Genomic DNA, 115343 nt, shown 5'->3' on the forward strand with positions numbered 1-115343 from the left:
CCAAGAGAAAGTATCCGACGCTGATCGGCGATCGTCTGTTGGTGCTGGCGGCCATGAACCTGTGCTCGCAGCAGATAGAAATGCAAAAGCAGCACCAGGCAGAACTCGACCGTTGCCAGGAGCAGGTCGATGCCACGGTCGATGTCATTTCCAAGACGATTCAGCAGGCCTGATTGTTATGTCTGCCGGCCCTGCATCTCATTGTGGGTACACCCTTGCTCGCACAGGCGGCCTGAAGGCCTTGGGTCGTACCTCGTCCCACAATAGATCGGGTATAGCTGGGAAGAAACAGGTCGGCTGTCAGGCCGCCATCGCGAGCAGGCTCGCTCCCACAATGGATCGGGTACGGCTGGGGAGAAACAGGTCGGCTGTAAGGCCCTCTTCGCGAGCAGGCCCGCTCCCACAATGGGATCGGGTATAGCCAGATCGACCCGCCTCAGAACCACTCGCCCCGCATCTCCAGGCACGTGTCATCCCGTGCCTCAAGCAGCGCCAGCTCATGATGACAACCCGGTATTTCCCAGGTCAGGAAGTACCGGGCCGCTTGCAGCTTGCCCTGATAGAAATCGTGATCTGCGGCGTTGCCCTTGGCCAGGCCTTCCTCGGCACGGATCGCCTGCTCCAGCCAGCGCCAGCCGATGACCATATGGCCGAACACCTTGAGGTACAGCGCCGAGTTGGCAAGGCTGCTGTTGACCTTGCCTTGGGCCAGGTCCGTCAGCAGGCCGAGGGTGACCGATTGCAGGCGCGCCACCAGGGCTTCCAGTGGCTGACGCAGGGGCGTCAATGATTCGTAGACCTGGGCGCGTTCGCTGGTGTCGGCCACCAGGCGGATCAGTTGCTTGAGCCCGGCACCGCCGTTCTGCGCCAGCTTGCGGCCCAGCAGGTCCAGGGACTGGATACCGTGGGTGCCCTCATGGATCGGGTTCAGGCGGTTGTCGCGATAATACTGCTCGACCGGGTACTCACGGGTGTAGCCATGACCGCCGAGGATCTGGATCGCCAACTCGTTGGCCTTCAGGCAAAACTCCGAGGGCCAGGATTTGACGACCGGGGTCAGCAGGTCCAGCAGTTCATGGGCCCGTCGACGCTCGGCTTCGCTTTCTAGGGTGGTGGTGTCGTCGAACAGCCGGGCCGCGTACAGGCCCAGGTCGAACGAGCCTTCAACGTAGGCCTTCTGGGTCAGCAGCATGCGGCGCACGTCGGCATGCTGGATGATCGCCACGGGGGCGGTGGTCGGGTCCTTGCTGTCGGGGACCCGTCCCTGTGGGCGTTCGCGGGCGTAGTCGAGGGAGTACAGATAGCCGGCGTAACCCAGCATCACCGCGCCCATCCCGACACCGATCCGAGCCTCGTTCATCATCTGGAACATGTAGCTCAATCCGTGATGCGGTTTTCCTACGAGGTATCCGACACACTCACCGTTGTCGCCAAAGTTCAGCGCCGTGGAAGTGGTCCCGCGCCAACCCATTTTGTGGAACAGCCCGGCCAGGAGCACGTCGTTGCGCTGGCCGAGGCTGCCGTCCTCGTTGACCAGGAACTTGGGCACGATAAACAGCGAGATGCCCTTAACACCAGGCGGAGCTTCCGGCAGCTTTGCCAGGACCATGTGCACGATGTTTTCCGACAGCGGATGATCGCCTCCGGAAATGAAGATCTTGTTGCCCTTGAGTCGATAGGTGCCATCGGACGCCGGCTCTGCACGTGTACGAATATCCGATAGCGAAGAGCCCGCATGGGGTTCGGTCAGGGCCATGGTGCCGAAGAAGCGACCCTCGATCATCGGTTGCAGAAAGCGGCGTTTCTGCTCCTCGTCGCCGAAGCTCTCGATCAGGTTCGCCGCGCCCATGGTCAGGAACGGATAGGAGGTTGAAGCGGCATTGGCGGATTGAAAGTGGGCGAAGCAGGCCTGGGACAGCAACGTGGGCAGTTGCATGCCACCGGCCTCGAAACTGCGCGCGGCGTTGAGGAAACCAGCCTCGAGGAAGGCGTCCACGGCCGGTTTCACCTCTGGAATGAGAATGGCCTGGCCGTCTTCGTAGCGTGGTTCGTTTTCATCGTTCTTGCGGTTGTGGGGGGCGAAGTATTTCTCGGCAATGCTGCGGGCCGTGCCGATGGCCGCGTCGAAGGTTTCGCGATTGTGTTCGGCGAACCGCTCGCGCTGGGTCAGGCCCTCGGCATCGAGGACTTCGTACAGCTCGAAAGCCAGATTACGGGAACTGAGCAACGTCTCGGACATGGCGGCCTACCTTTCTTTGGAATGGGGCCGAGTCTAGAACCGGGAATAGAGGCTGAACAGGATGATTGATGGCAGTGATGGAGAGGTGAGGCCGACGCTAATCAATGTGGGAGCGAGCCTGCTCGCGATGACAGTCTGTCAGTCACATCTGTTTTTTATGTGACTACGCTATCGCGAGCAGGCTCGCTCCCACACAAGGCTGTGCAGGCTGGACAACCATTGCGGCTGCCCAGCCTAAGGCGTTAACCGATGGTCATCAGGCTGGCGTTACCACCCGCCGCAGCGGTGTTGACGCTCAACGCCCGCTCGATCACCAGGCGTTCCAGCGCGATGCCGGTTTCCCCCTGGGACAAGCCATGGACGCCGACGATGGCACCGGCACGCTTGGCCACTTGCTGGCAAACGCTGCGCAGTTGATCCGAGTCGCCGTGATGCAGGACCGCGTCGTACACCACATCGTCCTTGGTCCAGTCGGATACACGCTGGATGCGCGCCTGGATGTCCTTCGGCAAGCGTGCGAACAAGGCCTTGCTCGTGTCGGTTTCCGGCCACACGGCCGAGCCACCCACGGCCAGCACGGCGGCCAGTTGCGTCAGCAGATCGCCTTCCACGTCGGCCAGGCAGAGCACGTGCTCGCGTGGCAGGATGGCGTAGCTGTTGCGCTCGCCGGTCGGGCCGGTCAGTTGGCGGGTGATACCGCTTTGCGATTGAGCCGCAAACTGCACGCACAGAGTGCTCAGTTCGGCGAGCTTCTGGCTGTCGGCCCAGGCTTGCAGGGCGGTCAGCGGTTTGCTCATGGCTTCGCGCAAGCGCACGTCCGGTGCGCTGGCGGCGTCGCTACGGACGAAGGACTGCTGGATCGCATCGGTCGGTCGTGTCGACAGCAAACGGTACAGGTACAGCGGACCACCGGCCTTCGGACCGGTGCCCGACAGGCCTTCACCACCGAACGGCTGTACACCGACCACGGCACCGACGATGTTGCGGTTCACGTAGACGTTGCCGGCATGGACGTTGTCGATCACCTTGGCGATGGTTTCGTCGATGCGGGTGTGCACGCCCAGGGTCAGGCCATAGCCGGAGGCATTGATCTGGTTGATCAACTGGTCCAGCTCCTTGCGCTTGTAGCGCACCACGTGCAGCACCGGACCAAAGATCTCGCGCTGCAACTCATCGAAGCTTTCCAGCTCGATGAGGGTTGGCATCACGAAGGTGCCGCGCTTGCACTCGTCACTGTCGGCGATTGCCATCTGGTACACGGTGCGACCTTTGTCGCGCATGGCCTGGATGTGCTTCTCGATGCCGGCCTTGGCTTCGGCATCGATCACCGGACCGATGTCGACGGACAGGCGCTCGGGATTGCCGAGGCGGGATTCGGCCATGGCGCCCTTGAGCATTTCGATGACACGGTCTGCTGAATCTTCCTGCAAGCATAGGACTCGCAGGGCCGAGCAGCGCTGACCGGCGCTGTCGAAGGCCGACGACACCACGTCGATCACCACTTGTTCGGTCAGGGCCGAGGAGTCGACGATCATGGCGTTCTGGCCGCCGGTTTCGGCGATCAGCGGGATCGGACGACCCTGATTGTCCAGGCGACCGGCGATGTTGCGTTGCAGCAGGCGGGCGACTTCGGTGGAACCGGTGAACATCACGCCCTTGACCCGCTCATCGCCCACCAATCGGGCGCCGACGGTTTCGCCACGGCCCGGCAGCAGTTGCAGCACACCTTCCGGAATGCCGGCTTCGAGCAGCAGGCGTACGGCTTGGGCGGCAACCAGCGGCGTTTGTTCGGCCGGCTTGGCCAATACCGGGTTGCCGGCGGCCAACGCGGCGGCGACCTGGCCGCTGAAGATCGCCAGGGGGAAGTTCCATGGGCTGATGCAGACCACGGGGCCCAACGGGCGGTGGGCATCGTTGGTGAAATCGTTGCGCGCCTGCACCGCGTAGTAGCGCAGGAAGTCCACCGCCTCACGGACCTCGGCGATGGCGTTGGCGAAGGTCTTGCCGGCTTCACGGGCCAGCAGGCCCATCAGGGGCTGGATCTCGCCTTCCATCAGATCGGCGGCACGCTCGAGAATCGCAGCGCGCTCCGCCGGTGGTGTGGCTTGCCAGATCGGTGCGGCGTTGAGGGCGCACTGGATGGCGTTGTCGACGTCTGCAACCGTGGCTTCCTGCACGTGGCCGACCACGTCGCGGTGGTCGGATGGGTTCAGCACCGGTGCCGGGGTTTCTTCGCTGGCGGCGCAACCGAGGATCGGTGCGGCTTTCCATTCGTTATGGGCTGTCGCCAGCAGGGCGCAGGACAGCGAGGCCAGGCGATGTTCGTTGGCCATGTCGATGCCGCTGGAGTTGGCGCGCTCGCTGCCGTACAGGTCGCGTGGCAGTGGGATACGTGGGTGCGGCAGGCCGAAACCGCCTTCCACGGTCGCCATCTGCTCGATGCTGGCGACCGGGTCGGCCACCAGTTCCTGAATGGAAATCGACTGGTCGGCGATGCGGTTGACGAACGAGGTGTTGGCGCCGTTTTCCAGCAAGCGACGAACCAGGTAGGCCAGCAGCGTCTCGTGGGTGCCGACTGGTGCGTACACGCGGCATGGACGGTTCAGCTTGCCTTCGGAAACCTTGCCTACAACCTGTTCGTACAGCGGTTCGCCCATGCCGTGCAGGCACTGGAATTCATACTGGCCCGGGTAATAGTTCTGACCGGCAATGTGATAGATGGCCGACAGCGTATGGGCGTTGTGTGTCGCGAACTGCGGGTAGATGACTTCCGGCACCGACAGCAGTTTGCGCGCGCAAGCGATGTAGGAAACGTCGGTGTACACCTTGCGGGTATACACCGGATAGCCTTCCAGGCCTTCGACCTGGGCACGTTTGATCTCGCTGTCCCAGTAGGCGCCTTTTACCAGGCGAATCATCAGGCGATGGCGGCTGCGGCGGGCCAGGTCGATGACGTAGTCGATCACATACGGGCAGCGCTTCTGGTACGCCTGGATGACGAAACCGATGCCGTTCCAGCCAGTCAGCTTCGGCTCGAAACACAGGCGCTCCAGCAGATCCAGGGACAGTTCGAGGCGGTCGGCTTCTTCGGCGTCGATGTTCAGGCCGATGTCGTATTGCTTGGCCAACAGGGTCAGCGACAGCAGGCGTGGGTACAGCTCCTCCATGACGCGTTCGTACTGGGCGCGGCTGTAGCGCGGATGTAGGGCCGACAGCTTGATGGAGATGCCAGGGCCTTCATAGATCCCGCGGCCATGGGAGGCCTTGCCGATCGAATGGATGGCTTGTTCGTACGAGGCCAGGTATTTCTGGGCGTCATGTTCGGTGAGTGCGGCTTCACCCAGCATGTCGTAGGAATAGCGGAAACCCTTGGACTCGAATTTGCTGGCGTTGGCCAGGGCTTCGGCGATGGTTTCGCCGGTGACGAATTGCTCGCCCATCAGGCGCATGGCCATGTCGACGCCCTTGCGGATCATCGGCTCGCCGCTTTTACCGATGATACGGCTCAGGGACGACGTCAGGCCTGCTTCGTTGTGGGTGGCGACCAGCTTGCCCGTCAACAGCAGGCCCCAGGTCGCGGCATTGACGAACAGCGACGGGCTGTTGCCCAGGTGCGGTTGCCAGTTGCCGGTGCTGATCTTGTCGCGGATCAACGCATCGCGTGTGCCTTTGTCCGGGATACGCAGCAGTGCTTCGGCCAGGCACATCAGCGCCACGCCTTCCTGGGACGACAGGGAGAATTCCTGCAGCAGGCCCTGGACAATACCGGCACGACCGCCAGCACTTTTCTGGTTGCGCAGTTTTTCCGCAATCGACGCCGCCAGCTTGTTGGTGGCTTCGGCCATTTCGGCCGGCAGGCGAGCCTGTTCGATCAGCATCGGCACCACTTCCGGCTCGGGGCGACGGTAAGCGGCGGTGATGGAGGCGCGCAGCACCGATTGCGGCAGGATGCTCTCGGCAAACTCCAGGAAGCACTGGTGGGCGTGGTCGACCTGGACATCGCCAGCGTCGTCGCCCTCTGCGCGGACCGAGCCGTTCAGTTCGGTCAGGGTTGCACCACCCTCGAGTTTTTCCAGGTAATTGAAAATTGCCTGCTTGATCAGCCAGTGAGGCGTGCGATCAATCGAGGTTGCGGCGGCCTTCAGGCGTTCGCGGGTCGGGTCATCGAGTTTGACCCCAAGGGTGGTGGTAGCCATATTTTTATCCTCATGTTTACCACGTACGGCGTGGCATCAGCTGGCGCAAGATTAGCTGCGCGCTGATTGAGGTGCAACCGGGTGCAACCCTTTTTTTGACGAAATATTAAGCAGCCTGTCAGGAATAAAAGTCCGGCACGCCTATCTCGCACCGCCTTAGTGCTTTGGCTTCTAGCTGACCCTGGTTGTCTGCACTAAAAGGGAGCAAAAAACACGGTTTTTTCGAGAAAACCGATCAGGTGCAACTGATTTGAACGAAACTGGTTGCACCTTATTTCGTTTGTTGAATAGCATTCGCGGCCAAGGTGCAACCGGTTCCAAGCCGAGGGGCATCGGCTGATGGCTTTCCTGGGGAAACATCAGTCATAAATTCGCGGGCCTGCAAATCGTCGCCACACGTCTGTTGTCGACGCTTTCTCTGCCACCGCTACATAAAAACAAAGCCAGGGCGTAACTCATGAGTGTTAGTAATCCTACCCTGATCACCTTCGTGATCTACATCGCAGCCATGGTCCTGATCGGCCTGATGGCTTATCGCTCCACCAACAACCTTTCCGATTACATCCTGGGCGGCCGCAGCCTGGGCAGCGTCGTGACCGCATTGTCCGCCGGTGCCTCGGACATGAGTGGCTGGTTGTTGATGGGTTTGCCCGGTGCCATCTATATGTCCGGCCTGTCGGAAAGCTGGATCGCCATCGGCCTGGTCATCGGTGCCTACCTGAACTGGCTGTTCGTCGCCGGTCGCCTGCGGGTACAGACCGAACATAACGGCGACGCGCTGACGCTGCCGGATTACTTCGCCAGCCGTTTCGAAGACAAGAGCGGCCTGCTGCGCATCATCTCTGCGGTGGTGATCCTGGTGTTCTTCACCATCTATTGCGCTTCCGGCATCGTGGCCGGTGCCCGCCTGTTCGAAAGCACTTTCGGCATGTCCTACGAGACCGCATTGTGGGCCGGTGCCGCAGCGACCATCGCCTACACCTTCGTGGGTGGTTTCCTGGCTGTGAGCTGGACCGATACGGTACAAGCCACCCTGATGATCTTCGCGCTGATCCTGACACCGATCATCGTATTGCTGGCCACCGGCGGCGTGGACACCACGTTCCTGGCCATCGAGGCGAAAGACCCGACGTCGTTCGACATGCTGAAGAATACCACCTTCATCGGCATCATCTCGCTGATGGGCTGGGGCCTGGGCTACTTCGGCCAGCCGCACATCCTGGCGCGCTTCATGGCCGCTGATTCGGTCAAGTCCATCGCCAAGGCCCGTCGTATCTCCATGACCTGGATGATCCTGTGCCTGGGCGGCACCGTGGCCGTCGGCTTCTTCGGCATCGCGTACTTCTCTGCACATCCGGATGTGGCGGGCCCTGTGACCGAGAACCCTGAGCGCGTGTTCATCGAGTTGGCGAAGATCCTCTTCAACCCCTGGATTGCCGGTGTACTGCTGTCGGCCATCCTGGCAGCCGTGATGAGTACCTTGAGCTGCCAGTTGTTGGTGTGCTCCAGCGCCCTGACCGAAGACTTCTACAAGACTTTCCTGCGCAAGAGCGCTTCCCAGGTGGAACTGGTCTGGGTCGGTCGTGCCATGGTGCTGCTGGTGGCGTTGGTCGCCATTGCCCTGGCTGCCAACCCGAGCAACCGTGTGCTGGGTCTGGTGAGCTACGCTTGGGCCGGTTTCGGTGCCGCTTTCGGTCCTGTGGTCCTGATCTCCGTGATCTGGAAAAACATGACCCGTAACGGCGCATTGGCCGGGATCCTGGTGGGGGCGGTTACCGTGATCGTCTGGAAGCACTTCGAGCTGCTGGGCCTGTACGAAATCATCCCGGGCTTCATCTTCGCCAGCCTGGCCATCTACTTCGTCAGCAAGATGGGCGCGCCTACCACCGGTATGCTGCAGCGCTTCGAAGCGGCCGAAAAAGATTTCCGCCTGAATCAGTAAGTCTGTTCGGCGAGGCACTGATGGCTCGCTGAAGGTTGTACCGAGAAACGGCCCGTCGCCAATGGAGGCGGGCCGTTTTTTATGCGTGATCTCCTGGGGACATCGCCAATCCTTGTGGGAGCGGGCCTGCTCGCGATAGCGGCGCGTCAGTGCGAATCTGCATCGGGTTGATTGAGAAAGATCAAAACGCCCAGTAGCGCCATGTAGAACCTGAACGCGGCATCCTGGCCATTCCAGATTTCCGATTGCCACATCAGAAACCATTCGCCACCGATGACCATGAAACCAAAGAACCAGACGAAGAATCCCACCGTCAGGCCGGCGATGCCCCAGCGTTTGGCTTGCGCGAAAACCCTGGCATCGGCTCGGCGTGCCAACCACAACTCCAGGGCACCATAACCCAGCAGCCCGGCCGTGATCGCTTCGCCGAGGATGATCAGCCAGTAGGCGCCGTGCCACAGCCATGGCTGGGTGATGGCGCGGTAACGGGCGGCGTTATCCGGGAAAGTGGTATCCATGCTCAGCACGTGCTGGACGAAATTGAAGTTGGAGCGGTAGTCCGTGACATTGTTGAACACGGTCAGGAAGGCGAACGCGGCGAGTGCCAGGATCATTGCGAATTTTGCGTAACGTGCCGTCATGGGGGCGTCCTTTGCTTTTTGCGACAACGGAACGTTATCACGCTCACGTGAAGTACCGAGTGCCGTCTTGGTGTAAGAAACCACGGATTCATTCGTGCGACGGCTGGTCGTGACGCAGAAAGTGTCTATCGGAAAATACAGCGCGCTTTTGCAGCTTCTATCCCCCTGTTTGTAAGGTAAATCTGTTTTTCATGACGTCCCGTCAACTCTCCGCTTGGCTCATGCAGAATCGCCCGCCTTTCATTCTGCTGAGATACATCGGATGTTCGCGCCTGCCAACTCACCGCGTTTCACCCTGACGCTCGACAGCGGGCCAAATGAGCTAAAGGTGCTTGAGTTCACGGGCCAGGAAACCATCAGCCAACCCTATCGCTTTGACCTGGAACTGGTGAGCGAACGACCGGACCTGGCATTGGAGGCGCTACTGCATCGCCAGGCCTACCTGACCTTCGATCAACAGGGGCGTGGCATCCACGGCCAGGTCTACAGCGTAGCCCAGGGCGATTCGGGCAAGCGCCTGACCCGTTACCAGATCAGCCTGGTGCCGCGCCTGGCGTACCTGCGTCACCGTATCAACCGGCGGATTTTCCAGCACTTGAGCGTGCCGTCGATCATTGCGCAGGTCTTGAAGGACCATGGCATCCATGGCGATGCGTTTCAGTTCAGCCTCGGCGGGCAATACCCCGAGCGGGAATACTGTGTGCAATACGGTGAAAGTGATCTGGCGTTCATCGAGCGGATCTGTGCCGAGGTCGGTATTCATTACCACTTCCGCCACAGCCCCGACGGCCACCTGCTGGTTTTTGGCGACGACCAGACGGTGTTCCCCCGCTTGCCCGAGTCGACGCTGTATCTGCCGGGCAGTGGCATGGCTGCGGGGGCGCCGTCGATCAAGCGGCTGGCTGTTCGACTCCAGACCCGGACCAGCGTTGTGACACTGTGCGATTACGATTTCCGCAACCCCAGCCTGTCCTTGCAAACCAGCCTCGACAGCCAGCAGCAACCCGTGCTGGAGGACTATCGCTACCCCGGTCTTTTTTCCGACCGCGAGCATGGTCGGCACCTGACCCGGCGCGCCTTGGAGCGTCATGGCGCTGAATGCCGCCTGGCCGAAGGGCGCAGCGACCAATGCGCACTCGTCAGTGGGCACTTCATGCAAATCGATGGGCACCCGCGGGCACAGTGGAACGACCTGTGGCTGCTGACGCAGATCACCCACCGGGGTCGCCAGCCGCAAGTGCTGGAGGACACGGTCGCGGATGGCGAGGATGAGTTTCAAGGCTATAGCAATACCTTTCTGGCGACGCCGTGGGACGTTTTCTTTCGTCCGCCGCTGCTTCATGAGAAGCCTCCCGCCCACGGCTATCAGCCTGCGGTGGTGAGCGGGCCTGTTGACAGCGAAATTCATTGCGACGAGTTCGGACGGATCAAGGTGCAGATGATCTGGGATCGCGACGGCAAGCGTGACGAGCATTCCAGTTGCTGGCTGCGGGTGGCCACCGGCTGGGCCCATGATCGATATGGCGGCGTGATGATTCCCCGGGTCGGCATGGAGGTTCTGGTGGGGTTCATGGATGGCGATGTGGACAAGCCACTGGTGGTGGGTTGCTTGCCCAACGGTGCCAACCCGTTGCCGCTGGATCTGCCGGCGGATAAGACACGCAGCATATTGCGCAGCCAGAGCAGCCCCGGCGGGGGCGGTTACAACGAGCTGCGGATCGAGGACCGCAAGGGTGCCGAGGAGATCTACCTGCGGGCCCAGCGAAACTGGACCCAGCATGTGCTCCATGACCAGCGCGTGCAGGTCGATCACGAGCGCAGCGTTGTGGTCTGCGGCACGGCGCGGCATGAACTCAAGGCCGAAGAGTTGCGTATCACTCATGGGCGGCGCCAGGTTGAAGTCAGGCAAGACGATCATTTGGTGGTGACTGGCGAGCGGCACATTCGCGTGGCCCGTCAGGCGGTCAGTGCCAGCCAGCATTTCCATGTCAGCGCTGGTCAGCAGATCGTGCTGGACGGCGGCGCCAGCGCGACCATCCAGGCCGGTGGACACTGGATCAGCATCGGTGCGGGGGGGATTTTCAGCAGTGTGCCCATCGAGGTCGGTGGTGGGCCGATGGCGGTCACAAGCGCCGCGCCGGGTTCGCCGGGTCATCCCGAAAGGCTTGTGGCCGCCGTAGCCGCTCCACTGTCATTGGCGCAAATCCTCAGCCTGCAAGGCCAGGCGCCGTTCTGCGAGGAGTGTGAGCGGTGCAAGGACGGCGTCTGTGCGCCGTTGTCCGCGCTTTCCGGGCTGGCTGATATTCAGGAGCGTCCATGAGTACGGGTCAGTCGCCCCACGCTTGGCTTCGACAGCGCCCGTTGCAAGCGTCCGAGCAGCTGTTCGCCATCTTCAGCAATGCCAGCGACGCCATGCCGTTGGCGACCTGGAGGCGTTCGATGGCGCTTGGCCCCAGTCCGATCTGGGCCGAGACGCCTTATGCCGACTGGGAACCTGTCATGCCTTATGTCGGCGTGGTCGCTGCGGACAGTGATTTTCTTCATTGGGTTGCGACGACCGACTCGCTCGATTGGGGGTGGTTGGCGGTGTCCTCGGTGGGGCAGGAAGTCCTTGTCGAACATTTGCGTGGGCTCACCCAGGTGCTGTTGCCTGGCGGCCGATCGGCCTTTTTTCGCTTTTGGGATGGACGTTATGTGCTGCCTCTCCTGCAATCCGACGAAGTCGATGCCGGACAGTTGCTGCCGGTCATCAGTCGTTGCCTGATCAACGGTCGGCCCTTGGAGATCATGGGAAATGTTCAACGGCCGCCACGAGCGTTCCCCTGGTGGGAGGTGCCAGCCTTGCTGTTGAAAACATTGACGGGTGGCACGACGGACTGCCTGCTGGATAACCTGCTCAGGTGGTTGGGCGAGGAGCATCCGTACCTGTCCGAGCGGGTCGACGAGCGCATCCTGCGGCGCAAGATTGCACATTTTCTTGAGGTGCATGGGGCGGTTCATGGGGTAAAGGCGCAACTGCCTGGGTACCTGATGCAAGAGTTCGGCTGAGTAGATGCCTGTGCCCGCTCGGCTGCGAAACCCTGACGTTCGACGCGCTTCGCGGTAAACTCGTCGCCCTTCGCAGGAGCCGCCATGAACTATCGCCACGCCTTCCACGCCGGTAATCACGCCGATGTGTTCAAACACCTGACCTTGACCCGCCTGATCGCGCTGATGGCTCGCAAGGAGCAGCCGTTCGCCTACCTCGATACCCATGCGGGCATCGGGTTATATGACTTGCAGGGCGACCAGGCCAATCGTACCGGTGAATACCTGGAAGGCATCGCGCGCTTGTGGGGGCAGGACGATCTACCGCCGCTGACCGCCGACTACATGAATGTGCTGCGCGAGATGAACCCAGACGGACAGTTGCGCTATTACCCGGGCTCGCCGGAGTTGGCGCGGCGTCTGACGCGCCCGCAGGATCGGGTCTTGCTCAATGAAAAACACCCTGAAGACGGTGTGCTGCTCAAGGACAACATGAAGGGCGACCGCCGTGTGGCGGTGCATCTGGGTGAAGGTTGGCACGTGCCTCGCGCCTTGCTGCCGGTGGCGGAAAAGCGCGGCTTGATGCTGATCGATCCGCCCTTCGAGAAGCTCGACGAAATGCAACGCTGCGCCACCTCCCTCAAGGAGGCCATTGGCCGGATGCGTCAGACGGTGGCAGCGATCTGGTACCCGGTGAAGGATCAGCGGATGTTGCGTCGCTTCTACCAGGACCTGGCCGGCACGGGCGCGCCAAAGCTGTTGCGAGTGGAATTGCTGGTACATCCACTCGCCACGCCCGACAGCCTGAACGGCTCCGGCCTGGCGATTGCCAACCCGCCATGGGGGTTGGAGGAGGAATTGCGTGAGTTGCTGCCGTGGCTGTCGAAAAAGCTTGGCCAGACCCAAGGTGGCTGGCAGATGGATTGGTTGATTGCCGAGCGCTGATCCGCGAGTTTGATGCTGTCTGGCAGGGCGCCATCGCGAGCAGGCTCGCTCCCACACTGATTCGGAAGAATCCGGTATGCGCCTGAACACAAATCCCCTGTGGGAGCGAGCCTGCTCGCGATAGCGGTGGGTCAGCTTGCATTGGTGTTGACCATGCCGCCGCCATCGCGAGCAGGCTCGCTCCCACATTGATCCGGGTGATTCGGGTATCGGCGTCTGAACACAAATCACTTGTGGGAGCGGGCTTGCTCGCGAAGCTTTTCGAGGCTCGAAAGTCAGATCGGGCAGGTCACGCCCGTCCCGCCAATCCCGCAATAGCCCTCGGGGTTCTTCGCCAGGTACTGTTGGTGGTAAGCCTCAGCGTAGTAGAACGTCGGCGCTTCATCGATTTCGGTGGTGATTTCACCGAGGCCGGCCTTGGTCAGTTCAGCCTGGAACACCGCCTTGCTCTTCTTCGCCGCTTCCAGTTGCTCGGGCTTGGTGCAATAGATTACCGAGCGATATTGGGTGCCAATGTCGTTGCCCTGGCGCATGCCCTGGGTTGGGTTATGCAGTTCCCAGAACATTGCCAGCAGTTCTTCGTAGCTGACCTTTTCCGGTTCGTAGACCACCAATACCACTTCGCTGTGGCCGGTCAGGCCCGAGCAGACCTCTTCGTAGGTCGGGTTGGGGGTGAAGCCGCCGGCGTAGCCCACTGAGGTGCTGTACACCCCATCACGTTGCCAGAAGCGACGTTCCGCGCCCCAGAAGCAGCCCAGGCCGAAAATCGCGAATTCTACGTTGCCCGGAAACGGGCCGAGCAGCGGGTTGCCGTTGACGAAATGCTGATCCGGAACCTTGATCGGGGTTTCACGGCCAGGCAGAGCTTGTTCTTGAGTAGGGAGCACGTTTTTGTTCACCAGAATTTCCGAGCGCAGGGCCATCATCAGTCCTCTCAGTCAGATTGAGTTGAGCGAGTTCAAGCAATAAGACTGTCAGTGTGCCCGAGTGTTACAGCGCTGTCAGTCAATTGGGCCGCGCGGGTAGCGCTTGAGCTTCTCGATCAGCTCCGCGCCGGGGATTGGCCGGTCGAACAGGTAGCCCTGGCCGACATCGCAGCGATGGCGACGCAGGAAGGTCAGTTGCTGGGCGGTTTCGACCCCTTCGGCCACGACCTTGAGCTTCAGGTTGTGGGCCATGGCGATCACCGCGGAGGTGATTTCCATGTCGTCCTGGTTGTCCGGGATCTCATGGATGAAGCTGCGATCGATCTTGATGATGTCGATCGGGAATTTCTTCAGGTAGCTCAGGGACGAGTAGCCGGTACCGAAGTCGTCCATGGCCAGGGTCAGGCCCAGGCGCTTGAGCTGGTCGAGTTGCAAGTGGGTGTCTTCAGTGGCTTCCAGCAGCAGGCCTTCGGTCAGCTCCAGCTCCAGCAGCCGTGCGGGCAGTTGTTCTTCCTTGAGGATGCTGGCAATCGAGGCAACCAGGTCCGGGTCGGAGAACTGTTTAGGTGAGAGGTTGATCGCCACCTGCAGGTTGCCCAGGCCAGCGGCGGTCAATTGCTTGCTCATGCGGCAGGCCTGGCGGGCGATCCATTTGCCGATGGGGATGATCAGGCCGGTTTCTTCGGCCACGCTGATGAACTGGTCCGGTCGGATCATGCCCTTTTCCGGATGGTTCCAGCGCAGCAGCGCTTCCATGCCCAGCAGGCGGCCGCTGCGCAGGCACAGCTTGGGCTGGTAGAACACGTCAAGCTCGTTCTGGGTCAGGGCGCGGCGCAGGTTGTTTTCCACGAACAGCTTGTAGCTGGCCTCGGCGTTCAGTGCTTCGGTGAAGACCTGGACCTGATGCTTGCCGTTGGCCTTGGCCTTGTGCAGGGCGAGTCCGGCGTTGCGCATCAGGGTCTGGGGATCGCGGCCGTGCAGCGGGGCACAGGCCAGGCCCACGGAGCCGGTCACGCTGATCAATTGGTTATCGACGAACATCGGCTTGTCGAGCGTCATCAACAACTGGCTGGCGACCTGCTGCCCGGCCTCCAGGTCGGTGTCGTCCAGCAGCACGGCGAATTCATTACTGGCGAAGCGTGCCAGACTGCCGCTGGGGCTCAGGCTGTTGCGCAAGCGTCGGGCCAGGCTGATCAGCAGTTTGTCACCGGTCTGGTGGCCGAGGCTGTCATTGATGCGCTTGAAGTTGTCAATGTCCACCAGCAGCAGGCTGATGGGCGAGTCGCTGTCCCGGGCGAAGCGTTCATCGAGGTTGCGAATGAACGCCGGGCGGTTGCCCAGGTTGGTCAGGTTGTCGGTGTAGGCCAGGCGTTCGATACGCTGCTGGGCCAGTTTGGTCTGGGTAACGTCTTCGTAGATGCCGATGTAGTGGGTCAGCTCGCGGTTGTCGCCGTAGACCTTGGAAATCGACAGTTGGCCCCAGTAGGGTTCCAGGTTCTTGCGTCGGCTTTTGAACTCGCCTTGCCAGCTATTGCTCTGGGCCAGGGCCGAGGGCGCGTCGAACAGCAGCTCGCTGAGGTTTTCCAGGGCCGGCAGTTCGGACAGGCGTTGGCCGTGGACTTCCTCGGTGGTGTATTGGGTGATGGCGGTGAAGCTCGGGTTGACGTACTCCACCACGCCGTCGCAGTTGACCAGCAGGAAGGCGTTGGCGCTTTGCTCCACGGCACGTTGGAACAAGTGCAGGGCGCTGGTGGCGATGCGTCGGTTGTGGTTGTTGATGACCTGGGCGAACTGGTCCGCCAGTTCACCGGCAAAGGCGATCTCGTCCGACTGCCAGGCACGGGTGGCGCCTACCTGCTCCAGGCACAGCACGCCCACCACCTGACCGTCGATTCGCACGCTGGCATCAAGCATGGCGTTGACGTTGCGGGCGCGCAGGCTTTCAGCCATTTCCCGGGTGCGTGGATCGCGTGTCGCGTTGTGGGCATCGATGGCGCGGCAGGTCTGCAGCGCTTCCATGTAGTCGGGATACTCATTGGCATCGATCGCGTCTGGCCGAAAGTACTCCTGGGAAGCGCGGTTATAGGCGGAGATCGGCACCAGCTTGTTGTCCTCCAGGTTCCAGATGCTGGCGCAATCGATCTGGTAGATGTCGCAGGCGCTGCGGGTGATGAGTTCGGCGGCTTCCAGCAAGGAATTATTGGCGCTGTAGCGCTGGCGAGTCAGCAGCAGGATGAGGTCCTGTTGGGCACGGACGCGGTCCAGATGCTGAAGCTGTTCCTGTTGGGCGCGCTGGTTCAGCTCCAAGGCTATCTGCAGGCGCGAGTTCTGGGTCTCCAGATCGAGGGCCGGCATCGATGGCTCGTTTTGCAGCAGGCTGTCCACCGTCAGCAGATAGCCGCGCAGCAGGTGGCGATTGTGCTGTTTGTACGCTTCACCCATTTCCAGCAGGTTCATGGGGCCCTTGGCGGTGTGAAGCGTATAGCGGATCAGGTAATGCGAGGCCTGGGCCAGCTGTTCTTGAATGGCATCATGCAGTTGATAGCGCGCTTCAGGCTCCATCAGGCTGGCATAGGGCGAGCTGACCAACGAGCAAAGCTCAACCGCCGGCAGGCCAAAGTAACGTTCGCAATTGGGATCGAGGAACAGCAGTGCCCAGCTCGCTTCATTCAGCCGCTCGAAACGCAGCATACCGAGCCGCGAGGGCACCGGTAACTGCGTCACTACCTCGGCCGCCATACGGCTGGCGGCATCGGGTTGGCTTTTCATGGGGAAACTCGCTTCGAGAATGCTGATCGCGCCGGGCTGACGCCCCTCGTTATCAAGGATTGCCGCAAGGTTGCATCATTGCGACACTGGCTGACAAGAGAGATGAAGGCTAAGTGCTATAAACCTTATCGGCCGACAAGCGGATTTCTCCAGTCGCCAGCCGATCAGAGGGCCTGGCGGGGGCTACCGTTCGTCAGCGCAACGGGATATGGACCTTCTGCAAAGGGTAACCGTCACGGTCGTGAAAGGTCACGTGAATGCTCTGGGCCGCGACATGCAGATGTGCGAAGTTGTCCTGGCTGACCACTGTGCCGGTCAGCTCATAGTGGTAGTCACCGTTTTCGGTCCGGGCCATGGGGGCCTTGAAAATAAAATTCGAGGCGGCGGCGTAAGGCAGCAGTTCGCTGTTGCAAAACGGCGAGGCGACGATGGCATGGACCTCGAAGTCAGGATCCTGGCTGTGACACAGTCGGCTGGTCATGGAACCATGGACATCACCGGACACGAAGATCACGTTTTTTATCCCATGGCGACGAATGCATTCCAGCAGTCGCAGGCGCTGTTGCGGGAAGGCCTGCCAGGCGTCGCCATCATCGAGTGTGCGGTCGGGGTAGAACATGACGCTGGTGACGATGAATTTGACCCGGGCGGTGCTGTTCACCAGCCATTCGAGCAACGACCGCTCCTGCTCGATATCCAGGATGCGCCGGTCGGCCCTCGACAAGTTGCGTCGTGTCCGGCTGTCGGTGACGAACCACTCGATATCGCCGTGAGCGAACTGATACCAGTAGTGCGGCAATGACCCGCTCAATATGCCGTCGCTTGTTAGTGCGTGGGCCGGGCTATGGCTGGCTTGATAGAGGTCGTAAGCGCTCATGGCGTTGGCGTAGAGAATGTCGTCGTTGACTTGTCTGTTGGCGGGCCAGTTGTCTTCGATTTCATGGTCGTCGAGGATCATGTAGGTCGGTACGGTGGACATCAATTTGCTGATGTGGGGCTGGGAAAAGACAGTGCGGTATTTGAACAGGATGTCTTTGTAGGTCCGGTCCGGGGCCACAATGTTCAAATCGTCGAGATAAACCTGGTCCCCCGCCATCAATACGCCGCTGATCGGTGGATTGGCCTGGTCCACGATGCGCTGGATGCCGGCGAACGTGCGGTCCCCGAGTTCGGGAGTTGAGGGAGCGCCGGCGGTGATGCGCAGATAACGGCAAGAACCCACGATATAAGCGTGTGGAGTGCCAGCTTCCGCATGGGGCGTGCGCAGCCGATGGATGTCCACGGGCCATTGCTGCAACGGCTCCGGGGTGGCGGTGTGAGACGCGGTGAACCAGCCGGCCTGGTATTCATAGATGGTGCCGGCTTGCAGGTTTCTCAAAATGACCACATCGCTCATGTCGCGATGGGCATGCAACTGGATGAAGTGCTCATTCGTCCATTTCGTATCGCCCTGGCGTCTGTAACGAAGTCCTGCGAATACCGGAAGCTTGGGGTCTTTGTCGCCGCGCAGGAATATTCGTGCATGGCCGGTCGTGGTGTGGCCGACAATCGGGCCGACGGTAGGTTTGAACATGTTCGAGTCCATTCGAAATGCAGCATTTTTAAAAGTACTTGTGCGAGCAAAAAGTTGTCGCTGCGTGCCGATGCTAAAGCTCGACGCTGAATAAATGCTGATAGGGAAGGGGACGCAAGTTGTGGGTAATGACTGATAGATGACGTAGGAAAGGCCGCCGGCAAACGGCTTGATGCTTGTCAGTCAAGGCAGATAACCCTGTGGGAGCAAAGCTTGCTCGCGATCAGGGCGAGCTCAGTCGATAACGATATTGGCTGATCCACCGATATCGCGAGCAAGCTTTGCTCCCTCAGGTTCTGGTGCGTTTATAGCAGGCAAAAAAAGCCCCGCCATCGGCGGGGTTGAGGTACGAGCGTGGCTCGGAAAACAGCGGTTCGAATGGCCCTCCATGAGGAGGGCCGTCCGGTTTACAGCAGGATGGTGCGGATATCGCCCAGCAGGTCGCTCAGACGCTTGGTGAAGCGTGCAGCAGCGGCACCGTTGATCACGCGGTGATCGTAGGACAGCGACAGCGGCAGCATCAGCTTAGGCTGGAAGGCTTTACCGTCCCAGACAGGCTGGATGGTGGCCTTGGACACACCCAGGATCGCCACTTCCGGCGCGTTGACGATCGGCGTGAAGCCGGTGCCGCCAATGTGGCCGAGACTGGAGATCGTGAAGCAGGCGCCCTGCATGTCGTCTGCGGTGAGCTTCTTGCTCCGGGCCTTTTCGGCCAGGGCAGCCGCTTCGGCAGCCAGTTGCAGCAGGCTCTTCTGATCGACGTTGCGGATGACCGGTACCAGCAGGCCTTCCGGGGTGTCGACGGCGAAGCCGATATGCACGTATTTCTTGCGGATCACAGCCTTGCCGCTTGGCGCCAGGGAGCTGTTGAAGTCCGGCAGTTCCTTGAGCAGGTGCGCGCAGGCCTTGAGCAGCAATGGCAGTACGGTCAGCTTCACGCCGGCCTTTTCAGCCACGGCTTTCTGCGCAACACGGAAGGCTTCCAGCTCGGTGATGTCGGCCTGGTCGAACTGCGTCACGTGAGGGATGTTCAGCCAGCTGCGGTGCAGGCTCGACGCGCCGATTTGCATCAGGCGGGTCATTGCCACTTCTTCGGTTTCGCCGAAGCGGCTGAAGTCCACTGCCGGGATCGGCGGGATGCCCGCGCCACCGGTGGCGCCTTCGGCCGGAGCATTCTTGGCTTTCTGCATCATGGCCTTGACGTAGGCCTGCACGTCTTCCTTCAGCACGCGACCGTGTGGACCGCTCGGGCCGACGGCGGACAGCTCGACACCGAACTCGCGGGCCAGCTGACGTACCGCAGGGCCGGCGTGCACCTTGGCACCGCTTGGTGCAGGTGCTGCGGCAGGGGCTGGCGCGGCCTCGGCCTTGGCGGCAGGCGCGGCAGCCGGAGCCGGAGCCGGCGCGGCTTCAGCCTTGGCCGGTGCGGCAGCAGGTGCTGGCGCGGCAGGCGCGGCGGCGCCAGCCACTTTCAGCTTCAGGATCAGGTCACCGGTGCCGACTTCGTCTTCCAGCTTGATCTCGACGCTTTCCACCACACCGGCGGCCGGCGACGGGATTTCCATGCTGGCCTTGTCGGATTCCAGGGTGATCAGCGACTGGTCGGCTTCGACGGTGTCGCCGGCCTTGACCAGTACTTCGATGATCTTGGCTTTGCCCGACGAGCCGATGTCCGGAACATGGATGTCCTGGACAGTGGCGGCGGCAGGCGCAGCGGCCGGAGCCGGAGCGGCAGCCGGGGCAGCGGCAGGCTTTTCAGCCGGCGCCGGGGCAGCCACAGGCGCGGCTGCTTCGGGCGCCGCAGCGGCGCCTTCGACTTCCAGCTCAAGCAGTTCATCGCCTTCTTTCAGACGATCGCCCAGCTTCACTTTCAGGCTCTTGATGACCCCGGCCTTTGGCGCAGGCACTTCCATGCTGGCCTTGTCCGATTCAAGTGTCAGGATGCTCTGGTCAGCTTCGATACGGTCGCCGACCTTCACAAACAATTCAATTACTTCACCTTCACCGCTGCCGATGTCAGGTACGCGAATGAGTTCGCTCACGGAAATTCTCCTCAGCAGTCCAGTGGGTTGCGTTTTTCCGGATCGATGCCGAACTTGGCGATGGCTTCGGCCACCACTTTTGGTTCGATATCGCCACGGTCAGCCAGGGCTTCCAGGGCTGCCAACACAACGAACTTACGGTCGACTTCGAAGAAGTGACGCAGCTTCTTGCGGCTGTCGCTACGGCCGAAACCGTCGGTGCCCAGCACCTTGAATTCCTTGGAAGGAACCCACTGGCGGATCTGCTCGGCGAACAGCTTCATGTAGTCGGTGGAGGCGATGACCGGACCTTTACGGCCGTTCAGGCACTCTTCGACGTAGCTCAGTTTCGGCTTCTGGCCAGGGTGCAGGCGGTTGCTGCGCTCTATGGCCAGGCCGTCGCGACGCAGTTCGTTGAAGCTGGTAACGCTCCAGACGTCGGCACCGATGTTGAACTCTTCACGCAGAATCTTCGCCGCTTCACGCACTTCGCGCAGGATGGTGCCGGAGCCCATCAGCTGGACGTGGTGCGCCGCTTCGCGGGTGTCTTCCTCGAGCAGGTACATGCCCTTGACGATGCCCGCTTCCACGCCGGCCGGCATGGCTGGCTGCTGGTAGGACTCGTTCATCACGGTGATGTAGTAGAAGACGTCCTGTTGCTCTTCGGTCATCTTCTTCATGCCGTCCTGGATGATCACCGCCAGCTCGTAGCCGTAGGTTGGATCGTAGGTGCGGCAGTTCGGGATGGTGCCGGCCAGCATGTGGCTGTGGCCGTCTTCGTGCTGCAGGCCTTCGCCGTTCAGCGTGGTCCGGCCAGCGGTGCCGCCGATCAGGAAGCCACGGGTACGGCTGTCGCCAGCGGCCCAGGCCAGGTCGCCGATACGCTGGAAGCCGAACATCGAGTAGAAGATGTAGAACGGCAGCATCGGCTGGTTGTGGCTGGAGTACGAAGTACCGGCGGCAATGAAGGAGCTCATGGCGCCCGCTTCGTTGATGCCTTCCTCGAGGATCTGGCCTTTCTTGTCTTCGCGGTAGAACATTACCTGGTCTTTATCGACTGGCTCGTAGAGCTGGCCGACGGACGAGTAGATGCCCAACTGACGGAACATGCCTTCCATACCGAAGGTACGGGCTTCGTCCGGAATGATCGGAACGATGCGCGAGCCGATTTCCTTGTCCTTGACCAGTTGCGCGAGGATCCGCACGAAAGCCATGGTGGTGGAGATTTCACGGTCGCCCGAGCCGTCCAGGATCGCCTTGAGGGTGTCCAGTGGCGGAGTCGGAACGCTGAAGCTCTTGGCGCGACGCTGTGGCACGAAACCGCCCAGTGCGGCACGGCGCTCGGCCAGGTAACGGGCTTCGGCACTGCCTTCTTCAGGTTTGAAGAACGGCAGGTTTTCCAGCTCGCTGTCCTTCACCGGAATGTCGAAGCGATCGCGGAACAGCTTCAGGCTGTCGACATCGACTTTCTTGGTGTTGTGCGCAGTGTTCTTCGCTTCGCCGGCACCGGTGCCATAACCCTTGATGGTCTTGGCCAGGATGACGGTCGGCTGTTCTTTGTGGTTGACCGCCTGGTGGTACGCTGCGTAGACCTTGTACGGGTCGTGGCCGCCACGGTTGAGTTTCCAGATCTCGTCGTCGGACAGATCGGCAACCATGGCCTTGAGTTCAGGGGTATTGAAGAAGTGCTCGCGGACGAACGCGCCGTCCTTGGCCTTGTAGTTCTGGTATTCGCCGTCGATGACTTCGTCCATGCGACGTTGCAGGATACCGTCGACGTCCTTGGCCAGCAGTGGGTCCCAGAAACGGCCCCAGATGACCTTGTTGACGTTCCACTGGGCGCCACGGAACACGCCTTCGAGTTCCTGGATGATCTTGCCGTTGCCGCGAACCGGGCCGTCGAGGCGCTGCAGGTTGCAGTTGATGACGAAGATCAGGTTGTCCAGCTTCTCGCGGCCGGCCAGGGAGATCGCCCCCAGGGATTCCGGCTCGTCGCACTCGCCGTCGCCCATGAAACACCAGACTTTCTGCTTGCCTGGCTGGATGAAGCCGCGGGCTTCCAGGTACTTCATGAAGCGCGCCTGGTAGATCGCCTGGATCGGGCCCAGACCCATCGAAACGGTCGGGAACTGCCAGAAGTCAGGCATCAGCCAAGGGTGCGGGTACGAAGACAGGCCGTTGCCGTCCACTTCCTGGCGGAAGTTGTTCATCTGATCTTCGGAGATACGACCTTCCATGAACGCACGGGCGTAGACGCCTGGCGATGCGTGACCCTGGAAGTAGATCAGGTCGCCGCCGTGTTCGTCGGTCGGGGCCTGGAAGAAGTAGTTGAAGCCGATGTCATACAGCGTCGCGCTGGAAGCGAAGCTGGAGATGTGACCGCCCAGGTCAGAATCTTTCAGGTTGGTGCGCATGACCATGGCCAACGCGTTCCAGCGTACCAGCGAGCGAATGCGGCGTTCCATGAACAGGTCGCCAGGCATGCGTGCTTCGTGGGTAACGGGGATCGTGTTGCGGTACGGCGTGGTGATGGCGTAGGGCAGTTGCGAACCGCTGCGGGTTGCGAGTTCGCCCATACGGGTCATCAGATAATGAGCACGGTCTTCGCCTTCTTTGTCGAGAACCGATTCCAGGGCGTCCAGCCATTCCTGGGTTTCGACGGGATCGAGGTCTTGCATGGCTTGCTCCAGGGCGGAAAGGCTACCAGAATCGGTTGCCTGAGTTTGCGACTGGCCTTGTGGGCAGACGGTATAAAATTCTTGGATTGCCGAAGGTTGTTTCGGCGGCGTGTAGTTTTACTACAAATCGTCGGCTGTTTCAGCCTCTCGGATGTATAGACGAGTAGTAAAACTACACATGAAAGGCTTTTGGCCCCTCGTTTCGTTGTGAGAATAATCGTTACTGTTGGTCTTTTGCTAACTCGAACAGGTAAAAACTTGATGGCGACTGCCAATAAAATCAGATTTTCAGCTATTTATCATCTTTGTTCGACAGTCAATCAGGTAGTGGCTTTTGAAAAAACACTACATCCAGCCTTTCCTGCGCCGATCAAGGATAGACCATGAGCCTGCCTCTGCTTGCCGAAATCCCGGCAATTCTCCAGTCATTGGTCAGCCGTGCCGAGCAGTCGTTCCGTGCGGCAGTTGCCTTGGTGGGCGACGATCTCGAGCTGTCCACCTGGACGCCTGAACGCTGGGAGGAGTTCCATCGCGTCGCGGCCGCCAGTGATTTTGTCATCGAGCAGAGCCTCCGTGAACCGTCGATGCTACTGGAACTGGTGCGCGGTGGCGAACTGGACCGCAGCCTGGCCGCCGGCGAAATGTGCGCGCAGATCGGCGCGGCGGTGCAGGCCGCCGAAAGTGAGGATGAACTGGGGCGTGTCCTGCGCCGCCAGCGTACTCGCCAGCAGGTGCGGATCATCTGGCGCGACCTGAACCGCAAGGCCGACCTCGTCCAGACTTGCCGCGACCTTTCGGACATGGCCGATGCCTGCATCGACCAAGCCTACCGATGGCTGTACCAGCGTCTCTGCCAGCAATTCGGCACGCCCACCGGCCGGCGCAGCGGCGCCCCGCAGCACATGGTCATCCTGGGCATGGGCAAGCTGGGCGCGGTGGAGTTGAACCTGTCGTCGGACATCGACCTGATCTTCGCCTATCCCGAGGGCGGTGAAACCGTTGGCGTGAAGCGGCCGTTGGATAACCAGGAATTCTTCATCCGCGTTGGTCAGCGCCTGATCAAGGCCCTGGACCTGATAACTGTCGACGGTTTCGTGTTCCGCGTCGACATGCGTTTGCGCCCCTACGGCTCGGCCGGTGCGTTGGTGCTGAGCTTCAACGCCCTGGAGCAGTATTACCAGGATCAGGGGCGCGACTGGGAACGCTACGCGATGATCAAGGCGCGGGTGGTGGCGGGCGACCAGGTGGCGGGTGCGCAGTTGCTCGACATGCTGCGTCCGTTCGTTTATCGCCGTTACCTGGATTTTTCCGCCATCGAAGCGCTGCGCACCATGAAGCAACTGATCCAGCAGGAAGTGCGGCGCAAAGGCATGGCCGACAACATCAAGCTGGGGTCGGGCGGTATCCGTGAAGTGGAGTTCATCGCCCAGGCGTTCCAGTTGATCCACGGCGGGCGCGACCTGAGCCTGCAACAGCGCCCGTTGCTGAAAGTGCTGGGCACCCTGGAAGGCCAAGGTTATCTGCCTGCCAAAGTGATCGACGAGCTGCGTCAGGGCTATGAATTCCTGCGATACACCGAGCATGCGATTCAGGCCATCGCCGACCGCCAGACCCAGATGTTGCCGGACAGCCCTCAGGATCAGTCGCGCATTGCATTCATGCTGGGCTTTGCCGACTGGCCGGCGTTCCACGAGCAATTGATGTATTGGCGTGGGCGCGTGGCCTGGCATTTTGGTCAGGTCATCGCTGATCCGGATGAAGAAGAGGGCAGCGAAAGCGAAGTGGTGGTGGGCGGTGAGTGGTTGCCGTTATGGGAAGACAGCCAGGACGAAGAGGCCGCGTGCCGCCAGTTGGAGGAGGGTGGTTTCGTCGATGCGCCCAAGGCGCTGAAGGCCTTGGCCGTCCTGCGCACCAGTCCGCAATTGCGCGCCATGCAGCGCCTGGGGCGTGAACGTCTGGATGCATTCATTCCGCGCCTGCTGGCCCAGGCGGTGGAACATGCCGATCCAGACCTGGTGCTTGAACGGGTATTGCCATTGGTGGAGGCAGTGGCCCGTCGTTCGGCCTATCTGGTGTTGTTGACGGAAAACCCCGGCGCCCTGCGGCGCTTGCTGACGCTGTGCGCGGCGAGCCCGTGGATCGCCGAGCAGATCACCCGTTTCCCCTTGCTGCTGGATGAGTTGCTCAATGAAGGTCGTCTGTTCAAGCCGCCGTTGGCGCCGGAATTGGCGGCGGAGTTGCGCGAGCGCCTGACGCGGATTCCCGAGGATGACCTGGAGCAACAGATGGAGGCCCTGCGGCATTTCAAACTGGCGCACCGGTTGCGGGTGGCTGCGTCGGAAATCGCCGGCAGCCTGCCGTTGATGAAGGTCAGCGATTACCTGACCTGGCTGGCCGAGGCGATTCTCGAACAAGTCCTGGCCCTGGCCTGGCGCCAGACGGCGGCCAAGCATGGCGTACCGTCGCGCACGGACGGCAGCCTGTGCGATCCCGGTTTCATTATTGTCGGTTATGGGAAAGTCGGCGGTCTGGAATTGGGGCATGGTTCCGATCTGGATCTGGTGTTCATCCACGACGGCGACCCCCAGGCGGAAACCGACGGGGCCAAGCCCATCGACGGTGCGCAGTTTTTCACCCGGCTGGGTCAGCGGATCATCCATTTGCTGACGGCCCAGACCAACTCCGGGCAGCTGTATGAAGTGGACATGCGCCTGCGGCCGTCCGGGGCGTCGGGGTTGCTGGTCAGTTCCCTTGGGGCATTTGCCCGATATCAGGAGAATGAAGCCTGGACCTGGGAGCACCAGGCACTGGTGCGGGCCCGGGTATTGGTGGGCAGCCAGGATGTGGGCCAGGCCTTCGAGAAAGTCCGGGCCCAGGTGCTGGGGCGCAAACGCGACCTGCCGACTTTGCGTCAGGAGGTCAGCGAGATGCGGGCCAAGATGCGCGATAACCTGGGTAGCAAGGCCACGGCCGCCGGAACCGCACCAAACGCTTTCGAGGCCACGGCGCCCTTCGATCTCAAGCAGGATGCCGGAGGTATCGTCGATATTGAATTTATGGTGCAATACGCCGCCCTGGCGTGGTCCGAGGAACACCCATCGCTGGCGCGCTACACCGATAACATCCGTATCCTGGAGGGGTTGCAAGAGGTTGGCCTGATGCCGCCCGAAGATGCCACCCTGCTGCGCGAGGCCTATAAAGCCTACCGCTCCGCCGCCCACCGCCAGGCCTTGCAGAAAGAGGCCGGGGTAATTACCGGCGACCAGTTTGTGGATGAGCGCCGACAGGTATTGCGGATCTGGCGTGAGCTGGGATTGAGCTGATTATTGAATGTGGGAGCGAGCCTGCTCGCGAAGGCGGAGTGTCAGGCGGCATTGATGTTGACGGTGCCGGCCTCATCGCGAGCAGGCTCGCTCCCACACTGGATTTGTGGTGTTTGATGTATTTGGGGTAGATGAAGACCCCTGTGGGAGCGAGCCTGCTCGCGAAGGCGGAGTGTCAGGCGGCATTGATGTTGACTGTGCCGGCCTCATCGCGAGCAGGCTCGCTCCCACAATGGATTTGTGATGTGTTGTAGATTGAAGGCAGAAGGCAACGACCTGGGCCACAGTGATTCTCGAGGCGGGGAGGCGTAGGCCTCCCCGTATCGTTTTTGGAAAACACATGAATATTCTGATCGTTGGGCCCAGTTGGGTCGGTGACATGGTGATGGCGCAGACACTGTTCCAGTGTCTGAAGCAGCTCCACCCGCAATGCGAGATCGACGTCCTGGCCCCCGAGTGGAGCCGACCGATCCTGGAACGCATGCCGCAAGTACGCAAGGCCTTGAGCTTTCCGCTCGGTCACGGTGTGCTGGAGCTGGCGACCCGCAGGCGCATCGGTAAGTCCCTGGCCGGTCAGTATGACCAGGCGATCCTGTTGCCCAACTCGTTGAAGTCCGCATTGGTGCCGTTCTTCGCCGGCATCCCCAAGCGTACCGGCTGGCGCGGCGAGTTCCGCTATGGCCTGCTCAACGATGTGCGTACGCTGGACAAAGACCGCTATCCGTTGATGATCGAGCGTTTCATGGCCCTGGCCTACGCGCCGGGTACCGAGTTGCCCAAGCCCTACCCGCGCCCCGACTTGCAGATCGACCCGGTGACCCGCGAAGCGGCGCTGGCCAAGTTCGGCCTGAGCCTGGACCGCCCGGTGTTGGCGCTGTGCCCCGGTGCCGAGTTCGGCGAATCCAAGCGTTGGCCGGCGGATCATTACGCCCAGGTGGCCGAAGCGAAGATCCGCGAAGGTTGGCAAGTCTGGCTGTTCGGTTCGAAAAACGATCACTCGGTGGGCGAAGACATCCGCTCGCGGCTGATTCCGGGCCTGCGGGAAGAGTCGGTAAACCTCAGCGGTGACACGTCTCTGGCGGAGGCCATCGACCTGTTGTCCTGCGCCGATTCGGTGGTGTCCAACGATTCCGGGCTGATGCACGTAGCCGCTGCCCTGAACCGCCCGTTGGTTGCCGTTTACGGCTCCACCTCGCCGGGCTTTACGCCGCCACTGGCCGACAAGGTCGAAGTCGTGCGCCTGGGCATCGAGTGCAGCCCGTGCTTCGACCGTACCTGCCGCTTCGGTCATTACAACTGCCTGCGTCAGCTCATGCCGCCGTCGGTGAACGATGCCCTGGCACGTTTGCAGGGCACCCCCGTGGAGGTCCAGTAAGTTGCGGGTATTGCTGATCAAGACCTCTTCGCTGGGCGATGTGGTCCACACGCTGCCGGCGTTGACCGACGCGGCGCGGGCGATTCCCGGTATCCGTTTCGATTGGGTGGTGGAAGAAGGTTTCGCCGAGATTCCGACCTGGCATCCGGCCGTGGACAAGGTCATCCCGGTGGCGATCCGTCGTTGGCGCAAGAACCTCTGGCAAACCATCAAGAGCGGCGAGTGGCGACGCTTCAAGCAGAGCATGCGCGCCGAACGGTATGACCTGGTGATTGATGCCCAGGGCCTGCTGAAAAGTGCCTGGCTGACCCGCTACGTCAAGGCTCCGGTGGCCGGCCTGGATAAAAATTCGGCCCGTGAGCCCCTGGCGGCGCGCTTCTATTCCCGTCGCCTGGCGGTGGCGCGCGGTCAGCATGCGGTTGAGCGCGTGCGACAATTGTTCGCCGTGGCGCTGGGCTATGACTTACCCCAGACCCTGGGCAACTACGGCTTGAACATCGATCGTCTGGTGGAGCTGCCGCGCGCCTATCCTTATGTGGTGTTCCTGCATGGCACGACTTGGGAATCCAAACACTGGCCGGAGTTGTATTGGCGCCAGCTCACCGAGCGCATGGGCCAGTTCGGCGTGGTGGTGAAGTTGCCGTGGGGCAGTCCGCTGGAAAAAGCCCGGGCCGAACGTATCGCCAAAGGGCTGCGCAATGCCCTGGTGTTGCCGAAACTGAACCTGGGCGGGATGGGCAAGGTACTGGCCGGCGCCCAGGCTTGTGTGGCGGTTGATACTGGCCTCGGTCACCTGGCTGCCGCCTTGGACGTTCCGACTATCTCGCTGCTCGGTCCCACCAACCCGGTGTTGACCGGCGCCTATGGCAAGGGCCAGATCCATCTCGCCAGCGATTTCCCCTGTGCGCCCTGCATGCAGAAACAATGCACTTATCCGCCGACCGCCGAAGATGCCCGTCGGTTTGACCTGAAACGCGAGCAGCCCTTGTGCTTTACGCGACTGAACCCCGAGCGTGTTGCCAGCCACCTGAGCACGTTATTGGCTGAGGAGCCGCGCTGATGCAATTGGCTTTTGTCCTTTATAAATACTTTCCCTTCGGCGGCCTGCAGCGTGACTTCATGCGCATCGCCCTGGAATGCCAGCGGCGTGGTCATCAGATCCGTGTCTACACGCTGATTTGGGAAGGTGACGTCCCGCCGGGTTTTGAAGTGCTGGTGGCGCCGGTCAAGGCGCTGTTCAATCATCGTCGGAACGAGAAACTCAGTGCATGGATGGAAGCGGACCTGGCCAAGCGCCCGGTAGACCGTTTGATCGGCTTCAACAAGATGCCCGGCCTGGACGTGTATTACGCCGCCGACGGCTGTTTTGAAGACAAGGCACAGACCCTGCGCAATTCCCTGTATCGACGTTGGGGGCGCTACCGGCATTTTGCCGAGTACGAGCGAGCGGTGTTCGCCAGGGACGCCAAGACAGACGTGCTGATGATTTCCGAAGTCCAGCAGCCGCTGTTCATCAAGCATTACGGCACGCCGCTGGAGCGCTTTCACCTGTTGCCGCCGGGCATTGCCCAGGACCGCCGCCGACCCGCCGATGCCGACGCGATTCGTGCCGAGTTCCGTGCCGAGTTCGAGCTGGCCGATGACGATCTTCTATTGGTGCAGATCGGGTCCGGGTTCAAGACCAAGGGCGTGGATCGCAGCCTCAAGGCGCTCGCCGCGCTGCCTGCCGAACTGAAAAAACGTACCCGGCTGTTTGTAATCGGCCAGGACGACCCCAAAGTATTCCAATTGCAGAGCGCCGCGTTGGGGCTCGGTGACAATGTGCAATTCCTCAAGGGGCGTAGCGATATCCCGCGTTTCCTCCTGGGGGCCGACCTGTTGATCCATCCGGCGTACAACGAGAATACCGGCACCGTGCTGCTCGAAGCGCTGGTGGCCGGGTTGCCGGTACTGGTCAGCGCGGTGTGCGGGTACGCCCATTACATCGCCGAGGCCGACAGTGGGCTGGTGCTGGACGAACCGTTCGAACAGGCGCAGCTCACCGAATACCTGGAGCGGATGCTGAGTGATGCCGATGCGCGGGCGGCCTGGAGCCGCAATGGTCTGGCGTTCGCTGAAACGGCCGACCTCTACAGCATGCCGCAGCACGCGGCCGATGTGATATTGGCGGAGCACCCGTAATGAAATTGATGCTGGCCGAACCGTTCAAGAGCCTTTGGGCCGGGCGCGATGCGTTCGTCGAAGTCGAGGCGCTCAAGGGCGAGGTCTATCGTGAACTGGAAGCCCGGCGCACCTTGCGCACCGAGGTGGACGGTCGCGGCTTTTTCGTGAAGATCCACCGTGGCATCGGTTGGGGCGAGATCGTCAAGAACCTGGTCACCGCCAAGCTGCCGGTCCTCGGTGCGGGGCAGGAGTGGAAAGCCATCCAGCGCCTGCAGGAAGTCGGCGTGCCGACCATGACTGCCGTTGCGTATGGCGAAAAGGGCCAGAATCCGGCGGACCAGCACTCCTTCATCGTCACCGAAGAGCTGGCGCCGACCATCAGTCTCGAAGACTTCAGCATCGACTGGGTCAAGCATCCGCCGCAACCGGCGCTCAAGCGGGCCCTGATCGCCGAAGTGGCGCGCATGACCGGCATGATGCACCGTGCCGGGGTCAACCATCGCGACTGCTACATCTGCCATTTTCTGCTGCACACCGACAAACCGGTGACCCCTCAGGATTTCAAGCTCTCGGTGATCGACCTGCACCGCGCCCAGACCCGTCCGGCCATCACCACCCGCTGGCGCAACAAGGACCTGGCTGCGCTGTATTTCTCGGCGCTGGACATTGGCCTGACCCGTCGCGACAAGCTGCGCTTTTTGAAGGGCTACTTTCAGCAGCCGCTGCGCCGGATCCTTGCGCAAGAGGCTGCACTGTTGAGCTGGCTCGACGCCAAGGCCAACAAGCTCTATGCCCGCAAACAGCGGTACGGGGATGCGCTCTGATGTCGGGATGGAAACTGGAACCGGCCTACGCCGAGTTGGCGGAGGATTTCGGCAGCCTCGACGCGGTGTTTGCCCTGCAAGGGGAGCGCTTGACCCGTGACCCGCTGTCGGAGGTGATCCGCGTGCAGCGCAATGGCGTGAACTATTACGTCAAGCGCTACGTCGGGGCCGGCAAGGGCCTGCGCCGTTACTTGGGCAAGCCGCGGGTCAAGTCCGAGTGGCAGAACCTCAAGCGCTTCGCCAAGTGGGGCATCCCCACGGCCGAGATCGTGGCCTGGGGTCTGGAGCGTCACGGTGCGGCCTATGCCCGGGGGCGATGATCACCCGCGAACTGCCCCACACCGAAGACCTCTCGGCCCTGGCAGACCGTCACGACCCGCGACTGGCCGATCGCGCCTGGGTCGATGGGGTGAGCCGGCAACTGGCTGGCTACACGAGGATCATGCACGAGCATCGTTTCACCCATAACGATCTGAAGTGGCGCAATCTGCTGATCAACGACCAGTCGCGGCTGTTCCTGATCGACTGCCCGAACGGTGATTTCTGGCGTGGCTTCTGGCTCAAGTACCGCGTCACCAAGGACCTGGCGTGCCTGGACAAAGTCGCCAAGTATCACTTGTCGGCCACCCAGCGCCTGCGTTTCTACCTGCAATATCGCCAACGCGACCGACTTGATACGTGCGACAAGAAACGCATCCGTCACGTGGTGAGATTTTTCGAGGGGCGTGAATGACTGATTTCCTGGCCGGTGAAGACCGGCCATTGCTGGAGCGTCACGGTCTGGACAGTTTCGAGGCCCTGTGGGCGCGGCAACTGGACGCGGTGGACGAACCCAACACGTCGGGAAACGGCTGGAGCAGCGTGTTCCGGCTAGAGTTGGAAGGGCGGGGCTATTATCTCAAGCGCCAGAGCAATTACCTGACGCGGACCTTGTCCCACCCCTTCGGTGAGCCGAGTTTTTCCCGGGAGTTTCGCAACATCAGCCGTTATCGCCAGTTGGGGATTCCGGCCCTGCAAGCGGTGTTCTACGGCCAGCGCAAGATCGACGGCGAAGTGCGGGCGATCCTGTTGACGCGGGCCCTGGATGGCTGGGATGACCTGGATTCGCTGTTGCAGGACTGGCCGGCGCTGACGATAGCGCAGCGTTCGACCATCCTGAAAGCCTGCGGTCTGTTGGCGCGGCGGCTGCATGGCATGCATCAGGTCCATGGTTGCTTTTATCCCAAGCACATCTTTCTGCAAGCGACTGCCGACGGCTATCAGGCGCAGTTGATCGACCTGGAAAAGACCCGCCCGCTGCTGTTCGGTCAGCGCGACAGGGTCAAGGATCTTGAGCCTTTGCTGCGTCGCGCCTCAGTCTGGAATGAAGGCGAAGTCCGCCAGTTACTGGCTACCTACCTGGACCAGCCGCCGGACGCCGCCCTGGTCGATCGCTGGCTGGACCGCCTGACCGCTCGGCGCAGCCACAAGGAAGCCCGTTGATGCATTTGTCCGAATTGAAAAGCGCCGGTCGCAGTCCCGGCCTGCCCATGAGCCTGGAGCTGGCCGATGCCGCCGGTCCGGCTCAATTACAGCTGCTGTCACTGTTACGGGTGTTGCCGGGGCAGCGTTATGTTGGCGCTGGCGTCTGGCGCGGCCGGCCGGTGCTGGCCAAACTGCTGGTCGGTAGCAAAGCGGCCCGGCATTTCCAGCGCGAACTGCAAGGCGTGCGCCTGTTGGCCGAACAGGGCTTGACGACGCCGTTGTTGTTGGCCGACGGCCTGAAGGACGGCGAGGGCGGTTGGTTGCTGTTCGAGTTCCTCGAAGGCGCTGAAAGCCTGGGGGATGCCTGGAAACAGGTCGAGCACCTGCCTCTGCTGGCCGACGAGCAAACGGCGGTGCTTGCCGAGGCCTTGGGAGCCATTGCACAACTGCATGGCAAAGGCTTGTGGCAGGAAGACCTGCACTTGGACAACCTGCTGCGCCACGACGGTAAACTTTATCTGATCGACGGTGCCGGCATCCGTGCCGAGACGCCGGGGCAACCCTTGTCGCGACAGAAAGTGCTGGAGAATCTTGGGGTGTTTTTCGCCCAGTTACCCAAGTCCATCGAGCCGTTCACCGAAGAGTTGCTGGTGCATTATCTGCTGAGCAACGCCGAACACGCGCTGCCCATGGAAGCGCTGCAAAAGCAGATCGACAAGGTGCAGGCCTGGCGGCTGAACGACTTCATGGAAAAGGTCGGACGCGAATGCAGTCTGTTCAGCGTGCAGCGTGGGGCGTTCGGTCTGCGAGCGATCCGGCGCGACGAGGAGGCGGCCATGATGCCAGTGCTGGAGCGGGCGGATGCCTTGCTGGATCAGGGCCACTTGTACAAGACCGGGGGGGCGGCGAGTGTCGGCAAAGTCGAGGTCGACGGTCGTACCCTGGTCATCAAGCGCTACAACATCAAAAACTTCGCCCATTGGCTCAAGCGCTTCTGGCGTCCGAGCCGTGCCTGGCACTCCTGGCGCGAGGGCCATCGCCTGGCATTTCTCGGCATCGCCACCCCCAAACCCCTGGCATTGCTGGAAAAGCGTTTCCTGTGGCTGCGTCGTGGTGCCTACCTGGTGACCGAGCATCTGTCGGGGCCGGACATCATCGAGCGTTTTGCTCCTTACGTGGAAAGCGGTGATGCGCCGGAATCCGAGTTGCTGGCGCTGGACCGATTGTTCGCCGACCTGATCCGCGAACGCATCAGCCATGGCGACTTCAAGGGACACAACCTGTTCTGGCAGCATGATCGCTGGGCACTGATCGACCTGGATTCCATGTGCCAGCACCGCACCCTCGCGAGCTTCGCCCCTGCCTATGCCCGGGATCGGGCGCGATTCATGCGCAACTGGCCTGAGGGCAGTGCGTTGTATCGGGTGATAAATGGGCGACTACCAAAGATACGAGAATGAGTGAAGTTGGGCTGTGAAGATATGTCTTTGCCTGGGCTGACATCAACTTGGAGTTGTTTTTTGAATTTTCAGGGCGCTGCTTTTTTGCTTCAAAGTGTTACCTGTGGGGCATGTGCGATTCATAATCGAAGAATGGTTGCTGCGAAACGCTCGCAGCAGCCAAGGATGAAATAGGCGGCAAAGATTCAGGCATTGATCGAATGCCGTTTTTGAACGCATTGACGAGGGAGTGGCTGGAAAACATGGGCTACTTCTGGTCTTCTTAAAGATCTATCGTAAAGCAACTGATCCATCAATTCAGGTCCCATTCTAAATAGCTGCTCCCGTGGTCAGGCTCACAGGCATGAGATTCGGTAGCCGTCCCGCCAATAACTGATCGCATCGGTGGTCATGATTGGGGGGCTTGGTATCAGTAAGGTTGTCCTGTTGTGTTGGGTTTGTCCGGTTTTCAAACTTGCTACTGTCAATGTCGACAGTGGCGACGGACGGCTTTTCAAGTCTCGACATGGATATAAGAGTTAAAATATTTTTAACTATTGGAGCGCTGGTTGGGGTATATGAAGGGGGCGCCTTGAACGAAATGAATCAGTGGGCGATCTTATCTGTTGTACATCCAGGTAACCTGAATGGTCGGGTCATTTTTTAATGAGTGTGATGGACGGGGCCTTGCCGAACATGCTCACATCCTGTTTTTGCGGGCTAACGGACTGGCACCTAAAATCGTCAGCAACCCGTTGCAGGGCACACGGCCGGTGGTATTCAAATACTTACCGGTCTGTCTTCGCCGCTAGCGGCTTACCGACGCTTTTACGCTATAATCCCGCCCTTTAGCTGCCTAGCGCCCCGGCGAGTGGCACATCAATTTTTCGCGGCGCTTTTCGCCCGTATGCAGACATAAGAGGCTAGACCCTGTGGCATTGACGATTCTTGGCCTGTCCGGCGCCCTCAGCCATGATCCTTCCGCAGCGCTGTACATAGACGGAAAGCTGATCGCGGCGGCCGAGGAAGAGCGCTTCGTACGCGATAAGCATGCAAAGAACCGCATGCCCTATGAGTCGGCGAAGTTCTGCCTGGAGCAAGCTGGCATCAAGCCATCCGATGTCGATGTGGTAGCGATCCCGTTCGCGCCGATCAGCCTGTTCGGCGAAGCGCGCTGGCACTACGCCAAGCGCTACTGGTATGCCCCGGACCGTGCTCTCGACGCGATCCTGATGGGCAACCGTCGCTACAAGCGCTATCGCCGCAAGATCGTCTGGTGCCTGGAGCAACTGGGCTTCGATCCCAAGAAGATCAAGATCGAGCCGGTCGAGCACCACCTGGCCCACGCTTCCAGCGCCTATCACTGCTCGGGCTTCCAGGAAAAAACCGCGATCCTGGGCATCGACGGCAAGGGCGAGTACGCCACGACCTTCTTCGGCTACGGCGAAAACGGCAAGATCCACAAGATCAAGGAATTTTTCGACCCGGACTCACTGGGCGGCCTGTACGGTGCGATCACTGAATTCCTTGGCTTTGAAATGCTCGACGGCGAATTCAAGGTCATGGGCATGGCGCCCTACGGCGATGCCAGCAAGTACGATTTCTCGCGCCTGGCCTCGTTCGAGAACGGCCAGTTGGTGATCAACACCGACTACGCCAACGTGATCGGCCTGCGCCGCTATAAAGAGAAGGGCAAGGGCTTCTACTTCTCGCCGAAGCTGATCGAATGGCTCGGCCCCAAGCGCGAAGGCGATATCGCCGACGAGCCGTACATCCATTACGCGGCCAGCATGCAGGCGCTGTTCGAGAAACTTGCGCTGCAGATGATCGACCACTACCTGGGCGACGTGCTCAAGGAAACCGGCAAGCTGGCTTTTGCTGGCGGTTGCGCGTTGAACGTCAAGCTGAACCAGAAGATCATCGCCCGTGACGACGTCAAGGAGCTGTTCGTGCAACCGGCTTCCGGCGACGCCGGTACAGCCGTGGGCGCGGCCGCTTATGTGTCCCATGCCCGTGGCGTGCCCGTGGAGAAGATGGAACACGTCTACCTCGGCCCGGCCTACAGCAACGAAGACGTGATCGCCGCCTGTGCCCGTCATCCGAGCAAACCGGCGTGGCGCAAGATCGACAACACCCCTGAGCGCATTGCCAAAATCATGGTCGACGGCAACCCGGTGGCCTGGTTCCAGGGGCGCATGGAGTTTGGCCCGCGAGCCTTGGGTGGTCGTTCGATCATCGGTTGCCCGAGCGCCAGCGGCGTTGCGGATCGCATCAACGAACAAATCAAGTTCCGCGAGCGCTGGAGGCCTTTCTGCCCGTCGATGCTCGACACCGTGGCGCCCCAGATGATCAAGGTCGATCATCCCGCCCCCTTCATGACCTTCACATTCGAAGTGGCCGAAGAGTGGAAAACCCGTGTCCCGGAAGTCGTCCACGAAGACGGTACTTCCCGGGCCCAGGTGCTCAAGCGCGAATACAATCCGCGCTACTACGACATGATGAAAGCTTTGGAAGTCCTGACAGGCAATGGTGTGTCCCTGAACACCTCACTCAACCGCCGCGGCGAACCGATGATCTGTTCGCCGACCGACGCGCTGAACATGTTCTATGGCTCCGATCTGCAGTACCTGATCATGGAAGACATTCTGGTGATCAAAGACGGCGTAGACGCTTATGACACGCTCGGCTGAGCGACATGTGCTGCAGTTCTGCCACGGTTATGACGGGCCGTTCCTCGACTGTGCCCGTCAATACGCCAGCCTGTTCTCGGGTACCGGCTATCGCGTGACCACGGTGTTTCTCACCGGGGTCGCCGATGCCGAGGTCGCTGCTGGTTGCGCCTCGGACGAGGTGCTGTTCATGGAGTACAGCTCCAGTGCCGTGAGAGGCCTGAAGCTGGGCGCCATTGGCGATCTGCGCAAGATCGCCGCTTCGCGCAATTTCAGTTTCTGTATTGCCCACCGTTTCAAGCCTATCTACATCGCCCTGCTCGGCACTGGGCTGCGGGTGATTGGCGTGCACCATGCCTTCGGCGATTACCGACGGCGTACTCGCCGGCTGTTCGCCCATGTTTTCCGCAAGCGCCTGAGCTTGCTCGGGGTCTCCGATGCGGTGCGCGACGACATGCGCCACTGTCTGCCGAATTGGCCGGTGGGCCGGATCCAGACTCTCTACAACCGCATCGACCTGGAAGCCGCTGAGGCTGGCCTGGTGTCCCGGGACGAGGCGCGGCATACCTTGGGGCTGGACGCGAACGCCTGGATCGTCGGCAACGTCGGCCGACTGCATCCGGACAAGGGACAGGCCACGTTGTTGCGGGGGTTTGCCGCGGCACTGGCGTATTTGCCCGACCACAGTCAACTGGCCATTCTCGGCCAGGGGCGTCTGGAGCAGGACCTGCGGGAGCTGGCGCTGGAACTGGGGATCGCCGACCGCGTGCTGTTTCTCGGCCTGGTGCCTGAGGCGCGCCGTTACTTTCGGGCTTTCGACGTGTTCGTCCTGAGTTCCGATCACGAACCGTTCGGCATGGTGTTGCTCGAAGCAATGGCCGCCGGCGTGCCGTTGCTGGCCACGGCCTGTGGCGGGGCGAAGGAAGTGGTCGAAGGCGTGGGTATTCTGTTTCCGCTGGGCGACGCCGAGCACCTGGCTCAGGGGCTGCAGCACCTGGCGGTCATGGATGATCTGCAGCGGCGTCAATGCGCCGAGCTGATGCTTGACCGTCTGCGTGAACGCTTCTCCGATCGTGCGGTGCGCGAGGCATTCTGGCGTTTGCCCCAAGTCACCGAACTGGCGCCGAGGGCTTGATGCTCAATCGATTCCAAGGTTGGCGTGAGCGCGGCTGGATGGCAACAGACGCTTCGGCTTATGCCCAGGCCTGGCAGCGCTTTGGTGGCAGTGTGGCGACCCATCCCCTGGTGATCGAGCGCCTGGCGGCCCTGGCCGGTATTCCCGTGCGTTACCTGGCATACGAACATCAGGGTGAGCTGAAGGCGGCCATTGCGACCTGGGGCCGGGATTTGGCGCTGTCCAAGGATGTGCTCAAGCGCAGCGGCAAGAAAGGCTTGTTCGACCTGGGCAATGCCGAGCTGATCCTGCCGGCGGCGCCCGATGCACAGGCGCCGTTGCGTCATCGCGGACGTTATCTGTCGGCCCTCAACGAAGGGCGTTTCAGCGGCCTGAAGGTTCAGCAGGAACAGCTGGCCATGGCGCGTACGCCGGAAGAGCTGTCCAAGAAGTTTCGCTACAACCAGCGTCGCGAGCTGCGTTTGCTGGAAGAGGCCGGTGGGGTGGTGCGCTCGGTCGATGAGTTTTCCAGCGCGGAACTGGCGTCGATCTACTGCGACCTGTTCCTGCGCCGTTGGGGTTTTGCGGCGACCGGTGCCGAGCGCATGGGCGAGGTGATCGAGCTGCTGCGCGAACTGCTGATCGGTTCGGTGATCTTTCTCAACGATGCCCCGATCGCTATTCAATTGGTGTATCGGGTCGAAGCGCCGGAGTGGATCAGCGTCGAGTACATCAATGGCGGCGTGGACCCGCAAACCCGCGAATTCAGCCCTGGTAGCGTGCTGAGTTTTCTCAATACCCAAAGCGCCTGGGAGCATGCCCGTGCCGCTGGCAAGCCGTTGCGTTTTTCGTTCGGCCGGGCGGACAGGGAATACAAGGACCGTTGGTGCAACCCTGTGCCGGTTTTTACCGTATGAGCCCACCGATGAATCGCAAACAGCAGTTGCTCAAGCGCCACCGTCGCAACAAGCGGGCAGGGTTGTTACTCGCCCTGATGGTGCTGGCCCTGCTCGGCGTGCTGGTAGCCTGGTGGTTGCCGTTGGTCCTGGCGGTAGTGGGCTGGGTCTCCCACGAAGCCTGGTTCGCAGATCATTTGTTCTACTCGCCCAGGGACGACTACCAATACAGCTTCCCGCCTTTCACCCAGCAACCTAAGGTGCATCTGGATGCCGGTCGGCTGCGGCTCGATGACGGGGTAATCCTGGACGATGGCGCGACGCTGGTTCTCGCGTTGCAGGTCAAGAGCCGGTGGTTGGGGCGTTTCATCGACCCGGTCGTCGAGCTGTTGGGCGGAGACCTCCCGGATCGACAAACCTTCGAGCGCGGCGTCAACGGCCTGCGCTACCTGAACCTCAGCGAGCAGGGGGCGACGCTATCCCGGGGCGAGCTGCGGCTGCGCGGGCGCTTCTGCCGTTTGCTGGGCGAGCCGACGCTCTGGTCCTTCAGCTCGCCGGAGGTGCAACAACAGCGGGTGATGGTCATCGCCCCTCATGCCGACGATGCGGAACTGGCGGCTTATGGGTTGTACAGCCGAGCCGACGAAGCGTGGATCGTGACACTGACCGCAGGCGAAATCGAAGCTGAACATTATCAGCAGATGGGGCTGGATCGCGTCGAGGCGGCGCGGCTCAAGGGCCGTCTGCGGGCTTGGGACAGCATCGCCGTACCGCGCTGGGCTGGGGTGCCGCAAGGCCATTGCATGCAATTGGGGTACTTCTGCCTCCAGTTGGCGGCCATGCAAGCCGCGCCCACCCAGCCTCAGGGGTCTCGTGAGGCAGACCTGAGCGATACACGGCCGTTCCGCCGGTTCAATCCTTTTGCCCTGCCCGGCGATGTCGATGGCGCGCCGACCTGGAACAACCTGGTGGCCGACTTGCGTGCGTTGCTGCTGATGGCGCGTCCTGAAGTCATTGTGTTGCCGCATCCGACCCTGGATCCGCACCCTGACCATCTTTGCGCCCATCATGCCGTCCTGCAAGCCCTCGAAGGCCTGGAGTGGCAACCCGGCACATTGTTGGGTTACGCCAATCACCTGCACGATAATGACCGCTGGCCCATGGGTGATGCCGGTACGGGCATTGCGTTGCCGCCGTGTTTCGACCCGGACCGGCCGATGCATCCTGTCAGCCTGCCGTTGGCGCTGGCCGGCCAGCGCGACAAGGCCATGGCGTTGGGCATGATGCATGATCTGCAGCCGCGAGCGCCCTTCAAGCGTCGCCTGCGCCGTGCCATCCAGCGGCTGTTGGCGGGGCGCAAGGGCGCCGTGTATGGCGAGAATGAATTCTTTCGTAAAACGGTCAGGCGTCACGAACTTTTCTGGCTTTTGAAACGCTCTGAAGTACACATGAAGCCGAAATGACCCAAGTGGACTCCAGTGTCCTCGCCCAGATGGATGTGAGCTTGTCGTGATCAATTCTTGCCCGAGTATTCTTTTTATCATTCCGTATTTCGGGCGTTGGCCTTTCTGGATGCCTTTGTTTCTGGAAAGTTGTCGGCGTAACCCCGATATTGACTGGCTGTTATTCAGTGATTGTGGCGTGCCGCAGAATCTCCCTTCTAATGTGACTGTCGAGACCATCACATTCGAGGCGTACTGCCAGTTGGTTTCCGAGCGGCTACATATCGAGTTCAGGCCAACGCAGGCTTATAAGCTGTGCGATATCAAGCCTGCCCTTGGCTATATCCATGCGGATCGCCTCGAAGGTTACGATTTCTGGGGCTTTGGCGACATCGACCTGGTGTACGGTGACCTTCGGCAATACTTTACGGCCGAGCGCCTGGCGGCCCATGACTTGTTTTCAACCCATGAGCGACGCGTTGCGGGGCATCTGTGCCTGATACGCAACGTTGCGAGCATGCGTGAGGCGTTCAAGCTGATTAAGAGTTGGCAACATCGCTTCATGGATGATCAGCACCATGCCTTGGACGAAGGGGCATTCAGCCGTATTTTCATGTGGAGAAAGAACTTTCCCGAACCGCTGTTTTCCTTGGTCGGCAAGTTCAATCCATGGCGTCGACGCAGTGAGTTCACCGAGGCATTCAGCACGCCGGGCGGGTGCATAAAATGGCACGACGGTACTGAGGATTTTCCCCTTCGCTGGTTCTGGCGCAATGGTCGCCTGACCAATGATCGGGATGAGGACCGAGCGTTCCCCTATTTTCATTTCGTCTGCTGGAAACGTAACGACTGGTCGGCGCTGCCCGAGCCAGATCCTGTTTGGATGCGAAGGCTGGCGACAGAGTCGGCCTGGATGATCGACGCCACAGGTTTCCATCAAGGAGCACTATGAGCCCGCGTTTGAAAGTGCTGCAGTTGCAGCCGGACTACAACGTAAAGCAGCATGATTTCGCCGATCTGGCGGAGCAGATCGTCAAGGCCCTTCCGCGTGAGCGCTACGAGGTAACGGCGGCTTTTCTGCGCGGTCGCCCAGGGCCTGGCGAGGCGGTCAGTCGGGCCGATCGATCGGTTTATTTCGAGTTTTCGGACAAGTCACTCAAGGGCATACGCCTTCGTGCGATGTGGCGGCTGTACCAGTTCTGCCGCGCGGAAAAATTCGATGTCGTGGTGTGCAACCGCTTCAAGCCCGTCAACATGATGCTGCAGCTCAATCGATGGTTGAAAATCCCGTTGTGTATCGGCATTGCCCACGGGTTCGGAGAGTATGATCGGTTCTATCGCCGTCGCCAGACGCAGCGACAGGTGGACCAACACTGGCGGTTCGTCGGCGTATCGCCGGCCGTCAAGCAGTATCTCCTGGATTGTCATTGTGGATTCACCGAGTCCAATACTTACGCCATCACCAATGCCATCGATATCCAGCAGGCGGAAGCTTTGCAGCATTCACGCGAGCGCGCTCGCGAGATGCTGGGTATCGGCCCTTCGGTGAGACTGGTTGGCGCCTTGGGGCGATTGGTGCCCGTCAAAGGACATACCTACTTGCTGCAGGCTTTTGCCGCACTCAAGGACAAATACCCCACCACGCAGCTGGCAATCATCGGTGCCGGGCGTGAAGAGTCCCGTCTGGCCGCGCAGATCAAGCAATTGGGCCTGGCTGATCGCGCGCATCTGCTCGGTTTCAAGGAAAACGCCCTTCAATATGTCAGGGCCTTCGATATCTGGACCATGCCCTCCCTGGCCGAGGGCCTGGGCCTGGCGCTGCTGGAAGGAATGAGCGGACATCTACCGGTGATCGCTTCTGATGTGCCTGCAATGTTGCCATTGATTCAAGGTGCCGGAGGCTTGGCGGTAAAGCCTGGTGATGTGCCGAGTCTGATAACGGCGCTCGATACCTATCTGGGACTGTCGGATGCCGAACTCAAGGCCTGTGGCGAGCGAGCTTATCGCTACCTTGTTGAACAGCACGATATTGAAGTGTTCCGTCGGAAATACCTTGAGTTGATCGAGACCGGCCTGAATGAGACCTGTAAGGAGCAGCCATGAGTGCCGCACAGCCTGTCGTCACCGTGATCATCGCGTCCTACAACCATGGTCGCTACATTGAAGAATGCATTCTCAGTGTGCTGGGACAGACCTATCCGAACATCGAGTTGATGGTGATTGATGACGGCTCCACCGATGACAGCGTTGAACGTATCCAGCGTCTGCAGGCGGCCCATGGCTTCGACTTCCGGGTCCAGCAGAACCAGGGGTTGACCAATACGCTTAACGGAGCGATTGCACGCGCCACAGGCAGCCTGATTGTGCCATTTGGTTCCGACGACATCATGCTGCCCGAGCGAATTGCCACTCAAGTGGCCTACATGGATGGCAAGCCTGAAGTCGGCATTTGTGCAGGCAACATCGAGTTGATTGATGCCGAAGGGAATCTGTACCCTGAGAACCGCCAGAACCGCGACGTACCTTTTCGACGGCTCGATTTCGAAGATATGTTCATGGAGCGCAAGCCTTATCCGCCGGCACCGACCCTAATGATACGTCGCGAGGCGCTGGAGAAGGTTGGAGGGTTCGATCCGGAAATTCGCCTTGAAGATCTGTTGATTGAGCTGAAGGTGACCCGGGCCGGGTATTACATTGATGGCCTGAGTGTATTGATGGCGCGCTATCGCAAGCACCCTACCAACTCCTACAAGAATCATCGGTTCATGACCGATAGCATTCTGCGTACCTACGCCTTGTTCAGCGATCATCCGCTTTATGACCAAGTGCGCTACAAGTTCCTTAATTCCATGTTTCTGAAAATGTCGAACCGCGACCACGTGTTCGCTCGTGAGCTACTGAGGCAGGTTCCTTTCAGGGCTTGGAACAAAAAAACCTGGCGTGGCCTGGGGCGCATGTTTTTTTGTCCGCTGGAAAAGCACTGAACCGCGCTCAAAGGGTCCGAGATGGCTGATATCGTCGTTCAATGTCGAACGACGGGATCATCACGCCCGGGCCGGTCTGTCTCTCGACAGAATGCGTTTTTGCAGGTCATCGACCGCCGGCTTCGAGGCGATCATGGCGTAACCATCAAGCAGCGCATCAAGGTGTTGCTCAAAAAGCCAGCCGTAATCCTCCGTATAGCGCTGCATATGGCGCAAGTTGCGCTGGCGAAGCGCGAGCCTGAGCGAAGACGGATATACGTACATGTCGGCAATATCGATCAGGCCGAATTCGCCGTTTTCCAGGACCAGTACATTGCCCATATGCAGGGATCGGAAGTAAACGCCTCGTTCATGCAATTGCGCGAGGAATCTTCCAAAGCCCTGGACCAGGGAGTGGCGTTGCGCAGGCGTCGCAGCGTCTTTCATCGCTTGGCGAACGGTCATTCCTGGCAAGGGGACGTAGTGCACTGCACTGCTGCCGTCGTTCAAATGGTACAGCGCGAGTATCGTCGGGCTCTGGATGCCCAGGTTTCGCAACAACTGACTGTTGACGATAAAGCGTTCGGAATAAGGATTGAAGCCGCCCGAGGTGTACCAACGACGTGCTCGGAACAGTTTGAGGAAATCTCCCCCGGACAAACGCAGGACCTTTGGGCCAAGCCCATCGGATTCAATCACCTGAGCACCCGCCGAGAGCGTTTCCAAGGCTTGCGGAGTCAACCTTTCCACAGGAGTATCCAGCAGGCGTCTGGCGCGGTAATTGATACTCAGGGCAGCGATCAGGGCCAGTGGAATCCACAGCAGGAACCAATGCTCCTTCGGCCTGGACAGGATGCCTCCGCCCTCTGTGAGCGCTGCGCTCATGCCGTATACCAGCCAAGTGGAGGCCACGATAAACAAGGGATGATTCCGGTAACGCCAACTGCTCAATAATCCCCAGGCCTGGAAGAAAATCCATGGTACCAGCCCGACGATTCCGACGTAGTACAACACGCCAAGGGCAAAGTTATGGGGTTCGGAGAGCATGTAGCCCAAGCCTGGATCAACCTCAAAGTCCGCCCCGTAACCGTGCCCAATCCAGGGATGCTGGGCGATCATTTGTAGGGCTATCTGCCAGATTTCCAGGCGAAATGAGTCTCCACGGGCAAAAATCATACTGTTGAACCATACGCTTGCGATGATTGCGCCCAGAGCTAGAAGCCCGAACAACGCCATCGAGCGACGATTCCAACACAGGATACCTATCCAGATAATGGCTGCGGTCAATGCGACCAAGGGCGTTCTTGAGCCAGTAGCGGCGACGGCTGCCAGCATGACTAGGGTGGCAGGCACAGAAAGCCAGAGTATCTGGCGATTTCTCCAGAGCATGCCCAGACTGATCCAGTAAACGCAAAAGAACCCGTACAGGTGAGAGCTGAGCAGCGGATTGTCGAGGGCGCCGGAGCCGATCAAGCGCATTCCCGGCTCATATATCCTGGCAAACATGTACAAATTATAGAGCGAGGCGACCAGGGCTATCGTCGCTGCGCCGAACAACAGAGGGTGAAGCAGGTCGCCGCGATAGCGCACCAGTAGATGACACCCGGCAAACAGTAGCAGGATATGCAGTACTGTTTTGATCGGGCGCCCGATACTGTCGATCTCGGGCCCCCACGACAAGCTGATCAGCGCCCAGCTGACGAAAACGACCAGAGCGACGAAAATCGGCTCACGGGCCAGTTCTTTTAGCATGCTTGGCCTGAGGCACAAGGCTATCAGGGCAGGTATGCTGAACAACCCATAGAATAATTTATGGTGCTGGCTGCGCCCCGGCACAAAGAACAAGGCGCACAAAAGCAGCAGGAAGCCAAGCGGAAGAATCCACAGGCAGATGAAATCGAAAACCCTATGGGCGGGGGCGTAGTGCTTGGATAGCATGCTCAGGAATTCATTTTCGTAATCAAGTGGACCATTCACGGTGATGGCTATGGAGTATTTCGTAGCGGCGTAACAATAACAGCCTTACCGGTTTGCCAGAACACCGAAGAAGCTGTGTTAAAGTCAGCGACCTTTTTATCGACATTCGCGTGATATGGCCGATTCCAGTTCCCCAGCAAGCCCCTCAAGCTTGAAAGTCTATTTCCGCCTGCTCGGCTACGTGAAGCCTTACATCGGCTTGTTCGGGTTGAGTATCGTCGGGTTCCTGATTTTCGCGTCTACCCAGCCCATGCTTGGCTATATTCTCAAGTATTTCGTCGATGGCCTGTCCAATCCGAACGCGGTGCTGTTTCCGACGGTGCCATACCTGCGGGACCTGCAGTTATTACAGGCGGTGCCGCTGCTGATCATTTTGATTGCTGCCTGGCAGGGGTTGGGTTCGTATCTGGGCAACTATTTCCTGGCCAAGGTTTCGCTGGGACTGGTGCATGATCTGCGGGTGCAGCTATTCAACAACCTGCTCACGTTGCCCAATCGCTATTTCGACAAACATAACTCGGGTCATCTGATTTCCCGCATCACTTTCAACGTGACGATGGTAACCGGGGCGGCAACAGATGCGATCAAGGTCGTTATCCGTGAAGGCATGACGGTAGTTTTCCTGTTCGCCTCGCTGTTGTTCATGAACTGGCGCCTCACCCTGGTGATGGTTGCGATCTTGCCGCTGATTGCGGTCATGGTCCGCACCGCGAGCAAGAAATTTCGCAAGCAGAGCAAAAAAATCCAGGCGGCGATGGGGGATGTGACACATGTCGCCTCCGAGACCATCCAGAGCTATCGCGTGGTGCGCAGTTTCGGAGGTGAGGTCTATGAGCAGAAGCGCTTCCTCGAGGCCAGCCAGGGCAACACCGACAAACAGTTGCGAATGACGCGTACCGGAGCTATCTACACGCCATTGCTGCAACTGGTGATCTACAGTGCGATGGCCGCGCTGATGTTCTTGGTCCTGTTTCTGCGCGGCGATGCTTCGGCGGGCGACATGGTGGCCTACATTACCTTGGCTGGTCTGCTACCCAAGCCCATCCGCCAGTTGTCGGAAGTCAGCTCCACAATCCAGAAAGGCGTCGCCGGTGCGGAAAGTATTTTCGAACAACTGGATGTCACGCCGGAAACCGACACCGGTACCGTAGAGCGTGATGCCGTTAGCGGGCGGCTCGATGTGCGCCATTTGAGCTTCACCTACCCGGATACCGACAGGCAGGTGCTCGATGACATCAGCTTTTCGGTGGAACCAGGACAAATGGTTGCGCTTGTGGGGCGCTCGGGCAGCGGCAAGTCCACCCTGGCCAACCTGATCCCTCGCTTCTATCACCACAATGACGGTGAGATCCTGCTCGATGGCGTTGAAATCGAGCAGTACAAATTGTTGAACCTACGCCGTCATATTGCTCAGGTGACCCAGCACGTAACGCTGTTCAGCGACACGGTTGCCAACAATATTGCCTATGGCGACCTGGCCGGTGCGCCGCGCGTCGATATCGAGAGGGCAGCGCAAGACGCTTATGCCATGGACTTCATCAGGCAATTGCCTCAAGGCCTGGATACCCAGGTCGGTGAAAACGGTGTGCTGCTTTCCGGTGGTCAGCGTCAACGTCTGGCTATCGCCAGGGCTCTCTTGAAAAATGCTCCGCTGTTGATTCTCGACGAGGCTACTTCGGCCCTGGATACCGAGTCCGAGCGGCATATCCAGTCCGCACTGGATCAGGTCATGAAGGGCCGGACGACCTTGGTGATTGCCCACCGGTTGTCGACCATCGAAAAAGCCGACCTGATCCTGGTGATGGATCAGGGGCGCATCGTCGAACGTGGGACTCACGGCGAACTGCTGGCGCAGAACGGCTATTACGCACGCTTGAACGCCATGGGGCTGGATGTTCCGGGTCAGGATATTGCCTGAGCTGCAGGCTCGCTTTGACAGAGGGGGGCGTTTGAACCTCGTCTGGCTGGCCGTACGCAGCCTTGTGGGAAGCTATGCTTAGGGCGGGCCGTCAACTGATCCGGTGATCCGGCGGGTCCGCTCAAGTGACCATGAGATGCACGGCTATGGATGAGACGTCAAAGGTATGAAGCAACATTCACGGATACGCTCCCTTGCGTCAGCTGTCACGCCCCAGGATCGGGCCTTCATCAAAGCCCAGCGACCACGTTGCATCTGGCTGACCGGACTCTCGGGGGCGGGCAAGTCGACCCTGGCCAACGCCCTGGAAGTGCAGCTCAACCAGCGAGGCTTGCATACGTCGCTGCTGGACGGCGATGACTTGCGCCAGGGGCTGTGTCGAGGGTTGGGCATGGATGCCGAGTCCCGTAAGGAAAATATCCGGCGCATCGCTGAGGTGGCGCGCCTGATGGTCGATGCGGGGTTGATCGTCATCGTTGCCGCAATTTCTCCCTTTCGCGCAGACCGGGAAGCGGCCCGACAATTATTCTCCCAGGGCACCTTTGTGGAGGTTTATGTGAGCACGCCTTTCGGGGTTTGTGCCGAGCGCGATCCCAAGGGGCTGTACCGCGAAGCCCGTGCTGGGCGGATCAAGAATTTTACCGGGATCGACAGCCCTTACGAAGTTCCGCTTGAACCTGACTGCGAAATCAATACCGATGAGGTCGAGCTGGCTCAGGCTTGTCAGCGTCTATTGACCTTGCTGCTGGGCTGATCGAGCACGCGCACCGGGATCCTATTGCAGTCACGGATAAGTCTTCGTTCAACCCTGTGCTAATATCGCGCCCCTGTTCATTTTGTATGTGGGATGCTCCATGAAGTTGTCCATGCCGCGATTCGATCAAGCCCCTGTACTGGTGGTCGGCGATGTCATGCTCGACCGCTATTGGCATGGCGGTACCTCGCGGATCTCTCCTGAGGCGCCAGTGCCGGTGGTGAAGGTCGAGCACATTGAGGATCGTCCCGGCGGAGCCGCCAACGTTGCTCTGAACATCGCCGCCCTCGGCGCCCCGGCCTCCCTCGTGGGCGTGACCGGGGACGACGAGGCCGCCGACAGCCTGAGTAACAGTCTCAAGGGCGCGGGCGTGAGGGCGAAACTCCAACGCGTTGCGCACCAACCGACCATCGTCAAGCTGCGGGTCATGAGCAGGCACCAGCAACTTCTGCGGATCGATTTCGAAGAGCCTTTTGCCACCGACCCCCTGGCGCTGGTCGCTGATGTTGAAAGCCTGCTTGAAGGCGTCAAGGTGCTGGTGTTGTCGGACTACGGTAAAGGTGCCTTGAAAAACCACCGAGCGTTGATCGAGGCGGCCCGTGCCCGAAACATTCCGGTCCTGGCCGATCCCAAGGGAAAGGACTTTTCCATCTATCGTGGCGCCAGTTTGATCACCCCGAACCTCAGCGAGTTTGAAACCATCGTCGGCGGTTGCGCCGATGAGCACGAGCTGGTGAGCAAGGGCGCGCAGCTTATGCAGGAACTTGACTTGGGCGCGTTGCTGGTGACCCGGGGCGAGCATGGCATGACCCTCCTGCGCCCTGGTAATCCTGCGTTGCACCTGCCAGCCCGCGCTCGAGAAGTATTCGACGTAACGGGCGCTGGTGACACCGTGATCTCGACCCTGGCTGCTGCCATCGCTGCCGGTGAGGAACTGCCCCACGCGGTGGCCCTGGCGAATCTGGCTGCGGGCATCGTTGTTGGCAAGCTTGGCACGGCCGCCATCAGCGCCCCCGAGCTGCGTCGCGCCATTCAACGCGAGGAAGGTTCCGAGCGCGGTGTGCTGGGCTTGGAACAACTGTTGCTAGCGGTTGACGACGCCCGTGCCCACAATGAAAAAATCGTTTTCACCAACGGCTGCTTTGACATCCTGCATGCCGGCCACGTGACCTACCTCGAACAGGCCAGGGCCCAGGGCGATCGCCTGATCGTAGCGGTCAATGACGATGCGTCGGTGAGCCGCCTAAAGGGGCCGGGCCGCCCGATCAATAGTGTGGACCGGCGAATGGCAGTCCTGGCCGGCCTTGGTGCGGTGGACTGGGTCATCAGCTTCAGCGAGGGTACACCGGAAAGCCTGCTGCGCCAGGTCAAGCCCGATGTGCTGGTAAAGGGCGGTGACTACGGGATCGATCAGGTCGTGGGGGGTGACATCGTCGCGGCTTATGGCGGTACCGTGAAGGTCTTGGGGTTGGTAGAAAACAGTTCGACTACGGCCATCGTCGAGAAGATTCGCGGTCGTTGAATTAAACCTGGATTCACCCCCGGAAGGCGCGAGCGGAGCGTCTGTCCACTCTGGACGATAGCCCCCGTCCATCCCCCTACCTTATTTTGTTTGTGGTCGATTAGTATGAAAGTCATGCTCTTGGTGATGGATGAACAGCGTGTGATCCTTGATCGCCTCTATGAGGTGGCACGGGAGAATTGCGACGACTGCGTCATCTATCGCTTGAGTAAACAGCAGCAGATGAATCTCGGCCCATTCCTGGCGTCGGTTAATTACCAGGACTTCGATCGGGTAGTGATTTTCTCGCGGGTCAAGCGTCTGGTCCGGCAGTTGAGCGTATTGAAGTGCATTCCGGGTCTGATCTTCCTCGAGCATGATGCTTATCAGAACTATATGCGCGAAAGTAAATACAGAAGCGTCTACTCACGTTTGTATCGTCGGTTGCCAAGTTGTCGTGCGTTGGTATCGGGTGCTGTAGTTGCCCGCCGGATGCAGGCCGAGGACATCGATGCGGTGTTCGTATCCAAGGGTTATGACGAACAGATGCTGCACAACACGGGCAGCGTTCGCGATATTCCCGTCGGGTTCCTCGGAAGTCTCAAGAGCACCGAATATGCCCAGCGTAAAACCTTGCTCGAGTCTCTGGCCAGGCGTACTGGCATGCTCGTGACGCGTACCGCATCGGGTCGCGAGTACCTGGAAACCCTCAATCGCATCAAGATCTTCGTCAGCGCCGACCTGGGCATGGGGGAGTTCATGATCAAGAACTTCGAGGCCATGGCCTGCGGGTGTGTGCTATTGGCCTGGAGCCAGGGTGAAGAGGATAAGTTGCTCGGTTTCGAGGACATGGAGAACGTGGTGTTCTACCATTCCGAGGGCGAAGCGGTGCAGAAGCTGGAGTTGCTGCAGCGTGAGCCGGAACTGGCGGCGCGGATCGCCAGCAAGGGCCAGGCCTTCGCCGAAAGCCGCTATTCATTCGCTCGCGTCGGGCAGGATCTGGCTGCAGAAATCCAGCGAGAGATGCGCCCTTGGCAGCCGCCCTCGGCGCTCATCCGCTGGTGGGTCAAGCTTCGCTATGGTATGCGGGTGCCGGGGTAGACGACATGGACAAGCGCGCTGCTCAATCCGGCGAGATGGCCCTTGACCGGCTGCCTGGTGGCGATCAGTCGGTATTCGACGCGATCCCTCAGGCATTGAAGGATTGCCTGGGCAAAGCATCACGAGTGCTGCTGGTGGCGAACAATCCGGCGATCACGGCGGCGGACTTCCAGGCGCTCGGTATCGGTAGTGACGATGTAGTCGTGACGTTCAACACCTGCCTGAACTCGGCGCTGCTCAACCGACAGAGCGTCAATGTGTTGGTGCATGGTTTCAACGCCCCCGATGCGTATTTCTTTGGTCTGCCGTACAAGCCCGAAGTGCAGCAATTATTCGAGCTGGCCGTGGCGCGCTGCTTCACGATGTTGGTGGGGTGCACGGCGCCCATGTCGCCGCTGCCGGGTGTCACCCTATATCGCGAGCGCATTCCGCTGCCTCCGTTGTGGAACTACCCGGTCGACAGGCCTGGCGGCAAGCGCTATGTCGGTCCTTCGACAGGCTTCAATGCGCTAGTGGTCTTTGATTGGTTGCGTGGGCATGCAGGCTATACCTATCAGTTGATGACCCTGGGTTTCTCCAACGAAGCAGGAAAACTCTGGGGCGGACACGCCTGGGATTATGAGCGGCAATGGCTGCTGGAAGCTGACGTGACGGTCGTGCCGTTGCAACGTAGCCGTTGGTGGCATCGGTGGTTCCGTCGTCGCTGAGTTCGGCGGGTCACGTCGAACCAGCTGATGCGCCGCTGCGGACATTTTCTTCTTTATGGTCGGGACAGAACGCGTGTTGAAAGTTGCGGTGGCATTTTTTGGTATCCCGAGAAACTCGGCGATTTGCTTTCCCTCCATCCGGGAGAACGTCCTGGGGCAGATCCCCGCGGGAAGCGAAGTGCAGTGTTTCTACCACCTGTACAAAATCGATGAAGTGCACAACCCGCGTTCTGGCGAGCGGGGCGAGCTAAGTACCGACAATTATGCGCCGTTCAGCACCATGACCGGCCAGCTCCATTCCACCGAGGGGGTTCTGGAGCGTTGGGACTTCGAACGGGTCAAGGCCCTGGGCGACACCTGGGCAGACGAGTACGCTTCGCTCAGGAACCTGATCTATCAGCTCAACTCCCTGCACACCGTGACGGAAATGATGGAGTCGTTCGATCCGGATTTTGTCGTGTTCGTACGTCCCGACAATTTTTACCACACGGCGCTTCCGGCTTACGTGTTCGATCATTCCGTTGCCCGCAGGGCGAATGCCTATATCCCCGATTGGCAATGGTGGGGCGGTTTGAATGATCGTTTTTCGATATGTGGGCGTGATGCCTACCGTGCCTACGGCAAGCGTATCGAGCACATTTTCGATTTTTGCCAGGCAACAGGCAGGAAGCTGCATTCCGAACGACTGCTCAAATATGCCCTGCAGCAGTCAGGGGTCAAGGTTTGCACCCTGCCAACCACCGCGTCACGAGTGCGAATCGACGGCGCCTTCGCCGAGGAATCGTTCTCGCCCAAGCGGGGCATGGGCAAGCGTGAAAATCGCTATTTCCATCTACTTGCCCGCTGGCGTACCTATATCGATAAACGACGTTCGGCGTGACGCTATTTTTGCAGCGTCCCGCGAACCATGCGCATGAGGCCCAGGGCCTTCTTGCGTAGTTTGGTCAGACCCTGGCGATGGGGAGGAGGGGAGGTCAGACCTTGCTGCGCGGTCCAGTCCTTCCAGCGGATGCGCTCTTCGCGAACCACCCAGCCTTCCTGGCTGGCGAAGCTTTCGGCCAGATGCAGGCCGCGTGTGCCGGCCGGAACCAGTTGATCGCGTTTGAGTGTGTAGAGCTCACCCGTTGGCTTGCCGTCTTCAAGGGGCATCAGGTAAAGGTCCGGCCGCTTGCGGTCCAGGCGCGCCACCAGTTGGTCGCCCTCCAGGCGTTCATCGACGTGAAACAGACTCAGTGACTTGGCTTCCTTGGGCACTTCCAGGCGCAAATCGTAGATCAGTTGCAGTGACGCCGTTGGCAGGTGCACGTAAGCCCGCGGCCGCTCAATCAATTGCAGATTGGCGCTGCGTACCGGACGGGCCGAGCCCGACAGCGGTGTCAGCCGAAACGGCAATGCCTCGCGATAGTGCAAGGCCGTGGCATAGGGCGCTGGCAGCCAAGTGTCGTTGAATCGCCCGCCGAGCCAGCCTTCAGGGGTTTCCAGCAGGCATTCTTCGGCAATTTCACTGATGGCGGTGAGTAACGGCAGGTTCAGTTCGTGGGCCGGGACATAACCGGAGATCAGCTTGAGCACCACGTCGCCGCGATCCTGCCGACGCTGGCGCACCAACACCCAATAGTCGCGGTTCTGCCACTGCAGGGTCAGGCGCACCGAGACCCCCAGGTTCGCCAGCTCCAGGGAAAAACGTTCGGCATCGGCCACCGTCACGGGGCGGCGGCGTTGCAAGGTCTGGGCGAAGTTCAGCGGCATCCCGACGCTCTGGTAAGTCAGGCCTTCGGGTGTCGCTTCGACGAACAGCGGCAGGGTCTTGAAGTTGCTCGGGTTCTTCCTGATGAGCGTGCGCGGCATATCGGCTCCTGCTAAAAACCGCGTGAAGCGGCGTCAGTTTTTACGTAGGACCTTGGCTACGGTCGCGACGTTATGGGCGAGGTGCAGCGGATTGATGGTGCCGACAATAGCACTGGCGATCCCTGGGTGCTCAAACAACAGCTCGAAGCTGGCCTGGACTGGGTCCACGCCTGGGCTCAGGCAGGCGTGACCACTGGCGAGGGCTTTCTTCACCAGGATGGCTTTGCCGTGCTCGGTAGCGTAGTCAATGACAGCGGTTTCGCTTCGTTCGTTCAGATTGTAGGTAACCATGGCGCAATCGCCCTGCTCGAGGGCCTTCAGGCCACCCTCGACTGTCTTGCCGGAGAAACCGAAGCCACCGATCTTGCCCTCGCGCTTGAGCGCCGCCAGGGTCGGGTAGACCTCGCTGCCGTTGAGTATCGCCAGGTCATTGCCGTCGGAGTGCACCAGTACCAGGTCGATATAGTCGGTCTCCAGGCGCTTGAGGCTGCGCTCCACCGAGAAACGGGTGTGGGCGGCACTGAAGTCGTGGCGCGACTGCCCGTTACTGAACTCTTCGCCGACCTTGCTGACAATCACCCAGTCCTGGCGCTGACCGCGCAACAGCGGGCCAAGGCGTTCTTCGCTGCGGCCATAAGCCGGCGCGGTGTCGATGAGGTTGATGCCCAGGTCACGCGCCAGCTTGAGGAGCATGCGTGCTTCGTCGTCATCGGGAATGCGGAAACCGCTGGGGTACTTGACCCCCTGGTCGCGACCAAGCTTGACGGTGCCCAGGCCCAGGGGAGAAACCTTCGGGCCGTGGATGCCGAGGGAGCGATAGAAGTCGTGCAGGGTCGGCTGGCTCATGGCAGCAACTGCTCCCAGGCGGGCACGCCCATGGGCGGTTTCGGCAGGTCCGGTAGCGGCGCCGGGTGGCTGGCGGTGATACCGCCCTGTTGCAGTGCGGCAATCACCCGGTCGGAAAAGTCCGGGGCCAGGGCCAGCTTGGTCGGCCAGCCTACCAACAGGCGATCCTGCTCGGCGAGGAAGGCGTTGTCCGGGCGCGTCAGACCCGATTGCAGGGGTTCGGCGCGATCGACCCGCAAGGTGGCCCATTGTGCGGTGGTGAGGTCGACCCAGGGCAGCAATTGTCCGAGTTCCTTTTGCGCGGTGGCGATCTGCGCGGCGGGTTCGCGGGCCACGCCATCGGCTTCGGCGATGTCGCCGCCCAGGTACCAGACCCATTGGCCATCGGCGGCCGGGTGAGTGGTGACGGTGATGCGCGGCTTCGGCCCGCCCCCCAGGCAATGGGCATACAGCGGCTTGAGGCTCGGTCCCTTGACCAGCACCATGTGCAAGGGCCGACGCTGCATGGCCGGCTGGTCCAGGCCCAAGGCAGCGAGCAGGTCGGCGGTACCGGCCCCGGCACTGAGGACAATGCGTTGGGCACGGATCTCGCGACCGTCCACCTTCAGACCCACCAGTTCGCCGGCTTCGCGCAGCGGTTCGATGTGCTGGCCGGCGAGCAGGCTGTCGCCGGCCAGTTCCGCCAGGCGTTCGATCAGGCTGGGGACATCCACCACCAGTTCGGCCAGGCGATAGACCTTGCCTTTGAAACGCTTGTCCTGCAGGGCCGGTGGCAGTTGCTCACCCTTGACCTGATCGACCCGCCCGCGCACGGCCTTGCTGGCGAAAAAGCTGGTGAGATTGCCGGCCAGGGTGCCAGGAGACCACAGGTAATGGGCTTCGGACAGCAGGCGCACGCCGGACAGGTCCAGCTCGCCGTCGCCACCGAGCGCTTCACGCCAACGGCGCGGCATGTCAGCGATGGCTTCCGAGGCGCCGGTCAGGGCACCATGCAGCGCATATTTGGCGCCGCCATGGATGATGCCCTGGGATTTGACGCTCTGCCCACCGCCGAGGCTGGCACTTTCCACCAGCACGGTCGAATAGCCCAGGCGACGCAGGCGTGCATTCAGCCAGAGGCCGGCGACTCCGGCGCCGACAATCAGCACGTCGGTGGAAATTACGGATGGCATGCAGCGACCTCAGTGTTCAAGACGAAGGCGCAGTATACAGACTCGATGAACTGAGTTTGGCCACCCATTCAGGGGCAGCCGCCAAAACTGTGGCGAGGAAGATCTCCTGTGGCGAGGGGATTCATCCCCGCTGGGCTGCGCAGCAGCCCCAAGACCTGATAGCGCGGTGTGCCAGGTAGTTTGAAGGGGGGCGCTGCGCACCCCAGCGGGGCGGTGCGACGTTTCGCTAAATCCCCTCGCCACAACCGTATTCCATGCCAGGTGTTCCGTGTTCCTTAATGACCGGCGGTCTTGGAGAACAGCTGGATCACCACAACCCCCAGCACAATCAGCGCCATCCCCAGCATCGCCGGCACGTCCAGCTTCTGCCCGTAGATGAACAGCGCCGCGACGCTGACCATGACGATGCCCATCCCGGCCCAGACCGCATACGCCACGCCTACCGGGACGCTGCGCACCACCAGGGTCAACATCCAGAAAGCGATGCCGTAGCCCGCGATCACCAGTATCAGGGGCAGGGGTGTGCTCAAGCCTTTCACCGCTTTCATCGAAACGGTGGCAATCACTTCGGCGCAGATGGCGATAGCGAGGTAGTAGTAAGCGTTCATGGGCGTAACCTCTTTGACTGTTGCGTCTTTCGATGTCGCCATTCTAGTGCGCGGCTAGATGCGGTAAAGTCATTACCTATCTGTTAATGAGATAGGTTGGGTCATGAACGTTGAGTGGAATCTTGAGCAATTGCGACTGTTCGTGGGCGTCGCCGAACAGCGTTCGTTCTCCGCCGTGGCCCGGGATCAACGCAAGGCCCAATCGGCCGTCAGCAGCGCGATTGCCTTGCTGGAGGCGGATTTAGGCGTCAGCCTGTTCGAGCGCAGCAGCGGCCGTCAGCCGAAGCTCACGGATGCCGGCGAGGCATTGCTGGAGGAAGCGCGGGAGGTGTTGCGCCAGTGTGAGCGCCTCAATGGCCGGGCCCTGGCCTTGATGCGCGGGCAGGAGGCGTCGCTGCGCCTGGCTCAGGACGAGGCCATGCCCTATCAACCGGTCATCGACAGCCTGGCGGCGTTGGCCGAGCAATTCCCCACCCTTGAGGTGCAACTGGCCAGTGCCGCCCAGGGCGATGTGGCGCGCAAACTGGTGGAGCGTCGCGCTGACCTGGGCTTGTTGTTCTACCACGACCAGATCCCCGAAGCGCTGGAGCGCCGAGTGTTGGGCAGCGTCGAGATGGTCACGGTGTGTAGCAAAGGGCATCCGTTGGCCAACCACGACTACGTGTCCTGTCGGGAAATGGCCCGGCACCGGCAGTTGCTGATGGCGACCCAGTCCAGTGTCTATCCCGGCAGCGAGCAGGCCAGCCCGCAGGTCTGGCGTGCCGACAGCTTTTACGTCCTGGCCGAATGGCTGAGAAGTGGCCTGGGCTGGGCCTGGCTGCCGCGGCATGTGGTGCAATATCCGGCGTACCTAGGCGACATGGTCGAACTCAACAGCGAATGGACCCCGCCGGCCCTGGTGGTGGAGCTGGTCTGGCGTCGCGACGAACCCTTGGGCCCGGCTGCGCGCTGGCTGGCGGAACGTTTTGCCGTGCAGTTGCAGGCGATCGGCTGAAAAAACGATAAACTCCGCCGCCATGAACAGAACTCTCTATAGCGCATTGTTTTACCTGGGGCTGCCATTGGTGGCGATTCGGCTGTGGTTGCGGGCGCGCAAGGCGCCGGCGTATGCCCGGCGCATCGGCGAGCGGTTTTCCTGGGGCCTGCCGGTCATGACCCAGGGAGGCATCTGGGTCCATGCGGTGTCGGTGGGCGAAAGCATCGCTGCCGCGCCGATGATTCGCGCCCTGTTGCAGCGTTATCCACAGTTGCCGATCACGGTGACCTGCATGACGCCCACCGGCTCGGAGCGGATCCAGGCGTTATTCGCCAATGAGCCGCGTATTCAGCATTGTTATTTGCCCTACGACTTGCCGTGCGCTGCCAGGCGTTTTCTTGATCGGGTGCGACCGACGCTGGCGGTGATCATGGAAACCGAGCTGTGGCCCAACCACATCCATCAATGCGCCAAGCGCGGTATTCCCGTGGCCTTGGCGAATGCGCGTTTGTCAGAGCGTTCGGCCCGGGGCTATGCCCGTTTCCCCAAACTCACCCGGCCGATGCTGGCCGAGATGAGCCTGTTTGCCGTCCAGACCGAAGCCGAGGCCGAACGTTTCCGCCAGTTGGGCGCCCGGGCGGAGACCGTCGAGGTCACCGGTTCCATCAAGTACGACCTGACCATCGACCCGCAACTGCTCGAACGCGCCAGTGCCTTGCGCAGCCAATGGCAGGCGACAGATCGCCCGGTCTGGATCGCTGCGAGCACCCATGAGGGCGAAGACGAGGTAGTGCTGGCCGCGCACCGTCGGCTACTCGACAGTTACCCTGATGCGTTGCTGATCCTGGTGCCGCGTCATCCCGAGCGTTTCGACACGGTGCACCGGTTGTGTGAAAGCGAAGGCTTTGCCACGGTCCGGCGTTCCAGCGCGCAGCCCGTTACCGCGCAAGTCTCGGTGTTGCTGGGCGACACCATGGGTGAGCTGCTGTTCCTCTACGCGTTGGCCGATAGCGCGTTCGTGGGCGGCAGCCTGGTGCCCAACGGCGGCCACAATCTGCTGGAGCCGGCGGCGCTGTCGAAGCCGGTGCTCAGTGGGCCGCACCTGTTCAACTTCCTCGAAATCGCCGCGCAACTGCGCAGCGCCGGGGCGTTGCAGGAAGTCGAAGATGCCGAGAGCCTGGCCTGGGCGATACAACGCCTGTTCGAACTGCCCCGGGATGCGCAGCGCATGGCCGAGGCGGGGTTGAAGGTGATGCGCACCAATCAGGGCGCGTTGCAGCGGTTGCTGGAGGGGTTGGGGCGGTTGATCTCCGAACGGTGATCATTGCTCTTGTGGCGAGGAGATTTATCTGTGGCGAGGGGATTTAGCGAAACGTCGCACCGCCCCGCTGGGGTGCGAAGCGCCCCCCCTTCAAACTACCTCACACACCGCGCTGGCAGGTTTTGGGGCTGCTGCGCAGCCCAGCGGGGATAAATCCCCTCGCCACAAGGGTTACTGTTGCTTACTGCGCCGGCCGCGAACGCAATTGCTGCTCCGCCGCCTGCGCCAGGTCTGGCGGCAGGAAGTCCCTGTCCGGGTTGTAGTCGGGCTTGAGGTAGCGTGACAGGTCCTGCAGGTCGGCGGGGCTGAGGGTGCCGGCGGCCTGCTTGAGGCGCAGGTTGTCGAGGATGTAGTCGTAGCGGGCGTTGTTGTAGTTGCGCACCGAGGTGTACAGCTGGCGCTGGGCATCCAGCACATCGACGATGTTGCGAGTCCCCACCTGATAACCGATCTCCGTGGCCTCTACCGCGCTCTGGTTGGAGATGATCGACTGGCGCCGGGCCTGGACCTGTTCCACGTCGGTATTCACCGCGCGGTGCAGGTTGCGGGTGTTCTCCACCACCTGCCGGCGCAGGCCTTCGCGCTGCTGCTCGGTCTGGGTGAGTTGCGAGTAGGACTCGCGCACCTGGGAGCTGGTCAGCCCGCCACTGTAGATCGGGATACTCAACTGCAGGCCGATGGTGCGCTGCTCGGCATCGCCACCGTAACGCTGGCCGGTCGGGCTCGGGTTGGTAAAGCCGAGGCCGTCGTTGTCGCCTTTCTTGTACTGGGCTATCGCGTCGAGCGTGGGTGCATGACCGGCCTTGCGTTGACGCAAGGTGTCTTCGGCGGCGTCGACGGCGTAGTTGCTGGCCAGCAGGTTGAGGTTCTGCTTGGCCGCGGTGTCGACCCAGGCCTTGGCATCATTCGGCACCGGCGGCAGGATCGGCAGCGTGTGGACGATGCCCTGGATCGAGTTGTACTGGCGGTTGGTCAGGGTGATCAATGCTTCGAACGCATCCTCGACCTGGCGCTGGGCAAGGATCCGGTTGGCGCGGGCAGTGTCGTAGCTGGCCTGGGATTGCAGCACGTCGGTCTTGTCCGACAGGCCCACGTCGAAGCGCTCGTTGGACTGGTCGAGTTGACGTTTGAAAGCCGCTTCCTCGGCCTTGGTCGAGGCCAGGTTGTCCTGGCTGCGCAGTACGTTGAAATAGCTCTCGGCGCTCTGCAGGATCATGTTCTGCTCGGTGGCCGACAGTTGCAGCGACGCTTGTTCGTTGACGGATTTTGCCGCCTGCAACTGGAACCAGCGGTCGGCCCGGAAAATGGGCTGGGACAACGTGGCCTGGTAAACCGTGGCGCTGCGGGTGGCGGTCAGCGCCGGCTGGTCGAGCTCGGTACGGGTGTTGTTCAGGTCGGCACCGGCCGACAGGTTGGGCAACAACCCGGCACGGGCCTGGGGCACCACTTCTTTCTGGGCACCGTACTGGGCGCGGGCAGCGGCCAGGTCGGCGTTGTTATCCACCGCTTCCTGGTACACGCTCACCAGATCGGTCCGGGTGGATAAGGGCGCTTCGGCGGCCCAGGCCATTCCATTGGACGCACAAGACACGGCAAGGGCCAGTGAGAGTTTGCGCAGCATGAGGCGATCCCTACTTCTCAAATGATTGCGCACAAGAGGCGCGGCGTAGCGAGTGTAGTTGCGCACGGGCACGGCAACAATCCTGTATATGCGCCATTCATCACGCCTTTTGCTGCGGTGATGGCGTTCTGCGGTGGTTGTGTCTAGACTGGCCGGGTTCTTGTCGGGGTGCCTTGCTATGAGGCTGAGATCGAATAATTTCGGATCCCGTTGAACCTGATCAGGTTAAGGCCTGCGTAGGGAACAAGATTTCTCGTCACCCGGCGAGTCCTCTTGTGCTTCGTCCGGGATGTTGTTCGACCCTCGAACACACTCGTGCATCAAGCACAGCGTCCGCACTGTCGTGCAGGATTGCGTCCATTCGCTACAGGTTCGCTCCGACAAAAATCCACTGCCTGGATGTGTGTCTGGAGAACCCGTGATGACGACAAAATCAAAAAACGCGATCAACCTCAGTGATTCGGCCCAGGTCGATCAGCAATCGGTTCAGCCTTTTACCCGCTCGCAAAAAATCTATGTCCAGGGCAGCCGCCCGGATATCCGCGTGCCGATGCGCGAAATCAGCCTCGACGTGACGCCGACCGACTTCGGCGGCGAAATCAACGCGCCGGTGACGGTGTATGACACCTCGGGCCCGTACACTGACCCGAACGTGATCATCGATGTGCGCAAAGGCCTGGCCGACGTGCGTTCGCCCTGGATCGAGGCCCGTGGCGACACCGAGCGCCTGGCTGGCCTGAGCTCCAACTTTGGCCAGGAGCGCCTGGCCGACCCGGAGCTGACCAAGCTGCGCTTCGCCCACGTGAACAATCCACGTCGCGCCAAGCCCGGTGCCAACGTCAGCCAGATGCACTACGCGCGCAAAGGCATCATCACCGCCGAGATGGAATACGTCGCCATCCGCGAAAACATGAAGCTGGAAGTGGCCCGCGCCGCTGGCCTGCTGGACCAGCAACATGCCGGCCACAGCTTCGGCGCCAGCGTACCGAAGATCATCACGCCGGAATTCGTCCGTGACGAAATCGCCCGGGGCCGCGCGATCATCCCGGCCAACATCAACCACACCGAACTGGAACCGATGATCATCGGCCGTAACTTCCTGGTGAAGATCAACGGCAACATCGGCAACAGCGCGCTGGGTTCGTCCATCGAAGAAGAAGTGGCGAAGCTGACCTGGGGCATTCGTTGGGGTTCGGACACGGTGATGGACCTGTCCACCGGCAAGCACATCCACGAAACCCGCGAGTGGATCATCCGCAACTCGCCAGTGCCCATCGGCACCGTGCCGATCTACCAGGCCCTGGAAAAAGTCGGCGGCGTGGCCGAAGACCTCACCTGGGAGTTGTTCCGCGACACGCTGATCGAACAGGCCGAGCAGGGCGTCGACTACTTCACCATCCACGCTGGCGTGCTGCTGCGCTATGTACCGATGACCGCCAAGCGCGTCACCGGCATCGTCAGCCGTGGCGGTTCGATCATGGCCAAGTGGTGCCTGGCGCACCACAAGGAAAACTTCCTCTACACCCATTTCGAAGACATCTGCGAAATCATGAAGGCCTACGACGTCAGCTTCTCGCTGGGCGATGGCCTGCGTCCGGGCTCGATTGCCGACGCCAACGACGAAGCGCAGTTCGGTGAGCTGGAAACCCTCGGCGAGCTGACCAAGATCGCCTGGAAGCACGACGTGCAATGCATGATCGAAGGCCCGGGCCACGTGCCGATGCAACTGATCAAGGAGAACATGGACAAGCAGCTGGAGTGCTGCGACGAGGCGCCGTTCTACACCCTCGGTCCGCTGACCACCGACATTGCGCCGGGCTACGACCACATCACCTCCGGTATCGGTGCGGCGATGATCGGCTGGTTCGGCTGCGCCATGCTTTGCTACGTGACCCCGAAAGAACACCTGGGGTTGCCGAACAAGGATGACGTGAAGACCGGGATCATCACCTACAAGATCGCCGCCCACGCGGCCGACCTTGCCAAGGGCCATCCAGGTGCGCAGATCCGCGATAACGCCCTGAGCAAGGCGCGCTTCGAGTTCCGCTGGGAAGACCAGTTCAACCTCGGCCTGGACCCGGACACCGCTCGCTCGTACCACGACGAAACCCTGCCGAAGGACTCGGCCAAGGTCGCGCATTTCTGCTCGATGTGCGGGCCGAAGTTCTGCTCGATGAAGATTACCCAGGAAGTCCGCGAGTACGCGGCCAACCAGCGCATCGAGGCGGTGGATGTGGACGTCGCCCAAGGGATGGCGGAGCAGGCTGAGCGGTTCAAGCAGGAAGGCAGTCAGCTTTACAAGAAAGTGTGATCCGAGCTGATGGCGGCGGTGTTTTCACCGCCGCCATCGCGAGCAGGCTCGCTCCCACAGTGGATCGCGGTGTGCACAAATCCTGTGCCTGCCGCCGGCCCCTTGTGGGAGCGAGCCTGCTCGCGATAGCGGTCGCTAAAACAACAAATATCTCTCTGAGACAACCCCCTTGAACATCCAACCCAGCACCTACTCCCCCGACATCGCCGTCCCCACGGACAAACGTGTCTTCGGCGCGCGCGATCTCTTCTCCCTGTGGTTCTCCCTCGGCATCGGCCTGATGGTCTTGCAGGTCGGGGCCTTGCTGGCGCCGGGCCTGGGCCTGAGCGGTTCGTTGCTGGCGATCTTCCTCGGCACACTGGTGGGCGTCCTGCTGCTGGCAGCCGTCGGGGTGATCGGCAGCGACACCGGCCTGTCGGCCATGGCCGCCCTCAAGCTCAGCCTGGGCGGCAAGGGCGCGAGCGTGCCGGCGGTGTTGAATCTGCTGCAGCTGATCGGCTGGGGCTCGTTCGAGATCATCGTCATGCGCGACGCCGCCAGCCTGCTGGGCGCCCGGGCTTTCAGCGAAGGCAGCCTCGGGGCGAATCCGCTGCTGTGGACCTTGTTCTTCGGCGTCCTGGCCACCTTGCTCGCGGTGAGCGGGCCGCTGACCTTCGTGCGCAAAGTGTTGCGCAAGTGGGGCATCTGGCTGCTGCTGGCGGCGTGCACCTGGTTGACCTGGAACCTGTTCGCCAAGGCCGACCTGGCGGCGCTGTGGGCCCAGGCCGGCGACGGCTCGATGCCCTTGGCCGTGGGCTTCGATATCGCGATTGCCATGCCGTTGTCCTGGCTGCCGCTGATTGCCGACTATTCGCGCTTCGGCAAACGCGCCAGGAATGTCTTCGGTGGCACGGCGCTGGGGTTCTTCATCGGTAACTTCTGGCTGATGAGCCTGGGTGTCGCCTACACCCTGGCGTTCGCGCCGAGCGGTGAAGTCAACGCGCTGTTGCTGGCCCTGGCGGGCGCGGGATTGGGCATTCCCCTGCTGCTGATTCTGCTGGACGAGTCGGAAAACGCATTCGCCGACATCCATTCCGCAGCGGTGTCCAGCGGCATGTTGTCGGGGTTGAAGGTCGAGCATCTGGCGTTGGCGATCGGCGTCATCTGCACCCTGGTCGCCTGTTTCGCGCCGTTGGCGCAGTACCAGAATTTCCTGCTGCTGATCGGCTCGGTGTTCGCGCCGCTGTTCGGCGTGGTGCTGGTGGACCACTTCATCCTGCGTAAACGCCGCAGCCAGGTGGTATCCACTTCGTTGCGCTGGCCGGCGCTATTGGCCTGGCTGGGCGGGGTGAGCACTTATCACCTGCTGGCCAATTTCTACCCGGATATCGGCGCAACCCTGCCGTCACTGGTCCTGGCAGGGCTGCTGCAACTGGTGCTGGGCCGGGCTTTCAGCTACGGCCGGGAAACAGCTCGGGCTTGAGAATGCCGTTGAGGCGCGGGTAAGCGATCTTCAGTTCGATGTGGCCCAGGGCGTAAGGCGCAATGGTGCTGGTTTCGTACTTGAGGATCACCCCGCCGTAGGTCAGCGCCACGTTCTGGGTTTTCTGGAAATGCCACTGCTTCAGGAACTCCGGCTCCTGATCCAGCTTGGTGCTGATCAGCCAGCTGTTATGAGCCACCTGAGCCGCTTTCCAGAAGGCTTCTTCCTGGCCCGGCAGCAGCATGTCCGACAGCGCCAGTACCTTGTGCTGCTGGCGCGAATAATTGATGAAACCGCGCCCCGGCGTGCCATGGGCGCCGCCGGTGTCCAGGTAACTGGACAGTTCGATGATCACCAGGCCGTCATGTTGCTCACGTACCTTGGCCTGCAAGTAGCTGCTGGTGCGCGGCGGGGCGCTGCGCAAGAACTGCTCGCGATACGCCGCCAGTGTAGGCGCCACCGGGGTGTCGGGTGTGGTGCGGGTCATTTGCAGCAGGCGCTTTTCGACGATACCGTCCAGGGCGGGTTCGGCCGGAAAGTGCACGGTGTCGATGTTCACCAAGGGGCAGTCGGCGCTGGCGCAGCCTGGTTGCAATTGCTCCGAGGCATCGCGGGTGGTGTCCAGTGGCGTGCGGTAGTTGGGTTGGAACAGGCTTTGGCAGGCACCCAGTGTCAGGGCAATGGCGGCCAGCGAAGCAATTCTGAAAAGCGACATGGGCGTCCTTCATGAAACAGGGAAAGGCAAAAAGTTACCCGCTTCGACTGTCAGCAGGGCAATCAGTTCGCCACTAAACTCATTAGAATTCTTTCACCTTCCGCCGTCCATCCCGATGAGAGGAAAGGGGCTGCATCAAAGGGTACGGGCGCGTTAGGATGGCGCGAAGCCGAGGTAGGAACCTCGAATCGATTGCTCCAGACGAGGACTGCCATGACTGATTTCGCCAACGCCACACCGACCACCGTGGACATTATCAAGCGCGACAGCTGCTACCAGGGTTTCTACAAACTCGATCGCATCCGGCTGCGCCATGAATTGTTCGCCGGCGGCATGAGCCGTGAAATCAGCCGTGAGTTGTTCGTGCGCCATGACGCAGTGTGCGTCTTGCCCTACGACCCGCAGCGCGACGAGGTGGTGTTGATCGAGCAGTTTCGTGTCGGTGCCATGGGCAAGACCCCCAACCCTTGGCTGGTGGAGCTGGTGGCGGGCCTGATCGACAAGGACGAGCAACCGGAAGAAGTTGCTCATCGTGAAGCGCAGGAGGAAGCTGGGTTGGACTTCGCCGCGCTTTGGCCGATGACCAAATATTTTCCATCGCCGGGCGGCAGCGATGAATTCGTACATCTTTACCTGGGGCGTTGCGACAGCACGGGGGCCGGTGGCCTGCATGGGCTTGTGGAGGAAGCCGAAGACATTCGCGTGAAAGCCTGGGCTTTCGAGGATGCCTTGCAGGCGGTGCGCGACGGGCGAATCTGCAATGCGGCCAGCATCATTGCCTTGCAATGGCTGGCCTTGAATCGCGATGAAGTGAGGGGGCTATGGTCTTAAGCAAGCTGCGCGATCGCTATCGCGTCGATCTGGTCGGGCTGCAAGCCGCCTGCGAGGCCAACTACGCCCGCCTGATGCGCTTGTTGCCGGACATGCGCAACGACCCGGCACCGCGCCGCATCGCCGTGACCCACGGCGACCAGATGCTCGGGGTGCTGGCGCTCGAAGTGCTGCAGACCTGTCCGTACACCACCACCTTGCAAGTGCGCCAGGAACACAGCCTGCCCTGGCTGCCGGTGCCGCAGTTGGAGGTTCAGGTCTATCACGATGCGCGCATGGCCGAAGTGGTGAGCGCCGAACATGCTAGACGCTTTCGTGGCATCTATCCTTACCCCAATGCCTCGATGCACCAGCCGGACGAAAAGGCCCAGTTGAATCTGTTCCTGGGTGAGTGGCTGAGTCATTGCCTGGCGCTGGGTCACGAGTTCGAAGTGGTTCGCTAGTGCAGTGCGCTGTCTGTGAACCGGTTCCGGTTCGCGGGTTTCCCCTTTCGATCAACCCCAGCATAATTGCGACTTCATCCAATGGCGTGATCGCGCCTGGGAGCGAGCGATTTGCCGAGCGTATCCACCCTGACCGCCGCCGATCCGGTGTTGCTGGTCCAACTGTCCGACAGCCACCTGTTCGCCGAGGCCGACGGCTCGCTGCTGGGCATGAACACCCGCGACAGCCTGCGGGTGGTCATTGACCTGGTCCTGAAGCAGCAGCCGAACATCGACCTGATGCTTGCCACCGGGGATTTGTCCCAGGACGGGACGCTGCAATCCTATGAAGCGTTCCGCCAGATGAGCGCTCGGATCGATGCGCCGGCGCGTTGGATCCCGGGTAACCATGATGAGCCGCAGGTGATGCTCCAGGCAGCGGTCCAGAGCATGCTGCTCGATCCTGTGGTCGACATCGGGAATTGGCGCATCACCCTGTTGGACTCTGCGGTGCCGGGTTCGGTGCCGGGGTTCCTGGCGCCGGAGCAGTTGATCCTGTTGGCCAATGCTTTGAGCGAGGCGCCGGAGCGGCATCATCTGGTGTGTCTGCATCATCATCCGGTGTCGATCGGGTGTGAGTGGATGGCGCCCATTGGGTTGCGCAATCCGGATGCGTTGTTTGCGGTGTTGGATCGGTTTCCGCAGGTGCGGGGGGTGCTTTGGGGGCATGTGCACCAGGAGGTCGATCAGGTGCGTGAGGGGGTGCGTTTGTTGGCTTCGCCTTCTACCTGTATTCAGTTTGAGCCTGGGTCTGTGGATTTTGCGGTGGGTGAGCAGGCGCCTGGGTATCGGTGGTTGCGGCTTCTGCCGGATGGGCGGGTGGAGACGGGGGTTGAGCGGGTGGTTGGGTTTGAGTTTGTGGTTGATTATGGGGCTGAGGGGTACTGAAGGCTGAGGCTGTACGCTGATCCAATTGTGGGAGCGAGCCTGCTCGCGATGGCGGCCTTACTGGGCTGGGGTACATATCCGTTGCTGCGGTAACGGCTACTTAGGGTTCCGCCCTTACGGCGGGTTACTTTTGGCAAACGCCCCAAAAGTAACCAAAAGGTCTTGGCCCCACCACTCGGCACCTCGCCAAGGCGAGGTGTTCCCTCACTCCGGCATTGCTCCGTGGGCCCGCCGCGAAGGGCCATCCATGGCCCAGCGCGGCTAACCCGGCATCCATGCCGGGTTGCCCACTACGCAATGCCTGCGTTCGGCCGTCGTGGTTAACGGGGCCCAAAGATCAAAAGCAAAAGCAAAAGCAACGGCGAGGCGAGGCGAGGCGGCCTTGTGGCCGGCCTGTTCTTGCGGCTGACCTTGGTCCCCTGTGGGAGCGGGCTTGCCCGCGAAGGCGTCCTGAAGGCCGACCTGTCTCTTGGGCCATACCTCGTCCCGCTGTGGGAGCGAGCCTGCTCGCGATGGCGGCTTTACAGTCGACCTGAATCTGTGGGAATGGTCGGACATTCAGGTGGAATTTTCCGACGAGTTCTGGCGGTTGCCGGGTGGGAAGGGTTCTCGCTAACCTTTTTCGGTCGCTGCAATCAGCGACCGGGCCTGGAAAACCCGAAGAGTAAAAGGCGTAACAGTGCACCACGTGAGATACTGCCGTGCTTTAGCTGTGCAGTTCTGCGTTATGGCGGCTGTGCGTGGGAGACTTTCGAGTCTGCCGGGTTTTCCTTTTACCTCGGTTTTTCCAGCCCTCGCATAGCTGCCACCTCTCGACTGGAAAACGAGACGTGGCGGTTCCACTTGGTAAAAGGAACCTCACCATGTTCAAAGTTACCCCCAATCCCCCAAAAACCGATCCCACCGCACCCCACACCGGCCTCGACGCCAAAAAACTCGACGAAGCCGCCGAACGCGCCCTCAACTTCTACCTCGCCCCAAAACCCCAGGCCAAAAAGAAACCATCCCCCGGCCAGCTATTCACCGTCGTCGAAGACCTGGACAGCGAAACCCTCCTGGCCAACCTCAGCGAAACCCTGGCCTCGGCCAATGCGATGCTCAACGACCTGGCCTTCAACCTCGAAGGCTCCAACCGGCATATAGCCTTCGGCGTCCAGCAGATGGTCGAACTCAGTGAGCTGCTGGCAAACCGAGCACTTGACGTCGTCGGTCCCCGATAAGTCAGCACTCCCTGTGGCGAGATCTAGCGAAACGTCGCTTTTTGCTTTTGCTTTTGCTTTTGCTCTGTTTTTGATCTGAAGGCCCCATTAACCACGCTGGCCGAACGCAGGCATTGCGTAGTGGGTAACCCGGCATGGATGCCGGGTTAGCCGCGCTGGGCCATGGATGGCCCTTCGCGGCGGCCCACGGAGCAATGCCGGAGTGAGGGCACACCGAGCGTAGGCGAGGTGCCGAGTGGTGGGGCACAGACCTTTGGTTACTTTGGGGCGTTTGCCAAAGTAACCCGCTGTAAAAGCGGAACCGTAAGCCGCCGTTACCGCAGCAATGGATATGTACCCAATAAGGCCGCCATCGCGAGCAGGCTCGCTCCCACAAAAAGCAGGTATAAATACCTTGTACGGAAAGCATGTCCCCCAAACACCCCCAATCTCCCTGTAAACTCCGGCCTTTGCCCTCAAACCCAGGGAGTTGGCATGTCGGCTTCGATCCTCTACATCCACGGCTTCAACAGCGCCCCAGCCTCAACCAAGGCCCGTCAACTCATCGACGTGATGACCCGCCTGGGCCTGGGCGATCAGCTGCAGGTGCCAGCCCTGCACCACCACCCCCGCGAAGCCATGGCCCAATTGGAACAGGCAATTGCACAACTGGGGCGGCCGCTGCTGGTCGGCAGCTCGCTCGGCGGCTACTATGCGACTCACTTGGCCGAGCGCCACGGCCTCAAGGCGCTGTTGATCAACCCTGCGGTCAGCCCCCATCGGATGTTCGACGGCTACCTGGGCACGCAAAAGAATTTATACACCGATGAAACCTGGGAATTGACCCACGATCACGTCACGGCCCTGGCTGCATTGGAAGTGCCGGCGCCCCAGGATCCACAGCGGTATCAGGTATGGTTGCAAACCGGTGACGAAACGCTGGATTATCGCCACGCCCAGCAGTACTACCGTGCCTGTGCCTTGCGCATCCAGGCCGGCGGCGACCACAGTTTCCAGGGGTTTGCCCAACAGTTGCCGGCGCTGTTGAGTTTTGCCGGCATTGGCGCCGATTTGTACCAGGCGATCGACTTCACCTCGCTGTGAGCCATCGCCCCTTTTTCATTCGAACACTGACGACGAGACCCCATGGCCACTCCCAGCGCTAGCTCCTATAACGCAGACGCCATCGAAGTCCTCTCGGGCCTCGACCCGGTGCGCAAGCGTCCCGGCATGTACACCGACACCAGTCGGCCGAACCACCTCGCCCAGGAAGTCATCGACAACAGTGTCGACGAAGCCTTGGCCGGGCACGCCAAATCGGTGCAGGTCATCCTGCACGCCGACCATTCGCTGGAGGTCAGCGATGACGGCCGTGGCATGCCGGTGGACATTCACCCCGAAGAGGGGTGTCGGGCGTCGAGCTGATTCTCACCAAGCTCCACGCGGGCGGTAAGTTTTCCAACAAGAACTACCAGTTCTCCGGCGGTCTGCACGGGGTGGGTATTTCCGTGGTCAACGCCTTGTCGACCCAGGTTCGGGTGCGGGTCAAGCGTGACGGCAACGAATACCAGATGACGTTCGCCGACGGCTACAAGGCCACCGAGCTGGAAGTGGTCGGCAGCGTCGGCAAGCGCAACACCGGCACCAGCGTGTATTTCGCGCCGGATCCGAAGTATTTCGACTCACCGAAATTTTCCGTCAGCCGCCTCAAGCATGTGCTCAAGGCCAAGGCCGTGTTGTGCCCGGGGCTGTCGGTCAGCTTCGAGGACAAGGCCACCGGCGAGAAAGTCGAGTGGCATTACGAAGATGGCCTGCGCTCTTACCTGGTGGACGCGGTCAGTGGTTTTGAGCGCCTGCCCGACGAACCGTTCTGCGGCAGCCTGGCCGGCAACAAAGAGGCGGTCGACTGGGCGCTGTTGTGGTTGCCCGAGGGGGGCGAGAGCGTCCAGGAAAGCTACGTCAACCTGATTCCCACGGCCCAGGGCGGTACCCACGTCAACGGGTTGCGCCAGGGCCTGCTCGATGCGATGCGTGAGTTCTGCGAATTCCGCAACCTGCTGCCCCGTGGGGTGAAGCTGGCGCCGGAGGACGTGTGGGAGCGCATTGCCTTCGTGCTGTCGATGAAGATGCAGGAGCCGCAGTTCTCCGGGCAAACCAAGGAGCGCTTGTCGTCCCGTGAAGCGGCGGCGTTTGTGTCCGGTGTGGTCAAGGATGCGTTCAGCCTGTGGCTCAATGCCAACCCGGAAACCGGTCTGGCCCTGGCGGAGTTGGCGATCAGCAACGCCGGCCGTCGTCTCAAGGCCAGCAAGAAGGTCGAGCGCAAGCGCATCACCCAGGGGCCGGCGTTGCCGGGCAAGCTCGCCGATTGCGCGGGGCAGGACCCTATGCGTTCCGAGCTGTTCCTGGTGGAAGGTGATTCTGCCGGTGGCTCGGCCAAGCAGGCTCGAGACAAGGAATTCCAGGCGATCCTGCCGTTGCGGGGCAAGATCCTCAACACCTGGGAAGTGGACGGCAGCGAAGTACTGGCCAGCCAGGAAGTGCACAACATCGCCGTGGCCATCGGGGTCGATCCGGGCGCGGAGGACATGAGCCAGTTGCGTTACGGCAAGATCTGCATCCTCGCTGACGCCGACTCCGACGGCCTGCACATCGCCACCTTGCTGTGCGCCTTGTTCGTCCAGCATTTCCGTCCGCTGGTGGACGCCGGTCACGTCTACGTCGCGATGCCGCCGCTGTATCGCATCGATTTGGGCAAGGAAATCTACTACGCCTTGGACGAGGCCGAGCGAGACGGCATCCTTGACCGGTTGGTGGCCGAGAAGAAGCGCGGCAAGCCACAGGTCACCCGATTCAAGGGTCTGGGCGAGATGAACCCGCCGCAGCTGCGCGAAACCACCATGGACCCGAACACCCGTCGCCTGGTACAGCTGACCCTGGACGATTTCGCCGCGACGTCGGAAATGATGGACATGCTGCTGGCGAAGAAACGTGCCGGCGATCGCAAGTCCTGGCTCGAGTCCAAGGGCGATCTGGCCGAGGTGTTGGCCTGATGCGCAACGGTTTCGCCCTGGCGCTGTTGCTGTGGGCGGGGGCCGTGTTCGCTGGGCCTGCACCGGAATTGAAGTTGCTGTCCGAGCACGCTGTCGACGGCATGCGCGGCGGCAATCTGTCCGGGCTGGCCCTCTGCGGCGATGAGATGTGGACGGTGTCGGATCGCGACGATGACCGCATTTATCGCCTCGACACCTCCGGTGATGGGGCCTGGCCTGCCCAGGCGTTGATCATCGACGTGCCGCAGGCGCCGGACAGCGGTTTGCCCTGGGGGCTGAGGTCGCGTACCTGGGCGGCGTCGTTCCTGCGCGGTGGCGAGCTGGATTTCGAAGGCATCAGCTGCGACAGCGCTGGCAATCGCTATGTGGTCAGCGAATCCCATGCCGCCGTGCTGCAGGTGCCGCCGCTGGGCGAAGTGTCCTGGTTGAAGATTGCGCCGACAATGATCCGCGAGGCCCGTGCCAGCGGTATGTTGCTGCATTTCAATGCATTGTTCGAAGGCCTGGCGGTGAACCCGGCCGGCGACCGGCTGTGGCTGGCGGCGGAACGGGAGCGACGTGGTGTGCTGTTGATCAAGCGTCAGCAAACGGTGTGGGACTGTGACGGTCATTGTGTGCTGTTGAGCGAAGCCGGGCAGGAAATGCAGCCAGCGCAGTTTCCCAATGCCAAGGCGGTATCTCGGGATTTTGCCGACCTGTCCCTGTTCGACGGCAAGCTGTTCACCCTGGAGCGCAACGCCTTTCAAATCTGCCGCCGCGACCCCCAGACCGCTGAAGTCGAGCGCTGTTGGTCGTTTGCCGCCGAGGCCTTGCAGGACAATCGTCGCTATTCCCAGGCCTACGGGCTGGCCGAGGCGCTGGTGGTGGACGCCAAGGGCGCCTGGGTTGGCCTGGACAACAATGACGGGCCGCGGGCCGACGGCGAAGAACGGCCGATTATCTGGCGCTTCGCTGCACCCGATGGTGGCTGGAGCGCCTCGCCATGAGCCGGCCACCCCTGAACCTATTTGAATCTACCCAGCGCGATGGCAGCATGCCGTTGCGCCAGACAACGAACTGATGAGGCCCGCATGAGCGACATTCTTGCAGACAGCTTGGACGGCGTAGAGCGCCGATCGCTGGCTGACTTCACCGAAAATGCCTACCTCAATTACTCCATGTACGTGATCATGGACCGCGCCCTGCCGCACATTGGCGACGGCTTGAAGCCGGTCCAGCGGCGGATCGTCTATGCCATGAGTGAGTTGGGACTGGACGCCGATTCCAAGCACAAGAAGTCGGCGCGGACCGTCGGTGACGTGCTCGGCAAGTTCCACCCCCACGGCGATTCGGCCTGCTACGAAGCCATGGTGCTGATGGCCCAGCCGTTCAGCTACCGCTACACCTTGGTGGATGGCCAGGGTAACTGGGGGGCGCCAGACGATCCCAAGTCGTTCGCGGCCATGCGTTACACCGAGGCGCGGCTGTCGCGTTATTCCGAGGTGCTGCTCAGCGAGCTGGGTCAGGGCACGGCGGACTGGGGGCCGAACTTCGACGGCACCCTCGATGAACCCCTGGTTTTGCCGGCACGTTTGCCGAATATCCTCCTCAATGGTACCACTGGTATCGCCGTGGGCATGGCCACTGACGTACCGCCCCACAACCTGCGGGAAGTGGCCACGGCGTGCGTGCGTCTGCTGGACGAGCCGAAAGCCACGGTGGAGCAGCTCTGCGAGCACATCCAGGGCCCGGACTATCCGACCGAAGCGGAAATCATCACCCCGCGCGCCGATTTGCTGAAAATCTACGAGAGCGGCCGCGGTTCGGTGCGCATGCGCGCCGTGTATCACATCGAAGACGGCGACATCATCGTCACCGCGCTGCCACACCAGGTCTCCGGGGCCAAGGTTCTGGAGCAGATTGCCGCGATGATGCAGGCAAAACCGTCGAAGGCGCCGCAAGTGGCCGACTTGCGTGACGAGTCGGACCACGAGAACCCATGCCGCATCGTGATCATTCCAGTCAACAGCCGGGTCGACCACGACGCTTTGATGCAGCACCTGTTCGCCAGCACCGATCTGGAGTCTAGCTACCGGGTCAACATCAACATCATTGGCTTGGACGGCAAGCCGCAGTTGAAGAACCTGCGGGCGTTGCTGGTGGAATGGCTGGAGTTCCGTGTCAAAACGGTGCGCAGACGTCTGCAGTTCCGCCTGGACAAGGTCGAGCGGCGCCTGCACCTGTTGGACGGTTTGCTGATTGCTTACCTCAACCTGGACGAAGTGATCCACATCATCCGCACCGAGGAGCATCCGAAGGCGAGCCTGATCGAGCGCTTTGCCTTGAGTGAAATCCAGGCCGACTACATCCTCGACACCCGCCTGCGGCAATTGGCGCGGCTGGAAGAGATGAAATTGCGTGCCGAGCAGGATGAATTGCTCAAGGAACAGGCCAAGCTGCTCGCCTTGCTGGGTAGCGAGGCCAAGCTCAAGAAGCTGGTGCGCACCGAGCTGCTCAAGGACGCCGAAACCTATGGCGACGACCGTCGTTCGCCAATCGTGGAACGTGCCGAAGCCAAGGCACTCAGCGAACACGATCTGCTGCCGAACGAGAAAGTGACCGTCGTGCTGTCGGAAAAAGGCTGGGTGCGCTCTGCAAAGGGTCACGACATCGACGCAGCAGGGCTTTCCTACAAGGCCGGGGACGGTTTCAAGGCTCTGGCACCGGGGCGCTCGAACCAGTTTGCGGTGTTTATCGACTCCACCGGGCGCAGTTATTCGGTGGCGGCTCATACCCTGCCATCGGCTCGCGGCCAGGGAGAACCGCTGACCGGTCGTCTGACGCCACCACCGGGTGCAACTTTTGAGTGCGTGCTGATGCCTGATGATGACGGGCTGTACGTTATTGCGTCGGACGCCGGCTACGGGTTCGTCGTCAAGGGTGAGGATCTGCAAGCCAAGAACAAGGCGGGCAAGGCACTGTTGAGCCTGCCAAACAACGCCAAGGTCATTGCGCCGCGCCCGGTCTTCGACCGCGATAACAACTGGCTGGCTTCGGTGACGACCGAAGGGAGGCTGCTGGTGTTCAAAATCAGCGATCTGCCACAATTAGGTAAAGGTAAAGGGAATAAGATCATCGGAATTTCCGGCGAACGGGTCGCCAGCCGTGAGGAATATGTCACGGATATTGCAGTGTTGCCGGAGGGTGCCACGCTTGTGCTGCAAGCTGGAAAGCGTACGCTCTCACTCAAAGCAGACGATCTTGAGCATTACAAAGGTGAACGTGGTCGGCGGGGCAACAAGCTTCCAAGGGGTTTTCAGCGGGTCGATGCACTGCTCGTCGAAAACCTCAATTAAGCGTGCTAGACAGCTCGGTCTGCGATTAAAAGCCGCAGATCGATGCTTTCGCGCTGGAGTCGGAACGCATATTCACGGATGATAGGCCCTTTCAAGCGCCGGCGTGGCCGAGCGTTCTTCATAATGACCGAGTACTTTTTCACTGTGGTAAGCCTTGTGGCCGCCACCTGGATGGAACGATGACTGCTCTGCGCCTTCCTATTCTATGGCTCGCCGGCCTGCTTGGCCTGGCGGGTTGCAGCGTCCATCAACCAGTGTCGCTGTATCAGCTCGACAGTGGCAACCCGGCCCAACCTGCGCAAAGCACAGGCATGGCTGTATTGCTGGGCCCGGTGTCGATCGCCGACTACCTGCAACGCGAAACCCTGCTGCAACGCCAACCTGACGGTAGCCTGCAGGCTGCCACTGACGGTCGCTGGGCCGGCAGCCTCTCCTCGGACATCGACCAGTTGCTGCTGCGCCAAGTGGCCGGGCACCTGGACAGCCAGCGCGTGGTATTGGCACCGGCCACCCAGGGTTTCACCCCGGACGTCCAGGTGCTGCTGTCGATCACCCGCCTGGATTCGGGCGAAGCGCAACCGGCGGTGCTCGATGCCCAATGGCGGTTGATCGACCGTCGCGGCAAAGTTCGTGAGAACCGCATCGTTCATCTGCAGGAGCAACATACCGGCGGTACTGCTGCACAGGTCCAGGCTCAGGGCGTTCTGCTGCAGCGTTTGGCCGAGCAGCTGTCTGTCGCGCTCAAACCATTGGCCAACCAGCCTCCGCTGGTCGAGGCCGCACCGCGCAAGTCGGCACCTGCCCAGGCCAAGCCTGTGGAACCGGAGAAGTCGCCAAAGATCCCGATGGCCTTGCCGATTCGTACCGACATGGAAGTGTTCAGGTTCTGATCACCAGACTGGATGCAAGACAAAGCCCGCATTGATGCGGGCTTTGTTGTTTCTGCGGGATAGAACTTTGGCGCCTGGGCTGGCCTCATCGCGCGCAGGCTCGCTCCCACAGGTCCAGAACCACAGATATCCCTCACAGGTTCAGCGCTGTCCTTGTGGGAGCGAGCCTGCTCGCGATGAGGCCAGCGAAGGCCACAAAAAAGCCCGCAGACAATCACTCATCTGCGGGCTTAGTCATTCCAGCGATCGGGACTCAGGCCTGGCGCTCATGCATACGCGCCAGCTGCCGCTCCAGCATCGAAGGGTACGGCTCCATCAAGCGCTCCACGCAGCATGCGCCTTCGGGGCTGGCGATGGGGCGGATGCGGGTGCGCTGGCGAATCAGGGCATCGTCGTTGATCTTGCGCTCCACCAGCAGCAGGTTGCGGCTGTGTTGCGACAAGGCCAGGGCGTCCTGGGCGGTTTCGGTCAGCAGCAGGTCGATCTGGCTCAGGCCGAACAGGCCGTCGCCCAGGGTCAGGCCCAATTGCAGTTGCAGGGTGATGCCGCTGTCGGCGACTTCGATCTGTAATTGATGACCCAGGGCCCGCAGCAGTTCACCGCAGCAAATGGCGTTGGTCAGGTAATCGTCGCCGCTGTCTTCGGTATGGAACAGCATCAGGGTGCTGCCGTCGTTCAGGGTGTGCAACTCGCCCTGGTAGAGCGAGGCGGCCTGGTCGAGGCAATCGCGGTAGCGTTCGAGCAGTTCCTTCAGGCGGGCCTGGGGCAGGCGACGCAGTTGGTCCTGAGCGCCCAATTGCACGGCCAGCACGGCGCTGTGCTGTGGCTGGTTCGAGGCGGCAGGCCTGGCGAGCGGTTGCGGTTGCCCGGCAATCGACTCGTCTCGCAGGTCGGCGAAGGCGTCGTCATCTTCTTCGTCTTCAACCGCCCGTACCACATGGCGAGGCGCGGGCCTGGACGTCGGCATCGGCTGGCTTTCGTCGAAGCCGGGATCACGCAGGTTGCGCACCTCGAACTCCGGTTCGGCCTCATCGTCGACGTAGTCGATGTCCTCGGGCTCCGGCACGGGCGCAGGTTCCGGCGCGAAGCTGGCGTGCAGCTGCCGAGCCAGATCGCCGATTTCGTCCTGGCGCTGGGTGGCCGGGGTGTGTTCGTCGATGTCTCGCAGCCAGACCCGTAGCTGCAGGAGTGGCGTGGAGAGGTGCCGCCCCAGGCGCAGGCTCAAGGCCAGCGCCAGTGCCAGCAGTATCGCGCTGAGGATGCCCATGCTTTGCAGGCTGATGGTCATCGGTTGCTGGAACTGGTCCATGTCCAGGCTGATGCGCAGTTGTCCGGCGGTCACGTCCTGGAAGGTGATCTTGCTCTGGTACATGCCGCCGGACTCGCCCAGCAGGCCCGGCTTGGGACGCTGGCCGGCCTCGGCGAGGATGCGGTTGTCCACGCTGTAGATGGCGGCGTGGGCCACCAGCTTGTTCTTGGTCAGGTTGTTGAGCAGCACGTTGAGGCTGAGGATGTCGTTGGACACCAGCAGCTCGGTGGCGGACGTGGCGGTCTGGGTGGTCAGGCTTTCCCCCAGGGCATCGGCCTGCTCGTGCATCGCCTGCTTGAATTGCAGGCCCATTACACAGGCATAGATGACCAGGGCCAGGGCGACCAGGATCACGTTATGGCTGGCAATGCGCAATGCAATCGGCACGCGACGATGGCGCAGTGCACGGAAGATCAGCAGGAAGAAGTTGTCGGTTTTGACTGGCGTGGGCCGGTTCACTGAGCTCGGCTCTTTGTCCGTGAAATTGACGCGCAGTATAGCGACAGCCCCATGACCGGCAAAGCACTGGCGGTGCCCGATGGTCACTGAAAGTGGGTAGAATGCGGTTTTTTTCCACCTGCGGGGGTGCGCCTTGCGCGAAATCGTCCTGATAAACATCACTGGCAGCGACCGTCCGGGTCTGACTGCGGCCATTACCGGCGTTCTGGCCCAGGGTGGTGTGAACATTCTCGACATCGGTCAGGCGGTGATCCACGACACGCTGTCGTTTGGCATCCTGGTTGAAATCCCGGACGCCGAACAGAGCAAGTCGGTGCTCAAAGACATCCTGTTCACCGCTTACAAGCTCGATCAACAGGTCCGTTTCACGCCGGTGTCCGAAGCGGACTACCAGCACTGGGTGGCTGGCCAGGGCAAGAAGCGTCACATCGTTACCCTGTTGACCCGCAAGGTCACCGCCGAGCAGTTGCAGCGCGTCAGTTCGATCACCGCCCAATACGGCCTGAACATCGATCATATCGACCGCTTGTCCGGGCGCATGCCGCTGGACACCCCGGCGGACAAGGGCAAGGGTTGCATCGAGTTTTCCGTGCGCGGCGAGCCGGCTGATCCCCAGGCGTTGCGTGCCGAGTTCCTGAGCGTGGCCCAGGAACTGAACGTCGACATCGCATTCCAGGAAGACTCGCTGTTCCGGCGTAACCGGCGCCTGGCGGTGTTCGACATGGATTCGACCTTGATCGAAGCCGAAGTCATTGATGAGTTGGCCAAGGCTGCCGGCGTGGGCGACAAGGTGTCGGCCATCACCGAGCGGGCCATGGCCGGCGAGCTGGATTTCCGCGCCAGCTTCAAGGAGCGCCTGGCGTTGCTGCAAGGCCTGGACGTCAGCGTGCTGGACGCCATAGGCGCCTCCCTGCGTCTGACGGAAGGTGCCGAAACTTTGTTCGCCGAACTCAAGCGCCTGGGCTACAAGACGGCGATCCTGTCCGGTGGCTTTACCTACTTCGCCAAGCAGTTGCAGGCCAAGCTCGGCATCGACTACGTGTTCGCCAACGAGCTGGAAGTGGTGGACGGCAAGGTCACCGGCGTGGCCGTCGAACCTATCGTCGATGCCCAGCGCAAAGCGGACTTGCTACGGGAACTGGCCGAAAAAGAAGGCCTGCGCCTGGAGCAGACCATCGCCGTGGGTGACGGTGCCAACGACCTGCCGATGCTGGCGATAGCGGGCCTGGGCGTGGCATTCCGGGCCAAGCCGCTGGTCAAGCAATCGGCCAGGCAGGCGATCTCCACCCTGGGGCTGGATGGGGTGTTGTACCTGCTCGGTTTCAGGGATCGCGACGGGCAGCTCTGAACCAGGGCCTGTGACTTCTTTCTTTTGTGGCGAGGGGATTTAGCGAAACGTCGCCCCGCCCCGCTGGGCTGCGCAGCAGCCCCAATTTAGGTACACGGTCAACCTGACGCACCGAGGACTCAGGCTTTAGGGCTGCTGGGCAGCCCAGCGGGGATAAATCCCCTCGCCACAGGGTTGCTTGGTTGTCTGTTAAAGCGACTTCCACAACGAATCGAAATCCCCTTCCTGATCACCGCCACCCCCGGTGGGGCCGGCATCCTCCTGATGATAGGCAAACTGGTTGAAACTGTGGGTGCTGGTCACCCGCCGGTCCAGGCCTGCCCGGAGTTCCCGGCCGTTGGTGTTGATCAGGACCTGCTGACCTTCCTGGAACGGTAGGCGCGGGGCGATCATGGTCGCGGGAAGTTCGATGGCGCTGATCTCCGGCAACAATAACCCTCGCAGGTAATGGCTGGATTCGTTCTTCTCCCGGAGCAATTGCACGCCGCAAGGCTGGGCATAGGGGGCGACCAGCTCGATGCCCATCTGCATGGCGCCGCCGCGAACCTGGCGGATCCAGCGTACCACCGCGACACTCCAGGCTTGATCATTGGTGTCCCGAATGCCGATCATTTCCCCGGCCTGAAGTTGTTCCGGTACATCTTTCGGCCAGCCCAGGCAGTAACCGCCGGGGCTGTGATTGACGATTGGCAGTTCGTAGGTGGGAAAGTGATGCTGGTTATCCGACCCTCCACCCTCTTCGTCGGCCGGGTTGACCGGGTATTCGATCTCTTCGTAGGGCAGCATGTCGCTGTCCCCCGTGGGTGCGGCATCGAAGGCTTGCTTCCAGGTATCGTTGGTCTTGCTGGTCGAGGCTTCGAAGCGGGCCTTGCGGGTGACGGGGGCCTTCAGGATTTCGCTGAAGGAGCGTTCGCCGCCTAGGTAGTAGTGCAATGCACTCATGCCTACGCAAATGGTCAACGTGCCATTGCCTTCGGTGCGCTGGAAGCTGCGTTCGACGGCTTCACCCCAGGCGGCTTGCAGATGCTGCAAAGTATCGGTGCTCATGCCGCCAGGTACCGGCAGGGTGTGCTCGGCAGGCCGCTCCAGATGAGTGGTGATCGCGCGCACCAGCGGTTCGAGGTCGACACCCAGCAGGCCCGGTTGTTGCTCGGCCCTGAACTTGGAACGGTAGCGCGGCCCGACATCCAGCTCCGGCGCAACGGCGAACAGGCTGGCGGCGGTGCTGGTCGGGTCCAGCTTGATCCGCTGGCTCCAGGCTTCCAGCACTTCGGCCAGTCGTGCGATCTGCCCCTGACGCAGCTGGTTGCTGCGTGCTGCGCCCAGCAGCAGGGCCGCGACGTAGGTTTGCTCGGCGCTCAGTTGCTGGACCTGGCTGACCAAGTCGTCGCTGATACTCTGGTGTTGCAACCGGTACTGGCAGGCGATCCGGTACAACTGGTGCAGATCGAGCCATAGACCTTCCGGCACCGGACTGTACAACTCGGTGGCGCGCAGCAGCGGACCGTTGAGGGCATGTATCGCCCGTTGCAGTGCGGTGCTCAGCAGGCGGGCCTGGTCCTTGGTGAACTTCGGTGCGATGCGCGCCACGATCTGCTTGTAGCCCATTGCCAGGTGACTTTGCAGCGCCTGGCACAGGTTGACGATCTTGCGCGAGCGCTCATCGAGCACGATGGCCTGTTGCAGGAAGTGCCGCTCCAGGTGCTTGCAGACGTAATACACCTCGGGTCGCAGCAGTTCGAGCAGTTGCAGGCGATTCTCGCTGGGGGTGAGCAGCAGGTTGAGTTCGCCGATGGCCTGGTACAACAGGCGAGCCGTTTCGCCGATGTTGGCCTTGGGCAAGTTGGCAATCCAGCGCTTGAGATCCCGTGGCGTAGCCTCGCAGAACGACAGGCGTGATTGCGTCGGAGTGGAAACGCGCAACAGTGGGAGAGGGCTGGTCTCATTCATGCCGTGGACGGCTCCGGCTGGAAATGAAAAGGATGTTTCCAACTCTAGCAGGTGTGGCCGAAAGAAGTGCCCGATCTGTACGAGCGGGCTTACTCGCGAGGGCGGTGGATCAGTTATTACAGAGGTGACTGGCCTGACGCTATCGCGAGCAGGCTCGCTCCCACAGAGGATCAAGGCTGAACAGACGACCCGCAAGCGCCACGAAACAATTGTGGGAGCGAGCCTGCTCGCGATGATGGCGGATCAGTCGGTATGGAAGTGACTGACCTGACGCTATCACGAGCAGGCCCGCTCCCACAGGGGATCAAGCCTGAACAGACGACCCGCAAGCGCCACGAAACAATTGTGGGAGCGAGCCTGCTCGCGATGATGGCGGATCAGTCGGTATGGATCTGACTGACCTGACGCTATCACGAGCAGGCTCGCTCCCACAGGGAGGGCAGTGGCCTTAGGCCTTGGGCAGTGCCAGGCCCTGGCCCATCCGCACCGGCGAGCCGGCCACCAGTTCCTCGGCCCATTTCACCTGGTCTGGCCCGAACAGCACGATGGCGGTCGAGCCCAGTTTGAAGCGGCCCAGTTCGGCGCCTTTTTCCAGGTGGATCGGCGCGCGGGTGGCTTCGTCGTAGCGGAAGGTCTTCAGTTCGCGCTTGGGTGGCGTGACCAGCCCGGCCCAGACGGTTTCGATGGAGGCCACGATCATCGCGCCCACCAGCACCACGGCCATCGGCCCGCGCTCGGTGTCGAAGATACACGCCACGCGTTCGTTGCGGGCGAACAGCTCTGGAACGTTCTCGGCGGTGGTCTGGTTGACCGAGAAAATACGGCCCGGAATGTAGACCATCTCCCGCAAGGTGCCGGCCAGCGGCATATGCACGCGGTGATAGTCCTTGGGAGACAGGTAGATGGTCGCGAAATCGCCGCCCATGAACGGTGCGGCGTTGGCCGAGTCGCCACCCAGCAGTTCCAGCACGCTGAAGCTGTGGCCCTTGGCCTGGAAGACCCGGCCGTGCTCGATGGGGCCCAGCTGACTGACGGCGCCGTCGGCAGGGCTGAGGATCGCGCCCGGTGTTTCATCCAGTGGCCGCGCGCCTTCTTTCAGGGCCCGGGTGAAGAACGCGTTGAAGTGTTCGTAGGCGGTCAGGTCTTCCACCAGGGCTTGGGACATATCCACTTGATAACGCTTGGCGAACCACTGGGTGAACGCATTCTTGAACCAGCGTACGCGGCATTCGGCAATACAGCCGGCCAGCCGTGACAGCAGGTGGTGGGGCAGCAGGTACTGAGTGATGATGAACAAACGGTTTTTCATTAAATGTCCTTAGGAACCTTCAAATCTCGATCGGGGTGTCGGGGTGGTTGCCCCATTCGCCCCAGGAACCGGCGTAGCCCTTGACCCGTGGGTAACCCAGCGCCTTGGCCACCAGATAGGTGAAGCCGGAGCGATGGTGAGTCTGGCAGTGAGTGATGACCTCTTTGTCGGGCGTGATGCCCAGTTGTTCGAGGATCTGCGGCATGTCCTGGCGGATACGCAGGCTGCGCGTCTTGTCCATGCCGGCAGTCCATTCGAAATTGACCGCGCCGGGAATGTGACCGCCCCTGGCCGCCACGACTTTCTCGCCGGAATACTCCAGCGGGCCGCGTGCATCCCAGATCGCCAGGTCGGCGGCACCAAGGCGGCTTTGCAGGTATTCGCGGGTGGCGGTGGGTTCGTCCCGCAGCGTCAGTTGCACAGGGTCACCGACGGCGGCCGGTACGTCGGTGCTGACTGGCAGGCTTTCCTCCAGCCACGACAGCAGGCCGCCGTCGAGGTAGTGGTACTTCGAGTGGCCGATCACGTCCAGCAGCCAGATAAAGCGTCCGGCCCAGCCGCCACCTTCGTCGTCATAGACCACGTAGACCGCATCCGGGTTGTGCCCGAGTTCGCCGAACAGTGCCTCGAGATCGGCTTTGGCCGGCAACAGCCCCGGTGCTGGCGGCTGACCCAACTGCGTGCGCTTGGGATCGACAAAGCGTGCGCCAGGAATGTGGCCGGTGCTGTAGCGCGCGGCGCTGGTCAGGTCCACCAGAATCAGTTCGCGGGCGTCGAGACGCGGGAGCAGATCGCTTGGCTCGATCACCAGCGGCAAGCCAGAGAAGTCAGGCATGTCAGGTCTCCAAGGGCGCAAAAGGAAGGGATTGTAGCAAGTTCAGCGGCCACGGTTGGTAAAGGTGTGCAGGGCCCGTTCGATGCACTGAACGGTCCTGCCGAAGGCTTGCACCGTTATATCCGCAAAGGGCCCGCCGCCCTGGTCCACGGCCACCAGCATGATCACCCGGCCATTGCAGGTCAGGGAGCGCAACAGCATGTGCTCGCCCTTGAACAGGGCGCGCAGGCCCGGCGGCAGCAGGGCCGAGAACTGTGCATTGTTCTCCGGGTTCAGGCGAACCTGTGCCTGCTGCGCCAGCAAGCGCTGCAACACTTTGCTCTGGTTGATGGAGAAACTCATGGCCGCTGCCTCAGGGGGCAGGCCGGCGATCTGGTGCACGCGTACGCTGGTCTGGCTGCGGTCGGCCATCAGGATCATCACCCGGCGCATGCCGCACGCCACCAGTGCGTCTCGTGCCGAGGTGGTCAGGTGCATGGCGTTGCTGAAGGGGCTTGGTTCTACCAACAGCGCAGCGCATCGTTTGCGCCACAGGGTCAGGTCTTCGGTGCTCGGTTGGGCGACGGAGGGCCCTGCAATCTGGACCCGACGGCTGCCCGGAGGCCAGAGCAGCGCCACGGCCGGGTGCCAGAGGTCTGGCATGGCATGGTGGCGGGCGCTATGGGCGGCCTGTTGGTGCAACTGTTGCTGAAGCTCATCCATGGGCATCTGCAGGTACAGGCTGGTGAGGTACTGCCAGCGGATGCTGTGGGGGCAGTCCCAGGCCTGGTGGGCCGAAAGTGCCAGGCCATTGGCCAGTAGCACGGTGTTGGCTGGCTGGTTGAGCCAGCGGCGCAGGGTCGGGTCATCGTCCAGGCGATTCTGCTGGCGCAGCGGGTGTTCACTGTCCCGGGCGATGCGCAGCACCTTCACCAACTCACGGCGCTCGTTGAGCAGCAGGCGGTAGCCTTGCGCCACCCAGATCGGCAAGCGCCAGGCTTCCACCACGGCGAGACAGATCTTCAGCAGGCTGACGCCGAACAATTCGCGTTCCACCTTGCTGGCCGACTGGCCTTGGTGGATCACCCGCATTTCCCATTCTCCCAGCAACCGCGGGTGCGTCAGGGCCAGGGGCCAGAGCGGCGACAAGAACAATAGGCTGCCCCAGTGGATGTCCTGCCACAGCCGTGCCAGGCGGCTGGCAAAAAAACCATTGGCCTGCTGCGTGGCGTGCTGGCTGATCAGCTGCAACTGGCGCAGGGCGACGGGTATCTCCTGCTCCGGCAGCGAGGGCAGGCGGGCGAGCAATTCCTCGGTGCGCTTGAGGCCGAGGCGGTTGATGGCCACTTCGAGGTTTTCCGCCGGTTCGGTGAGGCTGCCATGGGTGTGATGGTTGGCTTCGCGGATGACGCTCAGGGCCAGGGCAGGGCTGTCCTGCATGAGCTCTGCGATGTCGCGCAACGAGCGGCGGCTGTCGGCAATGGCCTTGCAGACCTGGTCATGACTGGCCTGGGGTACCGGCAAATGCACGCCCTCGAGCAGCTTTACCCAGCCTTCGAGCGTGGTCGGTCGTGGGGTTGGAACCTTCGTTTCGTTAGCCATGGCTGGACGTGATCATCACATGCTGCAACGGGGCAAACTGGCTTTTCGCCAGAACTGGCTATAGTCTGGCGCAGTTTTGCCGATAAGTAGAAGAAGAGATTTTCCAGCTTCCGAATATGACCTTGAACCCGACTTAAATAAGTACTTTCAATCTATGGCTAAAATTATCGGCATCATTGTCGTGTTCGCGAGCGTACTCGGCGGATACGTGCTCTCCCATGGCAAGATTGCCGCCCTGATCCAGCCCTTCGAGGTGATGATCATCGGTGGCGCGGCCCTTGGCGCATTCCTGCAGGCCAACCCCGGCTATATGACGATGCACGTGCTCAAGAAGTCCCTGGGCATGTTCAGTTCGCGCTTCAGCCACACCTTCTATCTCGAGGTGTTGGGACTGATCTACGAGATCCTGAACAAGAGCCGCCGCGAAGGCATGATGGCGATCGAGGGTGATATCGAAGACGCCGCCGCCAGCCCGATCTTCGCCAAGTATCCTGCGGTGCTCAAGGACACCCGCATGACGGCGTTCATCTGTGATTACCTGCGCATCATGTCGTCCGGCAACATGGCCCCCCATGAGCTCGAAGGCCTGTTCGACATGGAACTGTACAGCCTCAAGGAAGACCTGGAGCATCCGTCCCACGCCGTGACCGGCATCGCCGACGCCATGCCCGGCTTCGGTATCGTCGCCGCGGTACTGGGTATCGTGGTGACCATGGCTTCCCTGGGTGATGGCGACCAGAAGTCCATCGGCCTGCACGTGGGTGCGGCACTGGTCGGTACCTTCTTCGGTATCCTGGCCGCGTATGGTTTCTTCGGCCCTCTGGCCCATTCTCTGGCCCATGATGCCAAGGAAGAACTCAACACCTACGAGGCCATCAAGGCCTCGCTCGTGGCCTCGGCCTCGGGCATGCCGCCTTCGCTGGCGGTAGAGTTCGGCCGCAAGGTCCTGTACCCGGCGCACCGTCCAAGCTTTGCCGAGCTGGAACAAGCGGTTCGCGGTCGTTAAGTTATGGAAAATAACCAGCCGATCATCATCAAGCGTGTCAAGCGCATAGCCGCTGGACACCACGGGGGCGCCTGGAAAATCGCCTTCGCCGACTTCGCGACGGCGATGATGGCGTTCTTCCTGGTGCTGTGGCTGCTGTCCACCGCGACCCCGGAACAGAAGATCGCCATCGCCGGTTACTTCAAGGATCCGGTTGGCTTCACTGAAAGCGGTACGCCCTACATCATCGACCTGGGCGGCTCACCGACCCTGGCGCCCGAGACGACCCTCAACCCCGAGGTCAAATCCCAGCCGCAGCCCGACAAGGTAACGGTGGATTCCGAGCAGGTCGAAGGCATGGCCGAGCAGGTCGAGCGCGAGCGCCTTGAGTTGCTGCTGCAAGAGTTGCAGAACAAGGTCGACGAGAACCCGCAGCTGCAGAAGTTCAAGGATCAGATCCTGTTCGAAATCACGCCGAATGGCTTGCGCATCCAGATCACGGATGCCGAGAACCGGCCGATGTTCGATTCCGGCAGCGCCCGCCTGAAGCCTTATTTCGAGGACATCCTGCTGGCCATGGCCGACACCATCAAGGCGGTGCCGAACAAGATCAGCATCAGTGGTCATACCGACGCCAAGCCGTATATCGGCAAGGGTGATTTCGGCAACTGGGAACTCTCCGCCAACCGCGCCAACGCGGCACGTCGCGCCCTGGTGGCCGGCAGTTATCCGGACGAGCAGGTGGCACGGGTGGTCGGTTACGCCTCCTCGGCGTTGTTCGACCGCAAGGACCCGTTCAACCCGGTCAACCGGCGTATCGATATCGTGGTGTTGACCAAGAAGGCCCAGAAGGCCATCGAAGGTTCGCAGACCGACGACCCGGCACCCGATCCGGTCCAAGGCCAGGGTGCCCCGGGCGAAGCACCGGCGACGCCGCCGGATGCTGCGGCCGATCCGAATGCCTTGCCGGCCGATCAGCAACCGGTGCCGGCCCACGAGTTGCGCGAACGTCTGAACCTGTTCGACGACGCCGCGCCGAAACCGCCGGGAACGCCTGCGCAGTGATTGGGCTCGTGGGAGCAAAGCTTGCTCGCGATGCAGGCGACACGATTCAGCTGCAAGACCGAGTCAACGTTCATCGCGGGCAAGCCTTGCTCCCACAGGCGGGAGCAAGCTCCCTCGCCACAACAGTGTTCGGCCGTTCAATCGCCCTGAATCAATAACTGCTTTCCGGCAAGCTGGCGATGATCGAGCGATAGCTGTTCATCCGTTGCTGCTGCACGCGGCCGTCTTCCAGTGCCTTGAGCAAGGCGCAGCCGGGTTCGCGGTCGTGCTTGCAGTCGCGGAAGCGGCAGGTGCCGATCAGGTCGTTGAACTCGATGAACCCGGCCTCCACGTCGGCCCGGCTGACGTGGCCCAGGCCGAATTCACGGATGCCGGGCGAATCGATCAGCTCACCGCCGCCGGGGAAGTGGAACAACCGCGCGGTGGTGGTGGTGTGGGTACCCTGGCCGGACAGCTCGGACAGCGGCCCGACACGGGTTTCGACCTCCGGCAGCAGGCTGTTGACCAGCGAAGACTTGCCGACACCGGACTGGCCGACGAACACGCTGATGCGCCCGTCCAACTGCCGTTGCAGTTGTTCCATGCCATTGCCATGGTGGGCGGAGACTTCCAGCACCGGGTAACCCAGTTGTCGATAGACCGCCAGCAAGGCATTCAGCGCCGGGGCATTCTGCTCATCGATCAGGTCGAACTTGTTGAGCAGCAACAACGGGCGGATACCGGCATGCTCGGCCGCCACCAGATAACGGTCGATCAGGTTGGCATGGGGCTCTGGCAGCGGGGCGAACACGATGACGATCATGTCGACGTTGGCTGCCACGGGTTTGAGCTGGCCCCGGCTGTCCGGACGACACAGCTCGGTGTGGCGCGGCAACTGTGCCACGATCACGCCAATACCCTGGTTACCGGCACGCCAGACCACCTGGTCGCCGGTGACCAGCGCCGGCAGGTTCGCGCGCAGGTGGCAACGGAAGACCTGGCCGGCCAATTCGCCTTCACGGGCCTCGACCTCGACCTGCACCCCGAAGTGCGCGATCACCAGGCCGGTCTGTTCAGGGCCCAGGTCGCCGCCTTCCAGGGCTTGCACCGCACTGGATTCGCGTTTGGCGGCGCGGGCGGCGCGCTCGCCCTGGATCTTTTCGATGCGCCAGTTCTGACGACGATTGAGTTGGCGTTTGGCCATGGGTGTTCCGTATGAAAAAATGCGGCGAATAGGTAAAACGGCGGCGAGTTTAGCACGCCCGGAGGTCTGCCTAGGCTAAACTGCGCAGCTACTCCGAGGAGCCCTTCGTATGCAAAATTCGCAGAACCTGATCTGGATCGACCTGGAAATGACCGGTCTGAACCCCGACACCGACGTCATTATCGAAATGGCCACCATCGTCACCGACAGTGACCTCAACACCTTGGCCGAAGGCCCGGTGATCGCGATCCATCATAGCGACGAGATCCTGGCTGGCATGGACGAGTGGAACACCCGCCAGCACGGCGGCTCGGGCCTGACCCAGCGGGTACGCGAGAGCAAGATCAGCATGGCCGAGGCCGAGGCCCAGACCATCGCCTTCCTCGAGCAGTGGGTACCGAAGGGCAAATCACCGATCTGCGGCAACAGCATCTGCCAGGACCGGCGTTTCCTCTATACCCACATGAAATCCCTGGAAAGCTATTTCCACTACCGCAACCTGGACGTCTCCACCCTCAAGGAACTGGCCGCCCGCTGGGCGCCTGAAGTGCGTGACAGCTTCCAGAAGGGCGGCAGCCACCTGGCCTTGGACGACATTCGCGAGTCCATTGCCGAGCTGCAGCATTACCGCAAGCATTTCATCAAGTTCTGATCGTGCTGTGGTGCGGGATCCGTGGGAGCAAAGCTTGCCCGCGATGAACGATGACGCGGTCCAGCAGTGAGTGGTGTTGCCTGCATCGCGAGCAAGCTTTGCTCCCACGGTTCCCCTCGCCACAAGTTTGTATGTGGCAGGGGAAGCGGTTGCCCTCTTTTGGTGCTGCTCCGAACTGGCTAGACTGCGCGCCTTCCTGCAAGGACCGTCATCATGTTGTTGATGCTTTATCTGATCGCCATTACCGCCGAAGCCATGACCGGCGCCCTGTCTGCCGGGCGGCGGGGCATGGACTGGTTTGGCGTGGTGCTCATCGCCTGCATCACGGCGCTGGGTGGCGGTTCGGTGCGCGACGTCTTGCTCGGGCATTACCCGCTGACTTGGGTCAAGCACCCGGAATACCTGGTGCTGACCACGGCGGCGGCGATGCTGACGGTGTTCCTGGCGCGCTGGATGCGTCATCTGCGCTCGTTGTTCCTGGTGCTCGACGCCGCGGGCCTGGTGGCATTCACGCTGATCGGCTGCATGACGGCCCTGGAAATGGGCCATGGCATGTTGGTGGCGTCGGTCAGTGGAGTGATTACCGGCGTGTTTGGCGGGATCCTGCGGGACATCTTCTGTAACGATATTCCGCTGATCTTCCGTCGCGAGCTGTATGCCAGCGTCTCGTTTGCCGCCGCATGGTGTTATCTGCTGTGCGTCTACCTGGCCTTGCCCAGTGAACAGGCCGTGCTCATCACCTTGTTTGGCGGTTTCCTGCTGCGGCTCCTGGCGATCCGCTTCCACTGGGAAATGCCGAAGTTCGTCTATAACGACGAGGTCTGACGCTGCGCATGCTGGCGCAGCGCCCACTCCACATGCTCACGCACCAGGTCGGAGGGGTGATCGCGCCGTGCCTCCAGCGCCTGCAGCACCGGAATGGTTGAAGGGGCATTGCCCAGGCCGACCGCCAGGTTGCGCAACCATCGCTCATAGCCGGCGCGGCGCAGCGGTGAGCCTTCGGTGCTCTTGAGGAAGGTTTCCTCGTCCCACAGGAACAGCTCGGCCAGCCCGGCATTGTCCAGGTTGTGTCGTGGCTTGAAATCATTCTCTCCGGACGGCCGGGCGAAACGGTTCCATGGACAAACGATCTGACAGTCGTCACAGCCGAACACCCGGTTGCCGATCAAAGAGCGCAGTTCTTCAGGAATGGCGCTTTTCAGCTCGATGGTCAGGTAGGAGATGCAGCGGCGGGCGTCCAGTACGTAGGGGCCGATGAATGCGTTGGTCGGACAGATGTCCAGGCACGCCGTGCATTTGCCACAGTGTTCGCTAGCGTGGGGCGGATCCACCGGCAGTGGCAGGTCGACAAACAGTTCGCTCAGGAAGAAATAACTGCCGGCCTTGCGGTTCAGCACCAGGGTGTTCTTGCCGATCCAGCCGAGCCCGGCCTGTTCGGCGATGGCTTTCTCCAGGACCGGTGCGCTGTCGACAAAAGCGCGGTAGCCGAAGGGGCCGATGACCGCCTGGATTTTTTCTGCCAGTTGCTGCACGCGTTTACGGATCAATTTGTGGTAATCGCGGCCCAACGCATAGCGCGAGACGTAGGCTTTTTCCGGTTGGCCGAGCATCTGCGCCATGTGCGTGTCGCCCGGCAGGTAGTCCATGCGCAGGGACACCACCCGCAGCGTGCCCGGCACCAGCTCCTCGGGGTGCGAGCGCTTGCTGCCGTGGGCGCCCATGTAGTCCATTTCGCCGTGGTAGCCCGCTTCGAGCCAGCGCTGCAGGTGTTGCTCATGCTCGCCAAGGTCCAGTCCGCTGATGCCGACTTGCTGGAAACCCAGCTCGCGGCCCCAGTCCTTGATGGATTGGGCGAGGGCGGGAAGATCGGTGGGAATGGCTGGCATGAGGCGAGAGAAACCGGAGCTGAGATGCGTATAATTCTGCCAGACATCGGAGCCCGAAGACGCATGCCGCACACTAAAGATGATTTTCCCGACGCACTGTACAGTGCCGCGCAGGTCCGGGCCCTCGACGCACAGCTGATTGCGGCGGGCACCACCGGCTTCGAGTTGATGCAGCGAGCGGCCCGCGCCACCTGGCGAGCGATCGTCCGACGCTGGCCTGATGCCGGCGAACTGACCGTACTCGCCGGCCACGGCAACAACGCCGGCGACGGTTACCTGGTGGCCACCCTGGCCCGGCGTGCCGGTTGGTCGGTGCGGGTCCTGACGGTGGGCGAGCCCCGTCGTCTGCTGGGAGATGCTGCCAACGCCCATGCCGAAGCCGTTGCGGTCGGTGTGCCGGTGGAACCGTGGTCCGACGAATCCGAATTGCGTGGCGTGCTACTGGATGCTTTGCTCGGTACGGGCTTGAGCGGCGAAGTGCGTGAGCCTTATATCCGGGCCATCGATACGATCAACGTCAGTGACCTTCCGGTCGCCGCGGTGGATATCCCCTCGGGGTTGTGTGCCGATACCGGCCGGGTGTTGGGCACCGCGGTGACTGCCGATCTGACCGTGACCTTCATTGGCCTGAAGCTGGGCCTGTTCACCGGCGATGCCGCGGACCGTGTCGGTGAATTGGTCTTCAACGATCTCCACGCCGATCCTGACATCGTTGAAGCGACACCGATCAGTGCCCGATTGCTCTCATCCCATAATCTTCCGCGTCTGACACCTCGTCCCCTTGCTTCCCACAAAGGTTCGTTCGGGCATGTCCTGTTGATCGGCGGCGACCGTGGGTTTGGCGGCGCTATCCAGATGAGTGCCGAAAGCGCCCTGCGTTGCGGTGCGGGCATGGTGTCCATGGCGACCCGCAGTGAGCATGTCTGCGCTGCGTTGACCCGTTTGCCGGAAGTCATGGTGCAGGGCACTCATTCGGCGAACCAATTGATGGGGTTACTCAAGCAGGCTGGTGTATTGGTGGTCGGGCCCGGGTTGGGCCAGGCGGCCTGGGGCCGCAGTCTGTTGTCGGCGGCGGCCAACGCGCCGTTGCCGCAGGTGTGGGACGCCGATGCATTGAATCTGCTGAGTGTCGGAGCGGTCAGACTGCCCGAAGGCTGTGTGATCACGCCGCATCCGGGCGAGGCAGCACGGCTTTTGGAGATTTCCACTGCCCAGGTGCAGGCCGATCGCCCGGCGGCTGCCCAGGCGTTGAGCAAAAAATATACAGCGACGGTGATTCTCAAAGGTGCCGGCAGTCTGATTGCCAGCCCGGACGGTCGCCTGGCTGTCTGCGGTCAGGGCCATCCAGCGATGGCTACCGCTGGCCTGGGGGACGTGCTGGCCGGGGTGGTCGGTACCTTGCTCGCCCAGGGGCTGGAGGGCTTCGAGGCAGCGTGCCTGGCGGTGTGGCTGCACGCCAACGCCGGTGCGCAAGCCGGTCGTTCGGGCCGGGGGCTGGCGGCGACCGATCTGATCCCGGCCATTCGTCAGTTGTTGGAGGAGCAATCACCTTGTCTGAAGTAACCCTGTACATGGCTGACGAACAAGCCATGACGGCATTCGGTGCCCGTATCGCGAGTATCACGGCGGGCCACGGCCTGGTTTTTCTCGTCGGCGACCTCGGCGCGGGGAAGACCACCTTGTCCCGGGGCATCATTCGCGGCCTCGGACACGTCGGCGCGGTGAAAAGCCCTACCTTCACATTGGTCGAGCCCTACGAGATCGGCGACATTCGCGCCTTCCATTTCGACCTGTATCGATTGGTGGACCCCGAAGAACTGGAATTCCTCGGTATCCGCGATTATTTCGAAGATGACGCCTTGTGCCTTATCGAATGGCCCGACAAGGGTGCAGGCTTTTTGCCAAAGCCTGACCTGACCATTACCATTGGCGCGCAGAACGGCGGGCGTTCGCTGAAACTGACACCGCAAGGCTCGCGAGGCGAGTCGTGGTGTGCCGCGTTGGCACTGGAAAACTAATTGATGATGGGGTTTGGTATGCGCTTTCGCGCGGTGGTTGCTGTCGTAGGACTGTTGCTTACGGCACTGGCCGTCGATGCTGTGGCTGAGACAAAGGTCAACAGCGTTCGCCTTTGGCGAGCGCCGGACAATACCCGGCTGGTGTTCGACCTGACAGGGCCGGTGCAGCACAGCGTATTCACCCTGACGGCCCCGGATCGCCTGGTGATCGACATCAATGGCGCATCCCTTGGCGCGCCGCTGAACGTGGCCACCGCCAACACGCCGATTACCGCGATGCGTTCGGCCCAGCGTACGCCGACCGACCTGAGGGTGGTCATCGACCTGAAAAAAGCCGTGACCCCGAAAAGCTTCACCCTGGCCCCGAATGCCCAGTACGGCAACCGGCTGGTGGTGGACCTGTTCGACAACCCGGCCGACGCCGCGCCGCCCCCACCGGCGCCGACCAATGTCGCCACGGTGCCGGCGGTGCCGGTCACGCCGACCGAGCCTGCGATCAAGCTGCCACCGGCCCCGGCCGGCAAGCGCGACATCATTGTGGTGATCGACGCCGGTCACGGTGGCGAAGACCCGGGTGCCTCCGGCTCGCGGGGCCAGCATGAAAAAGACGTGGTGTTGTCCATCGCCCGCGAGCTGCAGCGCCAAGTCAACGGCATGAAAGGCTTCCGTGCCGAACTGACCCGTACCGGCGACTACTTCATTCCGTTGCGCGGTCGCACCGAAATCGCCCGCAAGAAGGGCGCCGACCTGTTCGTTTCCATTCACGCCGACGCGGCCCCTTCGGCGGCGGCTTTCGGTGCTTCGGTGTTCGCCCTGTCCGACCGTGGCGCGACTTCCGAGACCGCCCGTTGGCTGGCCGACAGCGAAAACCGTTCCGACCTGATCGGCGGTGCCGGCAATGTCAGCCTCGATGACAAGGACCGGATGTTGGCCGGTGTGTTGCTCGATTTGTCCATGACCGCCTCGCTGACGTCGAGCCTGAACGTCGGCCAGAAGGTCTTGAGCAACATTGGCCGTGTCACGCCCCTGCACAAGCAGCGCGTCGAACAGGCCGGGTTCATGGTGCTCAAGTCCCCGGACATCCCGTCGATCCTGGTGGAGACCGGCTTCATCTCGAACTCCAACGAGGCCTCCAAGCTGTCCTCGTCCAGCCATCAGCAAGCGCTCGCCCGTTCCATCAGCAGCGGCGTGCGCCAGTTCTTCCAGCAGAATCCACCGCCGGGCACCTACATTGCCTGGTTGCGCGATTCCGGCAAGATCGCCCAGGGGCCGCGGGACCATCGGGTCAGCGCCGGCGAGACCCTGGCGATGATCGCCGTGCGCTACCAGGTGTCGCCCGCGACCCTGCGCAGCGTCAACAACCTCAAGAGCGATGAGCTGAAGATCGGCCAGACCCTGACCATTCCCGGCAACGAAGTGGCGTCCAAGCAATGAGCGATGAAGTGATCGGCAGTAACGCGCGCATCGAACTGCTCAGCCCCCGGCTGGCGAACCAGATCGCCGCCGGTGAGGTGGTGGAGCGCCCGGCGTCGGTCATCAAGGAATTGCTGGAGAACAGCCTCGACTCCGGGGCCAAGCGCATCGATGTGGATGTCGAGCAGGGTGGCGTCAAGTTGCTGCGGGTGCGCGATGACGGTGGCGGTATTTCTTCCGACGACCTGCCGCTGGCCCTGGCGCGTCACGCCACCAGCAAGATCCGCGACCTGGAAGACCTCGAGCGGGTCATGAGCCTGGGGTTTCGTGGCGAAGCGCTGGCCTCCATCAGTTCGGTGTCGCGCCTGACACTCACCTCCCGTACCCGTGATGCCGAGCAGGCCTGGCAGGTCGAGACCGAAGGTCGGGACATGGCGTCCCGCGTCCAGCCCGCGGCCCATCCGGTGGGCACTTCGGTGGAAGTGCGCGACCTGTTCTTCAATACCCCGGCCCGCCGCAAGTTCCTCAAGGCCGAAAAGACCGAATTCGATCATCTTCAGGAAGTCATCAAGCGCCTGGCCCTGGCGCGTTTTGATGTAGCGTTCCATTTGCGCCATAACGGCAAGACCATCCTCAGCCTGCACGAGGCCCGTGACGATGCGGCCCGGGCCCGCCGTGTAGGAGCGGTGTGCGGCGCAGGCTTCCTGGAGCAGGCATTGCCCATCGAGGTGGAGCGCAATGGCCTGCACCTGTGGGGTTGGGTCGGGTTGCCGACCTTTTCCCGCAGCCAGGCGGACTTGCAATATTTCTACGTGAATGGCCGGGCGGTGCGCGACAAGTTGGTGGCCCATGCGGTGCGCCAGGCCTATCGCGACGTGTTGTTCAACGGCCGGCACCCGACCTTTGTGCTGTTTTTCGAAGTCGACCCGGCGGTGGTGGACGTCAACGTGCACCCGACCAAGCACGAAGTGCGCTTCCGCGATGGGCGCATGGTGCACGATTTCCTCTACGGCACCTTGCACCGCGCCTTGGGCGACGTGCGCCCGGAAGACCAACTCGCGGCGCCCGCTGCGGTGGCGGGGATGGTGCGTCCAACCGGGCTGGACGCCGGCGAATTCGGGCCCCAGGGTGAAATGAGCCTGGCGGCCAATGCCTTGCTCGAACAACCACAGGCCCAGCCGACCTATAGCAGCGCAGGCTCCGGTGCTGGCAGCGGCTATCAGTACCAGTACACGCCGCGCCCGCAATCGAACGTACCGGCGGCGGAAGCCCAGGCGGCCTATCGCGAGTTCTTCAAGCCTTTGCCGGAGACCGGGGCGGCGGCATTGCCCGACGGCCAGGGGGATATCCCGCCGCTGGGCTATGCCCTGGCGCAGCTCAAAGGCATCTATATCCTTTCGGAAAATGCCCAGGGCCTGGTCCTCGTGGACATGCACGCGGCCCACGAGCGGATCATGTATGAACGGCTGAAGATTGCCATGGCCAGCGAAGGCCTGAGCGGCCAGCCATTGTTGGTGCCCGAATCCCTGGCGGTCAGCCAGCGCGAAGCCGATTGCGCCGAAGAGCACGTGAGCTGGTTCCAGCGCCTGGGCTTCGAGCTGCAACGCCTGGGCCCGGAAACCCTGGCGATCCGACAGATCCCGGCGTTGCTGAAGCAGGCGGAGGCCAATCGACTGGTCAGTGACGTGCTGGCAGATCTGATGGAGTACGGCACCAGCGACCGCATCCAGGCGCACCTGAACGAATTGCTCGGCACCATGGCCTGCCACGGCGCGATCCGCGCCAACCGACGCCTGGCCCTGCCGGAAATGAACGGTTTGCTGCGGGACATGGAAAACACCGAGCGCAGTGGCCAATGCAACCATGGCCGGCCGACCTGGACCCAATTGGGGCTGGACGACCTGGACAAACTGTTCCTGCGTGGTCGTTGATGAGCCAGCTACCCCCCGCGATTTTCCTGATGGGGCCGACCGCCGCCGGCAAGACCGACCTGGCCATCGAGCTGACCAAGGTCCTGCCTTGCGAGTTGATCAGCGTCGATTCGGCACTGGTCTACCGGGGCATGGACATCGGCACGGCCAAACCGTCAAAAGAGCTGCTGGCGGAATTCCCGCATCGGCTGATCGACATCCTGGACCCGGCCGAAGCCTACTCGGCTGCGGATTTTCGCCGTGATGCCCTCCAGGCCATGGCCGACATCACCGCGCGGGGCAATATCCCGCTGCTGGTGGGCGGGACGATGCTGTATTACAAAGCCTTGATCGATGGGCTGGCCGACATGCCGGCGGCCGATCCCGAGGTGCGCGCGCAAATTGAAGAAGAGGCCGGGCGACTTGGCTGGCAGGCCCTGCACGAGCAATTGGCGGTCATCGACCCGGAGTCGGCGGCGCGAATTCACCCCAACGATCCGCAGCGCCTGAGCCGGGCCCTGGAGGTTTACCGGGTCAGCGGCCAGAGCATGACGGCCCTGCGCCAGCGACAATCTGCGCAAAGTACTGAAGCAGCCGCTTCGGGACTGCAACAATTACCCTATACTGTCGCGAATCTGGCCATCGCCCCGGCGAACCGGCAAGTGCTGCACCGTCGAATTGAACAAAGATTCACATTGATGTTGGAACAGGGGTTCATCGACGAGGTCGTAGCCCTGCGTGAGCGAAGTGACCTGCATGCCGGGTTGCCGTCTATACGTGCGGTGGGTTATCGACAAGTCTGGGATTACCTGGACGGCAAGCTGACGTCAGCCGAGATGCAGGAGCGTGGGATCATTGCCACGCGCCAGTTGGCGAAGCGCCAGTTCACCTGGTTGCGCAGCTGGACTGACTTGCATTGGCTCGACAGCCTTGATTGCGACAATCTGCCACGCGCCTTGAAATACCTGGGGACCGTCTCCATATTGAGCTGAGTCCTTGCAATTGCCGTCTATCCTTGGGGTGTGACGGCCGAAGCCATCTGATTCCGATTTTTATTATTGATCCTTAAAGGAGTGCGGCACATGTCAAAAGGGCATTCGCTACAAGACCCTTACTTGAACACTTTACGTAAAGAGAAAGTTGGGGTGTCCATCTATCTGGTCAACGGGATCAAACTGCAAGGCACGATCGAGTCTTTCGACCAGTTCGTCATCCTTCTGAAAAACACCGTCAGCCAGATGGTCTACAAGCACGCTATCTCGACAGTCGTGCCGGTTCGTCCAATTCGTCTGCCAAGCGCAACCGAATCCGAAGGCGGTGACGCTGAACCGGGTAACGCCTGATAGGAGTCTCCTTTGTTCTTTGAGCGCCACGGTGGTGGTGAGCGGGCCATTCTCGTTCACCTGGATGGACAGGACCCTGAGGCGCGCGAAGACCCGCAGGAGTTTCAGGAGTTGGCACTTTCGGCCGGCGCCGAGACCGTCGCGTTTTTCAACGTGCCGCGTCATCGGCCAACCGCCAAATTCCTGATCGGCAGCGGCAAGGTCGAGGAGTTGCGCGACCTGGTCAAGGCCGAAGAAGCCGATCTGGTGATCTTCAATCACATCCTCACGCCCAGTCAGGAACGTAACCTCGAACGCGTATTCGAGTGTCGCGTGATCGACCGTACGGGCCTGATTCTCGATATCTTCGCCCAGCGCGCCCGTACCCATGAAGGCAAGCTCCAGGTCGAACTGGCCCAGCTCGAGCACATGAGCACGCGGCTGGTGCGTGGCTGGACTCACCTTGAGCGGCAGAAGGGCGGTATCGGTCTGCGCGGTCCGGGTGAAACCCAGCTGGAAACCGACCGGCGCCTGTTGCGGATTCGCCTGCGCCAGATCAAGGGGCGCCTGGAAAAGGTCCGCAGCCAGCGCGAGCAGTCGCGGCGCGGCCGCAAGCGCGCGGACATCCCGACGGTTTCCCTGGTGGGCTATACCAACGCCGGCAAATCGACGCTGTTCAATAACGTGACCCAGTCGGACGTCTATGCCGCCGACCAGTTGTTCGCCACGCTCGACCCGACCTTGCGCCGGCTCGACCTGGACGACCTCGGGCCGATCGTGCTGGCCGACACCGTGGGCTTCATCCGTCACCTGCCGCATAAACTGGTCGAGGCTTTCCGAGCTACGCTCGAAGAGTCGAGCAACTCCGACCTGCTGCTGCATGTGATCGATGCCGCCGAGCCGGACCGGATGCTGCAGATCGAGCAGGTCATGGTGGTGCTCGGCGAGATTGGAGCCCAGGACTTGCCGATCCTGGAGGTATACAACAAACTCGATTTGCTCGAAGGCGTGGAGCCGCAGATCCAGCGCGATGCCGATGGCAAGCCGCAGCGGGTCTGGTTGTCGGCCCGGGACGGTACTGGCCTCGAGCTGCTCGAGCAGGCCGTGGCGGAGCTGTTGGGCAGCGACCTGTTTGTCGGCACCCTGAAGCTGCCGCAACGGTTCGCTCGCCTGCGTGCCCAGTTCTTCGAGCTGGGCGCGGTGCAAAAAGAAGAACATGACGAAGAAGGCACTTGCCTGCTGGCGGTTCGCCTGCCGCGGTCGGAGCTGAATCGGCTGGTCAGTCGTGAAGGGCTGAAACCGATGGAGTTCATCGAGCAACACACTTTGCAATAAAAGCCTGAGAAAGCTGTGTCAGGCATTCTGTAGCATTGGCCGGCGCGCCGTGGGTGCGTCTTTGCTTTATCAGATGGAGAGCGCTATGGCTTGGAATGAGCCGGGTGGCAACTCGAATAACCAGGATCCCTGGGGCGGCAAGCGTCGTAACAACGGCGACCGCAAGGGGCCACCGGATCTCGACGAGGCCTTCCGCAAGCTGCAGGAAAGCCTGAACGGTTTGTTCGGTGGCGGTAAGAAACGCGGTGACGACGGCAGTGGTCGTCCGGGCAAGGGCGGCGGTTTCGGCCTGCTCGGCATCGGTCTGGTCGTGCTCGCGGCGATCTGGCTGTACAGCGCGGTCTATGTCGTGGACGAGCAGGAGCAGGCCGTGGTGCTGCGCTTCGGCAAGTACTACGAAACCGTCGGCCCGGGCCTGAACATCTATTTCCCGCCGATCGATCAGAAGTACATGGAAAACGTCACGCGTGAGCGTGCCTACACCAAGCAGGGCCAGATGCTCACGGAAGACGAAAACATCGTCGAAGTGCCGCTGACCGTGCAGTACAAGATCACCAACCTGCAAGACTTCGTACTGAATGTCGACCAGCCGGAAGTCAGCCTGCAGCATGCCACCGAGAGTGCGCTGCGCCATGTGGTGGGTTCCACCGCCATGGACCAGGTGCTGACCGAGGGCCGTGAGTTGATGGCCAGCGAAATCAAGGAGCGCCTGCAGCGGTTCCTCGACACCTATCGCACCGGTATCACCGTCACCCAGGTCAACGTGCAGAGCGCCGCGGCGCCGCGTGAGGTCCAGGAAGCCTTCGACGATGTGATCCGCGCCCGTGAAGACGAGCAGCGTTCGCGCAACCAGGCCGAAACCTATGCCAACGGCGTTGTGCCGGAAGCCCGTGGCCAGGCCCAGCGCATCATCGAGGATGCCAACGGTTACCGCGACGAAGTGGTCTCCCGTGCCAAGGGTGAGGCCGATCGCTTCACCAAGCTGGTGGCCGAGTATCGCAAGGCCCCTGAGGTGACCCGCGAGCGTCTGTACCTGGACACCATGCAGGAAGTCTTCAGCAACACCAGCAAGGTCCTCGTGACCGGCAACAAGAACGGCCAGAGCAATCTGCTGTACCTACCGCTGGACAAGATGGTCGAGAGCGGTCGCAACACCAGCACGCCGCCGGCCAGCACGTCGTCTTCCAGCAATGAAGCGAATGCTCGCGCTGCGGTGGAGCAGCAACAGCAAGCACGTACCAGGGAGAGTCGCTGATGAGCAATAAATCGCTGATCGCCCTTATTGTTGGCGTCGTCGTAGCGATCGCTGCCTGGAACTGCTTCTACATCGTGTCCCAGACCGAGCGTGCGGTGTTGCTGCAATTCGGTCGCGTGGTCGAGACGGATGTCCAGCCAGGGCTGCATGTGAAAGTGCCGTACGTCAACAAGGTGCGCAAGTTCGACGCGCGCCTGATGACGTTGGATGCACCGACGCAACGCTTCCTGACACTGGAAAAGAAAGCGGTCATGGTCGATGCCTATGCCAAGTGGCGCGTGAAGGATGCCGAGCGCTTCTACACAGCCACCTCGGGTCTCAAGCAGATCGCCGACGAACGCCTGTCCCGCCGCCTGGAGTCGGGTTTGCGTGACCAGTTCGGTAAGCGCACCCTGCATGAAGTGGTGTCCGGTGAGCGTGATGCGCTCATGGCCGACATTACCCGTTCGCTGAACACCATGGCGGAAAAGGAACTGGGTATTGAAGTGGTCGATGTCCGGGTCAAGGCCATCGATCTGCCAAAGGAAGTGAACCGCAGCGTGTTCGAGCGGATGAGCACCGAGCGCGAGCGTGAAGCCCGCGAGCATCGCGCGAAGGGTAACGAGCTGGCCGAAGGCATCCGTGCCGACGCCGATCGTCAGCGTCGCGTGTTGCTGGCAGAAGCCTATCGTGAATCGGAAGAAGTTCGCGGTGACGGCGATGCCCAGGCCGCGGCGATCTATGCCAAGGCCTATGGCCAGGACCAGGAGTTCTACGCGTTCTACCGTAGCCTGCATGCCTACCGTGAAAGCTTCGCGCACAAATCCGACGTGTTGGTCCTGGACCCGAGCAGCGACTTTTTCCGCTACCTGGAAAAGGCCAAGCCTTGATGCAACGTTGACCTGAGACACTCCGCCCGGCGGCTAAAACGTCTGGCGGGGTGATCCTTTGGGAAAACGGGTGTATGATGCGGCAGCCGGGAAATTCCCGGCTTTTTTGCGTCTGCACGTTCGATTGCGGTTTTGGTTGCAGGCGTCGGGTCGAACGACTAGACAGGTTTTTCGAGGAAAGTGCTGGACGAGGCCGTTTCCGGGCCATTCGTCACGTCGCCCTTGCGCGCTTTTTGCGCAGAGCGTGGGCGCTTTCTGCTTCACTCAAGGCTTGCCCGAAGGCTGGCCGCCCGGACCATAGGGGAATGGCGTAATGGCAACGGTAGACCGCTGGCTGCTGCCAGATGGCATCGAAGAAGTACTGCCACCGGAAGCTGCGCGTATCGAAGTAGCGCGTCGGCAGGTGTTGGATCTGTTCCAGAGCTGGGGCTACGAGTTCGTCGTCACCCCGCATATCGAGTACCTGGAATCCCTGCTGACCGGCGCGGGCCAGGACCTGGATCTGCGCACCTTCAAGGTCGTCGACCCGCAGTCGGGCCGGCAGATGGGTTTTCGTGCCGACATCACGCCCCAGGTAGCGCGTATCGACGCCCATACCCTGCGCCGTGAAGGTCCCAGTCGCCTGTGCTACGCCGGCAGTGTGCTGCACGCCCAGCCGCGCGCCCTGTCGTCCTCGCGCAGCCCGATCCAGCTGGGGGCCGAGTTGTACGGCGATGCCAGCCCGAGCAGCGACGTGGAAGTCATCAGCCTGATGTTGGCCATGCTGCAACTGGCGGACGTGCCGGATGTCCACATGGATCTGGGCCACGTTGGCATCTATCGCGGCCTGGCCCGTGCAGCCGGTCTGTCCGGTGAAGTGGAGCAACAATTGTTCGATGCCTTGCAGCGCAAGGCCATCGATGAAGTCATCAGCCTGACCGAAGGCTTGCCGGCCGACCTGTCCGACATGCTGCGGGCGCTGGTGGATCTGTGTGGCGGCCGTGAAGTACTGGCGGCAGCGCGTGATCGCCTGGCTCATGCGCCAGCGCCTGTACTGGCGGCGCTGGACGACCTGCTGGCAATCGCCGAGCGTCTGTCGGTGCGCTTCCCTGAGTTGCCGTTGTATTTCGACCTGGGCGAGTTGCGCGGCTACCACTACCACACCGGCGTGGTGTTCGCCGTGTTCGTCCCTGGCGTGGGCCAGTCCATCGCCCAGGGCGGTCGTTACGACGATATCGGCGCCGACTTCGGTCGTGCCCGTCCGGCGACCGGTTTCTCTACCGATCTGAAAACCCTGGTGACCCTGGGGCGTGCTGAAATCGAGCTACCGTCCGGCGGTATCTGGATGCCTGACAGTACGGATGCGGCACTCTGGCAGGCTGTCTGCCAGTTGCGCAGCGAGGGTCAGCGTGTCGTCCAGGCCTTGCCTGGGCAGCCTTTGGCCGCCGCCCGTGAAGCGGACTGCGACCGGCAATTGATTCAGCAGAACGGGCTTTGGCAAGTATTGCCGCTGGCTTCTTGAGTTTTCCCGCCGGCCGCGGCCGGCACCAAGTTTGCGCGAATGAGGACAAGTGTTATGGGTAAGAATGTCGTAGTCCTGGGCACCCAATGGGGTGATGAGGGCAAAGGCAAGATCGTTGATCTGCTGACCGAACATGCTGCCGCCGTAGTGCGCTACCAGGGTGGCCACAACGCCGGTCACACGTTGGTGATCGACGGTGAAAAAACCGTTCTGCACCTGATTCCGTCGGGCGTGCTGCGCGAAGGCGTGCAGTGCCTGATCGGTAACGGTGTCGTGGTTGCCCCCGACGCTCTGCTGCGGGAAATCGTCAAGCTGGAAGAGAAAGGCGTACCGGTGCGCGAGCGCCTGCGTATCAGCCCGTCCTGCCCGCTGATCCTGTCCTACCACGTTGCGCTGGACCAGGCCCGTGAAAAGGCCCGTGGCGAGATGAAGATCGGCACCACCGGTCGCGGCATCGGCCCGGCCTACGAAGACAAGGTGGCCCGTCGTGGCCTGCGCATCGGTGATCTGTTCCACCGCGAGCGTTTCGCCGCCAAGCTGGGCGAGTTGCTGGACTACCACAACTTCGTCCTGGTCAATTACTACAAAGAGCCGGCCATCGACTTCCAGAAGACCCTGGACGAGTGCATGGAATACGCCGAGCTGCTCAAGCCGATGATGCTCGACGTCACCGCCGAGCTGCACGAGCTGCGTCGCGCGGGCAAGGACATCATGTTCGAAGGCGCCCAGGGTTCGCTGCTGGACATCGACCACGGTACCTACCCGTACGTCACCAGCTCCAACACCACCGCCGGCGGCATCGCCACGGGTTCGGGTTTCGGTCCGATGTACGTGGACTACATCCTCGGCATCACCAAGGCCTACACCACTCGCGTGGGCTCGGGTCCGTTCCCGACCGAGCTGTTCGACGACGTCGGTGCTTTCCTGGCCAAACGTGGTCATGAGTTCGGTGCCACCACCGGTCGTGCCCGTCGTTGCGGCTGGTTCGATGCCGTCATCCTGCGTCGCGCCATCGACGTCAACAGCATCTCGGGCCTGTGCCTGACCAAGCTGGACGTGCTGGACGGCCTGGAAACCATCAACATCTGCGTAGGCTACAAGAACCAGGACGGCGCGGTCATCGACGCACCGACCGATGCTGACAGCTACATCGGCCTGGAGCCAGTGTACGAGCAGATGCCGGGCTGGACCGAGTCGACCGTGGGCGTCAAGGCCCTGGAAGAGCTGCCTGTGGCTGCCCGCAACTACATCAAGCGCCTCGAAGAGCTGGTCGGTGCGCCGATCGACATTATTTCGACGGGGCCGGACCGCAACGAAACCATCGTTCTGCGTCATCCGTTCGCCTGATAAGTCACTGATGTAAAAGACAAAGGACCCTGATTTGGGTCCTTTGTCGTTTCTGCCTGCCGACGGCACAACACTTGCTACGCAACTCCATTACTGGCATCTCTTGACGAGTGCCATCAATTTAATGGCGTTCGTAGAGGGATTTTCCGTGTCGGCCGTTCTCTCACTGTTACAAAGCCGTTTACTACGGCCTGTGTTCGTTACCCTTGGTATCGCCCTTTTGGTGCAGGTGTTGGTGGCGGTTGCGCTGACCCGCAGCACGGTCACGGCGCTTGAAACCGACTTGGGCACACGCCTGGGGGCTGACAGCCAGAAGCTCTCCGGCGAGCTGGAGCAGGCTGGGCGGGAGGTCACGTCGAGCCTGGACAGTTTGTCTGCCAATACCCGTCAGCGATTGAATGCAGGTCTATCCGCGCGCCTGAAAGATGAGCAGTCGCAGTTGCGGACGACGCTGGAAAAAGCGCTCAAGGACTCCGCCAATGATATGGCGCAGCTCCTGGCTTCCGTTGCGCCCCGCGCCATGTGGGACAGCGACATACCGACACTCTCCGAATTCGCCCGTCGGGCCCAGCGCAACCCCAACGTATTGTTCGTCATCTATGACGACGCCAACGGTGAGCACCTGACCCGCTACCTGAACCGGGATAACGCGATCAACAAGGCCTTGCTGGAGAAGGGCAAGGGCGAGCGGGCCCTGGACAAGGTGCTGGACGCTGCGAAGACCGATCCGTCGGTGTACTACCTTGAGGCATCGATCAATCCCAATGGGGTGGAAATCGGTAAGGTATTGATGGGGGTCTCCACCGCTTCGGTGGAGTCCGATTTGAAGGCGCTGGACCAGCGCTTCTCGGCATTGATCGCCAGCAGTGACCAGCTGGTCGGTGACAGCCTCAAGGGTGCCGCCGCCGACAGTGCCGCTGCCATGCGCGGTCGTCTGCAGTCGGCACAGACCACGGCTACGCAGATGCAGACCAACACTTCCAGCACGGTGCAGGAAGCGGCAAGTACCTTGCGCTGGCGGATCGGCCTCGGCCTGGCGCTGGTCGGCTTCGGCGTGCTGCTGTTGTTGGCCGTGGTGCTGGGGCGTCGGGTGGTCAATCGCTTGAAGCTGCTGATCGCGGCCATGAACGATCTGGCGGCGGGCGAGGGTGACCTGACGAAGCGTGTGCAGATCAACAGCAAGGATGAAATTGGCGACATGGCCTCGGCGGTCAATCGCTTTGTGGATAAGTTGCAGCCCATCGTGCGGGAGGCGGGCGATGTCGCCCAGCGCACCGGCGTGGAAATCGGTGCAATGACCTTGCGCAACTCCGGTGCCGATGCGGCGGCCGGGATGCAGCGCGATGAGGTGGCTGAGAGCTTGCGTGCGCTGTCGCAAATGGCTGACGAAGCACAGTCGGAAAGCCAGGCGATGCAGGCGGCCTTGCAGCAGGTGGTGGAGATCCGTCAGGCCACCGATGAAAACACCCGTACCTCGGCCAAGGTCAGCGGTCTGATCGAGGCGCTGGCCGGGCAGGTTGATACCGGGGCGAAGGTGATCGAACGACTGGCGCAGCAGAGCGAACAGATCGAAGTGGTGCTGACGGTCATTCACGGCATCGCCGAGCAGACCAACCTGCTGGCCTTGAACGCGGCCATCGAAGCGGCGCGGGCCGGGGAGACCGGGCGTGGTTTTGCGGTGGTGGCGGACGAAGTGCGGGCGCTGGCGAGCAAGACCCAGAGTTCGACCGGTGACATCCAGGCCCATATCGTGGCGTTGCAGCAGGGCGCTCGCGAGGCGGTGGCTGCGATCGGCCAGGCGGGGCGGCAGGCCAGTGAGGGGCTGCTGGTGCTGCGCGACAGTGCTCGTTTGCAGCAGTCGGTGCAGGCGTCCGTAGAGCAAGTGCATGCGGCCATTGGTCTGGCGACTCAGGCGGCGGCTCATCAGGCCCAGGGGGCGCAGGCGGTGCGTGGGCGGGTCGAGACCATTCACGTCCAGGCCGAGAAAGCGGCTCAAGCCGTGGTCGAGACGACGGCGAGCGGCAAGGTGCTGGATAATCTGGCGGCGCAGTTGAAGGCGAGTCTGGGGCAGTTCAGGGCCTGACAGCCGACCAGCCTTTTGAGCGCGCGCGTTTCCCTGTGGGAGCGAGCCTGCTCGCGATGGCGGCCTGACAGCCGCCTCATCCCCTGCGGCCTGCCGCTTCAGGAATTCCCCAGTCAAAAACGCAAAAACCCGCTTTCGCGGGTTTCTGTGAGATTCAAGACCTTGTCTTGAAGCTTGAATTGGTGCCCAGAAGAAGACTCGAACTTCCACGACCTTGCGGTCACCAGCACCTGAAGCTGGCGTGTCTACCAATTTCACCATCTGGGCAGCATCTTCAGCGTTGCCGCTGTTGATGTGGCGCACTATACGGAGCGCGTTTTGATCTGTAAACCCCTGTTTTTGTTTTAGTAATTGCGAAAGCGGATTTCAGGAGGGTAGAAATGCAAAAACCCGCTTTCGCGGGTTTTTGGGAGAGCCTGCAGATCATTGATCTGTCGCTCGAAATTGGTGCCCAGAAGAAGACTCGAACTTCCACGACCTTGCGGTCACCAGCACCTGAAGCTGGCGTGTCTACCAATTTCACCATCTGGGCAGTATCGGCAACGTGTGTGCGTCGTCGATGGCGCGCACTATACGGAGCGTGTTTTTAACTGTAAACCCCTCTTGATAAAAAAAACGGGAAATTTCATGAGTGGTGTCTTTTCCTGCTTGATGAACGGGGTAAAAGACATTTAGAAAGGGCTTCGGATGCCTGAAATTTCCCGTTTCATTACGCCTATGCCAAACTAACCCGCATATAGACAAGGTGAAAACTCTCTAATGGCCGATTGGCAGTCCCTCGATCCCGAGGCCGCTCGTGAAGCGGAAAAATATGAAAACCCTATTCCCAGCCGCGAACTGATCCTGGCGCATCTCGCCGACCGGGGTTCGCCTGCCAGCCGTGAAGAGCTGGTCGAAGAGTTCGGGCTGACGACCGAAGATCAACTCGAAGCCCTGCGCCGCCGTCTGCGAGCCATGGAGCGCGATGCTCAATTGATCTACACCCGGCGCGGAACCTACGCGCCGGTGGACAAGCTCGACCTGATCCTGGGGCGTATCGCCGGTCACCGCGATGGCTTCGGCTTCCTGATTCCCGATGACGGCAGCGACGACCTGTTCATGAGCCCGGCGCAGATGCGCCTGGTGTTCGACGGTGACCGGGCGTTGGCCCGTGTGTCTGGCCTGGACCGCCGCGGTCGCCGTGAAGGCGTGATCGTCGAAGTGGTCTCCCGTGCCCACGAAAGCATCGTCGGCCGTTACTTTGAAGAGGGCGGCATCGGCTTTGTTGTCGCGGACAACCCGAAGATCCAGCAGGAAGTGCTGGTCACCCCGGGCCGCAACGCCAACGCCAAGGTCGGTCAGTTCGTCGAGGTGAAGATCACCCACTGGCCAACCCCGCGCTTCCAGCCGCAAGGCGATGTGGTGGAAGTGGTCGGCAACTACATGGCGCCGGGCATGGAAATCGACGTTGCCCTGCGTACCTATGACATTCCCCACGTCTGGCCTGAAGCGGTCCTGAAAGAAGCCGCCAAGCTCAAGCCGGAAGTGGAGGAAAAGGACAAAGAGAAGCGCATCGACCTGCGTCACCTGCCGTTCGTCACCATCGATGGTGAGGATGCGCGGGACTTCGACGACGCGGTCTATTGCGAAGCCCGGCCGGGCAAGCTGCGCCTGTTCTCCGGCGGCTGGAAGTTGTACGTCGCGATTGCCGACGTTTCCAGCTACGTGAAGCTCGGTTCGGCACTGGATGCCGAAGCCCAGGTGCGTGGCAACTCGGTGTACTTCCCCGAGCGCGTCGTGCCGATGTTGCCCGAGCAACTGTCCAACGGCTTGTGCTCGCTCAATCCCCATGTCGACCGCCTGGCCATGGTCTGCGAGATGACCATCTCCAAGTCCGGCGAGATGACTGACTACTGCTTCTACGAAGCGGTGATCCATTCCCACGCCCGCCTGACCTACAACAAGGTCAGCGCAATGCTGGAGACGCCGAAGCTCGCCGAGTCGCGCAAGTTGCGCGGGGAGTACAACGAGGTGCTGCCGGATCTCAAGCAGCTCTATGCGTTGTACAAGGTGCTGCTGGGCGCGCGTCATGTGCGTGGCGCCATCGATTTTGAAACCCAGGAAACCCGGATCATCTTCGGTTCCGAGCGCAAGATCGCCGAAATCCGTCCGACCGTGCGCAACGATGCGCACAAGTTGATCGAGGAGTGCATGCTGGCGGCCAACGTGGCCACCGCCGAATTCCTGAAGAAGCACGAAATCCCTGCGCTGTACCGGGTCCACGACGGTCCGCCGCCGGAGCGCCTGGAAAAACTGCGCGCCTTCCTCGGTGAGCTCGGCCTGTCCCTGCACAAGGGCAAGGAAGGTCCGTCGCCCAAGGATTACCAGGCGTTGCTGGCCAGTATCAAGGATCGTCCGGATTTCCACCTGATCCAGACCGTCATGCTGCGCTCCTTGAGCCAGGCGGTGTACAGCGCCGATAACCAAGGCCACTTCGGCCTGAATTACGAGGCCTATACCCACTTCACCTCGCCGATCCGTCGCTACCCCGACCTGCTCACGCACCGGGCCATCCGCAGCGTGATCCATTCGAAGATGAACACCCCGCACGTCAAGCGTGCCGGTGCGATGACCATCCCCAAGGCGCGCATCTATCCGTACGACGAGGCGGCCCTGGAGCAGTTGGGCGAGCAGTGCTCGATGAGCGAACGTCGCGCCGACGAAGCGACTCGCGACGTGGTGAACTGGCTCAAGTGCGAGTACATGAAGGATCGCGTGGGTGAGTCGTTCCCAGGCGTGATCACCGCCGTGACCGGTTTCGGCCTGTTCGTCGAGCTGACCGATATCTACGTCGAAGGCCTGGTGCATGTCACCGCGCTGCCGGGCGATTACTACCACTTCGACCCTGTGCATCACCGTCTGGCGGGCGAGCGCACCGGGCGCAGTTTCCGTCTGGGCGATACCGTCGAAGTGCGGGTGATGCGCGTCGATCTCGATGAGCGCAAGATCGACTTCGAGATGGCGGAAAAGACCATCGACGCGCCGATCGGACGCAAGAAGCGCGGTGCCGAAACGTCTGCACCTTCGGCCAAGGCCGCAGCTGAGCCGGCCTCGACCAAGTCCGGTCGTCGTGGCCCGGCCAAGGAAAAAGCCAATGAAGCCTATCGCCCGAGCGATGCCGCGGCGAAAAATGCCGAAGTGCGCAAGAGTCGTGAAATGAAGCAGGCATTGCTGGCCGAAGCCAAGAAAGGTGGTAAGGCGGCGCCGGGAGGAAAGACCGGGCGGTCGGCCCCCGAAAGCGCAAGCAGCAAACCGAGCAAACACCGTAAAGGCCCGTCGAAAGCGGGCTCGGCCCCGGCTAAAAGTGGCGGCGCCCGTAAACCCAAGGCCAAGTCATGAGTCAGTTGGAAAAAATCTACGGCGTGCATGCCGTGGAAGCGCTGTTGCGTCATCACCCCAAGCGGGTCAAGCAGATCTGGCTGGCGGAAAGCCGCAGTGAGCCCCGGGTCCAGACCCTGGTCGAGCTGGCCAACGAAAATCGCGTCGCGGTCGGCCAGGCCGAACGGCGTGAGATGGACGCTTGGGTCGAAGGCGTGCACCAGGGCGTCGTGGCCGAGGTGAGCCCGAGCCAGGTCTGGGGCGAGGCGATGCTCGAGGAATTGCTTGATCGCACCGAAGGCGCGCCTTTGCTGCTGGTGCTGGACGGCGTGACCGATCCTCACAACCTCGGCGCCTGCCTGCGTTCGGCGGATGCGGCCGGGGCATTGGCGGTGATCGTTCCCAAGGACAAGTCGGCAACCTTGACGCCGGCCGTACGCAAAGTCGCCTGTGGCGCCGCGGAAGTGATTCCGCTGGTGGCCGTGACCAACCTGGCGCGCACCCTGGAAAAACTCCAGCAGCGTGGCTTGTGGGTGGTCGGCACGGCAGGCGAGGCCGAACAGGACCTGTATCAGCAGGACCTCACCGGCCCGACGATCCTGATCATGGGCGCAGAAGGCAAAGGCATGCGTCGCCTGACCCGCGAACATTGCGACTATCTGGTCAAGCTGCCGATGGCCGGCAGCGTCAGCAGCCTCAACGTCTCGGTCGCGACCGGCGTGTGCCTGTTCGAGGCACTGCGTCAGCGTAGCGTCAAGGCTGCCGCCAAAAAGTAAGGCATAGGCAAGTCCTGTGGGAGCGAGCCTGCTCGCGATAGCGATGTATCAATCGGCATTCGTGCTGGATGACCCACCGCTATCGCGAGCAGGCTCGCTCCCACATTGTTATGTGTTGAAGTGGTTGTTCAAATAATCACCAATTGCCTTGCGCCTGCCTCGACCCTTCTCTACAATTGCGCCCCTTGCTGTGATGGCAGGCACTTATGTGTCTAGCGTCCACAAGTCCATAAGTGTCATTCACTCCTTGTCTGACCGTTTTTAAGCGGCAGGCTACAACCCGTAAGGAGCATTCATGCGTCATTACGAAATCATCTTTTTGGTCCACCCGGATCAAAGCGAGCAAGTCGGCGGCATGGTTGAGCGTTACACCAAGCTGATCGAAGAAGACGGCGGCAAAATCCACCGCCTGGAAGACTGGGGCCGTCGTCAACTGGCCTACGCAATCAACAATGTTCACAAGGCTCACTACGTGATGCTGAACGTTGAGTGCACCGGCAAGGCCCTGGCCGAGCTGGAAGACAACTTCCGCTACAACGATGCAGTGATCCGTAACCTGGTCATCCGTCGCGAAGAAGCCGTTACCGGCCAATCCGAGATGCTCAAGGCTGAAGAAAACCGCAGTGAGCGCCGTGAGCGTCGCGACCGTCCTGAGCACTCTGACAGCGCCGATGGCGATGACAGCGATAGCGACAGCGACAACAGCGATAACGCTGACGAGTAATCCACGGACCTTTTAAGGAGCCAATCACATGGCACGTTTCTTCCGTCGTCGTAAATTCTGCCGCTTCACCGCTGAAGACGTGAAAGAGATCGATTACAAAGATCTCAACACTCTGAAAGCCTACGTATCCGAGACCGGCAAAATCGTTCCAAGCCGCATCACCGGTACCAAAGCTCGTTATCAGCGTCAGCTGGCCACCGCTATCAAGCGCGCCCGCTTCCTGGCCCTGCTGGCCTACACCGACAGCCACGGCCGCTGAGACCGGGCAGTCGACAAGTAGCAAAGGATTGAATGCATGCGCGCCATAGCTGAGTTCATCATGCGCGGCCGTATGCAGGCCACTCTGGTAGTGGCTGGATGTGCGGCATTGCCGTTGTTGTATTGGTTGGGTGCTGCCGCCGGAAGCCTTGTGCTCCTGCGGCGCGGATTGAGGGACGCCTCTAGCGTTCTTGCTCTGGGACTGCTGCCGGCCTTGCTCTGGTGGTTGTACGCCTCGGACCCGCGGGCACTGATGGTGCTTCTGGGGTCTTCGGCGCTGGCGTTGGTGTTGCGCGCCAGCGAATCCTGGAACCGCGTGCTGCTGGTCAGCATAGCGATAGGGGTGGTGTTTTCAGTGGTGCTCGGGGTGGCTTTCGCGCCCCAGATCGAGATGCTGTCGCAGGCTTTGGTAAAAATCCTGCCCGAGGCCCTCGGTGATCTCTACCGGCAGATGTCGGCAGAGGAGCAGGCGCGTTTCGCGTCCCTGATCGCACCGGTCCTGACCGGCCTGATTGCGGCCTTGTTGCAAATCGTCAGTGTGCTGAGCCTGATTGTCGGGCGCTACTGGCAGGCGTTGTTGTACAACCCGGGTGGTTTTGGTCGCGAATTTCGCGCCATCCGTTTCCCGCTTGGGCTGGCGATGTTGCTGCTGGCGGGCATGCTTCTGGGACCGAACTTCGGTCCGCAGATGGCCATGCTCACGCCGTTGTGCAGCGTACCGCTGGTCTTCGCTGCCCTGGCCCTGATTCACGGGCTGGTGGCGCAAAAGCGACTGGCCAGGTTCTGGCTGGTGGGGTTGTACGTCACGTTGTTGCTGTTCATGCAGCTGATCTATCCGTTGCTGGTGGTCCTGGCCATCGTCGACAGCCTGATTGATTTTCGCGGTCGTATGGCGTCGAAAGACGCCGACAGCGCGAACGGTGAAGGTTAAAAGTTAGAGGATTTTCACATGCAACTGATCCTTCTGGAAAAAATCGCCAACCTGGGCAACCTGGGCGACAAAGTAAACGTTAAGGCCGGTTACGGCCGTAACTACCTGCTGCCTTTCGGCAAGGCTACCGCTGCGACCGCTGCCAACCTGGCTGCGTTCGAAGAGCGTCGCGCCGAGCTGGAAAAAGCCGCCGCAGACCGTAAGGCATCGGCTGAAAGCCGTGCTGCCCAACTGGCCGAGCTGGAAGTGACCATCACTGCCACCGCTGGCGACGAAGGCAAGCTGTTCGGTTCGATCGGTACTCACGACATCGCTGACGCACTGACCGCCTCCGGCGTTGAAGTTGCGAAGAGCGAAGTTCGTCTGCCGAACGGCACCATCCGCAACGTAGGCGAATTCGACGTGGCCGTGCACCTGCACGCCGAAGTTGAAGCCACCGTACGCGTTGTCGTGGTAGCAGCCTAAGCTTTGTACGAAAAGTCGCCGAGCGGCGATCAGGCAAGGCGAAAACAGGCGAGGAAGCGGAGTTTACTGGTTGTAAATGAGCATTCCGAGCCTGTTTTCAACGCAGCATGATCGACGCGCAGGCACTTTAATACCTGTCGGCTGGCACCCTTGGGTGCTAGCCGGTAACATCGGGCACGATCCTGTTTACAGGTCGTGCCCTTTGTCTTTCTGCAATTCCTGATTTTCATAACCCCCTGGGTTTCCCAAAGAATCAAGTGGCCATGAACGAAATCACCGCTCCCGAGCAATACGATCTGCAAACCGCTGCCCTGAAGGTGCCGCCGCATTCCATCGAGGCCGAGCAGGCCGTGCTCGGTGGTCTGATGCTGGACAACAACGCCTGGGAACGCGTGCTCGATCAAGTCTCCGACGGCGATTTCTACCGACATGACCACCGCCTGATCTTCCGTGCGATCGCCAAGCTGGCCGATCAGAACATGCCGATCGACGTGGTTACCCTGTCCGAGCAACTGGACAAGGAAGGCCAGACCTCCCAGGTCGGCGGCCTCGGCTACCTGGGTGAGTTGGCGAAAAACACGCCGTCCGTCGCCAACATCAAGGCCTATGCGCAGATTGTCCGCCAGCGAGCGACGTTGCGTCAGTTGATCGGTATCAGCAACGAAATCGCCGACAGCGCCTTCAACCCCGAAGGCCGTACCGCCGAAGAGATCCTCGACGAAGCTGAACGGCAGATCTTCCAGATCGCCGAAGCCCGGCCGAAAACCGGCGGTCCGGTGGGGGTCAACGAGTTGCTGACCAAGGCCATCGATCGTATCGACACCCTGTTCAACACCGACAATGCCATCACCGGCTTGTCGACCGGCTACACCGACCTCGACGAGAAGACCAGTGGCCTGCAACCGGCCGACCTGATCATCGTCGCCGGCCGTCCTTCCATGGGTAAGACCACCTTTGCGATGAACCTGGTGGAAAACGCCGTGCTGCGCAGCGACAAGGCGGTGCTGGTGTATTCCCTCGAGATGCCAGGTGAATCGCTGATCATGCGTATGCTGTCGTCCCTGGGGCGTATCGATCAGACCAAGGTCCGTTCCGGCCAACTGGAAGATGACGACTGGCCGCGCCTGACCTCGGCGGTCAACCTGCTCAACGACCGCAAGCTGTTCATCGATGACACCGCCGGCATCAGCCCGTCGGAAATGCGCGCCCGGACTCGCCGCCTGGTGCGCGAGCACGGTGATATTGCGCTGATCATGATCGACTACCTGCAGTTGATGCAGATCCCGGGCTCCAGTGGTGACAACCGAACCAACGAGATTTCCGAAATCTCCCGTTCCCTCAAGGCCCTGGCCAAGGAGTTCAACTGCCCGGTCGTGGCCTTGTCCCAGTTGAACCGCTCCCTGGAACAACGTCCCAACAAGCGTCCGGTGAACTCCGACTTGCGGGAATCCGGAGCGATCGAGCAGGACGCCGACGTCATCATGTTCGTGTACCGCGACGAGGTGTATCACCCCGAGACGGAGCACAAGGGCATTGCCGAGATCATCATCGGCAAGCAGCGGAACGGCCCGATCGGCTTTATCCGCCTGGCGTTCATCGGTAAGTACACGCGGTTCGAGAACCTGGCGCCGGGCAGCTACAACTTCGATGATGATGAGTAAGTTCGTCGTTGCCTGATCTGGCCTCATCGCGAGCAGGCTCGCTCCCACAGGAGATTGCATTGCCCTGTGGGAGCGAGTCTGCTCCGGGCGGCGATCCGACGATGGGCCGCTGCCGATTTCCGACCATAGCCGTCGGAATTGGCTATTTTTTGTGCTATATTCCGCCCCCGCGATTTTTCATCTTTTATACCGGTCATCGACATGCAAGCAGCCAAGCCGTTATTTGACTATCCCAAGTACTGGGCCGAATGTTTCGGCCCGGCGCCGTTCCTGCCCATGAGCAGGGAGGAGATGGATCAGCTCGGCTGGGATTCGTGCGACATCATCATCGTGACCGGTGATGCTTATGTCGATCACCCGTCGTTCGGCATGGCCATCATCGGCCGGCTGCTGGAAGCCCAGGGCTTTCGCGTCGGGATCATTGCCCAGCCGAACTGGCAGTCCAAAGACGACTTCATGAAACTCGGCGAGCCGAACCTGTTCTTCGGCGTCGCGGCCGGCAACATGGACTCGATGATCAACCGCTACACCGCCGACAAGAAAATCCGTTCCGATGACGCTTACACGCCGGGCGGTCTGGCGGGCAAGCGGCCGGACCGTGCGAGCCTGGTCTACAGCCAGCGCTGCAAGGAAGCCTACAAGCATGTACCCATCGTGCTGGGCGGCATCGAGGCGTCCCTGCGCCGCATCGCCCATTACGATTACTGGCAGGACCGGGTGCGCAACTCGATCCTGATCGACGCCAGCGCCGACATCCTGCTCTATGGCAACGCCGAACGGGCGATTGTCGAGGTTGCCCAGCGCCTGTCCTACGGCCACAAGATCGAAGACATCACCGATGTGCGCGGCACCGCGTTCATCCGTCGCGACACGCCGCAAGGCTGGTATGAGGTGGACTCCACCCGTATCGACCGTCCGGGCAAGATCGACAAGATCATCAATCCGTATGTGAACACCCAGGACACCGCGGCCTGCGCCATCGAACAGGAAAAAGGGCCGGTTGAGGACCCGAGCGAAGCCAAGGTCGTGCAGATCCTGGCGAGCCCGAAAATGACCCGTGACAAGACCGTGATCCGCCTGCCGTCGGTGGAGAAGGTCCGTAACGACGCGGTGCTGTATGCCCACGCCAACCGCGTGCTTCACCTGGAAACCAACCCAGGCAATGCCCGGGCCTTGGTGCAGAAACACGGTGAGGTCGATGTCTGGTTCAACCCGCCGCCCATTCCGATGACCACTGAGGAAATGGACTACGTGTTTGGCATGCCTTACGCACGTGTTCCGCACCCGGCGTACGGCAAGGAAAAGATTCCGGCTTACGAGATGATCCGTTTCTCGGTGAACATCATGCGCGGCTGCTTCGGCGGTTGTACGTTCTGCTCCATCACCGAGCACGAAGGCCGGATCATCCAGAACCGTTCCGAAGAGTCGATCATTCGCGAGATCGAGGAGATCCGCGACAAGGTCCCGGGGTTCACCGGGGTGATTTCCGACCTCGGCGGCCCGACCGCGAACATGTACCGCATCGCCTGCAAGAGCCCGGAGATCGAATCCGCGTGCCGCAAGCCGTCCTGCGTGTTCCCTGGCATCTGCCCGAACCTGAACACCGACCACTCCTCGCTGATCCAGCTTTACCGCAGCGCCCGCGCGTTGCCTGGGGTGAAGAAGATCCTGATCGCCTCCGGCCTGCGTTACGACCTGGCCGTCGAGTCGCCGGAGTACGTCAAGGAGCTGGTGACCCACCACGTCGGCGGTTACCTGAAGATTGCCCCGGAGCACACCGAGGAAGGCCCGCTCAACCAGATGATGAAACCGGGTATCGGCACTTATGACCGGTTCAAGCGGATGTTCGAGAAGTACACCAAGGAAGCCGGGAAAGAGCAGTACCTGATTCCGTACTTCATCGCCGCTCACCCGGGCACCACCGACGAAGACATGATGAACCTGGCGCTGTGGCTCAAGGGCAACGGTTTCCGGGCTGATCAGGTGCAGGCGTTCTATCCGTCGCCGATGGCCACCGCCACGGCCATGTACCACTCGGGCAAGAACCCGTTGCGCAAGGTCACCTACAAGAGCGACGGGGTGACCATCGTCAAGAGCGAAGAGCAGCGCCGCCTGCACAAGGCTTTCCTGCGCTATCACGACCCCAAGGGCTGGCCGATGCTGCGTGAGGCGTTGACCCGCATGGGCCGTGCCGACCTGATCGGGCCGGGCAAGCACCAGTTGATCCCGCTGCACCAGCCGGCGACCGACAGCTACCAGAGTGCCCGTCGCAAGAACTCGACGCCGGCCGGCAGCCACAAGGTGGGCAAGGACACCACCCGGATCCTGACCCAGCACACCGGCCTGCCGCCACGTGCCAGCGACGGCGGCAACTCGTGGGACAAGCGCGAGCAGGCCAAGGCCGCTGCGTTCGCCCGCAACCAGCAGGCGGCCAAGGAGCGCAAGGACGCCGCCAAGGGCAAAGGGCCGAAGCCGGCGCGCAAGCCGGTCGTGCCGCGCTGATCGCCCAAACCCTGTCGCAAACGCCAGCCTAAGTGCTGGCGTTTTGCTTTCTAGCGGCAGTGCTACTCCTTTGCTATCGTGGCGCCCGCCACAGTTCAGTGCTGCCCACAACTTGACTTATAGACTCCAAGGACGACCCATGAGCACCCCGTTACCCGGCATCGGCATGGACTACAGCCCCTCCCAGTTCATGGCCCGCCAACGCATCGAAAGCCAGATCAACCTGCCAAAACTGTTCGCTGCCATTGACGCCGATCCCGGCATTGTCGGCGCTGGCGTGGTGTATATCGATGCAGAGTTCAACGTGGTGACCCTGCGGGAATTCAAGCCGATCTGCAGCATCAAGCCCAAGCGGATCATTTTGCGCGAGGCGCAGAAGTACATAACGCCGGAGCAGTTCGCCCAACAGGTGCAGAGCAATCCTCGCGAATCGCGCCTGGTCATGGAAGCGGTAAACACTACTCTGTCCTGTGCGGGTGCGTTGATCAGTTGGTCGGTGATCGCCAGCGGAACGCTGCTGATCCCCTTCAGTGCCGGTGCCAGTGGCGTCATGGTCGCAGTTGCCTGGACGGCGGCGGGGGCCAGCAGTCTGCAATGCGTCAACGGCCTTGCTCGCACCACGCTTGAAGTTGCCAAACCCGAAGTGAACGACTGGCTGGACAGCGAAGGCTGGTACCAGAATGTCTCGATAGGTCTGGATGCGGCTTCGCTGGTGGGCGTGGGGGCTTCGGCATTGACGACGATCAAATTGGTGCGGGTCGCCAAAGCGTCGACGGGCAAGACCATGCGGGAAGTCCTGAGGGGGTTGAACAGGCAGGAACGGGCCAAGTTGACCAAAGAGCTGCTGAGCATCAACGATCCGCGCCTGACGTCAAAGATGCTCAAGCTGAAGCAGCTTGCGGGCTCCTTGCC

86 protein-coding genes, 2 tRNA genes, 2 pseudogenes and 1 riboswitch (2 of these 91 cut by a window edge) are annotated in these 115343 nt (G+C 61.4%); of the genes and pseudogenes, 66 read left to right on the forward strand and 24 right to left on the reverse strand.

Translation table 11 applies throughout. The features are described from left to right. Window positions 1-173 carry the 3' portion of a cell division protein ZapA gene (locus PCOSP_RS02300; RefSeq protein WP_139646875.1) on the forward strand. The gene continues 130 nt to the left of window position 1, outside the view, so the window shows 173 of its 303 coding nt (coding positions 131-303); the start codon falls outside the window, past its left edge; the stop codon is at window positions 171-173. Between the two features lie 263 nt (window positions 174-436). Here PCOSP_RS02300 and PCOSP_RS02305 read toward each other — a convergent pair whose 3' ends face one another. Next, window positions 437-2239, reverse strand: a complete 1803-nt coding sequence (locus tag PCOSP_RS02305; protein WP_464710223.1) for an acyl-CoA dehydrogenase — start codon at window positions 2237-2239, stop codon at window positions 437-439. Window positions 2240-2481: 242 nt separating this feature from the next. Beyond that, a complete protein-coding gene (gene putA, locus PCOSP_RS02310) occupies window positions 2482-6435 on the reverse strand; it encodes a trifunctional transcriptional regulator/proline dehydrogenase/L-glutamate gamma-semialdehyde dehydrogenase (RefSeq protein ID WP_464710224.1) in 3954 nt (1317 codons plus the stop codon). Window positions 6436-6892: 457 nt separating this feature from the next. Here putA and putP point away from each other — a divergent pair, with 457 nt between their 5' ends. Further along, window positions 6893-8377 (forward strand): sodium/proline symporter PutP, encoded by a 1485-nt coding sequence (putP, locus tag PCOSP_RS02315; protein ID WP_175361815.1) that lies wholly within the window; start codon window positions 6893-6895, stop codon window positions 8375-8377. Between the two features lie 146 nt (window positions 8378-8523). On the opposite strand, the gene PCOSP_RS02320 is transcribed toward putP, so the two are convergent. Continuing rightward, the gene (locus tag PCOSP_RS02320) at window positions 8524-9018 is read right to left on the reverse strand and encodes a DUF2165 family protein (protein WP_464710225.1); all 495 of its coding nucleotides are present in this window, start codon (window positions 9016-9018) and stop codon (window positions 8524-8526) included. Between the two features lie 262 nt (window positions 9019-9280). Here PCOSP_RS02320 and PCOSP_RS02325 point away from each other — a divergent pair, with 262 nt between their 5' ends. The 3 genes from PCOSP_RS02325 to PCOSP_RS02335 all read left to right on the forward strand — a co-directional run bounded on the left by PCOSP_RS02325 (window position 9281) and on the right by PCOSP_RS02335 (window position 12990). Beyond that, on the forward strand, window positions 9281-11338 hold the full coding sequence (locus PCOSP_RS02325; RefSeq protein WP_464710226.1) for a type VI secretion system Vgr family protein: 2058 nt from the start codon (window positions 9281-9283) through the stop codon (window positions 11336-11338). Beyond that, entirely contained in the window at window positions 11335-12066 is a 732-nt protein-coding gene (locus PCOSP_RS02330; protein WP_139646862.1) for a DUF4123 domain-containing protein, read from the forward strand. Before PCOSP_RS02325 ends, PCOSP_RS02330 begins: the two co-directional genes overlap by 4 nt. A gap of 84 nt (window positions 12067-12150) precedes the next feature. Beyond that, window positions 12151-12990, forward strand: coding sequence for a 23S rRNA (adenine(2030)-N(6))-methyltransferase RlmJ (locus PCOSP_RS02335; RefSeq protein WP_139646860.1), 840 nt, complete (start codon window positions 12151-12153; stop codon window positions 12988-12990). Window positions 12991-13265: 275 nt separating this feature from the next. Here PCOSP_RS02335 and msrA read toward each other — a convergent pair whose 3' ends face one another. The 5 genes from msrA to aceE all read right to left on the reverse strand — a co-directional run bounded on the left by msrA (window position 13266) and on the right by aceE (window position 22957). Then, the gene (msrA, locus tag PCOSP_RS02340) at window positions 13266-13913 is read right to left on the reverse strand and encodes a peptide-methionine (S)-S-oxide reductase MsrA (RefSeq protein ID WP_041024603.1); all 648 of its coding nucleotides are present in this window, start codon (window positions 13911-13913) and stop codon (window positions 13266-13268) included. 78 nt (window positions 13914-13991) lie between these two features. Beyond that, entirely contained in the window at window positions 13992-16685 is a 2694-nt protein-coding gene (locus tag PCOSP_RS02345) for a putative bifunctional diguanylate cyclase/phosphodiesterase (RefSeq protein ID WP_139646858.1), read from the reverse strand. Window positions 16686-16878: 193 nt separating this feature from the next. Then, on the reverse strand, window positions 16879-18258 hold the full coding sequence (locus PCOSP_RS02350) for an alkaline phosphatase D family protein (RefSeq protein ID WP_139646856.1): 1380 nt from the start codon (window positions 18256-18258) through the stop codon (window positions 16879-16881). Between the two features lie 407 nt (window positions 18259-18665). Continuing rightward, on the reverse strand, window positions 18666-20300 hold the full coding sequence (gene aceF, locus PCOSP_RS02355; protein WP_464710227.1) for a dihydrolipoyllysine-residue acetyltransferase: 1635 nt from the start codon (window positions 20298-20300) through the stop codon (window positions 18666-18668). 11 nt (window positions 20301-20311) lie between these two features. Beyond that, entirely contained in the window at window positions 20312-22957 is a 2646-nt protein-coding gene (gene aceE, locus PCOSP_RS02360) for a pyruvate dehydrogenase (acetyl-transferring), homodimeric type (protein ID WP_464710228.1), read from the reverse strand. Window positions 22958-23340: 383 nt separating this feature from the next. Here aceE and glnE point away from each other — a divergent pair, with 383 nt between their 5' ends. The 15 genes and pseudogenes from glnE to PCOSP_RS02435 all read left to right on the forward strand — a co-directional run bounded on the left by glnE (window position 23341) and on the right by PCOSP_RS02435 (window position 42650). Further along, window positions 23341-26280: a bifunctional [glutamate--ammonia ligase]-adenylyl-L-tyrosine phosphorylase/[glutamate--ammonia-ligase] adenylyltransferase gene (glnE, locus tag PCOSP_RS02365; RefSeq protein WP_464710230.1), complete on the forward strand. Its 2940-nt coding sequence runs from the start codon at window positions 23341-23343 to the stop codon at window positions 26278-26280. Window positions 26281-26620: 340 nt separating this feature from the next. Beyond that, window positions 26621-27655 (forward strand): lipopolysaccharide heptosyltransferase II, encoded by a 1035-nt coding sequence (gene waaF, locus PCOSP_RS02370; RefSeq protein WP_464710231.1) that lies wholly within the window; start codon window positions 26621-26623, stop codon window positions 27653-27655. Between the two features lies 1 nt (window position 27656). Beyond that, window positions 27657-28715 (forward strand): lipopolysaccharide heptosyltransferase I, encoded by a 1059-nt coding sequence (waaC, locus tag PCOSP_RS02375; RefSeq protein WP_464710232.1) that lies wholly within the window; start codon window positions 27657-27659, stop codon window positions 28713-28715. After that, window positions 28715-29836 (forward strand): glycosyltransferase family 4 protein, encoded by a 1122-nt coding sequence (locus PCOSP_RS02380; protein WP_464710233.1) that lies wholly within the window; start codon window positions 28715-28717, stop codon window positions 29834-29836. Before waaC ends, PCOSP_RS02380 begins: the two co-directional genes overlap by 1 nt. After that, window positions 29836-30642 carry a lipopolysaccharide core heptose(I) kinase RfaP gene (gene rfaP, locus PCOSP_RS02385; protein ID WP_139646844.1) on the forward strand — a complete coding sequence of 269 codons (807 nt, stop codon included), beginning with the start codon at window positions 29836-29838 and terminating at the stop codon, window positions 30640-30642. Before PCOSP_RS02380 ends, rfaP begins: the two co-directional genes overlap by 1 nt. Continuing rightward, window positions 30642-31375 (forward strand): annotated as a pseudogene (locus PCOSP_RS02390) (lipopolysaccharide kinase InaA family protein). Before rfaP ends, PCOSP_RS02390 begins: the two are co-directional and overlap by 1 nt. Next, complete coding sequence (locus tag PCOSP_RS02395) at window positions 31372-32124, forward strand: lipopolysaccharide kinase InaA family protein (protein WP_464710234.1); 753 nt, start codon at window positions 31372-31374, stop codon at window positions 32122-32124. The pseudogene PCOSP_RS02390 and the gene PCOSP_RS02395 overlap by 4 nt, the downstream one beginning before the upstream one ends. Then, window positions 32124-33566, forward strand: coding sequence for a lipopolysaccharide kinase InaA family protein (locus PCOSP_RS02400; protein ID WP_464710235.1), 1443 nt, complete (start codon window positions 32124-32126; stop codon window positions 33564-33566). The genes PCOSP_RS02395 and PCOSP_RS02400 overlap by 1 nt, the downstream gene beginning before the upstream one ends. Window positions 33567-34477: 911 nt before the next feature. Continuing rightward, on the forward strand, window positions 34478-36235 hold the full coding sequence (locus PCOSP_RS02405) for a carbamoyltransferase family protein (RefSeq protein ID WP_139646837.1): 1758 nt from the start codon (window positions 34478-34480) through the stop codon (window positions 36233-36235). Continuing rightward, a complete protein-coding gene (locus PCOSP_RS02410) occupies window positions 36219-37349 on the forward strand; it encodes a glycosyltransferase (protein ID WP_139646834.1) in 1131 nt (376 codons plus the stop codon). Before PCOSP_RS02405 ends, PCOSP_RS02410 begins: the two co-directional genes overlap by 17 nt. Next, entirely contained in the window at window positions 37349-38245 is an 897-nt protein-coding gene (locus PCOSP_RS02415; protein ID WP_139646832.1) for an antimicrobial resistance protein Mig-14, read from the forward strand. The genes PCOSP_RS02410 and PCOSP_RS02415 overlap by 1 nt, the downstream gene beginning before the upstream one ends. 8 nt (window positions 38246-38253) lie before the next feature. Then, a complete protein-coding gene (locus PCOSP_RS02420; RefSeq protein WP_464710236.1) occupies window positions 38254-39687 on the forward strand; it encodes a PIG-L deacetylase family protein in 1434 nt (477 codons plus the stop codon). Between the two features lie 46 nt (window positions 39688-39733). Beyond that, window positions 39734-40618, forward strand: a complete 885-nt coding sequence (locus tag PCOSP_RS02425) for a DUF6625 family protein (protein WP_139646828.1) — start codon at window positions 39734-39736, stop codon at window positions 40616-40618. Then, window positions 40615-41769 carry a glycosyltransferase gene (locus PCOSP_RS02430; RefSeq protein WP_139646924.1) on the forward strand — a complete coding sequence of 385 codons (1155 nt, stop codon included), beginning with the start codon at window positions 40615-40617 and terminating at the stop codon, window positions 41767-41769. Before PCOSP_RS02425 ends, PCOSP_RS02430 begins: the two co-directional genes overlap by 4 nt. Next, window positions 41766-42650, forward strand: a complete 885-nt coding sequence (locus tag PCOSP_RS02435) for a glycosyltransferase (RefSeq protein ID WP_464710237.1) — start codon at window positions 41766-41768, stop codon at window positions 42648-42650. Before PCOSP_RS02430 ends, PCOSP_RS02435 begins: the two co-directional genes overlap by 4 nt. Before the next feature lie 60 nt (window positions 42651-42710). On the opposite strand, the gene PCOSP_RS02440 is transcribed toward PCOSP_RS02435, so the two are convergent. After that, the gene (locus tag PCOSP_RS02440) at window positions 42711-44567 is read right to left on the reverse strand and encodes an O-antigen ligase family protein (protein WP_464710238.1); all 1857 of its coding nucleotides are present in this window, start codon (window positions 44565-44567) and stop codon (window positions 42711-42713) included. Window positions 44568-44721: 154 nt separating this feature from the next. On the opposite strand from PCOSP_RS02440, the gene msbA reads away from it, so the two are divergent. The 6 genes from msbA (at window position 44722) to PCOSP_RS02470 (ending at window position 51467) form a co-directional block, all read left to right on the forward strand. Further along, window positions 44722-46524 carry a lipid A export permease/ATP-binding protein MsbA gene (gene msbA, locus PCOSP_RS02445; protein WP_139646822.1) on the forward strand — a complete coding sequence of 601 codons (1803 nt, stop codon included), beginning with the start codon at window positions 44722-44724 and terminating at the stop codon, window positions 46522-46524. 166 nt (window positions 46525-46690) lie between these two features. Then, complete coding sequence (gene cysC / locus PCOSP_RS02450) at window positions 46691-47278, forward strand: adenylyl-sulfate kinase (protein WP_464710239.1); 588 nt, start codon at window positions 46691-46693, stop codon at window positions 47276-47278. 100 nt (window positions 47279-47378) lie between these two features. After that, complete coding sequence (gene hldE, locus PCOSP_RS02455) at window positions 47379-48800, forward strand: bifunctional D-glycero-beta-D-manno-heptose-7-phosphate kinase/D-glycero-beta-D-manno-heptose 1-phosphate adenylyltransferase HldE (RefSeq protein WP_464710240.1); 1422 nt, start codon at window positions 47379-47381, stop codon at window positions 48798-48800. Window positions 48801-48905: 105 nt separating this feature from the next. Continuing rightward, window positions 48906-49880 carry a glycosyltransferase gene (locus tag PCOSP_RS02460; RefSeq protein ID WP_139646818.1) on the forward strand — a complete coding sequence of 325 codons (975 nt, stop codon included), beginning with the start codon at window positions 48906-48908 and terminating at the stop codon, window positions 49878-49880. A 5-nt stretch (window positions 49881-49885) separates the two neighbouring features. After that, a complete protein-coding gene (locus PCOSP_RS02465) occupies window positions 49886-50587 on the forward strand; it encodes a hypothetical protein (protein ID WP_139646816.1) in 702 nt (233 codons plus the stop codon). A gap of 73 nt (window positions 50588-50660) precedes the next feature. After that, window positions 50661-51467 (forward strand): hypothetical protein, encoded by an 807-nt coding sequence (locus PCOSP_RS02470; RefSeq protein ID WP_139646814.1) that lies wholly within the window; start codon window positions 50661-50663, stop codon window positions 51465-51467. A 2-nt stretch (window positions 51468-51469) separates the two neighbouring features. Here the strand turns inward: PCOSP_RS02470 and PCOSP_RS02475 are convergent, their stop codons facing one another. From PCOSP_RS02475 to PCOSP_RS02490, 4 genes are all read right to left on the reverse strand, one after another. Further along, window positions 51470-52435, reverse strand: coding sequence for a metal ABC transporter ATPase (locus PCOSP_RS02475; protein ID WP_139646812.1), 966 nt, complete (start codon window positions 52433-52435; stop codon window positions 51470-51472). Between the two features lie 33 nt (window positions 52436-52468). After that, the gene (locus PCOSP_RS02480; RefSeq protein WP_464710241.1) at window positions 52469-53281 is read right to left on the reverse strand and encodes an aldo/keto reductase; all 813 of its coding nucleotides are present in this window, start codon (window positions 53279-53281) and stop codon (window positions 52469-52471) included. Next, complete coding sequence (locus PCOSP_RS02485; protein ID WP_464710243.1) at window positions 53278-54453, reverse strand: NAD(P)/FAD-dependent oxidoreductase; 1176 nt, start codon at window positions 54451-54453, stop codon at window positions 53278-53280. Before PCOSP_RS02485 ends, PCOSP_RS02480 begins: the two co-directional genes overlap by 4 nt. 275 nt (window positions 54454-54728) lie before the next feature. After that, entirely contained in the window at window positions 54729-55061 is a 333-nt protein-coding gene (locus PCOSP_RS02490; protein ID WP_139646806.1) for a DMT family transporter, read from the reverse strand. A gap of 103 nt (window positions 55062-55164) precedes the next feature. On the opposite strand from PCOSP_RS02490, the gene PCOSP_RS02495 reads away from it, so the two are divergent. Next, window positions 55165-56055 carry a LysR family transcriptional regulator gene (locus PCOSP_RS02495; protein WP_139646804.1) on the forward strand — a complete coding sequence of 297 codons (891 nt, stop codon included), beginning with the start codon at window positions 55165-55167 and terminating at the stop codon, window positions 56053-56055. A gap of 22 nt (window positions 56056-56077) precedes the next feature. Then, window positions 56078-57358 carry a lipid IV(A) 3-deoxy-D-manno-octulosonic acid transferase gene (gene waaA, locus PCOSP_RS02500; RefSeq protein WP_464710244.1) on the forward strand — a complete coding sequence of 427 codons (1281 nt, stop codon included), beginning with the start codon at window positions 56078-56080 and terminating at the stop codon, window positions 57356-57358. A gap of 181 nt (window positions 57359-57539) precedes the next feature. Here the strand turns inward: waaA and PCOSP_RS02505 are convergent, their stop codons facing one another. Next, on the reverse strand, window positions 57540-58979 hold the full coding sequence (locus PCOSP_RS02505; RefSeq protein WP_139646800.1) for a TolC family outer membrane protein: 1440 nt from the start codon (window positions 58977-58979) through the stop codon (window positions 57540-57542). A gap of 154 nt (window positions 58980-59133) precedes the next feature. Beyond that, window positions 59134-59239: riboswitch (TPP riboswitch) on the forward strand. Between the two features lie 161 nt (window positions 59240-59400). On the opposite strand from PCOSP_RS02505, the gene thiC reads away from it, so the two are divergent. Together thiC and cytX are read left to right on the forward strand one after the other, a co-directional pair. Then, complete coding sequence (gene thiC, locus PCOSP_RS02510; protein WP_024781424.1) at window positions 59401-61290, forward strand: phosphomethylpyrimidine synthase ThiC; 1890 nt, start codon at window positions 59401-59403, stop codon at window positions 61288-61290. A 169-nt stretch (window positions 61291-61459) separates the two neighbouring features. Further along, a complete protein-coding gene (gene cytX, locus PCOSP_RS02515) occupies window positions 61460-62752 on the forward strand; it encodes a putative hydroxymethylpyrimidine transporter CytX (RefSeq protein WP_464710245.1) in 1293 nt (430 codons plus the stop codon). On the opposite strand, the gene PCOSP_RS02520 is transcribed toward cytX, so the two are convergent. Beyond that, window positions 62721-63467 carry a DUF3298 domain-containing protein gene (locus PCOSP_RS02520; RefSeq protein ID WP_139646796.1) on the reverse strand — a complete coding sequence of 249 codons (747 nt, stop codon included), beginning with the start codon at window positions 63465-63467 and terminating at the stop codon, window positions 62721-62723. The genes cytX and PCOSP_RS02520 overlap by 32 nt on opposite strands. Before the next feature lie 213 nt (window positions 63468-63680). On the opposite strand from PCOSP_RS02520, the gene PCOSP_RS02525 reads away from it, so the two are divergent. The 9 genes and pseudogenes from PCOSP_RS02525 (at window position 63681) to PCOSP_RS02565 (ending at window position 74142) form a co-directional block, all read left to right on the forward strand. Further along, window positions 63681-64298 (forward strand): NUDIX domain-containing protein, encoded by a 618-nt coding sequence (locus tag PCOSP_RS02525; protein WP_464710247.1) that lies wholly within the window; start codon window positions 63681-63683, stop codon window positions 64296-64298. Next, window positions 64289-64741, forward strand: coding sequence for a DUF1249 domain-containing protein (locus tag PCOSP_RS02530; RefSeq protein WP_024781420.1), 453 nt, complete (start codon window positions 64289-64291; stop codon window positions 64739-64741). The genes PCOSP_RS02525 and PCOSP_RS02530 overlap by 10 nt, the downstream gene beginning before the upstream one ends. A gap of 111 nt (window positions 64742-64852) precedes the next feature. Continuing rightward, window positions 64853-65668, forward strand: coding sequence for a 3',5'-cyclic-AMP phosphodiesterase (gene cpdA / locus PCOSP_RS02535; protein WP_464710248.1), 816 nt, complete (start codon window positions 64853-64855; stop codon window positions 65666-65668). 863 nt (window positions 65669-66531) lie between these two features. Then, on the forward strand, window positions 66532-66888 hold the full coding sequence (locus tag PCOSP_RS02540; protein WP_464710250.1) for a DUF6124 family protein: 357 nt from the start codon (window positions 66532-66534) through the stop codon (window positions 66886-66888). 474 nt (window positions 66889-67362) lie between these two features. Beyond that, window positions 67363-67971 (forward strand): YqiA/YcfP family alpha/beta fold hydrolase, encoded by a 609-nt coding sequence (locus PCOSP_RS02545; RefSeq protein ID WP_047700387.1) that lies wholly within the window; start codon window positions 67363-67365, stop codon window positions 67969-67971. A gap of 42 nt (window positions 67972-68013) precedes the next feature. Beyond that, a pseudogene (gene parE, locus PCOSP_RS02550) lies at window positions 68014-69917 on the forward strand (DNA topoisomerase IV subunit B). Next, window positions 69917-70903 carry an esterase-like activity of phytase family protein gene (locus PCOSP_RS02555; protein ID WP_139646788.1) on the forward strand — a complete coding sequence of 329 codons (987 nt, stop codon included), beginning with the start codon at window positions 69917-69919 and terminating at the stop codon, window positions 70901-70903. The pseudogene parE and the gene PCOSP_RS02555 overlap by 1 nt, the downstream one beginning before the upstream one ends. Window positions 70904-70987: 84 nt before the next feature. Further along, window positions 70988-73252 (forward strand): DNA topoisomerase IV subunit A, encoded by a 2265-nt coding sequence (parC, locus tag PCOSP_RS02560; RefSeq protein WP_041022085.1) that lies wholly within the window; start codon window positions 70988-70990, stop codon window positions 73250-73252. A 179-nt stretch (window positions 73253-73431) separates the two neighbouring features. Beyond that, complete coding sequence (locus tag PCOSP_RS02565) at window positions 73432-74142, forward strand: PqiC family protein (RefSeq protein ID WP_139646786.1); 711 nt, start codon at window positions 73432-73434, stop codon at window positions 74140-74142. A gap of 253 nt (window positions 74143-74395) precedes the next feature. On the opposite strand, the gene PCOSP_RS02570 is transcribed toward PCOSP_RS02565, so the two are convergent. After that, window positions 74396-75910 carry an AhpA/YtjB family protein gene (locus tag PCOSP_RS02570; protein WP_041022087.1) on the reverse strand — a complete coding sequence of 505 codons (1515 nt, stop codon included), beginning with the start codon at window positions 75908-75910 and terminating at the stop codon, window positions 74396-74398. Between the two features lie 133 nt (window positions 75911-76043). Between PCOSP_RS02570 and serB the strand changes: the two genes are divergently transcribed. Beyond that, window positions 76044-77258, forward strand: coding sequence for a phosphoserine phosphatase SerB (serB, locus tag PCOSP_RS02575; protein WP_041022088.1), 1215 nt, complete (start codon window positions 76044-76046; stop codon window positions 77256-77258). Between the two features lie 189 nt (window positions 77259-77447). Here the strand turns inward: serB and PCOSP_RS02580 are convergent, their stop codons facing one another. Then, the gene (locus PCOSP_RS02580; protein WP_464710252.1) at window positions 77448-79208 is read right to left on the reverse strand and encodes a molecular chaperone; all 1761 of its coding nucleotides are present in this window, start codon (window positions 79206-79208) and stop codon (window positions 77448-77450) included. A 252-nt stretch (window positions 79209-79460) separates the two neighbouring features. Here PCOSP_RS02580 and PCOSP_RS02585 point away from each other — a divergent pair, with 252 nt between their 5' ends. Beyond that, the gene (locus PCOSP_RS02585) at window positions 79461-79604 is read left to right on the forward strand and encodes a hypothetical protein (RefSeq protein ID WP_464710253.1); all 144 of its coding nucleotides are present in this window, start codon (window positions 79461-79463) and stop codon (window positions 79602-79604) included. Window positions 79605-79656: 52 nt separating this feature from the next. On the opposite strand, the gene asd is transcribed toward PCOSP_RS02585, so the two are convergent. Genes asd through PCOSP_RS02600 form a run of 3 tightly spaced genes read right to left on the reverse strand, consistent with a single transcriptional unit; the run spans window position 79657 to window position 82933 of the window. Then, the gene (gene asd / locus PCOSP_RS02590; protein WP_464710255.1) at window positions 79657-80517 is read right to left on the reverse strand and encodes an archaetidylserine decarboxylase; all 861 of its coding nucleotides are present in this window, start codon (window positions 80515-80517) and stop codon (window positions 79657-79659) included. A 19-nt stretch (window positions 80518-80536) separates the two neighbouring features. Then, entirely contained in the window at window positions 80537-81352 is an 816-nt protein-coding gene (locus tag PCOSP_RS02595; RefSeq protein WP_464710256.1) for a rhodanese-like domain-containing protein, read from the reverse strand. Between the two features lie 42 nt (window positions 81353-81394). Then, window positions 81395-82933: an HDOD domain-containing protein gene (locus tag PCOSP_RS02600; protein ID WP_139646778.1), complete on the reverse strand. Its 1539-nt coding sequence runs from the start codon at window positions 82931-82933 to the stop codon at window positions 81395-81397. A gap of 154 nt (window positions 82934-83087) precedes the next feature. Here PCOSP_RS02600 and motA point away from each other — a divergent pair, with 154 nt between their 5' ends. Both motA and motB read left to right on the forward strand, forming a co-directional pair. Then, window positions 83088-83939 (forward strand): flagellar motor stator protein MotA, encoded by an 852-nt coding sequence (gene motA / locus PCOSP_RS02605; RefSeq protein ID WP_139646776.1) that lies wholly within the window; start codon window positions 83088-83090, stop codon window positions 83937-83939. 3 nt (window positions 83940-83942) lie between these two features. Further along, window positions 83943-84983, forward strand: a complete 1041-nt coding sequence (gene motB / locus PCOSP_RS02610; protein ID WP_139646774.1) for a flagellar motor protein MotB — start codon at window positions 83943-83945, stop codon at window positions 84981-84983. A 151-nt stretch (window positions 84984-85134) separates the two neighbouring features. Here the strand turns inward: motB and rsgA are convergent, their stop codons facing one another. Then, window positions 85135-86166, reverse strand: a complete 1032-nt coding sequence (rsgA, locus tag PCOSP_RS02615; RefSeq protein ID WP_041020802.1) for a small ribosomal subunit biogenesis GTPase RsgA — start codon at window positions 86164-86166, stop codon at window positions 85135-85137. Window positions 86167-86275: 109 nt separating this feature from the next. On the opposite strand from rsgA, the gene orn reads away from it, so the two are divergent. Together orn and PCOSP_RS02625 are read left to right on the forward strand one after the other, a co-directional pair. Then, the gene (orn, locus tag PCOSP_RS02620; protein WP_139646772.1) at window positions 86276-86818 is read left to right on the forward strand and encodes an oligoribonuclease; all 543 of its coding nucleotides are present in this window, start codon (window positions 86276-86278) and stop codon (window positions 86816-86818) included. Between the two features lie 210 nt (window positions 86819-87028). Then, complete coding sequence (locus tag PCOSP_RS02625; protein WP_175364030.1) at window positions 87029-87643, forward strand: trimeric intracellular cation channel family protein; 615 nt, start codon at window positions 87029-87031, stop codon at window positions 87641-87643. Here the strand turns inward: PCOSP_RS02625 and queG are convergent. Beyond that, window positions 87625-88704 (reverse strand): tRNA epoxyqueuosine(34) reductase QueG, encoded by a 1080-nt coding sequence (gene queG / locus PCOSP_RS02630; protein ID WP_139646768.1) that lies wholly within the window; start codon window positions 88702-88704, stop codon window positions 87625-87627. The two genes, PCOSP_RS02625 and queG, sit on opposite strands and share 19 nt — an antisense overlap. Window positions 88705-88767: 63 nt before the next feature. Between queG and PCOSP_RS02635 the strand changes: the two genes are divergently transcribed. The 12 genes from PCOSP_RS02635 (at window position 88768) to PCOSP_RS02690 (ending at window position 103757) form a co-directional block, all read left to right on the forward strand. Further along, a complete protein-coding gene (locus PCOSP_RS02635) occupies window positions 88768-90267 on the forward strand; it encodes an NAD(P)H-hydrate dehydratase (protein WP_464710257.1) in 1500 nt (499 codons plus the stop codon). Continuing rightward, window positions 90255-90722: a tRNA (adenosine(37)-N6)-threonylcarbamoyltransferase complex ATPase subunit type 1 TsaE gene (gene tsaE / locus PCOSP_RS02640; RefSeq protein WP_139646765.1), complete on the forward strand. Its 468-nt coding sequence runs from the start codon at window positions 90255-90257 to the stop codon at window positions 90720-90722. Before PCOSP_RS02635 ends, tsaE begins: the two co-directional genes overlap by 13 nt. Window positions 90723-90725: 3 nt before the next feature. Next, window positions 90726-92156 carry an N-acetylmuramoyl-L-alanine amidase gene (locus PCOSP_RS02645; protein WP_041024052.1) on the forward strand — a complete coding sequence of 477 codons (1431 nt, stop codon included), beginning with the start codon at window positions 90726-90728 and terminating at the stop codon, window positions 92154-92156. Next, entirely contained in the window at window positions 92153-94066 is a 1914-nt protein-coding gene (gene mutL / locus PCOSP_RS02650; protein ID WP_175364027.1) for a DNA mismatch repair endonuclease MutL, read from the forward strand. The genes PCOSP_RS02645 and mutL overlap by 4 nt, the downstream gene beginning before the upstream one ends. Then, complete coding sequence (gene miaA / locus PCOSP_RS02655) at window positions 94066-95037, forward strand: tRNA (adenosine(37)-N6)-dimethylallyltransferase MiaA (protein ID WP_139646761.1); 972 nt, start codon at window positions 94066-94068, stop codon at window positions 95035-95037. The genes mutL and miaA overlap by 1 nt, the downstream gene beginning before the upstream one ends. A gap of 90 nt (window positions 95038-95127) precedes the next feature. Then, entirely contained in the window at window positions 95128-95388 is a 261-nt protein-coding gene (gene hfq, locus PCOSP_RS02660; protein ID WP_003186419.1) for an RNA chaperone Hfq, read from the forward strand. A gap of 12 nt (window positions 95389-95400) precedes the next feature. Further along, window positions 95401-96702 (forward strand): ribosome rescue GTPase HflX, encoded by a 1302-nt coding sequence (gene hflX / locus PCOSP_RS02665; RefSeq protein ID WP_055128699.1) that lies wholly within the window; start codon window positions 95401-95403, stop codon window positions 96700-96702. A gap of 85 nt (window positions 96703-96787) precedes the next feature. Further along, window positions 96788-97957, forward strand: a complete 1170-nt coding sequence (gene hflK / locus PCOSP_RS02670) for an FtsH protease activity modulator HflK (protein ID WP_055128700.1) — start codon at window positions 96788-96790, stop codon at window positions 97955-97957. Then, the gene (gene hflC / locus PCOSP_RS02675; protein WP_041024057.1) at window positions 97957-98826 is read left to right on the forward strand and encodes a protease modulator HflC; all 870 of its coding nucleotides are present in this window, start codon (window positions 97957-97959) and stop codon (window positions 98824-98826) included. Before hflK ends, hflC begins: the two co-directional genes overlap by 1 nt. A 313-nt stretch (window positions 98827-99139) precedes the next feature. Then, window positions 99140-100327, forward strand: coding sequence for an ATP phosphoribosyltransferase regulatory subunit (locus tag PCOSP_RS02680; RefSeq protein ID WP_139646760.1), 1188 nt, complete (start codon window positions 99140-99142; stop codon window positions 100325-100327). Window positions 100328-100381: 54 nt separating this feature from the next. Beyond that, on the forward strand, window positions 100382-101674 hold the full coding sequence (locus tag PCOSP_RS02685; protein WP_041024059.1) for an adenylosuccinate synthase: 1293 nt from the start codon (window positions 100382-100384) through the stop codon (window positions 101672-101674). Between the two features lie 148 nt (window positions 101675-101822). Beyond that, complete coding sequence (locus PCOSP_RS02690; RefSeq protein ID WP_175385551.1) at window positions 101823-103757, forward strand: methyl-accepting chemotaxis protein; 1935 nt, start codon at window positions 101823-101825, stop codon at window positions 103755-103757. Window positions 103758-103937: 180 nt separating this feature from the next. On the opposite strand, the gene PCOSP_RS02695 is transcribed toward PCOSP_RS02690, so the two are convergent. Further along, window positions 103938-104024: transfer RNA gene (locus tag PCOSP_RS02695), tRNA-Leu, on the reverse strand. A 178-nt stretch (window positions 104025-104202) separates the two neighbouring features. Then, a tRNA-Leu gene (locus PCOSP_RS02700) sits at window positions 104203-104289 on the reverse strand. A gap of 227 nt (window positions 104290-104516) precedes the next feature. On the opposite strand from PCOSP_RS02700, the gene rnr reads away from it, so the two are divergent. The 9 genes from rnr to PCOSP_RS02745 all read left to right on the forward strand — a co-directional run. Further along, the gene (gene rnr / locus PCOSP_RS02705; protein ID WP_464710258.1) at window positions 104517-107135 is read left to right on the forward strand and encodes a ribonuclease R; all 2619 of its coding nucleotides are present in this window, start codon (window positions 104517-104519) and stop codon (window positions 107133-107135) included. Continuing rightward, on the forward strand, window positions 107132-107890 hold the full coding sequence (rlmB, locus tag PCOSP_RS02710; RefSeq protein WP_041024061.1) for a 23S rRNA (guanosine(2251)-2'-O)-methyltransferase RlmB: 759 nt from the start codon (window positions 107132-107134) through the stop codon (window positions 107888-107890). Before rnr ends, rlmB begins: the two co-directional genes overlap by 4 nt. Before the next feature lie 295 nt (window positions 107891-108185). After that, window positions 108186-108614 carry a 30S ribosomal protein S6 gene (gene rpsF, locus PCOSP_RS02715; RefSeq protein WP_003186395.1) on the forward strand — a complete coding sequence of 143 codons (429 nt, stop codon included), beginning with the start codon at window positions 108186-108188 and terminating at the stop codon, window positions 108612-108614. A gap of 28 nt (window positions 108615-108642) precedes the next feature. Further along, window positions 108643-108873 (forward strand): 30S ribosomal protein S18, encoded by a 231-nt coding sequence (rpsR, locus tag PCOSP_RS02720; protein ID WP_002551829.1) that lies wholly within the window; start codon window positions 108643-108645, stop codon window positions 108871-108873. Window positions 108874-108909: 36 nt separating this feature from the next. Then, a complete protein-coding gene (locus PCOSP_RS02725; protein WP_139646754.1) occupies window positions 108910-109803 on the forward strand; it encodes a YybS family protein in 894 nt (297 codons plus the stop codon). Between the two features lie 18 nt (window positions 109804-109821). Then, window positions 109822-110268, forward strand: a complete 447-nt coding sequence (rplI, locus tag PCOSP_RS02730) for a 50S ribosomal protein L9 (protein WP_003186385.1) — start codon at window positions 109822-109824, stop codon at window positions 110266-110268. Window positions 110269-110531: 263 nt separating this feature from the next. Further along, the gene (gene dnaB / locus PCOSP_RS02735) at window positions 110532-111929 is read left to right on the forward strand and encodes a replicative DNA helicase (RefSeq protein WP_024779176.1); all 1398 of its coding nucleotides are present in this window, start codon (window positions 110532-110534) and stop codon (window positions 111927-111929) included. Between the two features lie 201 nt (window positions 111930-112130). Beyond that, a complete protein-coding gene (locus tag PCOSP_RS02740) occupies window positions 112131-114431 on the forward strand; it encodes a YgiQ family radical SAM protein (protein WP_139646752.1) in 2301 nt (766 codons plus the stop codon). A gap of 139 nt (window positions 114432-114570) precedes the next feature. Beyond that, a protein-coding gene (locus tag PCOSP_RS02745; protein WP_139646750.1) for an NAD synthetase crosses the window boundary here: on the forward strand, window positions 114571-115343 show its 5' portion. 148 nt of this gene lie beyond the right edge of the window; 773 of the gene's 921 nt are visible here — the first part of the coding sequence; the start codon lies at window positions 114571-114573; the stop codon falls past the right edge of the window.

Source organism: Pseudomonas sp. MAFF 730105, from assembly GCF_055380705.1.

Excerpts from the sequence above, each read along its gene's own strand:
- PCOSP_RS02305 (WP_464710223.1), bottom strand. The coding sequence starts at position 2,239 with ATGTCCGAGACGTTGCTCAGTTCCCGTAATCTGGCTTTCGAGCTGTAC.
- putA (WP_464710224.1), bottom strand. The coding sequence starts at position 6,435 with ATGGCTACCACCACCCTTGGGGTCAAACTCGATGACCCGACCCGCGAA.
- putP (WP_175361815.1), top strand. The coding sequence starts at position 6,893 with ATGAGTGTTAGTAATCCTACCCTGATCACCTTCGTGATCTACATCGCA.
- PCOSP_RS02320 (WP_464710225.1), bottom strand. The coding sequence starts at position 9,018 with ATGACGGCACGTTACGCAAAATTCGCAATGATCCTGGCACTCGCCGCG.
- PCOSP_RS02325 (WP_464710226.1), top strand. The coding sequence starts at position 9,281 with ATGTTCGCGCCTGCCAACTCACCGCGTTTCACCCTGACGCTCGACAGC.
- PCOSP_RS02330 (WP_139646862.1), top strand. The coding sequence starts at position 11,335 with ATGAGTACGGGTCAGTCGCCCCACGCTTGGCTTCGACAGCGCCCGTTG.
- PCOSP_RS02335 (WP_139646860.1), top strand. The coding sequence starts at position 12,151 with ATGAACTATCGCCACGCCTTCCACGCCGGTAATCACGCCGATGTGTTC.
- msrA (WP_041024603.1), bottom strand. The coding sequence starts at position 13,913 with ATGGCCCTGCGCTCGGAAATTCTGGTGAACAAAAACGTGCTCCCTACT.
- PCOSP_RS02345 (WP_139646858.1), bottom strand. The coding sequence starts at position 16,685 with ATGAAAAGCCAACCCGATGCCGCCAGCCGTATGGCGGCCGAGGTAGTG.
- PCOSP_RS02350 (WP_139646856.1), bottom strand. The coding sequence starts at position 18,258 with ATGTTCAAACCTACCGTCGGCCCGATTGTCGGCCACACCACGACCGGC.
- aceE (WP_464710228.1), bottom strand. The coding sequence starts at position 22,957 with ATGCAAGACCTCGATCCCGTCGAAACCCAGGAATGGCTGGACGCCCTG.
- glnE (WP_464710230.1), top strand. The coding sequence starts at position 23,341 with ATGAGCCTGCCTCTGCTTGCCGAAATCCCGGCAATTCTCCAGTCATTG.
- waaF (WP_464710231.1), top strand. The coding sequence starts at position 26,621 with ATGAATATTCTGATCGTTGGGCCCAGTTGGGTCGGTGACATGGTGATG.
- PCOSP_RS02380 (WP_464710233.1), top strand. The coding sequence starts at position 28,715 with ATGCAATTGGCTTTTGTCCTTTATAAATACTTTCCCTTCGGCGGCCTG.
- rfaP (WP_139646844.1), top strand. The coding sequence starts at position 29,836 with ATGAAATTGATGCTGGCCGAACCGTTCAAGAGCCTTTGGGCCGGGCGC.
- PCOSP_RS02395 (WP_464710234.1), top strand. The coding sequence starts at position 31,372 with ATGACTGATTTCCTGGCCGGTGAAGACCGGCCATTGCTGGAGCGTCAC.
- PCOSP_RS02400 (WP_464710235.1), top strand. The coding sequence starts at position 32,124 with ATGCATTTGTCCGAATTGAAAAGCGCCGGTCGCAGTCCCGGCCTGCCC.
- PCOSP_RS02410 (WP_139646834.1), top strand. The coding sequence starts at position 36,219 with ATGACACGCTCGGCTGAGCGACATGTGCTGCAGTTCTGCCACGGTTAT.
- PCOSP_RS02415 (WP_139646832.1), top strand. The coding sequence starts at position 37,349 with ATGCTCAATCGATTCCAAGGTTGGCGTGAGCGCGGCTGGATGGCAACA.
- PCOSP_RS02420 (WP_464710236.1), top strand. The coding sequence starts at position 38,254 with ATGAATCGCAAACAGCAGTTGCTCAAGCGCCACCGTCGCAACAAGCGG.
- PCOSP_RS02430 (WP_139646924.1), top strand. The coding sequence starts at position 40,615 with ATGAGCCCGCGTTTGAAAGTGCTGCAGTTGCAGCCGGACTACAACGTA.
- PCOSP_RS02435 (WP_464710237.1), top strand. The coding sequence starts at position 41,766 with ATGAGTGCCGCACAGCCTGTCGTCACCGTGATCATCGCGTCCTACAAC.
- PCOSP_RS02440 (WP_464710238.1), bottom strand. The coding sequence starts at position 44,567 with ATGCTATCCAAGCACTACGCCCCCGCCCATAGGGTTTTCGATTTCATC.
- msbA (WP_139646822.1), top strand. The coding sequence starts at position 44,722 with ATGGCCGATTCCAGTTCCCCAGCAAGCCCCTCAAGCTTGAAAGTCTAT.
- cysC (WP_464710239.1), top strand. The coding sequence starts at position 46,691 with ATGAAGCAACATTCACGGATACGCTCCCTTGCGTCAGCTGTCACGCCC.
- hldE (WP_464710240.1), top strand. The coding sequence starts at position 47,379 with ATGAAGTTGTCCATGCCGCGATTCGATCAAGCCCCTGTACTGGTGGTC.
- PCOSP_RS02460 (WP_139646818.1), top strand. The coding sequence starts at position 48,906 with ATGAAAGTCATGCTCTTGGTGATGGATGAACAGCGTGTGATCCTTGAT.
- PCOSP_RS02465 (WP_139646816.1), top strand. The coding sequence starts at position 49,886 with ATGGACAAGCGCGCTGCTCAATCCGGCGAGATGGCCCTTGACCGGCTG.
- PCOSP_RS02475 (WP_139646812.1), bottom strand. The coding sequence starts at position 52,435 with ATGCCGCGCACGCTCATCAGGAAGAACCCGAGCAACTTCAAGACCCTG.
- PCOSP_RS02480 (WP_464710241.1), bottom strand. The coding sequence starts at position 53,281 with ATGAGCCAGCCGACCCTGCACGACTTCTATCGCTCCCTCGGCATCCAC.
- PCOSP_RS02485 (WP_464710243.1), bottom strand. The coding sequence starts at position 54,453 with ATGCCATCCGTAATTTCCACCGACGTGCTGATTGTCGGCGCCGGAGTC.
- PCOSP_RS02490 (WP_139646806.1), bottom strand. The coding sequence starts at position 55,061 with ATGAACGCTTACTACTACCTCGCTATCGCCATCTGCGCCGAAGTGATT.
- PCOSP_RS02495 (WP_139646804.1), top strand. The coding sequence starts at position 55,165 with ATGAACGTTGAGTGGAATCTTGAGCAATTGCGACTGTTCGTGGGCGTC.
- waaA (WP_464710244.1), top strand. The coding sequence starts at position 56,078 with ATGAACAGAACTCTCTATAGCGCATTGTTTTACCTGGGGCTGCCATTG.
- PCOSP_RS02505 (WP_139646800.1), bottom strand. The coding sequence starts at position 58,979 with ATGCTGCGCAAACTCTCACTGGCCCTTGCCGTGTCTTGTGCGTCCAAT.
- thiC (WP_024781424.1), top strand. The coding sequence starts at position 59,401 with ATGACGACAAAATCAAAAAACGCGATCAACCTCAGTGATTCGGCCCAG.
- PCOSP_RS02520 (WP_139646796.1), bottom strand. The coding sequence starts at position 63,467 with ATGTCGCTTTTCAGAATTGCTTCGCTGGCCGCCATTGCCCTGACACTG.
- PCOSP_RS02525 (WP_464710247.1), top strand. The coding sequence starts at position 63,681 with ATGACTGATTTCGCCAACGCCACACCGACCACCGTGGACATTATCAAG.
- PCOSP_RS02530 (WP_024781420.1), top strand. The coding sequence starts at position 64,289 with ATGGTCTTAAGCAAGCTGCGCGATCGCTATCGCGTCGATCTGGTCGGG.
- PCOSP_RS02540 (WP_464710250.1), top strand. The coding sequence starts at position 66,532 with ATGTTCAAAGTTACCCCCAATCCCCCAAAAACCGATCCCACCGCACCC.
- PCOSP_RS02545 (WP_047700387.1), top strand. The coding sequence starts at position 67,363 with ATGTCGGCTTCGATCCTCTACATCCACGGCTTCAACAGCGCCCCAGCC.
- PCOSP_RS02555 (WP_139646788.1), top strand. The coding sequence starts at position 69,917 with ATGCGCAACGGTTTCGCCCTGGCGCTGTTGCTGTGGGCGGGGGCCGTG.
- parC (WP_041022085.1), top strand. The coding sequence starts at position 70,988 with ATGAGCGACATTCTTGCAGACAGCTTGGACGGCGTAGAGCGCCGATCG.
- PCOSP_RS02565 (WP_139646786.1), top strand. The coding sequence starts at position 73,432 with ATGACTGCTCTGCGCCTTCCTATTCTATGGCTCGCCGGCCTGCTTGGC.
- PCOSP_RS02580 (WP_464710252.1), bottom strand. The coding sequence starts at position 79,208 with ATGAATGAGACCAGCCCTCTCCCACTGTTGCGCGTTTCCACTCCGACG.
- PCOSP_RS02585 (WP_464710253.1), top strand. The coding sequence starts at position 79,461 with ATGGAAGTGACTGACCTGACGCTATCACGAGCAGGCCCGCTCCCACAG.
- asd (WP_464710255.1), bottom strand. The coding sequence starts at position 80,517 with ATGAAAAACCGTTTGTTCATCATCACTCAGTACCTGCTGCCCCACCAC.
- PCOSP_RS02595 (WP_464710256.1), bottom strand. The coding sequence starts at position 81,352 with ATGCCTGACTTCTCTGGCTTGCCGCTGGTGATCGAGCCAAGCGATCTG.
- PCOSP_RS02600 (WP_139646778.1), bottom strand. The coding sequence starts at position 82,933 with ATGGCTAACGAAACGAAGGTTCCAACCCCACGACCGACCACGCTCGAA.
- motA (WP_139646776.1), top strand. The coding sequence starts at position 83,088 with ATGGCTAAAATTATCGGCATCATTGTCGTGTTCGCGAGCGTACTCGGC.
- motB (WP_139646774.1), top strand. The coding sequence starts at position 83,943 with ATGGAAAATAACCAGCCGATCATCATCAAGCGTGTCAAGCGCATAGCC.
- rsgA (WP_041020802.1), bottom strand. The coding sequence starts at position 86,166 with ATGGCCAAACGCCAACTCAATCGTCGTCAGAACTGGCGCATCGAAAAG.
- orn (WP_139646772.1), top strand. The coding sequence starts at position 86,276 with ATGCAAAATTCGCAGAACCTGATCTGGATCGACCTGGAAATGACCGGT.
- queG (WP_139646768.1), bottom strand. The coding sequence starts at position 88,704 with ATGCCAGCCATTCCCACCGATCTTCCCGCCCTCGCCCAATCCATCAAG.
- PCOSP_RS02635 (WP_464710257.1), top strand. The coding sequence starts at position 88,768 with ATGCCGCACACTAAAGATGATTTTCCCGACGCACTGTACAGTGCCGCG.
- PCOSP_RS02645 (WP_041024052.1), top strand. The coding sequence starts at position 90,726 with ATGATGGGGTTTGGTATGCGCTTTCGCGCGGTGGTTGCTGTCGTAGGA.
- mutL (WP_175364027.1), top strand. The coding sequence starts at position 92,153 with ATGAGCGATGAAGTGATCGGCAGTAACGCGCGCATCGAACTGCTCAGC.
- miaA (WP_139646761.1), top strand. The coding sequence starts at position 94,066 with ATGAGCCAGCTACCCCCCGCGATTTTCCTGATGGGGCCGACCGCCGCC.
- hfq (WP_003186419.1), top strand. The coding sequence starts at position 95,128 with ATGTCAAAAGGGCATTCGCTACAAGACCCTTACTTGAACACTTTACGT.
- hflK (WP_055128700.1), top strand. The coding sequence starts at position 96,788 with ATGGCTTGGAATGAGCCGGGTGGCAACTCGAATAACCAGGATCCCTGG.
- hflC (WP_041024057.1), top strand. The coding sequence starts at position 97,957 with ATGAGCAATAAATCGCTGATCGCCCTTATTGTTGGCGTCGTCGTAGCG.
- PCOSP_RS02680 (WP_139646760.1), top strand. The coding sequence starts at position 99,140 with ATGGCAACGGTAGACCGCTGGCTGCTGCCAGATGGCATCGAAGAAGTA.
- PCOSP_RS02685 (WP_041024059.1), top strand. The coding sequence starts at position 100,382 with ATGGGTAAGAATGTCGTAGTCCTGGGCACCCAATGGGGTGATGAGGGC.
- rnr (WP_464710258.1), top strand. The coding sequence starts at position 104,517 with ATGGCCGATTGGCAGTCCCTCGATCCCGAGGCCGCTCGTGAAGCGGAA.
- rlmB (WP_041024061.1), top strand. The coding sequence starts at position 107,132 with ATGAGTCAGTTGGAAAAAATCTACGGCGTGCATGCCGTGGAAGCGCTG.
- rpsF (WP_003186395.1), top strand. The coding sequence starts at position 108,186 with ATGCGTCATTACGAAATCATCTTTTTGGTCCACCCGGATCAAAGCGAG.
- rpsR (WP_002551829.1), top strand. The coding sequence starts at position 108,643 with ATGGCACGTTTCTTCCGTCGTCGTAAATTCTGCCGCTTCACCGCTGAA.
- PCOSP_RS02725 (WP_139646754.1), top strand. The coding sequence starts at position 108,910 with ATGCGCGCCATAGCTGAGTTCATCATGCGCGGCCGTATGCAGGCCACT.
- rplI (WP_003186385.1), top strand. The coding sequence starts at position 109,822 with ATGCAACTGATCCTTCTGGAAAAAATCGCCAACCTGGGCAACCTGGGC.
- dnaB (WP_024779176.1), top strand. The coding sequence starts at position 110,532 with ATGAACGAAATCACCGCTCCCGAGCAATACGATCTGCAAACCGCTGCC.
- PCOSP_RS02740 (WP_139646752.1), top strand. The coding sequence starts at position 112,131 with ATGCAAGCAGCCAAGCCGTTATTTGACTATCCCAAGTACTGGGCCGAA.